Source organism: Streptosporangium sp. NPDC049078, from assembly GCF_040648855.1.
In the GTDB taxonomy this organism is placed as follows: domain Bacteria; phylum Actinomycetota; class Actinomycetes; order Streptosporangiales; family Streptosporangiaceae; genus Streptosporangium.
Genome location: NZ_JBEZEL010000009.1, coordinates 99595 through 214937, shown reverse-complemented (window position 1 = coordinate 214937; position 115343 = coordinate 99595). Strand labels below are relative to the sequence as shown.

Annotated in this window: 96 protein-coding genes, 1 tRNA gene, 2 pseudogenes and 2 riboswitches (1 of these 101 running past the window's edge); of the genes and pseudogenes, 40 read left to right on the top strand and 59 right to left on the bottom strand. The window is 69.1% G+C overall.

Annotation, left to right across the window (positions count from 1 at the left end):
* From AB0B90_RS17245 to AB0B90_RS17225, 5 genes are all read right to left on the bottom strand, one after another.
* A protein-coding gene (locus tag AB0B90_RS17245) for a glycosyltransferase (RefSeq protein WP_350941510.1) crosses the window boundary here: on the bottom strand, positions 1–910 show its 5' portion. It extends 167 nt beyond the left edge of the window; the window shows 910 of its 1077 coding nt (coding positions 1–910); the start codon lies at positions 908–910; the stop codon falls past the left edge of the window.
* On the bottom strand, positions 907–1701 hold the full coding sequence (locus AB0B90_RS17240; protein WP_350943515.1) for a hypothetical protein: 795 nt from the start codon (positions 1699–1701) through the stop codon (positions 907–909). The genes AB0B90_RS17245 and AB0B90_RS17240 overlap by 4 nt, the downstream gene beginning before the upstream one ends.
* Positions 1702–1869: 168 nt before the next feature.
* Positions 1870–4020, bottom strand: coding sequence for a heterodisulfide reductase-related iron-sulfur binding cluster (locus tag AB0B90_RS17235; RefSeq protein ID WP_350941512.1), 2151 nt, complete (start codon positions 4018–4020; stop codon positions 1870–1872).
* Positions 4021–4371: 351 nt separating this feature from the next.
* Positions 4372–5124 (bottom strand): TetR family transcriptional regulator, encoded by a 753-nt coding sequence (locus AB0B90_RS17230; protein WP_362923315.1) that lies wholly within the window; start codon positions 5122–5124, stop codon positions 4372–4374.
* Between the two features lie 11 nt (positions 5125–5135).
* The gene (locus tag AB0B90_RS17225) at positions 5136–5945 is read right to left on the bottom strand and encodes a sugar phosphate isomerase/epimerase (protein WP_350941514.1); all 810 of its coding nucleotides are present in this window, start codon (positions 5943–5945) and stop codon (positions 5136–5138) included.
* Positions 5946–6107: 162 nt separating this feature from the next.
* Here AB0B90_RS17225 and AB0B90_RS17220 point away from each other — a divergent pair, with 162 nt between their 5' ends.
* The 5 genes from AB0B90_RS17220 (at position 6108) to disA (ending at position 10491) form a co-directional block, all read left to right on the top strand.
* Positions 6108–6806 (top strand): class I SAM-dependent methyltransferase, encoded by a 699-nt coding sequence (locus tag AB0B90_RS17220; protein ID WP_362923313.1) that lies wholly within the window; start codon positions 6108–6110, stop codon positions 6804–6806.
* A 100-nt stretch (positions 6807–6906) separates the two neighbouring features.
* Positions 6907–7287, top strand: a complete 381-nt coding sequence (locus AB0B90_RS17215) for a MerR family transcriptional regulator (RefSeq protein WP_350941516.1) — start codon at positions 6907–6909, stop codon at positions 7285–7287.
* The gene (trxA, locus tag AB0B90_RS17210) at positions 7284–7598 is read left to right on the top strand and encodes a thioredoxin (protein WP_350941517.1); all 315 of its coding nucleotides are present in this window, start codon (positions 7284–7286) and stop codon (positions 7596–7598) included. The genes AB0B90_RS17215 and trxA overlap by 4 nt, the downstream gene beginning before the upstream one ends.
* Before the next feature lie 93 nt (positions 7599–7691).
* A complete protein-coding gene (gene radA / locus AB0B90_RS17205; protein WP_350941518.1) occupies positions 7692–9095 on the top strand; it encodes a DNA repair protein RadA in 1404 nt (467 codons plus the stop codon).
* A 310-nt stretch (positions 9096–9405) separates the two neighbouring features.
* A complete protein-coding gene (gene disA, locus AB0B90_RS17200; protein WP_350941519.1) occupies positions 9406–10491 on the top strand; it encodes a DNA integrity scanning diadenylate cyclase DisA in 1086 nt (361 codons plus the stop codon).
* Positions 10492–10513: 22 nt separating this feature from the next.
* On the opposite strand, the gene AB0B90_RS17195 is transcribed toward disA, so the two are convergent.
* The gene (locus AB0B90_RS17195; protein WP_350941520.1) at positions 10514–11179 is read right to left on the bottom strand and encodes a hypothetical protein; all 666 of its coding nucleotides are present in this window, start codon (positions 11177–11179) and stop codon (positions 10514–10516) included.
* 296 nt (positions 11180–11475) lie between these two features.
* Between AB0B90_RS17195 and AB0B90_RS17190 the strand changes: the two genes are divergently transcribed.
* Both AB0B90_RS17190 and AB0B90_RS17185 read left to right on the top strand, forming a co-directional pair.
* Complete coding sequence (locus AB0B90_RS17190; protein WP_350941521.1) at positions 11476–12351, top strand: A/G-specific adenine glycosylase; 876 nt, start codon at positions 11476–11478, stop codon at positions 12349–12351.
* Positions 12352–12431: 80 nt separating this feature from the next.
* The gene (locus AB0B90_RS17185) at positions 12432–13520 is read left to right on the top strand and encodes an alanine racemase (protein ID WP_362923310.1); all 1089 of its coding nucleotides are present in this window, start codon (positions 12432–12434) and stop codon (positions 13518–13520) included.
* A 235-nt stretch (positions 13521–13755) separates the two neighbouring features.
* Here the strand turns inward: AB0B90_RS17185 and AB0B90_RS17180 are convergent, their stop codons facing one another.
* The 5 genes from AB0B90_RS17180 to AB0B90_RS17160 form a co-directional block, all read right to left on the bottom strand.
* Complete coding sequence (locus AB0B90_RS17180; RefSeq protein ID WP_350941523.1) at positions 13756–14706, bottom strand: TIM barrel protein; 951 nt, start codon at positions 14704–14706, stop codon at positions 13756–13758.
* A 394-nt stretch (positions 14707–15100) separates the two neighbouring features.
* Positions 15101–17593, bottom strand: a complete 2493-nt coding sequence (locus AB0B90_RS17175; RefSeq protein WP_350941525.1) for an ATP-dependent Clp protease ATP-binding subunit — start codon at positions 17591–17593, stop codon at positions 15101–15103.
* A 279-nt stretch (positions 17594–17872) separates the two neighbouring features.
* Complete coding sequence (locus tag AB0B90_RS17170; protein ID WP_350941526.1) at positions 17873–18205, bottom strand: Lsr2 family protein; 333 nt, start codon at positions 18203–18205, stop codon at positions 17873–17875.
* A gap of 1286 nt (positions 18206–19491) precedes the next feature.
* Entirely contained in the window at positions 19492–20589 is a 1098-nt protein-coding gene (locus AB0B90_RS17165) for an RDD family protein (RefSeq protein ID WP_362923308.1), read from the bottom strand.
* A gap of 228 nt (positions 20590–20817) precedes the next feature.
* Positions 20818–21405, bottom strand: a complete 588-nt coding sequence (locus AB0B90_RS17160; protein ID WP_350943516.1) for an amino-acid N-acetyltransferase — start codon at positions 21403–21405, stop codon at positions 20818–20820.
* A 434-nt stretch (positions 21406–21839) separates the two neighbouring features.
* A riboswitch (cyclic di-AMP (ydaO/yuaA leader) is annotated at positions 21840–21987 on the top strand.
* 5 nt (positions 21988–21992) lie between these two features.
* On the opposite strand from AB0B90_RS17160, the gene AB0B90_RS17155 reads away from it, so the two are divergent.
* Positions 21993–23042 carry an NlpC/P60 family protein gene (locus tag AB0B90_RS17155; RefSeq protein ID WP_350941528.1) on the top strand — a complete coding sequence of 350 codons (1050 nt, stop codon included), beginning with the start codon at positions 21993–21995 and terminating at the stop codon, positions 23040–23042.
* A gap of 79 nt (positions 23043–23121) precedes the next feature.
* Here the strand turns inward: AB0B90_RS17155 and AB0B90_RS17150 are convergent, their stop codons facing one another.
* From AB0B90_RS17150 to AB0B90_RS17125, 6 genes are all read right to left on the bottom strand, one after another.
* Positions 23122–23322 (bottom strand): LuxR C-terminal-related transcriptional regulator, encoded by a 201-nt coding sequence (locus tag AB0B90_RS17150; RefSeq protein WP_030905642.1) that lies wholly within the window; start codon positions 23320–23322, stop codon positions 23122–23124.
* Between the two features lie 775 nt (positions 23323–24097).
* A complete protein-coding gene (lysX, locus tag AB0B90_RS17145; RefSeq protein ID WP_350941529.1) occupies positions 24098–25600 on the bottom strand; it encodes a bifunctional lysylphosphatidylglycerol synthetase/lysine--tRNA ligase LysX in 1503 nt (500 codons plus the stop codon).
* An 84-nt stretch (positions 25601–25684) separates the two neighbouring features.
* Positions 25685–26467, bottom strand: a complete 783-nt coding sequence (locus AB0B90_RS17140) for a type III pantothenate kinase (RefSeq protein WP_350941530.1) — start codon at positions 26465–26467, stop codon at positions 25685–25687.
* Positions 26467–29115 (bottom strand): L-aspartate oxidase, encoded by a 2649-nt coding sequence (locus AB0B90_RS17135; RefSeq protein ID WP_362923306.1) that lies wholly within the window; start codon positions 29113–29115, stop codon positions 26467–26469. Before AB0B90_RS17135 ends, AB0B90_RS17140 begins: the two co-directional genes overlap by 1 nt.
* Positions 29116–29318: 203 nt before the next feature.
* Positions 29319–30227 carry a pantoate--beta-alanine ligase gene (gene panC / locus AB0B90_RS17130; protein ID WP_362923304.1) on the bottom strand — a complete coding sequence of 303 codons (909 nt, stop codon included), beginning with the start codon at positions 30225–30227 and terminating at the stop codon, positions 29319–29321.
* 17 nt (positions 30228–30244) lie between these two features.
* Positions 30245–31135 (bottom strand): DUF2520 domain-containing protein, encoded by an 891-nt coding sequence (locus tag AB0B90_RS17125; protein WP_350941534.1) that lies wholly within the window; start codon positions 31133–31135, stop codon positions 30245–30247.
* Between the two features lie 253 nt (positions 31136–31388).
* Between AB0B90_RS17125 and AB0B90_RS17120 the strand changes: the two genes are divergently transcribed.
* Positions 31389–32423, top strand: coding sequence for an SAM-dependent methyltransferase (locus tag AB0B90_RS17120; protein ID WP_350941536.1), 1035 nt, complete (start codon positions 31389–31391; stop codon positions 32421–32423).
* Positions 32424–32595: 172 nt separating this feature from the next.
* Here the strand turns inward: AB0B90_RS17120 and AB0B90_RS17115 are convergent, their stop codons facing one another.
* Both AB0B90_RS17115 and AB0B90_RS17110 read right to left on the bottom strand, forming a co-directional pair.
* The gene (locus AB0B90_RS17115) at positions 32596–33795 is read right to left on the bottom strand and encodes a cytochrome P450 (protein ID WP_362923302.1); all 1200 of its coding nucleotides are present in this window, start codon (positions 33793–33795) and stop codon (positions 32596–32598) included.
* Positions 33796–33814: 19 nt separating this feature from the next.
* Positions 33815–34762 (bottom strand): TerC family protein, encoded by a 948-nt coding sequence (locus tag AB0B90_RS17110; protein WP_350941539.1) that lies wholly within the window; start codon positions 34760–34762, stop codon positions 33815–33817.
* 241 nt (positions 34763–35003) lie between these two features.
* Positions 35004–35119, top strand: a riboswitch (SAM riboswitch).
* 124 nt (positions 35120–35243) lie between these two features.
* Here AB0B90_RS17110 and AB0B90_RS17105 point away from each other — a divergent pair.
* The 3 genes from AB0B90_RS17105 to AB0B90_RS17095 all read left to right on the top strand — a co-directional run bounded on the left by AB0B90_RS17105 (position 35244) and on the right by AB0B90_RS17095 (position 39000).
* The gene (locus tag AB0B90_RS17105) at positions 35244–36461 is read left to right on the top strand and encodes an aminotransferase class V-fold PLP-dependent enzyme (RefSeq protein ID WP_350943517.1); all 1218 of its coding nucleotides are present in this window, start codon (positions 35244–35246) and stop codon (positions 36459–36461) included.
* Between the two features lie 17 nt (positions 36462–36478).
* Positions 36479–37663, top strand: coding sequence for an NADH-quinone oxidoreductase subunit D (locus AB0B90_RS17100; RefSeq protein WP_362923299.1), 1185 nt, complete (start codon positions 36479–36481; stop codon positions 37661–37663).
* A gap of 239 nt (positions 37664–37902) precedes the next feature.
* Positions 37903–39000: an acyltransferase gene (locus AB0B90_RS17095; RefSeq protein ID WP_362897993.1), complete on the top strand. Its 1098-nt coding sequence runs from the start codon at positions 37903–37905 to the stop codon at positions 38998–39000.
* Positions 39001–39022: 22 nt separating this feature from the next.
* Here the strand turns inward: AB0B90_RS17095 and AB0B90_RS17090 are convergent, their stop codons facing one another.
* The 11 genes from AB0B90_RS17090 to dacB form a co-directional block, all read right to left on the bottom strand.
* Positions 39023–39475 carry a DUF3180 domain-containing protein gene (locus AB0B90_RS17090; RefSeq protein ID WP_350941545.1) on the bottom strand — a complete coding sequence of 151 codons (453 nt, stop codon included), beginning with the start codon at positions 39473–39475 and terminating at the stop codon, positions 39023–39025.
* Positions 39472–39969, bottom strand: coding sequence for a 2-amino-4-hydroxy-6-hydroxymethyldihydropteridine diphosphokinase (folK, locus tag AB0B90_RS17085; protein WP_350941546.1), 498 nt, complete (start codon positions 39967–39969; stop codon positions 39472–39474). Before folK ends, AB0B90_RS17090 begins: the two co-directional genes overlap by 4 nt.
* Positions 39966–40340: a dihydroneopterin aldolase gene (folB, locus tag AB0B90_RS17080; protein ID WP_350943518.1), complete on the bottom strand. Its 375-nt coding sequence runs from the start codon at positions 40338–40340 to the stop codon at positions 39966–39968. The genes folK and folB overlap by 4 nt, the downstream gene beginning before the upstream one ends.
* A 170-nt stretch (positions 40341–40510) precedes the next feature.
* Positions 40511–40951, bottom strand: coding sequence for a nuclear transport factor 2 family protein (locus tag AB0B90_RS17075; protein ID WP_350941547.1), 441 nt, complete (start codon positions 40949–40951; stop codon positions 40511–40513).
* The gene (gene folP, locus AB0B90_RS17070) at positions 40948–41799 is read right to left on the bottom strand and encodes a dihydropteroate synthase (RefSeq protein WP_362923297.1); all 852 of its coding nucleotides are present in this window, start codon (positions 41797–41799) and stop codon (positions 40948–40950) included. The genes AB0B90_RS17075 and folP overlap by 4 nt, the downstream gene beginning before the upstream one ends.
* 312 nt (positions 41800–42111) lie before the next feature.
* Entirely contained in the window at positions 42112–42696 is a 585-nt protein-coding gene (folE, locus tag AB0B90_RS17065; RefSeq protein WP_362898000.1) for a GTP cyclohydrolase I FolE, read from the bottom strand.
* Positions 42697–42698: 2 nt separating this feature from the next.
* Positions 42699–44705 (bottom strand): ATP-dependent zinc metalloprotease FtsH, encoded by a 2007-nt coding sequence (gene ftsH, locus AB0B90_RS17060; protein ID WP_350941550.1) that lies wholly within the window; start codon positions 44703–44705, stop codon positions 42699–42701.
* Positions 44706–44985: 280 nt separating this feature from the next.
* Positions 44986–45543, bottom strand: coding sequence for a hypoxanthine phosphoribosyltransferase (hpt, locus tag AB0B90_RS17055; RefSeq protein WP_350941551.1), 558 nt, complete (start codon positions 45541–45543; stop codon positions 44986–44988).
* Positions 45544–45555: 12 nt separating this feature from the next.
* Positions 45556–46569 carry a tRNA lysidine(34) synthetase TilS gene (tilS, locus tag AB0B90_RS17050; RefSeq protein WP_362923295.1) on the bottom strand — a complete coding sequence of 338 codons (1014 nt, stop codon included), beginning with the start codon at positions 46567–46569 and terminating at the stop codon, positions 45556–45558.
* Between the two features lie 24 nt (positions 46570–46593).
* On the bottom strand, positions 46594–47685 hold the full coding sequence (locus AB0B90_RS17045; RefSeq protein WP_350941553.1) for a zinc-dependent metalloprotease: 1092 nt from the start codon (positions 47683–47685) through the stop codon (positions 46594–46596).
* 51 nt (positions 47686–47736) lie between these two features.
* Complete coding sequence (gene dacB / locus AB0B90_RS17040) at positions 47737–49122, bottom strand: D-alanyl-D-alanine carboxypeptidase/D-alanyl-D-alanine-endopeptidase (RefSeq protein WP_350941554.1); 1386 nt, start codon at positions 49120–49122, stop codon at positions 47737–47739.
* Positions 49123–49226: 104 nt separating this feature from the next.
* Here dacB and AB0B90_RS17035 point away from each other — a divergent pair, with 104 nt between their 5' ends.
* Positions 49227–49724, top strand: coding sequence for an inorganic diphosphatase (locus AB0B90_RS17035; RefSeq protein WP_350941556.1), 498 nt, complete (start codon positions 49227–49229; stop codon positions 49722–49724).
* A gap of 173 nt (positions 49725–49897) precedes the next feature.
* Here the strand turns inward: AB0B90_RS17035 and AB0B90_RS17030 are convergent, their stop codons facing one another.
* The 4 genes from AB0B90_RS17030 to AB0B90_RS17015 all read right to left on the bottom strand — a co-directional run bounded on the left by AB0B90_RS17030 (position 49898) and on the right by AB0B90_RS17015 (position 56067).
* A complete protein-coding gene (locus AB0B90_RS17030) occupies positions 49898–51187 on the bottom strand; it encodes a C40 family peptidase (protein WP_350941558.1) in 1290 nt (429 codons plus the stop codon).
* Between the two features lie 160 nt (positions 51188–51347).
* Positions 51348–53192, bottom strand: coding sequence for a hypothetical protein (locus AB0B90_RS17025; RefSeq protein ID WP_362923292.1), 1845 nt, complete (start codon positions 53190–53192; stop codon positions 51348–51350).
* A gap of 387 nt (positions 53193–53579) precedes the next feature.
* The gene (locus AB0B90_RS17020) at positions 53580–54392 is read right to left on the bottom strand and encodes a hypothetical protein (protein WP_362898012.1); all 813 of its coding nucleotides are present in this window, start codon (positions 54390–54392) and stop codon (positions 53580–53582) included.
* 64 nt (positions 54393–54456) lie between these two features.
* Complete coding sequence (locus tag AB0B90_RS17015) at positions 54457–56067, bottom strand: ATP-binding cassette domain-containing protein (RefSeq protein WP_350941564.1); 1611 nt, start codon at positions 56065–56067, stop codon at positions 54457–54459.
* Between the two features lie 199 nt (positions 56068–56266).
* Between AB0B90_RS17015 and AB0B90_RS17010 the strand changes: the two genes are divergently transcribed.
* Together AB0B90_RS17010 and AB0B90_RS17005 are read left to right on the top strand one after the other, a co-directional pair.
* Entirely contained in the window at positions 56267–56860 is a 594-nt protein-coding gene (locus tag AB0B90_RS17010; protein ID WP_362923290.1) for a hypothetical protein, read from the top strand.
* A 327-nt stretch (positions 56861–57187) separates the two neighbouring features.
* Positions 57188–58582, top strand: a complete 1395-nt coding sequence (locus AB0B90_RS17005; protein ID WP_362923288.1) for a hypothetical protein — start codon at positions 57188–57190, stop codon at positions 58580–58582.
* 179 nt (positions 58583–58761) lie between these two features.
* Here AB0B90_RS17005 and AB0B90_RS17000 read toward each other — a convergent pair whose 3' ends face one another.
* The 3 genes from AB0B90_RS17000 to AB0B90_RS16990 form a co-directional block, all read right to left on the bottom strand.
* Positions 58762–59934 carry a hypothetical protein gene (locus AB0B90_RS17000; protein ID WP_362923286.1) on the bottom strand — a complete coding sequence of 391 codons (1173 nt, stop codon included), beginning with the start codon at positions 59932–59934 and terminating at the stop codon, positions 58762–58764.
* Positions 59931–60482, bottom strand: coding sequence for a SigE family RNA polymerase sigma factor (locus AB0B90_RS16995; RefSeq protein WP_362923284.1), 552 nt, complete (start codon positions 60480–60482; stop codon positions 59931–59933). The genes AB0B90_RS17000 and AB0B90_RS16995 overlap by 4 nt, the downstream gene beginning before the upstream one ends.
* A gap of 261 nt (positions 60483–60743) precedes the next feature.
* Positions 60744–61193, bottom strand: a complete 450-nt coding sequence (locus AB0B90_RS16990; protein ID WP_350941572.1) for a MarR family transcriptional regulator — start codon at positions 61191–61193, stop codon at positions 60744–60746.
* Positions 61194–61277: 84 nt separating this feature from the next.
* On the opposite strand from AB0B90_RS16990, the gene AB0B90_RS16985 reads away from it, so the two are divergent.
* The 9 genes from AB0B90_RS16985 to AB0B90_RS16945 all read left to right on the top strand — a co-directional run bounded on the left by AB0B90_RS16985 (position 61278) and on the right by AB0B90_RS16945 (position 73652).
* Positions 61278–61748, top strand: a complete 471-nt coding sequence (locus tag AB0B90_RS16985) for a MarR family winged helix-turn-helix transcriptional regulator (protein WP_362923283.1) — start codon at positions 61278–61280, stop codon at positions 61746–61748.
* A gap of 156 nt (positions 61749–61904) precedes the next feature.
* On the top strand, positions 61905–63740 hold the full coding sequence (locus tag AB0B90_RS16980; protein WP_362923281.1) for an ABC transporter ATP-binding protein: 1836 nt from the start codon (positions 61905–61907) through the stop codon (positions 63738–63740).
* Positions 63740–65566 carry an ABC transporter ATP-binding protein gene (locus AB0B90_RS16975; RefSeq protein WP_362923279.1) on the top strand — a complete coding sequence of 609 codons (1827 nt, stop codon included), beginning with the start codon at positions 63740–63742 and terminating at the stop codon, positions 65564–65566. Before AB0B90_RS16980 ends, AB0B90_RS16975 begins: the two co-directional genes overlap by 1 nt.
* Positions 65567–65778: 212 nt before the next feature.
* Entirely contained in the window at positions 65779–66549 is a 771-nt protein-coding gene (locus AB0B90_RS16970; RefSeq protein ID WP_362923277.1) for a GNAT family N-acetyltransferase, read from the top strand.
* A gap of 59 nt (positions 66550–66608) precedes the next feature.
* On the top strand, positions 66609–67409 hold the full coding sequence (locus AB0B90_RS16965; protein WP_350941577.1) for an alpha/beta hydrolase: 801 nt from the start codon (positions 66609–66611) through the stop codon (positions 67407–67409).
* 13 nt (positions 67410–67422) lie between these two features.
* The gene (locus tag AB0B90_RS16960) at positions 67423–67860 is read left to right on the top strand and encodes a transcriptional regulator (RefSeq protein WP_350941579.1); all 438 of its coding nucleotides are present in this window, start codon (positions 67423–67425) and stop codon (positions 67858–67860) included.
* Positions 67861–68383: 523 nt separating this feature from the next.
* Positions 68384–71719 (top strand): tetratricopeptide repeat protein, encoded by a 3336-nt coding sequence (locus AB0B90_RS16955; RefSeq protein ID WP_362923274.1) that lies wholly within the window; start codon positions 68384–68386, stop codon positions 71717–71719.
* Between the two features lie 324 nt (positions 71720–72043).
* A complete protein-coding gene (locus AB0B90_RS16950; RefSeq protein WP_362898297.1) occupies positions 72044–72631 on the top strand; it encodes an XRE family transcriptional regulator in 588 nt (195 codons plus the stop codon).
* Between the two features lie 121 nt (positions 72632–72752).
* Positions 72753–73652 (top strand): class I SAM-dependent methyltransferase, encoded by a 900-nt coding sequence (locus AB0B90_RS16945; RefSeq protein WP_362923272.1) that lies wholly within the window; start codon positions 72753–72755, stop codon positions 73650–73652.
* Between the two features lie 89 nt (positions 73653–73741).
* On the opposite strand, the gene AB0B90_RS16940 is transcribed toward AB0B90_RS16945, so the two are convergent.
* On the bottom strand, positions 73742–74149 hold the full coding sequence (locus AB0B90_RS16940) for a RidA family protein (RefSeq protein WP_350941584.1): 408 nt from the start codon (positions 74147–74149) through the stop codon (positions 73742–73744).
* A 142-nt stretch (positions 74150–74291) separates the two neighbouring features.
* Here AB0B90_RS16940 and AB0B90_RS16935 point away from each other — a divergent pair, with 142 nt between their 5' ends.
* Positions 74292–74672 (top strand): helix-turn-helix domain-containing protein, encoded by a 381-nt coding sequence (locus tag AB0B90_RS16935; protein WP_350941585.1) that lies wholly within the window; start codon positions 74292–74294, stop codon positions 74670–74672.
* 115 nt (positions 74673–74787) lie between these two features.
* Here the strand turns inward: AB0B90_RS16935 and AB0B90_RS16930 are convergent, their stop codons facing one another.
* Positions 74788–75105 carry a hypothetical protein gene (locus AB0B90_RS16930; RefSeq protein ID WP_362923270.1) on the bottom strand — a complete coding sequence of 106 codons (318 nt, stop codon included), beginning with the start codon at positions 75103–75105 and terminating at the stop codon, positions 74788–74790.
* The gene (locus AB0B90_RS16925; RefSeq protein ID WP_362923267.1) at positions 75102–75377 is read right to left on the bottom strand and encodes a hypothetical protein; all 276 of its coding nucleotides are present in this window, start codon (positions 75375–75377) and stop codon (positions 75102–75104) included. Before AB0B90_RS16925 ends, AB0B90_RS16930 begins: the two co-directional genes overlap by 4 nt.
* Positions 75378–76175: 798 nt before the next feature.
* On the opposite strand from AB0B90_RS16925, the gene AB0B90_RS16920 reads away from it, so the two are divergent.
* The 3 genes from AB0B90_RS16920 (at position 76176) to AB0B90_RS16910 (ending at position 77678) form a co-directional block, all read left to right on the top strand.
* Positions 76176–76466 carry a winged helix-turn-helix domain-containing protein gene (locus AB0B90_RS16920; RefSeq protein WP_362510189.1) on the top strand — a complete coding sequence of 97 codons (291 nt, stop codon included), beginning with the start codon at positions 76176–76178 and terminating at the stop codon, positions 76464–76466.
* A gap of 161 nt (positions 76467–76627) precedes the next feature.
* Complete coding sequence (locus AB0B90_RS16915) at positions 76628–77488, top strand: helix-turn-helix transcriptional regulator (RefSeq protein WP_362923265.1); 861 nt, start codon at positions 76628–76630, stop codon at positions 77486–77488.
* On the top strand, positions 77475–77678 hold the full coding sequence (locus AB0B90_RS16910; protein ID WP_362923263.1) for a DUF397 domain-containing protein: 204 nt from the start codon (positions 77475–77477) through the stop codon (positions 77676–77678). The genes AB0B90_RS16915 and AB0B90_RS16910 overlap by 14 nt, the downstream gene beginning before the upstream one ends.
* 104 nt (positions 77679–77782) lie before the next feature.
* On the opposite strand, the gene AB0B90_RS16905 is transcribed toward AB0B90_RS16910, so the two are convergent.
* Positions 77783–78004 (bottom strand): hypothetical protein, encoded by a 222-nt coding sequence (locus AB0B90_RS16905; protein ID WP_362923261.1) that lies wholly within the window; start codon positions 78002–78004, stop codon positions 77783–77785.
* 3 nt (positions 78005–78007) lie between these two features.
* Here AB0B90_RS16905 and AB0B90_RS16900 point away from each other — a divergent pair, with 3 nt between their 5' ends.
* Both AB0B90_RS16900 and AB0B90_RS16895 read left to right on the top strand, forming a co-directional pair.
* Entirely contained in the window at positions 78008–78130 is a 123-nt protein-coding gene (locus tag AB0B90_RS16900) for a hypothetical protein (RefSeq protein WP_362923259.1), read from the top strand.
* A gap of 30 nt (positions 78131–78160) precedes the next feature.
* Positions 78161–78487 carry a HigA family addiction module antitoxin gene (locus AB0B90_RS16895; RefSeq protein ID WP_362923257.1) on the top strand — a complete coding sequence of 109 codons (327 nt, stop codon included), beginning with the start codon at positions 78161–78163 and terminating at the stop codon, positions 78485–78487.
* 399 nt (positions 78488–78886) lie between these two features.
* Here AB0B90_RS16895 and AB0B90_RS16890 read toward each other — a convergent pair whose 3' ends face one another.
* The 4 genes from AB0B90_RS16890 to AB0B90_RS16875 all read right to left on the bottom strand — a co-directional run bounded on the left by AB0B90_RS16890 (position 78887) and on the right by AB0B90_RS16875 (position 83106).
* Entirely contained in the window at positions 78887–80377 is a 1491-nt protein-coding gene (locus AB0B90_RS16890) for an NAD(P)/FAD-dependent oxidoreductase (RefSeq protein WP_362923255.1), read from the bottom strand.
* Between the two features lie 147 nt (positions 80378–80524).
* On the bottom strand, positions 80525–81307 hold the full coding sequence (locus AB0B90_RS16885; protein ID WP_350941593.1) for an amino acid ABC transporter ATP-binding protein: 783 nt from the start codon (positions 81305–81307) through the stop codon (positions 80525–80527).
* A 6-nt stretch (positions 81308–81313) separates the two neighbouring features.
* The gene (locus AB0B90_RS16880) at positions 81314–82243 is read right to left on the bottom strand and encodes an amino acid ABC transporter permease (RefSeq protein WP_362898064.1); all 930 of its coding nucleotides are present in this window, start codon (positions 82241–82243) and stop codon (positions 81314–81316) included.
* Entirely contained in the window at positions 82240–83106 is an 867-nt protein-coding gene (locus AB0B90_RS16875; RefSeq protein ID WP_362898066.1) for a transporter substrate-binding domain-containing protein, read from the bottom strand. Before AB0B90_RS16875 ends, AB0B90_RS16880 begins: the two co-directional genes overlap by 4 nt.
* Positions 83107–83273: 167 nt before the next feature.
* On the opposite strand from AB0B90_RS16875, the gene AB0B90_RS16870 reads away from it, so the two are divergent.
* Entirely contained in the window at positions 83274–84899 is a 1626-nt protein-coding gene (locus tag AB0B90_RS16870) for a helix-turn-helix domain-containing protein (RefSeq protein WP_362923253.1), read from the top strand.
* Positions 84900–85037: 138 nt separating this feature from the next.
* On the opposite strand, the gene AB0B90_RS16865 is transcribed toward AB0B90_RS16870, so the two are convergent.
* Positions 85038–87233 carry a transglycosylase domain-containing protein gene (locus tag AB0B90_RS16865; RefSeq protein ID WP_350941599.1) on the bottom strand — a complete coding sequence of 732 codons (2196 nt, stop codon included), beginning with the start codon at positions 87231–87233 and terminating at the stop codon, positions 85038–85040.
* A 284-nt stretch (positions 87234–87517) separates the two neighbouring features.
* Between AB0B90_RS16865 and AB0B90_RS16860 the strand changes: the two genes are divergently transcribed.
* On the top strand, positions 87518–90910 hold the full coding sequence (locus tag AB0B90_RS16860) for a BTAD domain-containing putative transcriptional regulator (RefSeq protein WP_362923251.1): 3393 nt from the start codon (positions 87518–87520) through the stop codon (positions 90908–90910).
* A 189-nt stretch (positions 90911–91099) separates the two neighbouring features.
* Here the strand turns inward: AB0B90_RS16860 and AB0B90_RS16855 are convergent, their stop codons facing one another.
* Positions 91100–91312 (bottom strand): hypothetical protein, encoded by a 213-nt coding sequence (locus AB0B90_RS16855; protein ID WP_350941601.1) that lies wholly within the window; start codon positions 91310–91312, stop codon positions 91100–91102.
* 1057 nt (positions 91313–92369) lie between these two features.
* Here AB0B90_RS16855 and AB0B90_RS16850 point away from each other — a divergent pair.
* The 3 genes and pseudogenes from AB0B90_RS16850 to fmdA form a co-directional block, all read left to right on the top strand.
* A pseudogene (locus AB0B90_RS16850) lies at positions 92370–92495 on the top strand (FmdB family zinc ribbon protein); the annotation flags it as partial.
* A gap of 27 nt (positions 92496–92522) precedes the next feature.
* The gene (locus tag AB0B90_RS16845) at positions 92523–92651 is read left to right on the top strand and encodes a hypothetical protein (RefSeq protein WP_362923486.1); all 129 of its coding nucleotides are present in this window, start codon (positions 92523–92525) and stop codon (positions 92649–92651) included.
* Between the two features lie 37 nt (positions 92652–92688).
* On the top strand, positions 92689–93945 hold the full coding sequence (gene fmdA, locus AB0B90_RS16840; RefSeq protein ID WP_350941602.1) for a formamidase: 1257 nt from the start codon (positions 92689–92691) through the stop codon (positions 93943–93945).
* 402 nt (positions 93946–94347) lie between these two features.
* Here the strand turns inward: fmdA and AB0B90_RS16835 are convergent.
* A pseudogene (locus AB0B90_RS16835) lies at positions 94348–94512 on the bottom strand (IS5/IS1182 family transposase); the annotation flags it as partial.
* Between the two features lie 703 nt (positions 94513–95215).
* On the opposite strand from AB0B90_RS16835, the gene AB0B90_RS16830 reads away from it, so the two are divergent.
* The 4 genes from AB0B90_RS16830 (at position 95216) to AB0B90_RS16815 (ending at position 99182) form a co-directional block, all read left to right on the top strand.
* The gene (locus AB0B90_RS16830; protein WP_350941603.1) at positions 95216–96442 is read left to right on the top strand and encodes a hypothetical protein; all 1227 of its coding nucleotides are present in this window, start codon (positions 95216–95218) and stop codon (positions 96440–96442) included.
* Positions 96443–96601: 159 nt separating this feature from the next.
* Positions 96602–97864: a hypothetical protein gene (locus AB0B90_RS16825; protein ID WP_362923249.1), complete on the top strand. Its 1263-nt coding sequence runs from the start codon at positions 96602–96604 to the stop codon at positions 97862–97864.
* 151 nt (positions 97865–98015) lie between these two features.
* Positions 98016–98411, top strand: coding sequence for a hypothetical protein (locus AB0B90_RS16820; RefSeq protein ID WP_362923247.1), 396 nt, complete (start codon positions 98016–98018; stop codon positions 98409–98411).
* 174 nt (positions 98412–98585) lie between these two features.
* Positions 98586–99182, top strand: coding sequence for a hypothetical protein (locus AB0B90_RS16815; RefSeq protein ID WP_350941606.1), 597 nt, complete (start codon positions 98586–98588; stop codon positions 99180–99182).
* A gap of 59 nt (positions 99183–99241) precedes the next feature.
* Here AB0B90_RS16815 and AB0B90_RS16810 read toward each other — a convergent pair whose 3' ends face one another.
* The 10 genes from AB0B90_RS16810 to topA all read right to left on the bottom strand — a co-directional run bounded on the left by AB0B90_RS16810 (position 99242) and on the right by topA (position 113713).
* A complete protein-coding gene (locus tag AB0B90_RS16810) occupies positions 99242–99883 on the bottom strand; it encodes a hypothetical protein (protein ID WP_350941607.1) in 642 nt (213 codons plus the stop codon).
* 144 nt (positions 99884–100027) lie between these two features.
* A tRNA-Thr gene (locus AB0B90_RS16805) sits at positions 100028–100101 on the bottom strand.
* Between the two features lie 63 nt (positions 100102–100164).
* The gene (locus tag AB0B90_RS16800) at positions 100165–101667 is read right to left on the bottom strand and encodes an alpha/beta hydrolase (RefSeq protein WP_362923244.1); all 1503 of its coding nucleotides are present in this window, start codon (positions 101665–101667) and stop codon (positions 100165–100167) included.
* A gap of 300 nt (positions 101668–101967) precedes the next feature.
* Positions 101968–102819 (bottom strand): regulatory iron-sulfur-containing complex subunit RicT, encoded by an 852-nt coding sequence (gene ricT / locus AB0B90_RS16795; RefSeq protein ID WP_350943519.1) that lies wholly within the window; start codon positions 102817–102819, stop codon positions 101968–101970.
* A gap of 385 nt (positions 102820–103204) precedes the next feature.
* Positions 103205–104359, bottom strand: a complete 1155-nt coding sequence (locus tag AB0B90_RS16790; protein WP_350941614.1) for a glycosyltransferase family 4 protein — start codon at positions 104357–104359, stop codon at positions 103205–103207.
* Complete coding sequence (locus AB0B90_RS16785) at positions 104356–105126, bottom strand: hypothetical protein (RefSeq protein WP_350941616.1); 771 nt, start codon at positions 105124–105126, stop codon at positions 104356–104358. The genes AB0B90_RS16790 and AB0B90_RS16785 overlap by 4 nt, the downstream gene beginning before the upstream one ends.
* A 595-nt stretch (positions 105127–105721) precedes the next feature.
* Positions 105722–106903, bottom strand: a complete 1182-nt coding sequence (locus tag AB0B90_RS16780) for a DNA polymerase III subunit delta' (protein WP_350941617.1) — start codon at positions 106901–106903, stop codon at positions 105722–105724.
* A 30-nt stretch (positions 106904–106933) separates the two neighbouring features.
* A complete protein-coding gene (gene tmk / locus AB0B90_RS16775) occupies positions 106934–108994 on the bottom strand; it encodes a dTMP kinase (RefSeq protein WP_350941618.1) in 2061 nt (686 codons plus the stop codon).
* 248 nt (positions 108995–109242) lie between these two features.
* A complete protein-coding gene (locus AB0B90_RS16770) occupies positions 109243–110730 on the bottom strand; it encodes a metallophosphoesterase (RefSeq protein ID WP_362923241.1) in 1488 nt (495 codons plus the stop codon).
* A gap of 328 nt (positions 110731–111058) precedes the next feature.
* A complete protein-coding gene (gene topA, locus AB0B90_RS16765) occupies positions 111059–113713 on the bottom strand; it encodes a type I DNA topoisomerase (protein ID WP_350941620.1) in 2655 nt (884 codons plus the stop codon).
* A gap of 157 nt (positions 113714–113870) precedes the next feature.
* Between topA and AB0B90_RS16760 the strand changes: the two genes are divergently transcribed.
* Positions 113871–114056 carry a DUF5703 family protein gene (locus tag AB0B90_RS16760; protein ID WP_084195129.1) on the top strand — a complete coding sequence of 62 codons (186 nt, stop codon included), beginning with the start codon at positions 113871–113873 and terminating at the stop codon, positions 114054–114056.
* A 218-nt stretch (positions 114057–114274) separates the two neighbouring features.
* Here AB0B90_RS16760 and AB0B90_RS16755 read toward each other — a convergent pair.
* Positions 114275–115343: chaplin family protein (locus tag AB0B90_RS16755; RefSeq protein ID WP_362923239.1), on the bottom strand; the 1069-nt coding region annotated here is incomplete at its 5' end.

Here is a 115343-nt window from a genome sequence, read left to right as displayed (position 1 = left end):
CCCCCTCGGCGACCAGCACTCCGTTCCTGCCGTCGGCCACGAGCTCGCCCGGTCCACGGGGGCCGCCGAACGCGATCACCGGTACCCCGCTCGCCATCGCCTCGATCACGGCCATGCCGAGCACCTCCGTCCTGGAGGTGCTCGCCACGATCGACGCCTTGGCGAACTCGCCGGTGAGGTCGGAGGTCGTTCCCATGAAGTAGACGTGGTTGTGCAGGTCGAGGTCACCGACGAGGGCGCGCAGGCGCTTCTCCTCCGGCCCCCCGCCGTACAGGCGCAGCCGCCAGTCGGGGCGTTTGCCCGCGACGACGGCGAACGCGCGGATCAGCCGGTCGTGCGCCTTCGCCGGCACCAGACGCCCTCCGGCGGCGACGATGCGGTTGTCCATCCGCGAGCGCGGCCACGGCCCCGCGGGCAGCGCGTCGGGGATCACGTTGACCGGCACGTTCCCGCCCAGGAGGTGGTCCCACTCCTGCCGGCTCGTCTCGGTGGCGGTGGCGACCGCGTCCAGGCGCGGGTAGAACTTCCTGATCGGCCCCGGTACGGGCGGCCGGCCCCACTCCCGGGCGATCCGCGTGATGTCGCGCGGCGCGTGCCTGGCCACCTGGACGCTCAGCACCGGCCGGGTGCTGACGAGCACGTCGGCCCTCAGCCCGCGCAGCCGCCGCCAGAGGGCGACCTCGGTGCGCATCTGGCCCCGGGGAAGCAGGGATCTGCCGCCCGGCTGGGCGTCGACCACCCAGGAGAGCTTCACACCGGACGCCACGGGGAAGAACGGTTTCTCCCGCTGGCGGCGGACGCTGATGATCTCGACCTCGTGACGTTCTGCCAGCTCTCCCGCGAGGTTGACGATCGAGCGTACGTCACCGCGCATGCCGTAGACGGATGGGGTGAGCAGGCAGATCCTCACCCGCCGACCTCGATCCTGAGCTCGTCGTCCGCCGTGTAGCAGGGACGGATCGGCACCCCGTCGATCTGCGCGGCGGGGTAGTGCAGGCGGCGGCGCTTGCCGTCGACGTCGTCCAGCCGGGAGCCCAGCCGCAGCGGCGTGGCCACGCCGCGTACCTCCAGGGAGGGCTCCCAGGTGCCGGTCTGGTCGGGGGCGGCGGCGAGCACGTCGCACAGCGAGAGCGCCGCGTGGAAGCGCACCCCCTGGACCGTTGCAATGGAGGTCAGCTCGGCGTCGGGCCGGCTGCGGCGCAGGGCGAGCTTCGCCTCGTGCCTCGCCTCGTCGTCGTCGAGGCCGGTGAAGGCGAGCAGCCCGGTGACCTCGAAGCGCCCCTCCCTGAACCAGACGGAACGGACCTCCGCCGTCGGCCGGGCATCGTCGATCTTCAGGGCGAGGAAGCCGTTGCGGGTCCGGTAGGCGCGGTAGGCCAGCGTGCGGCGGCTCAGCGCGTACGCCTCGAGATGGTCGAGGGAGAATCCGGGGTCGACGCTGCGCAGCCGCGTGCGCGCCTTGCCCTGTTGCAGGTAGGTGTCCCAGCGGCCGGGACCGAGGGCGAGCGGGGCGAGTGAGACCGCCAGCTCCGCCTTGCGCATCCGTGCGTCCGGAGTGCCCAGCGGCACCCGGCTCTCGACCGAGGTGGCCCGGTTACGCAGGACCAGTTCGGTGCCGTCGGCCAAGGGTTCGTCGACGGCCAGCCGAAGTGAGAGAACATCGGCCAGGGTAACCTCGGCATCGCTGACGACGGCTGGCATCGTCAAGCCCCCTCCCCGTTGAATGAGCTACGCGACGTTGAGGTTACCGTGATTTTCCCGTTATGTGGAGAAAGGTTTTCGGACCTTACGTCCTTTTCACGTTGACTTGACCCTATGTCAGAGGGAACATCGGGAAAATGTCCCCTCTGACGGATGACACACCCGCTGTCAGGGCGCCTCTACCGGTCGGCCTTTGATCGACTTGATCAGCAGCTGGGAGACGTCGACGACCTCCAGCGTCTCCTTGGCCTCGCCCGCGTTCTTCTTCTCGTTGATCGAGTCGCCGAGCATGACCAGACAGAACGGGCACGCCGTGGAGATGGTGTCCGGCTCGGTGGTGAGCGCCTCGTCCACCCGCTCGGTGTTGATGCGCTTGCCGAGCCGCTCCTCCATCCACATCCGCGCGCCGCCGGCGCCGCAGCAGAAGCCGCGGTCCTTGTGGCGGTGCATCTCCTGGGTCTTCACACCGGGCACCTTGGCCATGATGTCGCGGGGCTGGGAGTAGACCTTGTTGTGGCGGCCCAGGAAGCACGGGTCGTGGTAGGTGATCTTCTCCTCGATCGGCGTGATCGGGACCAGCCTGCCCTCGTCCACGAGCTTGGCGAGCAGCTGGGTGTGGTGCACCACCTCGTAGGTGCCGCCGAGCTGGGGATACTCGTTGGCGAGGGTGTTGAAGCAGTGCGGGCAGGTCGCGACGATCTTCTTGACCCCCGCCTCGTTCAGCGTCTCGATGTTCTGCTTGGCCAGCATGTCGAAGAGATACTCCATGCCCAGGCGGCGCGCCGGGTCGCCGGTGCACGCCTCCATCGGGCCGAGCACCGCGAACTTCACCCCGGCGACGTGCAGCAGCTCCGCGACCGCCTTGGTGGTCTTCTTCGCCCGGTCCTCCAGCGCTCCGGCGCACCCCACCCAGAACAGGTACTCGGTGTCCTCAGGCATCTTCTCGTCGACGAGCGTGATCTCGATGGGGTCGACCTCGCGGCTCGCCAGCTCCTCGACCCAGTCGGCCCGCTTCATCTCGGACATCCCCCACGGGTTGCCCTTGTTCTCCAGGTTCTTGACCATGACGCCGGCCTCGGAGGGGAAGTTGGACTCCACCATCGCCTGGTAGCGGCGCATGTCGAGGATGTGGTCGATGTGCTCGATGTCGACCGGGCACTGCTCGACGCAGGCGCCGCAGTTGGTGCAGGACCACAGCACGTCGGGGTGGATCACGCCTTCCTCGCCCACCAGCGGCTTGTCCAGCAGGGCCAGCACGTCCTCGTGCAGGCCCGCGCGCTGCTCCCCGGTGGCCGTCAGGTACGGGGCGACCTTGAAGGCGTGGTCGCGCTGCTCAAGGATGAGCATCTTCGGCGAGAGCGGCTTGTCGGTGTTCCAGGCGGGGCACTGGTCCTGGCAGCGTCCGCACTCGGTGCAGGTGTAGAAGTCGAGGAAGCCCTTCCAGGTGGTGTCCTCGATCTTGCCGCGGCCGAGCCGGTCGCCGTCGAGCTCCTCGTCCTCGAAGTCGACGAGCTTGCCGTCGATCCGCATCGGCTGGGCGGGGCCGTTGCCGTCGGGACGCCGGGAGAACGCCACGTTCAGCGGCGCGGTGAAGATGTGCAGGTGCTTGGAGTTCACCACGATCACGAGGAAGACCAGCATCACGCCGATGTGCAGGAGCAGCCCGACGTGTTCGAGCGTCTCGTTGGCCGAGGGGCCCAGCGGGCGCAGCAGGGCGGCGGTCGCCTCGGAGGCGAACGCTCCCGAGGCGTACGGCAGGTTGCCGGTGTTCGCCGCCGCGCCGCGGAAGAGGAGCATCGTCCAGATCACGTTGAAGATCATGAAGAGGACGAGCCAGGCACCGCCGAGGTGCGAGCCGAAGAACCGGGACCTGCGGCCCAGCTTCTTCGGCGAGTTCTTGATCCTGATGACCGCGAAGGCGATGAGTCCGAGCAGGGCCGCGACCGCGATGAAGTCCTGCAGGAAGCCCAGGATCGGCCACGTCCCGATGAGCGGGATGTGGAAGTCGGGGGTGCCGGTGACGGCCCCCTGGATCAGCGCGCCGTACGCCTCCAGATAGACGGTCGCCAGGATGAGGAACGCCCACATGACGAAGAAGTGCGCGACACCGGAGGCCGTCCACTTCAGCAGCTTCCGCTGCCCGAACACCTCGACCAGCTGGGCCTTGATCTCCTCACCCAGGTTGGCCCTGGCGTACTCGACGCGCTCGGGCGCGGGAGGCCCTACGGTGGCGAGGTTGTACAGGAACAACACGCGGCGCGCGGCGAGCGCGAGCGCGACGGCTGTCATGACCAGCCCGATGATCGCTACCCAGAGCACTGGTCCTCCCACAGACGGCGTTGGCTGCCAGCGTACGACCGCCGGTCATCCACGATGACAGAGGGTCCCCACAGATACTACCGGCGAGTAACTTCTCTTCGCCGGGAGACCCCCCGGTGACCGTCGTCACCCTACGGTCAACACCGTTCCCAGAACAATGCTCTGCATGCCTCCGAACGGCATCGAAGTGACCTTCGAGCTTCACGGGGCTCGGCGGGCGCGACCTGGACGTCGGCGGGACGGGGACTCGGCGAGGCGTGCCGGCACCTCGGCCCGAATGGCGGGAACGTGTGAGATACGGCGGTATATGGCGGGAAGACCTCTATGGGCGCCCCCGGAGGGCGGGGAAGCCTACCGCGGTGGGTCGAGATAACCCTGGATCGTGGGTGTGAGCAATTTCACCAGCTCTTCAAGATCCACCGAGGCGAGCGGCTCCAGTTGGAGGACGTAGCGCATCAGGACCACGCCGAACATCTGCGCGAAGGCCGCCTCCATCCGGATCAGCGGGATGTCCAGGCTCTCCGCGACCCGGTTGAGCAGCGCGCGGGTCACGAACTCGCGGATCATGACGACCATCCGCTCGTTCGTCATCGCGGTGCGGGCCAGCGCCAGCACCGGTTGGCGCGCCCCGGCCTCCGAGGTGATCGTCAGGATGAGCCTGACCAGCCGCTCGCCGACCTCCTCGCGGGGCCCCGCCGTGATCGCCGCGAGGACGTTCTCGGGGTTGATCGGCAACTCCATCGCCTCGACGAACATCTTCTCCTTGCCGGAGAAGTAGTGGTGGACCAGCGCCGGGTCCACCTCCGCCCGCCGGGCGATGCCCCGGATGGTCGCCTTGTCGAACCCCTTCTCCGCGAAGGTCTCGCGCGCCGCCGCGAGGATCTGCCCTCGCGTGTCGGCCGAGCCCGGCCTGCGCCCCGGACGCCTTCTCCCCTCCGCCGGCCCGGCCGCGGACCTCTCCGCAGGTCCGTCCGCGGACCCGTTCGCGGGTCCGTCCGCGGACCCGTTCGCGGGCGTGGCCGTTGACCTCCCGGAGGGACCGTTCGCGGGCGCGTCCACGGACCCGTCCGAGGAGCCGTTGGAGTGCCTGCCCGTGGTGCTCATGACAGGCCCACTCACGCGGGGGTGGAGGCCGCGAGGTGCAGCCGGGCGAACGCGAGCGCCTCCGCGAGGTCGTCGATCCGCTCGGAACGGCTGGCCGCCTTGCGCGTATTGATCTCCAGCACGACCAGCCCCGAATATCCGTTGCCCGCCATCCGCTCCAGGATCGGCGCGCACGGCTGGTTGCCCCGCCCGGGAACCAGGTGCTCGTCCTTGTTCGGCACCCCGACGCCGTCGGCCAGGTGCAGGTGGGCGAGCCGGTCGCCGAGCTTGGTGAACATCTCCAGGGCGTCGGACCCGGAGACCGCCGTGTGCGACAGATCCAACGTCACCTGCGGGAAGTCGTAGTCGACCGGGTTCCAGTCGGGAGAGTAGGGGACGACCTCGTTGCCCCTCGCCCTCAGCGGGAACATGTTCTCCACCGCGAAGACCACGTCGGTCTCCTCACGCATCCTGGCCAGGCCGATCTCGAAGTCGCGCGCGTAGTCGCGCTGCCAGCGGAACGGCGGATGCACCACGACCGTCCTGGCACCGACCCGCTCGGCGGCACGCTGCGCGCGCTGGAGCTTGGCCCACGGGTCCTTGCCCCACACACGCTGCGTGACCAGCAGGCACGGCGCGTGAATGGCCAGGATCGGCAGGTGGTAGTGGTCCGACAGCCGCTCCAGGACGTCGACGTCCTGGCTCACGGGGTCGGCGCCCACCATGATCTCCACACCGTCGTACCCCAGGCGCGCGGCCAGTTCGAAGGCGTCGGGCGTACGTTCGGGATACACCGACGCGGTGGACAGCGCGATCTTCGCGCTGGATACACGGACGCTCATACCGCTTCCTCGTCTCCGGCTCGGAGCGCACACTCGCGAACACCGCCGGGCCGACCGGCCCGATCGCTCACGTCGCTCACATTTGCCAGCCTAAGCGGGTCCGGAGAGCAGTGCTGTCCGCCACCACCGACACGGCCTGGATCACACCATTACGGTGAGGGCATGCCGAGGTTCTTGAGGGGCTCCATCCCCAGCCCCAACATCTGGAACACCCCCCAGACCTACGAGTTGGAAAACCGGGCGGTGGATCCCGAGGGACACGCCGAGGCGGCGATGTCGGCGATCCGGTCGTGGACCGGGGCGACGGTCCTCGACATCGGCTGCGGTACCGGCTACCACCTGCCCGCCCTCGCCTCGACCGCCACCCGGGTGATCGGCGTGGAGCCGCACGAGGACCTCGTCCTGCTGGCCAGGCGCCGCTGCCGCGCCCTGCGGAACGTCGAGATCCACGCCGCCACCGCCCAGGCGATCCCGCTGCCCAGCGCCTCCGTGGACGTGGCCGTCGCCCGCTGGGCGTACTTCTTCGGCCCCGGGTGCGAGCCGGGCCTGGCCGAACTCTCCCGGGTGATGCGGCGCGGCGGCGCGGCCTTCGTGATCGACATCGACACCACCCGCGGCGCCTTCGGCCGCTGGTTCGGCCAGTCCATCCCCGCCTACTCCGCCAGGTCCGTCGAGAACTTCTGGAGCCGCCAGGGCTGGCAGACGGACAAGCTCGATCTGCGCATGTCCTTCGAGCGCCGCGCCGACCTGGAGGCCGTGCTCCGCATCGAGTTCACCCCCGCGGTCGCCGACCTGGCCATCGCCGAGACCCCCGGCCTGGAGATCGCCTACCCCAACCTGCTGCGCTGGAAGCGGTTCTGAAACGGCGACGACCTCCGCGGGGCCGACCGGGAACAACGGGACGGGGCCTTGACCTTGACGTTGATGTCAAGGTCTATCGTCGTGCCGTGGGGAGGGCCGGATGCGGATCGGTGAGCTGGCGCGGCGGGCGGGTGTCAGCACCCGGGCACTGCGCTACTACGAGCAGCAGGGACTGATCACGGCCCGGCGCTCGGCCAACGGCTACCGGGAGTACGGGGAGGAGGATCTCAAGCTCGTCTCCGAGATCCGCTCGCTGCTCGCCGTCGGCTTCACCCTGGACGACGCCCGCCCGTTCGTCGCCTGCCTGCGGGCCGGTCACGAGTCAGGGGGGTCGTGCCCGGACTCCGTCGCCGTCTACCAGCGCAAACTGGCGGAGATCGACGACGAGATCCGCACGCTTCTCACCCGGAGGGCGGAGGTGGCGGCGCAGCTGACCACCGCCTGCCCAGGATGCGTACTGAGGAAAGTGGGAAAATCATGATCACATTGACCGCGGAGAACTTCGACGAGCAGGTGCTGCGGAGCGACAAGCCCGTCCTGGTCGACTTCTGGGCCGAGTGGTGCGGGCCGTGCAAGATGATCGCGCCGATTCTCACGGAGATCGAGGCCGAGCTCGGCGACCGCGTCACGATCGCGAAGCTCAACGCCGACGACTACCCCGAGATCACCGCGAGGTACGGCGTCCTCGGCCTGCCGACGCTCAACCTCTACAAGGGCGGCGAGGTCGTGCAGCAGATCAAGGGCGCCAAGCCCAAGCGCCTGCTCCTCGCCGAGCTCGAAGGCCACATCTGAGGAAAGCGCGCTCCGTACCTCCCCGCGACTTTCACCCGGTACGGCATGCCGTACCGGGTGAAAGTTGTCGGGCTCTGCCGGTAACGTGCGGCCATGGCGAAGAAGGCTGGTGGCTACCGCTGTGCCGAGTGCGGGTGGCAGACGGCCAAGTGGGTGGGGCGCTGCGGCGAGTGTCAGGCCTGGGGCACGGTCGAGGAGGAGACGGCTCCCGCGGGGGCACGCGTGGCCTCCGCCGGGGCGGTCTCGGCACCGGCGGTGCCGATCGGCCAGGTCAAGGCCGAGGTGGCGCACGCGCGCGGCACCGGTGTGCCCGAGCTCGACCGGGTCCTCGGCGGCGGTCTGGTTCCCGGAGCCGTCGTGCTGCTGGCCGGCGAGCCCGGCATCGGCAAGTCGACCCTCCTGCTGGAGGCGGCGGCCAAGATCGCCCGACAGCAGACGGTCCTCTACATCACGGGTGAGGAGTCGGCCGCCCAGGTGCGGATCAGGGCCGACCGGATCGGCGCGATCCAGGACCGCCTCTACCTCGCCGCCGAGACCGACCTGGGCGCGCTGGTGTCACATGTCGAGAAGGTCCAGCCCGACCTGCTCATCGTCGACTCGGTGCAGACGATCGGCTCCACCCAGGCGACGGGCGTGCCCGGCGGGGTGACCCAGGTCAGGGAGGTCGCGGGAAACCTGGTGCGGCTCGCCAAGGAGCGCGGCATGGCCACCGTGCTGGTCGGCCACGTCACCAAGGAGGGCTCGATCGCCGGCCCCCGCACCCTGGAGCACCTGGTCGACGTCGTGCTCCACTTCGAGGGCGACCGGCACTCCCGGCTCCGCCTCGTCCGTGCGATCAAGAACCGGTACGGCCCGGTCGACGAGGTCGGCTGCTTCGACCTCCACGAGAGCGGCATCGAGGGCATCACCGACGCCAGCGGCCTGTTCGTCTCCCACCGCACCGACCCGGTGCCCGGCACGTGCGTCACGGTCACCCTGGAGGGCACCCGGCCACTGCCCGCCGAGGTGCAGGCCCTGGTCGCGAGGACCGAGGCCCAGCAGCCGCGCCGATCCTCCTCCGGGCTCGACACCTACCGGGTCACGATGGTCCTCGCCGTGCTGGAGCGGCGGCTCAACGCCAAGCTGGGCGGATGCGACGTCTTCACCGCCACCGTCGGAGGGATCAAGCTCAGCGATCCCGCCGTGGACCTGTCGGTGATGCTCGCGGTCGCCAGCGCGGCGGGCGACAAGGCGCTCCCCTCCGGCCTGGTGGTGCTCGGTGAGGTGGGCCTGGCGGGAGAGTTGCGCCCGGTGCGCGACGTGCGGCGCCGCCTGTCGGAGGCCGCCCGGCTGGGCTTCACCCGCGCGCTCGTCCCCACCGGCTCCCTCGACACGGGCAAGAAGCGCAACGGCGACCACTCCCTGGTCCGCATGGCCGGACGCGGAGCGCCCTTCGCGCCCGGCTTCGACGTCGTCGAGGCGGAGAACGTCTGGGACGCCCTCACCCATGTCACCTGAGACGCGCCACGGGCTCCAGGCGCGGCACGGCCGGCGGCCCCGCGACGGTGCGACCGGTCACCGGCACCGCAAGGAACGCGGCCGGCGACCCCGCGACACCCGCCGCCACGAGATCCACGCGGGGCACTCGCGACGGCTCCCGGACGCTCGCCGTCACGAGGTCCACGCGGGGCGCGTTCGGCGGCTTCCCGGCGCCCACGCCGGTGCGGCGCGTCACGGGCTCCGCACGGCGCGTGGCATCCACCGATTCCGGACCGCGCGGATCCTCCGCCGGTAAGCTTGAGCGCTATACGCAGACCACGGGGGTCATGTGCCAGCAAACTACAAAGGACTCGACGAACGTCGCAGAGCCGTCCTGGCCGCGGTCGCACCCGGCACCGCGTTGCGCGACGGACTGGAGCGCATTCTCCGCGGGCACACGGGTGGCCTGATCGTGCTGGGATACGACGGCACGGTCGAGGAGATATGCAGCGGCGGCTTCGAGCTGGACGTCGAGTTCTCCGCGACGCGGCTGCGCGAGCTGGCCAAGATGGACGGCGCGATCGTCCTCAACTCCGGCGATCTCAGGATCGTACGCGCGGCCGTGCACCTGATGCCCGATCCGTCCATTCCCACCGACGAGTCCGGCACCCGGCACCGCACCGCCCAGCGCGTGGCCCTGCAGACGTCACTGCCGGTCATCTCGCTCAGCAAGTCCATGCGGATCATCGCTCTTTACCTCGACGGCATCCGCTACGTGGTGGAGGAGTCGGCGGTCATCCTGTCCAAGTCCAACCAGGCCCTCGCCACGCTGGAGCGCTACAAGCTCCGCCTGGACGAGGTCTCCGGCACGCTCTCCGCGCTGGAGATCGAGGACCTGGTGACGGTCCGCGACATCGCGGTGGTCGCCCAGCGGCTGGAGATGGTCAGGCGCATCTCCGAGGAGATCGCGGGATACGTGGTCGAGCTCGGCACCGACGGCCGGCTGCTCTCCCTGCAGCTGGACGAGCTCGTCGCCGGCACGGAGAGCGACCGTGAGCTGATCGTGCGCGACTACCTGCCCGCGGCCGGCCGCCGCCCGCGCAAGTTCGCCGAGGCGTTGCACGAGCTCGACCAGCTCTCCTCCGCCGAGCTTCTCGACCTCTCGGTCGTCGCCCAGATCCTCGGCCACTCGGGCAACGACGCCCTGGAGACCCCGGTGAGTCCGCGGGGCTACCGCCTGCTGGCCAAGGTCCCGCGTCTGCCGAACACGGTGGTCGATCGCCTCGTCGACCACTTCGCCAGCCTGCAGAAGCTCCTCGCGGCCAGCATCGGCGAGCTCCAGGAGGTGGGCGGGGTGGGCGAGGCGAGGGCCCGCCACATCCGGGAGGGCCTCTCCCGGCTCGCGGAGTCGTCCATCCTGGAACGCTACGTCTGAGACCCCGGTCCTCGCCAGGCGACTACCTGAGGTGGAAGACCGCCTTGCGGCTCTTCAGGCCGGGAGCGTGAACCACCGCGACGTAGGTGCCCGGCAGGGCGGCGGCGCGGTCGGCGGTGCAGTCGCCACCGGAGCGGCGGCGGTCCCACACCAGCTCCCTGACGTACGGGATGCCCCGGTCGAGTTCGCGGATCTTGACGGCGTCGCCGCCGACGCAGTCGGAGGACGACCACACGCGGTCGTTGCCGGAGGTGATGCGCATCTCCATCGCGCGCGGCCCGACGTCGGTGGTGCACATCACCTTGCCGACGTTGACGAGGGTGAGGACGAAGCGCGGCTGGACTCCCGCCGGGTAGATCGTCCCCTTGCCCTCCATGCTCAGCACGAGCTGCGGGGAGACGCAGGCCTCGCCCGGCCGTCTGGGCCGCGCGGCCGCCTTCGGCGTGGGCGTCGGGCTCGCGGACGTCGAGGGGATGACCGTCATGGTCGGCAGGACGGCCGTCAGCGGGTCAGGTGTCTGCTGTCCGGCGGCCGAGGTGCTCCTCTCCCTGACGTCATCCGGCCCGCCCGTCGACGAGCAGGCCCACGCCACGACGGCGACCACCACGAGCACACCGACAAGCGCGGCTATCCGGCGCCGCCAGTAGACGTCGGCTCCGACGTCACCACGGAACGTGTCGGGATCCATACGCTCAGTATGGTTAGTCCTGGCGGACCACAGGAGACGACCCGCCGCTTCCGGCCTGTTTCGGCCGCAGGTCAATGGTCGGGGCGGGCACGGACAGGCGCGGACAGGCACGGAACAGGCACGGAACAGGCACGGAGCGGGCACGGAGCGGGCACGGAGCGGGCACAGCCAGGCGCGGACAGAAACCGCCAAGTGCAGACAGGTGCAGACAGACGAAGCCGGGCCGAGGCGTCCGTGCCTGCCCGTGCCTGCCCGTGCCTGGCTGCGCCTGTCCGTGCCCGCACTATCGTCGAAAGGTGCCCGAGCCGAACCGCTTACTCGAACCCGTCCTCGACTGGTACGCCGGCAACGCCCGCGACCTTCCCTGGCGTACGCCTGGCGCCTCCCCCTGGTCGATCCTGGTCAGCGAGATCATGCTGCAGCAGACCCCGGTGGTCAGGGTGCTTCCCGTCTGGACCGAATGGATGGAGCGCTGGCCCACGCCCGCCTCCCTCGCCCGCGAGTCCCCCGGCGAGGCGGTACGCCACTGGGGCCGCCTCGGCTACCCCCGCCGGGCACTGAACCTGCACGCGTGCGCCCGCGCGATCACCGAACGGCACGGCGGAGAGGTCCCCACCGGCCACGACGCCCTGCTCGCGCTTCCCGGCGTCGGCGAGTACACCGCCGCCGCGGTCGCCAGTTTCGCCTTCAAGGGCCGCCACGCGGTTCTCGACACCAACGTGCGGCGGGTCCTGGCGCGGGCCGTCAGCGGGCAGGAGTATCCGCCCAAGGCCACCACGCCCCCGGAACGCAGGCTCGCCGCCTCCCTGCTCCCCGACGCCGACCGCGCACCCGTCTGGGCGGTCGCCGTGATGGAACTGGGCGCCCTGGTCTGCACCGCTCGCGCCGCCCGCTGCGCCGACTGCCCGATCAGCGACCTGTGCGCCTGGCGCCTCGCGGGCAAACCTGCCCACGACGGCCCGGCGCGCAAGGGCCAGACGTACGCGGGAACGGACCGCCAGTGCCGTGGCCGCCTCCTCGCGGTGCTGCGCCAGGCCCACGGCGCCGTACCCAAGGACGCCCTCGACGTGGTCTGGGACGACGCCCCGCAGCGCGAACGCGCCCTCGACGGTCTGATCGCGGACGGCCTGGCCGAGGTCCTCGACGACGGCACCTACCGCCTCCCCGGCTGAGTCACCAACCGGTGCGGTACGTCGAATCCACGTTTTCTCTCACCTGATCCTCGGCATCCCACATCTATCGGAGATTTTTTGTGGACGCTCTCACCGTAAGAGCCCGTGAGCTGGCGGCGGCCGGAAGGCTACCCGCCTATGTGTACGACCTGGCCGCCCTGGACGCGCACGCGGCGGCGGTGCGGGCGGCGCTTCCGGGAGTCGAGCTGTACTACGCGGCGAAGGCCAACCCGGACCCGGAGTTGCTGCGGGTGCTGGCCCGGCACGTGGACGGGGTCGAGGTCGCCTCCGGTGGCGAGCTGGAGCATGTGCGGGGTGTGCTCCCCTCGGCCAGGATCGCGTTCGGCGGCCCCGGCAAGACCGACGACGAGCTCCGGCTCGCCCTCGATCACGGCGTCGAACGGCTGCACGTGGAAAGCCCGAACGAGTTGCGCCGCCTGATCGCCACCGGGCGGGAGGCCGACGTGCTGCTCCGCGCCAACCTCGCCCTCTCGCTGGGGGACGTGGCCCTGGCGATGGGCGGCGGCGCGACCCCCTTCGGCATGGACCCGGCCGGCGTCGAGGAGTGCCTCGCGCTTCTGGAGCGCCAGGACGCGGTGCGCCTGCGCGGCGTCCACGCCCACCTGGCCAGCGGCCTGGACGCCCCGCGCATGCTGGAGGTCGCCGACGGCGTGCTCGGCTACGCCCGCGGTCTTGGCCTGACCGAGATCAACCTCGGTGGCGGCATGGCCGTCGACTACGCCGACCCCGGCGCCGTCTTCGACTGGGAGACCTACGGCAAGGGTTTGGCGGGGCTGCGCCGCCCCGGTGAGACGCTGCGCGTCGAGCCCGGCCGGTCCGTGTCGGTCTACTGCGGGCGGTACGTGACCCGTGTGCTGGACGTCAAGCGGGTCCACGGCGAGTTGTTCGCCATCGTGGCGGGTGGGACCCACCACATCCGCACGCCCGCGACCAAGGGCCACGACCAGCCGATGGTCATCGCCGAGGAGGGCGATCCGGTCACGATCGTCGGCCAGCTCTGCACTCCCAAGGACACCCTCGCGCGCCGGGTCCCGGCGGCTTTGGCGACCGGCGATCTGGTGCAGTTCCTGATGGCCGGCGCCTACGCCTGGAACATCTCCCACCACGATTTCCTGATGCACCCGCATCCGGAGTTCTCGTACGTCTGAGGTGTGCCGTCCCGACGCCGCGAAAGCCCTCGGCTCTTCCTGGAGCCGAGGGCTTCGACGATTTCCCGGTGATGGGCGCCGTGACACTTCCCGGTGATGGGCGCCGTGACACGGAGAGATCAGGACACCTCTCTCGGAGCCGTCCGGCGCCGAGGGCGGTGAGAGTCCGCCCTCGACATCGACACGACAGTGCGTCGAGCGAGGCTCGACACGACGGGGTGTCGGGCCGGGAAGGTCAGGCGGCGAGGCGCAGACCGAGGGCGGTGAGGCTGGTGCGGGCCCAGTCGAGCTCCTCGGCGATCACGTTGACCAGGGCGCCGGGGCCCTTGCCCCGCAGGGGCACGGCCAGATCGTGGGTCTCCACCTCGATGTGGGCGGTGCCGTTCACCGCGCCGGAGAGCATCGCGGTGAGGGTGTCCTCCAGGACCGGGCGGGTGCTGGGAAGCTCCTGGCACGCGGCGGCCATGTGGTTGTGTACGTGGCCGAGCTTCACCACGGGGGCTCCGGTGTCCGCCAGGCCGCGCAGGGCGGCTCCCGGCTCCTCAGAGCCGCCCGCGAGATAGCAGGCGTCCAGGCAGATGCCCAGGTGCTCGGAGTCGATGCCGCCGACCCGGTCGAGGGCCTGCTTGGTGGTCTCCAGCACGCATCCGGGCCACGGCTCGAAACCGACCCTGATCGTCTTGCCGGTGACGCTGTACAGACCGCGCAGCTCGCGGGCGAGGCGCTCCATCCGTCGCGAGGCGATCGAGTGCAGGTCGGCGGGCCAGTCGCGGCGCCAGCCGATGGGGATGGTGGAGATGCTCCCGAAGCGGACGTCCTGCGGGAGCAGGAAGGCGAGGATCCTGGCCAGCGCCATCGTGTAGCGGTAACGCTCGGGCTTGGCCCAGTCGGGGCCGGGGACCTCCTGGTTCCTGCCGCCGGTGCCGTTGAGGCTGACGACCTCCAGGCCGCGCTCCTCAAGGGATCGGCGCAGGCGCACCAGCTCGATCCTGTCGGAGGTGAGATGGTCGGCGACGCTCGGGGAGAGCCAGAGGCCGACCCCCATGCGCTCCACCCCGAGGCGCTTGCGCACCGGCACCGCGTACCGGGTGAGGTGCGCGATGAGGTTCTCCAGATCCTCGGCGGGGTGCACGCCCGCGTTGTAGGCCAGGTGAACGAGCGTCCCGTCCTCGTGCCGTAAACGCATGCGTGCCTCCAAAGCGTGCTTCCGTGTAAGCGTCCTCGATGACCCCCGCGCCGCTCGTCGACGGCGGCGCGAGCCGGAGCCCTCCCGGCCGGGAGTCCGGCCCGGTCGTCTGAAGCATCCCGCGCGGGCACCGATCTCCGCGTCACTCTCGGAGCTGATTCCTCGGTACGTCGCCGGGCTTACCTCGATACCGCTCTCACCGCAGCCTGTACTGCTTTCAGATCATCCGGGTGAGAGCCACCGAACTCACTCTACAGAGTGTAGTACTACCTGTCGTGGCGAAACACCGTCTTAGATAACAAATGAGCAGACCCCGCCGTGAGTCTCCTCACGGCGGGGTCTGCTCATTTGGCCTGAATCAGGCCATGTCCGGCCTGCCCCGGTCCTGGATCGGCTACACGATGGCCGCGGCCGAGTCGGGGACCTGGGGAGACGGCGCGTTCTCACCGATGAAGGTGAACTTCGCGTTCTCCCCCTCGCCCTCGATCCCGATCTTCACGATCTGGCCGGGACGGAGCTCCCCGTACAGGATCTTCTCGGACAGGATGTCCTCCAGCTCGCGCTGGATCGTACGGCGGAGCGGACGGGCGCCCATCACGGGGTCGTAGCCACGGTCGGCCAGCAGCTGCTTGGCCTCCTGCGTGAGCTCCATCCCCATGTCGCGGTCCTTCAGACGCAGGCTCACCTGGGCCAGCATCAGGTCGACGATGCGGATGATCTCCTTCGGCGTGAGCTGGTGGAAGACCACGATGTCGTCGACACGGTTGAGGAACTCCGGCCGGAAGTGCTGCTTGAGCTCCTCCTGGACCTTCGACTTCATCCGGTCGTAGTTGGACTCGGCGTCGTTGTTCTTCGCGAAGCCGACGCCCTGCCCCTTGGAGATGTCTCGGGTGCCGAGGTTCGTCGTCATGATGATGACGGTGTTCTTGAAGTCGACCACCCGGCCCTGGGCGTCGGTCAGGCGACCGTCCTCCAGGATCTGCAGCAGCGAGTTGAAGATGTCGGGGTGGGCCTTCTCGATCTCGTCGAACAGGACGACCGAGAACGGCTTGCGCCGCACCTTCTCCGTCAGCTGACCGCCCTCCTCGTATCCGACATAGCCGGGAGGCGAGCCGAAGAGACGGGAGACGGTGTGCTTCTCCATGAACTCCGACATGTCCAGCATGATCAGCGCGTCCTCGTCCCCGAACAGGAACTCGGCCAGCGCCTTGGACAGCTCGGTCTTACCGACACCGGACGGACCGGCGAAGATGAACGAGCCACCCGGACGGCGCGGGTCCTTCAGACCGGCGCGCGTACGGCGGATCGAGCGGGACAGACCCTTGATGGCGTCGTCCTGGCCGATGATCCGCTTGTGGAGCTCGTCCTCCATGCGGAGCAGTCGCTGGGACTCCTCCTCGGTGAGCTTGAAGACCGGGATGCCGGTGGCGGTCGCCAGGACCTCCGCGATGAGCTCCTCGGTGACCTCGGCGACGACGTCCATGTCGCCGGCCTTCCACTCCTTCTCACGGCGCTCGCGCTTGAGCTGGAGCTGCTTCTCCTGGTCACGCAGCGCGGCGGCCTTCTCGAAGTCCTGCGCGTCGATCGCGGACTCCTTGTCGCGCCGCACGTTGGCGATCTTCTCGTCGTACTCGCGGAGGTCCGGCGGCGCGGTCATGCGGCGGATGCGCATGCGCGAGCCGGCCTCGTCGATGAGGTCGATCGCCTTGTCCGGCAGGAACCGGTCGCTGATGTAGCGATCGGCCAGCTGCGCGGCGGCCACCAGGGCGCCGTCCGTGATGGAGACGCGGTGGTGTGCCTCGTAACGGTCGCGCAGGCCCTTGAGGATCTCGATCGTGTGGCTGAGGCTGGGCTCGGCCACCTGGATCGGCTGGAAGCGTCGCTCCAGCGCCGCGTCCTTCTCCAGGTGCTTGCGGTATTCGTCGAGGGTGGTGGCCCCGATGGTCTGCAGCTCGCCTCGGGCCAGCATCGGCTTCAGGATGCTGGCGGCGTCGATCGCGCCCTCGGCGGCACCCGCGCCGACGAGCGTGTGGAGCTCGTCGATGAACAGGATGATGTCGCCTCGGGTGCGGATCTCCTTGAGGACCTTCTTCAGCCGCTCCTCGAAGTCACCGCGGTAACGGGAACCGGCCACGAGGGCGCCCAGGTCGAGGGTGTAGAGCTGCTTGTCCTTGAGCGTCTCCGGCACCTCGCCCTTGACGATCTTCTGGGACAGGCCCTCCACGACGGCGGTCTTGCCGACGCCGGGCTCTCCCACCAGGACCGGGTTGTTCTTGGTCCTGCGGGACAGGACCTGCATGACCCGCTCGATCTCCTTCTCCCGGCCGATGACCGGGTCGAGCTTGCCCTCACGGGCGGCCTGCGTCAGGTTGCGGCCGAACTGGTCCAGCACAAGGGAGGTCGACGGTGCGGCCTCGGTCGGACCGCCCGCGGCGGCCGGCTCCTTGCCCTGGTAGCCGTGGAGCAGCTGGATGACCTGCTGCCGGACCCGGTTGAGATCGGCCCCCAGCTTCACCAGCACCTGGGCGGCGACGCCCTCGCCCTCACGGATGAGGCCGAGCAGGATGTGCTCGGTGCCGATGTAGTTGTGTCCCAGCTGCAGGGCTTCGCGGAGCGACAGCTCAAGGACCTTCTTGGCACGCGGGGTGAACGGAATGTGCCCCGACGGCGCAGACTGACCCTGGCCGATGATCTCCTCGACCTGCTGACGCACACCTTCAAGACTGATGCCGAGGCTCTCCAGAGCCTTGGCGGCAACGCCTTCACCTTCATGGATCAAGCCAAGAAGAATGTGCTCCGTACCGATGTAGTTGTGGTTGAGCATCCGGGCCTCTTCTTGGGCCAGGACGACAACCCGCCGTGCGCGGTCGGTGAACCTCTCGAACATCTCGTCGCTCCTCACAGAGCGGTCAGGCAGGTCCGGGATATCCGAGCCCTGTCATCCCGCATGGTAGCCCCGACCCGGCGACCGCTCTATGCAGAAGACGTTCCCCGAGCGCAGGGCGTTCACCCTCCATCCAACTACTTATGGGGGGTGCGATGTTCCCGCTACGCCGCAAGCGAACGACGTTTGTCTTCCAGTAAAACGCATCATGCGGTCATGGCCGCCACCGGACCCCACCGTGACCGCCATAACCGCATGATTCACTCGATCTACTGAGCCGATCTAGTGAGCCTGCTCGTACTGCTCGACGATCTTCGAGGCGATCCGACCGCGCTCGCTGACATTGAGTCCGTGAGACTTCGCCCACGCCCGGATGTCGGCGCTCTTCTCTCGCGTGAGTGCCCGCGCTCCGCCTGCGCGGCGGCGGCGGGGAGCCAGGGCGCCGGAACGGCGGGCGCTCTGCACGAAAGGCGACAGGGAGTCGCGGAGCTTCTTCGCGTTAACGTCACTCAGGTCAATCTCATAGCTGGTGCCGTCAATCGCGAAGGCGACAGTCTCATTGGCCTCGCCCCCATCGAGGTCGTCGATGAGAATCTCCTGGATCTGCTTGGCCATCTACACAATCCTTTCGCGGAGTATTGTTTCATTCGCAAGCTAAACATATACCCGCGATCGAAGAGCGGCAATTCCAGGAGCTCGGCGATTCTCACAGGCAACCGAGACTCACCGGTCGAGCCTCCGGTGGATCAGCTCTTCTGCGACTCGGGGTCGGGCCGTTTTGCCGGACGTCGGCCGGCGGCTTCACTCCGAAGTAGCTTGACGACTCCGAAGATGAAGGCCCCGCCGACGACCGCCGGGGGTATCAACGCGGACAATACGTCGTACATTCGCCCTCGCTCCGCACCGTGGGTGGCTTTCTGGGGACCATGAAAATGTGGCGGCGGCTCTCCGGGCCTCGCGAGCGCACCCGATCGCTGGAACCGCCCATAGATGACCATAGCGCCACCGACCGGCGACACGCGCGCAGGGGCGACCATGCCGTCTTCCTCCAGCCTAATGCTTCTCTCCAGCTCTCTTACCGGTTGTGGTCGTAAAGGCACGAGGAAAAACCAGGTGGACGATCAGGTGATCATCATCGTCGCCGTAATACCAATGCCGCACGGCTTCCGCGCCGCCGCGCCACCGACCTCCCGGCGACGAAGTCCCTGCTGAAGGGGGCTGTCCGCCGGGATGAACAACACCTTGCCATGGAGCCTGAGATCGCCGCCGACGACTTCATCGCGAGAATGCCCTCCGTCGACAGAACGCCCGGACGGGGAGCTGCTCGCTTCATCACCTCGGTGTGAACCGATGTGACACAAGTGTATGGAACAAGACGGATCTTCAACACTTTCTTGCCAAGAGTACGACCCACTCCGGCACGGAGTACATAGTCGTAGACCGTATAACCACCAAACGCGATGCACTCCTCAGACAACCTCGCCAACACCGGGCGCCCCGATCCGGATCCGTAAGAAGGTCTTCACCGGCCGCCCCGAACACACGGCGGAAGGCGAAGAAGAGAATCCGACGCGAGGTCACCGAGGATGCCGGAGGCGCGCGGCGCCGACCATTCGGCGAGTAGTGCACGAACCCCCGACGGGGACGGATCCGGCATTGACCCCTCATAGGGCGCCCAGGGCGGACGTGAGCCCGTTGTGGGCAACGTACGCGAATATTCCGGCGAGCGGGTCGAGACTCGGTCATAACTTCCCCCGCGTTGCTCAGGGCGCGGCAAATGGTTTTGAGGCTTCCACGCCCCGGCCCCCGAGACCCTTACGGGCCCCTAAGGGCCCCCGTTTTCTCACCCGCGCACGAAAACGGGGCCGGCGGTTGAACCGCCGGCCCCGTTATTCAGGGGACTACTTGATCTTGACGACGACCGTCCCCGCCACCTTGTCGTGCAGGGCCTGCTGCAGCGGCTTGTCCCACAGCAGCCACAGGACGTTCACGAGGCTGAAGATGTTGAAGAGGAAGCCGACAAAGGGGATCCAGCTCAGGAACTGCGGGCCGAAGAACACCCCGGCGCGCTTGACCGCCATGTCGGAGCCGAGCCCACCGGGCGGCAGGGCACTGCCGACCGGCACGACCTTGATGCCCATGACCATCTTGCCGACCGTCTGGCCGCCCCTGCTGAGCATGAGGAACTCGTAGGCCATGTAGATCGACGCGCTGACCAACGCGATGAGGAGCCCGGCGAGGAAGGTCCCGCTCCCCTCCGTGATCGACGTGCCGTCGAAGGTGGGGGCGGTCACCAGCATCGCGGTCAGCACCAGGCTGATGATGACCCCCGGGATCGCCAGGATGATCCCGTCGACCAGCCTCGCCAGCAGCCGCTGCCACCACTCCGCGAGCGGGGCGGGCGCCCCGGGAGGACCGCCGTACGGCTGACCGTAGCCCTGCTGCCCGTACCCGGGCTGCTGGCCGTAGCCCTGCTGCCCGTAGTCGGGCTGCTGACCGTAACCCTGCTGGCCGTACTGCTGCCCGTAGTCCGGCTGCTGCCCGTAGCCGGGCTGCGGGGCCCCCTGCTGGCCGTAGCCCGGCTGCTGGCCGTAAGCCTGCTGGCCGTAACCGGGCTGGGACTGCTGGCCGTAGCCCGACTGCTCGTGGGACGCCTGCTGGCCGTAACCGGGCTGCTGCTGCCCGTACGACCCCGTCCCGCCCTGCTGGCCGTACCCGCCGGTCCCGCCCTGCTGGCCGTAGCCGGGCTGCTGGCCGTAACCCTGCTGCTGGGACTGCTGCCCGTAGCCGGGCTGCTGCTGCCCGTACGACCCCGTCCCGCCCTGCTGGCCGTAGCCCTGCTGCTGGGACTGCTGCCCGTAGTCGGGCTGCTGGCCGTAACCCTGCTGGCCGTAACCGGGCTGCTGGCCATAGCCCTGCTGCCCGTAACCCTGGCCGTAGCCGGGCTGGCTCTGTCCTGGGCCGGTGTTCGGCTGTGAGGCCTCCGACCGATATCCCATGACCGTTACGTCGGGATCGAGTTCGCCAGCGGCTCGACCCGCGTTGTGCTGTCCGTAATCCGGGTGTCCCGACGGTGTGCGATCGCGGTCGGGATCATCCTGTGGATACGGCGGCTGTCCGGTGCTCACCGCGTCACCTCACTTAGACTGCGCATGTGGCAAATGTCAGACGCACATGCTTGCTGCTGCACAAGGTATCGACATAGGTATCGACAGTCACCTTTCCGATCAGTCAGCTCTAAAGTCATCACAGTCGGGCTCACGTGTCAGGTGGAGCAACATCCGGGTGTTTCCCAAGGTGTTGGGCTTGACGTGCTCCAGATCGAGAAACTCCGCCACGCCCTCGTCGTAGGAGGCGAGAAGCTCCGCGTAGACCGCGGGGGCGACGGGCGTGCCCTGGATCTCGCGGAAACCGTGCCTGGCGAAGAAGTCGACCTCGAAGGTGAGACAGAAGACCCGGCGCAGGCCCAGCTCCGCGGCCGTGCGAATGAGGGCGGAGACGATCCGGTGGCCGATTCCCATCCCGCGACGGGTCGGATCGACGGCCACGGTGCGGATCTCGGCCAGATCCTCCCAGAGGACGTGGAGAGCCCCGCAGCCGATGACCGCCCCCTCGGCGTCGGTGGCGACCCAGAACTCCTGAACGTCCTCGTACAGGGTGACGGTGGCCTTCTCCAGCAGGCGGGGGCCGACGCCGCCGTAGGTGTCGACGAGCCGCCTGATCGCGCGGACGTCCGGGGTCCGGGCACGACGGACCGAGACCTCGGCGACCTCGGCGGCCTTGGCGATCTCCGCGACCTCGGCCGCCTCGGGCAGGGGCGGGTCAGGCTCCGCCCCCTCGGGTCCCGCGCGTCGCTCCCCGCCGCCCGGGGTGCGCACGACCGGCACGGGAGAATGCTCAGCAAGCTGCTCCATGACCGTTCAGCGTACGTCCTCACCGGTCTTCAATTACGGCTCCTCCTTAACTCGCGGCACACCCCCCTCACATGACCGCCGGTAATCGCTTTACCACACTGGGCGCGCGGCATCTCACGTGTGCCACAACTCACCTTTGGTACGGTCCCGGACCTGGGAAGACCTTCCCCACACCCCCCGCCGGGGAGGTAAAGGCAGCGTAATGGCCATGTTGATCATATTGACATGTGATCTTTCCGTGACACTTCAGTTGCGGAACCTCCACTGAATTCGCAGTTCTGGTTGAGCAGGAACCACGGGTGCACTAATCTCCGTGCTCGATGTCAGAGACGTAAAAGCCTGACCCGCCGAATCCCTCACCACGGGGAACCGGGGACCCACCACGTCCTTGGGGGTGAATCCGAGTGCCAACGGCGCACTCGGTAGGGCTGCCTCCGGCCCGAACCCGTCAGCTAACCCGGTAGGCGGCCGAGGAGAGGAGCCCGTTGGTGAAGCGCGAGCGCGACCGCGGAGGAAAGAACGCGGGCGACGACGCCCGCCGTCGAGAACGCGCGCCGCGCGGGCTGCGCCGCCGCATGGCGGTGATCGGCCTGGCATTCGCCACCCTCACTCTCGGCACACCGACGGTCGCGGCCACCGCCGACCCCGAACCCAGCCTCCAGCAGCTGGCCAAGCAGGCCGAGAAACTGCACGAGGAGATCGGCGTCCTCGCCGAGCGGTACAACGGCGAGCGGGTCAAGCTCAGGCAGGCCCAGCGGGCCGCGGAGAGCGCCGAGAAGATCCTCGCGTCGAGCGAGTCGGAGCTGGCCTCCCGTCGTACCAAGGCCACCCTCCTGGCGCAGAGCACCTACATGTCGGGCGGCCTGAACTCCGGACTCGCCTTCACACAGGCGACGGACCCCGACACCTTCCTCGATCAGGCCACCACCAACTACGCGCTCCAGCAGCAGCAGAGCGAGGAGGTCGCCCAGGTCGCCCGGGCGATCGAGGCCGCCGAGCGGGCGAAGGCCGGCGCCAAGGCGAGGACGGCGGAGGTCAAGAAGCTCCTGGCGGAGATCGACGGCAACCGGACCAAGATCGAGCGTCTGGTCGCGCGGGTCGAGAGCGACCTGTTCAGCGAGGTGCGTGCCAGGGCCGTCGGCAACAGGGGCGCCCGGGTGAAGACCAACGTGCCCATCGTGGGCAGCGGCAAGGCCGCGGAGGCGACCCGCTGGGCGCTCACCCAGCAGCTCAAGCCGTACGTCTGGGGCGCCGAGGGTCCCAACTCCTTCGACTGCTCCGGGCTGGTCATGTGGGCCTACCAGAAGGTCGGCATCAGCCTGCCGCACTACACCGGCGACCAGTGGACCGCCGGCACCCACGTCTCCAGGAAAGAGCTACGCCCCGGAGACCTGGTCTTCTTCTACAGCGACCTGCACCATGTCGGGATCTACATCGGCGCGGGCCTGATGGTCCACGCGCCCCGGACGGGTGACGTCGTCCACATCACCACGATCGACAACCGGCCCTTCGTCGGAGGCGTCCGCATCGCCGCCTGAGCGTGCCCCGCCCTGTCCTGCCCTGCCCTGCCCGCACGCGTGCCCGGCCCGACCTGCCGGGCACGCGTGCGGTGCCGTGTCAGATCAGACGACGGCGTGCGGCCCAGGCGACGGCCTCGATCGCCGTGGCGACACCGATGCGGTCGCAGATGCCTCTCAGCCTGCGCCTGACGGTCCGCCCGCTGATGTCGAGGCGACGCCCCACCCGATCGACCGTGACACCCTTGGCGAGCTCAGCCAGCAGCACGAGATCGTCATCGCTGAGACCGATATCGCTCATGCCCAGGGGGCTGTCGCCATGGCGTGAATCCACTTCTGGATATGCCATCAAGAGTCACTCCCCCCACTCTGGAAACCGGGTGCGAGACGCCGGAAATGAATACCGTCCGCCAGGAACGGTAAACGCCTTGTTCAAAGGTCGTCAAGTTCCGCTCTTCATAGCGCGCGTCCAGTATTGACATAGTAGGCGCTACATGAAGTACTCATGATATGTCAGTGCCTTTGCGGCTATGTCATGACCCATCCCGAGCACGAGCCGGCAGGTACCCCTGGCTGCGGTGATCGAAGTCCTGGCAGAACAAGGTTTCGCGGGAGCCCTCGCCCCGCCGGGCACGCCGGAGCGGGCCCTCCGGAGATCCGGACTGCCCGCATTTCCCGGCAAAAACCGATCTCTTCCCGATAGTCTTCGGCGACCATCACCATCCGCCACCTTGACGACACACCGCGAAAAAGACGGAAATATAGGGGTTGAGGAAGCAACTTCGCGGCATTCGCGAAGTATCACGCGATGGCGGTAGGCCGCGAAAGCGATATTGGACGTGCTGGAAATGGATTTCTGATCCGCACGGAAAGGCGTCCGGCATTATGGGGGACCATGGGCGCGACGACCGTTTCCAGCCCTCCGCTCTCGTCCCGCCCGTCCCGTCCGTCTCGTCGACGGCCCCGCGGCACTCACGGCGGTCTCACCGCGCCACCACATGAAAACGGCGCCGGCCCCGGGCGGTGCCCGGGGCCGACGCCACCGCAAGATCCCTGCGTGCCGCCCTTCGCCGTGCTCAGGCGGTCGGCTTGACCAGCGGGAACAGGATGGTCTCGCGAATGTTCTTGCCGGTGAAGGCCATGATGAGACGGTCGATCCCAAGCCCCATGCCACCGGTGGGCGGCATCGCATATTCCAGGGCCGTGAGGAAATCCTCGTCAAGCTGCATGGCCTCCGCGTCGCCGCCCGCGGCGAGCAGGGACTGCTCGGTGAGGCGGCGGCGCTGCTCGACCGGGTCGTTCAGCTCCGAGTAACCGGTGCCCAGCTCGGTGCCGAAGCCGATCAGGTCCCACTTCTCGGTGAGGAGGGGGTTGTCCCGGTGGTTGCGCGCCAGCGGGGAGGTCTCCAGCGGATAGTCCATGACGAACGTGGGCTGGATGAGCGTGTGCTCGACGAGGGCCTCGAAGATCTCCTGGACCAGCTTGCCCTGACCCCACTTTGCGTCCCAGTGGATCTCCCGCGCGTCCGCGAGCTTGCGGACGTGCTCCAGGGGCGTCTCGGTGGTGACCTCCTCGCCCAGCGCCTCGGAGACCGATCCGTACAGGGTGATCCGCGGCCACTTCGCCAGCCCGAGATCGACCTCCTGGCCCTGGTGGACGACGACGGAGTGGCCGAGGGCCGCCATCACGGCCTTCTGGATCATCCGCTGGGTCAGGTCGGCGATGTCGTTGTAGTCGAGATACGTGCCGTACGCCTCCAGCATCGTGAACTCGGGGTTGTGGGTGGAGTCGGCGCCCTCGTTGCGGAAGTTGCGGTTGATCTCGAAGACCTTCTCCAGGCCGCCGACCACCAGCCGCTTGAGGTAGAGCTCGATCGCGATCCGGAGGTAGAGCTCCATGTCGTACGCGTTGATGTGGGTCCTGAAGGGCCTGGCCGTGGCTCCGCCGTGGATCGGCTGGAGCATCGGCGTCTCGACCTCCAGGTAGCCCTCCTCGTGCCAGAAGTCGCGGACGGCCCGGACCACGGCGCTGCGGGTGTGGGCCATCTTCCTGGCCTCGTCGTTGACGATGAGGTCGACGTAGCGCTGACGGACCCGCGCCTCGGGGTCGGTGAGCCCGGCGTGCTTCTCCGGCATCGGGCGCAGGCACTTCGACGTGATCGCCCAGCGGTCGGCGAGGATGGACAGCTCGCCCCTGCGGGAGGTGATGACCTCGCCCTCGATGCCCACGTGGTCACCGAGGTCGACGTCGCGCTTCCACGCGGCGAGGGACTCCTCGCCCACCCTGTCCAGGGAGACCATGATCTGGAGATCGCCCGAGCCGTCGCGGATGGTGGCGAAGCAGAGCTTGCCTCCGGTCCTGGACAGCATCACGCGGCCGGTGACACCCACTTTGTCGCCCGTCGCGGTGTCAGCGGAGAGATCGGCGTATTTCTGGCGGATCTCGGCGTTGGTCGCGGTGCGCGGGAAGTTCACCGGATAGGGGTCGACGTCCTCGGAACGGAGGCGGTCGAGCTTCTCCCGGCGTACGCGCATCTGCTCGGGCAGATCCTCGGCGGGGGTGGTCACGTCATCGGTCACAGTTCCAAAGGGTACCGATGCGGCGAACCCCGTGAGTTCCCCCCGTCCGGCACCGGGAGGGACTCTCCCGGTGCCCCGGCGTCCTCAGGGCGTGTTGCGGTGGTAGATCAGGCGCAGGCCGATCAGCGTGAGCCAGGGCTCGTGCATGTCGATCGAGCGGGCCTCGCTCACCACGAGCGGCGCCGCGCCGCCGGTGGCGACCACGGTGACGTCGTCGGGGTCGTCGGCGAGTTCCGCCGCCATCCGCTCGACGATCCCGTCGACCTGGCCGGCGAAGCCGTAGATGATGCCGGCCTGAAGCGCCTCGACGGTGTTCTTCGCGATCACGGAGCGAGGACGGATCAGCTCCACCTTGTGGAGTTGCGCCCCCGCCGTGGCGAGCGCGTCCACCGAGATCTCGATGCCGGGGGCGGTCACCGCGCCGACGTACTCCCCCTTGGCGGAGACGGCGTCGAAGGAGGTCGCGGTGCCGAAGTCGACGATGACGCACGGCCCGCCGTACAGCTGGATCGCCGCCAGCGCGTTGACGATGCGGTCGCTGCCGACCTCCTTCGGGTTGTCCATCCGCACCGGCACCCCGGTGCGGACGCCCGGCTCGACGATCACCGCGTTCACGTCGCCGTAGTAGCGGCGGCACATCTCACGCATCTCGTTGAGCACCGAGGGTACGGTGGAGCAGATCACGATGCCGTTGACGTCGGCGCCCTTGAGCAGCGGCGACTGCCCGAGCAGCCCCTGGAGCACGACGGCGATCTCGTCAGCCGTGCGCCGGGCGTCCGTGGCGATCCGCCAGTGCTCGATGACGTCCTCACCCTCGAAGAGTCCGAGAACGGTGTGAGTGTTGCCGACGTCGATGGCAAGCAGCATCAATTCCCCCGAAGGTCCAAGGCGATGTCCAGCGCCGGCGCCGAATGCGTGAGCGCGCCCACGGCAAGGTAGTCAACACCCGTTTCCGCCACGGCACGAGCGACCTGGAGGGTCAGTCCCCCGCTGGACTCCAGCCGCGCCCTGCCGTCCACCAGCCGTACGGCCCGCGCCAGCTCCTCGACGGTGAAATTGTCCAACAGGATCTCCTCCGCTCCCTCGGCCAGCACCGGCTCGATCTGGTCGATCCGATCGACCTCGACCTCGATCGGCAGGCCGGGAAAGGCGTCACGGACCGCCCGGAACGCCTCGGCGACCCCACCCGAGGCCACCACGTGATTGTCCTTGATCAGCGCGGCGTCCGAAAGTGACATGCGGTGATTGGTTCCGCCGCCGCACCGGACGGCGTACTTCTCCAGGGCCCGCAGTCCCGGCAGCGTCTTGCGGCTGTCCCTGATCCTGGCCCCGGTCCCCTCGACGGCCCGGACCCAGTGGCCGGTCAGGGTCGCGATGCCGGACAGGTGGGTGAGCAGGTTGAGCGCGGTGCGCTCGGCGGTCAGCAGGTCCCTGGTGGGACCGGTGACGGTCATCAGCACGTCGCCGACGGCGACGCGCTCGCCGTCCTTGACCCTGCGCTCGGTCACCAGGCGGCCCTGGCTGAGGTGGGAGAACGCGCCCTCGGCCACGGCCAGCCCCGCGACCACGCCGTCGGCGCGGGCCACCACGTCGGCGGTGGCGGTCTGGTCGGCGGGGATGGTGGCGACACTGGTGACGTCGCCCCCCTCCTGCAGGTCCTCGGCCGCGGCGGCCTCCAGGACCGCGGTCACCGCCCTCGGGTCCAGGCCCGCCTCGATGAGGTCGTTCTCCACCTGGGGCGGCAGCGCGCTCGCGCGCCGCCCGTGCGGTGCGTATGTCATGGCCAGCCCCTCCGCTGTCAGGGTGATGTCGAGGTGGCCCAGCCACCGGTCGTCGTTCCGCTCGGGAAAGTCCTCACGCCAGTGTGACCCCCGGGTCTCCTCGCGTTCGCGGGCGGCCGCCACGAGCGCGGAGGCGACCGTCAGCAGGTTGGTGGTCTCCCAGGACTCGGTGCACGGCTCGACCACCACCGGGGTCCACCTGAGGTTCAGCAGGGCCCTGGCGACCTCTCCCAGGGACTCCTGGCCGCGCAGCACGCTCGCTCCCCGGCTCATGTGCCCCTGGATCCTGCTCCGGGCCCTGGGGTCGATCAGTCCGGTGGGCCGGTCATCGGCGACCGGCCCACCCGTCGCCGGCTCGCCCACGACCGCCCCACTCGCGGCCGGCTCGTCTTCGACCGGCCGCGTCACACTCCCGGCGCTCCCGGCGCTCCCGGCGCTCCCGGCGCTCCCGGCGCTCCCGGCGAGGACGGTACGCGCCTCGTGGATGTCGGCGGCGATGCGCCCGGCGAAGACCAGACCTTCCAGCAGGGAGTTGGAGGCGAGCCGGTTGGCGCCGTGCACGCCGGTGCACGCGACCTCGCCGCACGCGTACAGGCCGGGCACGCTGGTACGGCCGCGCAGGTCGGCGCGGACACCGCCGCTGGCGTAGTGGGCGGCGGGCGCGACGGGGATCGGCTGGGTGACCGGGTCGATGCCGTGTTCCAGGCAGACCGCGTGGATCGTCGGGAAGCGGGTGCGCCACTTCTCCTCGCCGAAGTGGCGGGCGTCGAGATAGACGTGGTCGGCGCCGGTGGCGCGCATCCGCCGCATGATCGCCTTCGCCACGACGTCGCGGGGGGCGAGGTCCGCGAGCTCGTGGACGTCGCGCATGAACCGGGTGCCGTCCGCGTCGACCAGCACGGCCCCCTCGCCCCTCACCGCCTCGGAGATCAGCGGCTGCTGGCCGGTGGAGTGCTCGCCGAGCCAGAGGACGGTCGGGTGGAACTGGACGAACTCCAGGTCCCTGACGACGGCGCCCGCGCGCAGCGCGAGCGCCACTCCGTCGCCGGTGGAGACGAGGGGGTTGGTGGTGGCCGAGTAGACCTGTCCCATGCCTCCCGTGGCCAGCACCACGGCCCCAGCCGTGACCGCGCCCACCCCGTCGCGCTCACCCTCGCCCATGACGTGCAGGGTCACCCCCGCGGTGCGGCCCTCGGCGTCCTTGAGGAGGTCGAGGACGAGCGCGTGCTCGATCACCTCGATCCCCGACTCCCTCACGGCCTGGACGAGCGCCCTCTGCACCTCGGCCCCGGTGGCGTCGCCTCCCGCGTGCACGATGCGGTCGCGCCGGTGGCCGCCCTCCCTGGTGAGCTGGAGTGCCCCCGAGGCGTCGGTGTCGAACCGGGCGCCCATCGCGATCAGGCCGCGCAGCGCGTCGGGCCCCTCGGTCACCAGGGTCCGGACGGCCTCCTCGTCGCAGAGGCCCACTCCGGCGACGAGCGTGTCGGAGAGATGTTCCTCGGGGGTGTCCCGCGGGTCGAGCACGGCGGCGATGCCGCCCTGTGCCCAGCGGGTCGATCCCGAGGACAGGACGTCCTTGGTGACGACGAGGACCTTCGCCCCGGGGTCGAGGGCGGCGGACCGCAGTGCCAGGGTGAGGCCGGCGATGCCGGAGCCCACCACGACCACGTCCGCCCGTACCGTCCAGCCCGGAGCGGGAGCGGTCAACCTCTGGGGAATGGCCGGGATGCTCATAGCCGCCTCCTCGCGGGGCTCGTTAGAGGCCGTTCATTTCGTCAGTGTGACGATAACGCTCCCCGCGAATCGGCTGTTCCCCGGGGTGGGACATTTCGCCCGAATGCCGAAATCATGGCAGCTCGGGACCGTACACCCCGACGGAGGTCGAAACGGGAGCCCTCCTCCGCGACTCACGGGCCCCGCCGCCGAACGGCCGCGGATCAGCGAATGTCGAGCGTGACGTTGTCGATCAACCTGGTGGACCCCACCCTCGCGGCCACCGCGAGGATCGCCTCACCCGTGTGGTCGTCGCCGACCTCCGCGAAGGTCGCCGGGTCGACCAGGACGAGGTAGTCGACCGCGAGCGACGGCTCGGCCTCCAGGACGGCGAGGGCGGCCCGGCGGATCTCCGCGGGCGCGCGCCGCCCGGCTCCCACCCCAAGGGTGCGGGTCGCGCCGTCACCGCGGTCGAGAGCCTGCCCGGCCCCGGCCTCAAGGGCGCGGGACAGGGCGAGGGCCGCCACCCGGTCGTCCCGCGACAGGTAACGGTTGCGGCTGGACAGCGCCAGACCGTCCGGCTCGCGGACCGTGGGCCCCCCGAGGATCGAGACCGGCAGGTTCAGGTCGGCGACCATCCTGCGGATCATCGCGAGCTGCTGGGCGTCCTTCTGCCCGAACACCGCCACGTCCGGCTGGACCAGGTTGAACAGCTTCAGCACCACGGTCAGCACGCCGTCGAGGTGGCCCGGCCTGAACTCCCCCTCGACGACCGAGCCCATCTCGCCCGCGGACACGCCGACCTGCCTGTCCGGCAGGTACATGTCCTCGGCCGAAGGGGCGAACACCACGCCCACCCCCTCGGCCGCGCAGGCTTCGAGGTCGGCGTCGAACGTACGGGGATAGCGGGAGTAGTCCTCGGTGGGCCCGAACTGGAGCGGGTTCACGAAGATGCTCACCGCCACGTGCGCGGCTCTCTCGCGGGCCAGCCGGATGAGCGAGCGGTGTCCCTCGTGCAGCGCGCCCATCGTCGGTACGAGTGCCAGCGCGCTTCCCCCGGAAAGGGCGCCCGCGCCGATCCCCAGGGTCTCGCGGGCCTTGAGCAGCCCCGCACGGTCGTCCGCCACGATCATTGGAACCTCCCGGGGGTTCAGGTCCATTTGTTGCCGCCGAGGGCGTCCAGAAGGCGCTCGGCGGCCTCGGGCTTGAGCAACCCGGCCGCCAGCGCCCGGTCGGCGGTGAGTCTGGCCAGCGCCACGTAGGCGTCCGCCGCCTCGGGGGCGGCGAGGATGAGCGCGTCCACGTGTCTGCGGACGGTCCCCGCGTCGCCGCGCACCACCGGGCCGGTCAGCCCCGCGATGCCGAGCCGCAGCACGTTCTCCAGGGCCGCGCCGAGCAGCGGGCCGAGCATCCTGCCCGGCTGCTCCACGCCGATCCTCTCCAGCAGTTCCGAGGACTCCGCGACGAGCGTCACCATGTGGTTGGCCGCCCCCGCCAGGGCCGCGTGGTAGAGCGGCCGGTCCTCGTCGGCGATCCAGACCGGCTCGCCCTCCATCTCGATGACAAGGGCCTCGGCCACCGGGCGAAGCGCGTCGGGAGCGGTCACCCCGTACGAGATCCCGGTGAGGCGGCGCAGGTCGTCGTCGCGGCCGGTGAAGGTCATCACGGGGTGCAGCGCGAGCGGCAGCGCCCCGGCCTTGATCGCCGGGTTCAGCACGGCGAGGCCGTACGCGCCGCTGGTGTGCGCCACCAGCTTGCCGCGCAGGTCGGCGCCGGTCTCCACCAGGCCGGAGACCAGGTCCGGCAGTACGTCGTCGGGGACGGTGAGCAGGACGAGATCCGCGCCCGCCACCACGTCCTCGGGTCTCGCGGGGACGAGCCCGAGCCGCTCGACCGCCCGCTCCCTGGAGGCGTCGGAGACGCCGCTCGTCGCGACCACCCGGTGCCCCGCCCTGACGAGCGCGGCGCCGAGCGCCGAACCGACCTTGCCCGCTCCAACCACTCCGACGGCCAGCCGTGCCGGGCGATCGACTGCGTCCATGACGTCCCGTCCTTCGACCATGTGGGTTCCGTGCCCGATTGACCAGAGTAACGGGCCGTGCTGTCGCGACCGCGTCAAGACGCGTGTTCGGCAACGGAGGCGAGGTCTCCTCCCGGTATGCCCGGATCGGGCACACCGGGAGCGTACGTGACCCACGAAAGAGCCCGGAAACCCGGCCCATACGGTGATTCGGACGGCGACGCGCCGACGTGGCGTCGACAACGATCGTGCAAACCGATGACAGAATGCGGTCATGCACTCACTCGAAGCGTCGGCGCGCGTCGATCTCGTTCCCTCGCCCCGGCGGGTAGCGTCTGAGAGCGTGTGGCTCACCTGGCGTGCCGCGATGGAGCACGCCCTCTACGGCGAGAGCGGCTTCTATCTCCGGGAGCGTCCCTCCAGCCATTTCCGGACCTCGGTCGGCGCCTCCCCCGTCTTCGCCGAGGCCGTGCTGCGCGAGCTGGCCGCGATCGACGAGGCTCTGGGCGGCCCCGAGGTGCTCGACCTGGTCGACATCGGCGCCGGTGAGGGCAGGCTGGCGGCCGGTGTGCTCGCCGCGGCGCCGCCCGCGCTCCGGTCGAGACTGCGGGTCACCGCGGTCGACCTGGCGCCCCGGCCTTCGGCGCTGCCCGAGGAGATCGTCTGGGCGAAGGCCGCGCCGGACGGGATCCACGGGCTGGTGATCGCCAACGAGTGGCTCGACAACGTCCCCGTCGACATCGTGGAGCAGACGGCCGACGGCCCCCGGCTGGTCCTGGTCAACATCACGAACGGTGAGGAGCGGCTCGGTGACAGCCCCTCCGAGGCGGATCTCGCGTGGCTGGCCCGCTGGTGGCGGATGCGGGCCCCCGGCGAGCGTGCCGAGATCGGCAGGCCCCGCGACAGGGCGTGGGCCTCGGTGATCGTACGGCTGGCGCGCGGCCGGGCGATCGCGATCGACTACTCCCACGCGCTGGACGACCGGCCGCCGTACGGCACGCTCGCCGGATACCGGGACGGAGCGACGGTCGCGCCCGTGCCCGACGGGTCGTGCGACATCACCGCCCACGTGGCGCTCGACGCCTGCGCGGCCTCCGGCGAGAGCGCCGGAGCCGTCACGACGGCGCTGACCACGCAGCGCGAGGCGTTGCGCGCCCTGGGCGTCACCGGGAGCCGTCCGCCGGTCGAGCAGGCGGGAAACGACCCGCGCGGCTACCTGCGGGCCCTCACAAGGGCCTCCGAGGAGGCCGAGCTCATCGCCCCCGGCGGCCTCGGCGGCTTCGGCTGGCTCTCTCAGAGCCGCCACTGAGAGTGGCGAGCCCCCGGCGGAACGACCGATCGCTTCGCCGACACCGACGGGATGCGCCCCGGACCGGGCCGTCGGGCCGCGGGATGTCGCGGGATACGGTGCGGTCCGGGTTGTCGCGGTCCGGGTTGTCGCGGTCCGGGTCGTCGCCGGCCACCGTGTGCTCCGGACCGGTTCAGACCCGCACATCGAGGGCGGTGAGGCCCCGGATGACGTAGCCGGGACCCCAGGTGGGTTCGGTGACGAGTTCCATCTTCGGCGCCTTGCGCAGGAGGGCGCCGAAGGATTCGATCAGCTCCACCCTGGCCAGCGGCGCCCCGAGGCAGAAGTGGATGCCGGCGCCGAAGGAGATGTGCGGGTTGTCGGCCCGGCTCACGTCCAGGCGGGCGGGGTCGGCGAAGACCTCGGGATCGCGGTTGGCCGAGCCGAACAGCAGCGCCACCTCGGAGCCGCGCGGGATGTCGATCCCGCCCACCGAGACGTCCTCGAGCACCCAGCGTTCGAACATCTGCAGCGGGGTGTCCCAGCGCATCAGCTCCTCGATCGCCGTGGGCAGCAGGGTGTGGTCGGCGCGGAGCCGGTCGAGTTCCGCCTGGTTGCGGAAGAGCGACCACCAGCCGTTGCCGGTGACGTTCACGGTGGCCTCGTGTCCGGCGTTGAGCAGCAGCACGCAGGTGCCGACCAGTTCCTCCTCGGTGAGCCGGTCGCCCTCGTCGGCCACCAGGGCGAGCGCGCTGATCAGGTCGTCGCCGGGGTCGGCCCTTCGGGCGCGGGCCAGCTCGACGAGATAGGCGGAGAACTCCTCGGCCGCCCGTACGGCGGTGTGCTGGGCCTCGACCGACGGCTGGAGCTCGTACATGCCGCAGATGTCGGCCGACCAGAGGCGCAGCAGGTGCCGGTCGGACTCGGGGATGCCGAGCATCTCGGCGATCACGGTGACCGGAAGCGGCTCGGCGACCTCGGCGATCAGGTCGCCTCCGCCGCGCTCGACGAAGACGTCCACGAGCTCCTCGGCCATGCGGGCGATCTTGGGGCGGAGGGCCTGGACCATGCGGGGGGTGAACGCCTTCGAGACCAGCCGCCGGAGCCTGGTGTGCACCGGCGGCTCGACGTCGAGCATCCCTGCCCTGATCACCCGCCAGAACGGGTCCTGGAACTCGGGGTCGTCCGGCCTGCCGAACTCCTGGTGCGAGGCCATGTGCAGGTAGGACCGGCCGAGCCTGCGGTCTCGCAGCAGCGCGTTGACGTCGGCGTGCCTCGCCACCAGCCATTGGCCGGTCGGCTCGAAGAAGCCGACCGGCCGCTCCCGCCTCAGCTCGTCGTAGACGTCGTAGGGATGGGCGACGAATTCCGGATTCCAGGGATCAAAGCGCACGTAATCATCGTAATCCTGGTCAGGAGTCGGGCCGCTTGTCCGAATTTCCCTTTTCGGATGATTCATCCACTCCGTCCGCGGGACCGGTCCGGCTCGCCGGAACCCCCTGGGCCACCGCGGTCACCGGAGCCTCAGGATCGGCCCGGTGCGCAAGGTCCACCGAGTCCTTCGGGGCCGTGCCGTCCGTGCCGTCCACCGAGTCCGTACGACCCGACTGGTCCTCGGCACCGTAGCGAGAACGCAGCTCGACCGGCTTGCGCCTGCCCGCCTTGCCGCGCATCCGGATGTTCAGCAGCTCCACCAGCAGCGAGAACGCCATCGCGAAGTAGATGTAGCCCTTGGGGATGTGCTGCTCGAACCCCTCGGCGATGAGCACGACGCCGATCAGCACCAGGAAGGACAGGGCGAGCATCTTGATGCTCGGGTGCCGGTCCACGAAGCGGCTGATCGGCCCGGAGGCGATCAGCATCACGATGACCGAGACGATGACGGCCGCGATCATGACGCCCAGCTCGTCGACCATGCCGACCGCGGTGATCACCGAGTCGAGCGAGAAGACGACGTCGAGGATCATGATCTGGATGATCACCGAGGTGAAGGACGCCGCCACCTTGCCCTCGGAGTGGTGGGAGTCCCCCTCCAGGCTGCTGTGCATCTCGTGGACGCTCTTGCCCAGCAGGAACAGGCCTCCGAGTATCAGGATCAGGTCGCGCCCCGATATCCCCTGCCCGAAGACCTCGAACATCGGCGTCGTGAGCCTCACCACCCACGACAGCGCGAACAACAGGAGGAGACGGCTGAGCAGGGCGACGGAAATACCGATCTTGCGTGCCCTGTCACGCTGCGCGGGCGGGAGCTTGCCCACCAGGATCGAGATGAAGATGATGTTGTCGATCCCAAGGACGATCTCCAGGGCGACAAGGGTGAAAAAACCTATCCATATCTCGGGGTTGGTCACCCAATCCATGGCCTTCTCCTTCTTCGGCCGATTTCTTCGGCCAACGCTCGAACGCGCGATCATCCAGCCGGCTTGACCTTCTTCGGCTGACTCCAGGACGACCGGGAAAGGCCCCGAGTTCCTTCCTTTCATCACAACTCGCCGTCAATTCGCCGGACGCTCCCAGGCGCCGGCTCCTGCCCCGGATACCAGGACGCTCACCTTTCGGACTTGCGGGCCACTGCGGGACGTCGGTTATAGTGCCTCCGTAGGTCATGAGTGCCAGTGACAAGCCCCGGCTCGCTGGCCGGCAACCCTCGCGTCCGCGGCGGGGTGCCCCGGGTGAGGACCTGGTCCGGCACGAGGTGTGCCGGACAAGCGCGGGCTCCAGGCACCTGTGCCATGGGTTGGGGTCCGATGACCTCGAAGGAGCCATGGCGTGTCCACCCTCACGATCAGCACCCCCGCCACCCCCGCCGTCCCCGAGACCCGCGCGTCCGGTGACCGGCCGATCCCGGCCGTGCTCGGCTCGGACCTGGAGGTCCCGGTCAGGGGCGGCAGGCTCGTCCGCTACGCCAACCTCGACTACGCCGCGAGCGCCCCCTGTCTGGAGCCGGTGAGCGCCGCCGTCGCCGCCGCGCTCCCGGCCTACTCCAGCGTCCACCGCGGCGCCGGGTACGCGTCCCAGCTGACCACGGCCCGCTATGAGCAGGCCAGGCACACGGTGCGGGCCTTCGTCGGCGCCCGCCCCGACGACTCGGTGATCTTCACCCGCAACACCACGGACGCGACCAACCTGCTGGCCCGCAGCCTGCCCGAGGGCACCACCACCGTGGTCTTCGACACCGAGCACCACGCCTCGCTGCTGCCCTGGGAGCGGGTCGTGCGGCTCGCGGCCCCCGCCTTCCCCGGCGAGGCCGTCCGCGCCGTCGACGACGCCCTCGCCTCGATCGACGGCCCCAAGCTGCTCGTCGTGACCGCCGCCTCCAACGTCACCGGGGAGCTGTGGCCGATCGCGGCGCTCGCCCACATCGCCCACCGCCACGGTGCCCGCGTCCTCGTCGACGCCGCGCAGCTCGTCCCGCACCGCCGCCTCAACCTGACGGCCCTCGACCTGGACTACGTGGTCTTCTCCGGCCACAAGCTCTACGCGCCGTTCGGCACGGGCGCGCTGATCGGCCGTTCCGACTGGCTCGCCGACGCCGAGCCGTACCTGCGGGGCGGCGGGGCGGTGAAGGCCGTGAACGACGACGACACCGAGTGGCACGACGACCCCGAGGCGCGGCACGAGGCCGGAACCCCGAACGTGCTGGGCGCCATCGCGCTCGCCGCGGCCTGCGACGCGCTGTCCGCCACCGGCTGGACCCCGCTGGTCCGCGAGGAGGAGCACCTCCTCCGGCGCCTGAGGGCGGGCCTCGCAGGTGTCCCCGGCGTCCACGAGCTGTCCCTGTGGGGCCCGGACCACCCGCGCGTCGGCATCGTCTCCTTCGTGGTGGACGGCTTCACCGCCCGCGAGGTCGCCGAGGCCCTGTCCGGCGACTACGGCATCGGGGTCCGCGACGGCAAGTTCTGCGCCCACCCCTTCGTACGGCACCTGCTGGGCGCCAAGGACGGCGGCTGCGACGACGTCACCGCCTCCGCCGTCCGCGCCTCCATCGGCATCGGGACCACCTCCGAGCACGTCGACCGACTGATCGGCGCCCTGCGGGATCTTGCCTCGCGCGGCTGACGTGACAGCATGGCCCTATGACTGAAGGCGCGCGCCGTGAGCTGAGCGTGGGGATGGGGGCTGGAGCCGAGGCCGTACGGGGGGCGGACGGCAAGGACCTCGCGACCGAGGACATGGTCCTCAACATCGGGCCGCAGCACCCGTCCACGCACGGTGTGCTGCGGCTGCGGCTCACGCTGGACGGGGAGCGGATCGGCTCCGCCGAGCCGATCGTGGGCTACATGCACCGGGGCGCCGAGAAGCTCTTCGAGGTGCGCGACTACCGGCAGATCATCGTGCTGGCGAACCGGCACGACTGGCTGTCCGCGTTCGCCAACGAGCTGGGCGTCGTGCTCGCGGTGGAGCGGATGCTCGGCATGGAGGTGCCGGCGAGGGCGGTCTGGACGCGCACGCTGATGGCCGAGCTCAACCGGGTGCTCAGCCACCTGATGTTCCTCGGCTCCTACCCGCTGGAGCTCGGCGCGATCACCCCGGTCTTCTACGCGTTCCGGGAGCGCGAGACCCTCCAGGCCGTGATGGAGGAGATCTCCGGCGGGCGCATGCACTACATGTTCAACCGGGTCGGCGGCCTCAAGGAGGAGATCCCCGCGGGGTGGACCGGCCGGGTCGCCCAGGCCGTGGCCGACGTGCGGCGGCGACTGCCCGACATCGAGAACCTCATCGCCGGCAACGAGATCTTCCTCGCCCGCACGCGCGGGGTGGGCGTCCTCGACCGCGAGACGATCATGCAGTACGGCGTGAGCGGCCCGATCGCCCGCGCCTCCGGCGTCGACCTCGACCTGCGCAGGGACGAGCCGTACCTCGCCTACGGCGAGTTGCCGGTGAAGGTCGTCACCCGGTCGGCGGGAGACTGCCACGCCCGGTTCGAGGTGCTGCTCGAACAGGTGAAGGTCTCCCTCGACCTGGCCGACGTCTGCGTGCAGCGGCTCGTCGACCTGCCCCCGGGGCCGGTCAACCAGCGCCTGCCCAAGGTGCTGAAGGTGCCCGAGGGCCACACCTACGCCTGGACGGAGAGCCCGCTGGGCCTCAACGGCTACTACCTGGTCTCGCGCGGGGAGAAGACGCCGTGGCGGATGAAGCTCCGCTCGGCCTCCTTCAACAACGTCCAGGTGCTGCGCGAGATGCTCCCCGGCCACCTGGTCTCGGACATGGTCGCCATTCTGGGCTCGATGTTCTTCGTCGTCGGCGACATCGACAAGTAAGGCACGGTTGTAACCGCATGATCGAATCCGGCGGAGACCAGGAGAGGGCGACCCCCGTACCCTCCACACCTCCTCCCGCTCCTCCCGCGCCCTCCGCCTCGAAATCCCGGGAAACCCCCGGAACGCCGAAAACCTCCGGGCCATCCGGAACGCCAGGGACACCAGGAACCTCTGGGACTTCGGAAACCACCGAGAGCCGCTCCGGAAGCACCGCGACCTCGGATTCCGTACCGGCCGAGGTGCCTCCCGCCACGGACGGGCCGCGGCGGGACCGGTACGTCGACTGGCTGCGCGCGCTCAGCCTGATCGTCGTGGTCGTCTGGCACTGGGCGTTCACGATCCTGCAGTGGGGGCCCGACGGCCCCTCGCCGACGAGCCCGCTGGGCTTCACCTCGGGGCTGTGGATCCTCACGTGGCTGCTGCAGGTGCTGCCGCTCTTCTTCTACGTGGGCGGATACGTGCACCTCCTGTCGTGGAACCGGGCCTGCGAGCGCGGGGTCGGCATCGGCACCTTCGTGTGGCGGCGCATCCGGAGTCTCGCGATCCCCGCGCTCGCGCTCGCCGGGACCTGGATCGTGTTCGGTGTGATCGTGACGTGGGCGTTCGGGATCGAGTGGATGGGCCGCGTGGTCCTGCTCGTCATCAGCCCGCTCTGGTTCATCGGCGTCTACCTCGTGCTGATCGCCCTGCTGCCGATCTCGCTCTGGCTGCACCGGCACTACGACGTGCTCGCCCTGATCTGGCTGGCGGGGGCGGCGCTCGTCGTCGACGTGCTGCGGCTGCGCTACGGGTACGAGGCCGTGGGCTGGCTCAACATGATCATCGTCTGGGGGCTCGCCCACCAGGCCGGATTCTTCTACGACCGGGTGGTGGCGCTTCCCCGCCGCTTCGACGTCGCCATCCTGTGGACCGGGCTGTTCGCCCTCTTCGGCCTGGTCTACTCGGGCATCTACCCCGGGTCGATGGTGGGCGTTCCCGGCGACAAGCTGTCCAACATGGCGCCGCCCACCTTCGTCATCGTGGCCCTGCTGATCTTCCAGATCGGCCTGGTGGAGGTGTTGAGGCCGTCCATGGAACGCCTGCTCGTACGGCCCAGGTGGCAGCGCGTGAACGAGACGGTGAACCGGTTCGCGCTCCCGCTGTTCCTGTTCCACACGACCGGCATGGCGATCTGGGTGGCGCTCACCTGGTGGCTGGTGGGCAGCGGCCCCGGCGAGAGGGTACGGCTGGACCTGTTCTGGTGGCTGGAGCGTCCCCTCGCCATCGCCGGAGCGCTGATCTGCACGCTTCCGGTCATCATGCTCTTCGGACGCCAGTGGACGGCGAGGCGCCGCTAGCGCGGTGTCTCAGCGCGGGGTCTCAGCGCTCGTCGCCCGCGGAGTCCTTGGGAACCCGGCAGCAGTGCTCCAGGTACAGGGCCGCGCAGACCAGCAGCACGCACGCCAGCAGCGACCCGCCGGTGATGAAGAAGTCCCTGCGGGGGACCTCCTGCTCCAGCATCTCCACCGTGTGGACGGTGAACCCGGCGAAGATCCCGCCGAAGACCGCGCCACCGAACGCGGAGGCCTTGGCGAGGGCGGCCAGACGGGCCACGGCGAGGGGCTCGACCGGCTCGGTGTCGGGCTTGCGCTCGATCCTGGCCTTCGTCATCCACCCGGTGTAGAACTCGCCGATCGCGAGCAGCAGCACCGTCGGGATCGCCGTCCACGGCACGGTCGGCAGGGACGAGTAGAGCGGCCTGAGCAGCGCCCAGGTGAGGATCGCGAACACGATGAGAAGCCCGACGAGAACGCCGGGGCGGGTCGGCCTCACGCGGGCCCCCGCAGGATCAGGTCGGGACGCGGCCGTACGTAACCCTGGTCGAGACCGGCGAGCAGGTCGGCCACCCGGCGCCCGGACAGGACCGCCCCGGGATCGGCCCGCACCCAGGGGACCAGCACGAACGCGCGCTCGTGCGCTCTGGGGTGCGGCAGCGTGAGGTCGGGATCGTCCATCACGACGTCCCCCACGGTGATCAGGTCGATGTCCAGCGTGCGCGCTCCCCAGCGCTCCACCCGGACCCTGCCGAAGGTGTTCTCCACACTGTGAGCACGATCGAGGAGCGCCCGAGGTTCCAGCGCGCTCTCGGCGATCACCACCGCGTTGAGATAGGCGCCCTGCTCGGGACCGCCGACCGGGTCGGTCTCGTAAACCGGCGACACCGCGACGAACGTGAGATCCGGCTTCTCGAAGAGGGCGTCGAGCGCGCCCCTCAGGGTCTCGAACCGGTCGCCCAGGTTGCCGCCGAGCGCCAGGACCACCCTCATGCCCGGCCCCGGGTGATCGTCACGATCACGTCGTCGAACGGCAGCGGGATCGGCGCGGCGGGTTTGTGCACGCTCACCTCCGCCACCTGGACGAGCTCGCGGGCGAGACAGACGTCGGCGAGGCGCTGGGCGAGCGTCTCGATCAGGTCGACCGGCTCGCCCCGCACGACCTCCGCGAGGTCCTCGGCGAGCTCGCCGTAGTGGACGGTCCTGGTCAGATCGTCCCCGGCCGCCGCCGGCGCCGTGTCGAGGAAGAGGGTGACGTCGACGACGAACTCCTGGCCGAGCTCCCGCTCCGCGGCCAGCACGCCGTGCCGGCCGCGCACCCGCAGCCCCTTCAGGCTGATCCGGTCGGCCGCGCCCGGCGGCAGGCCGTGCGCCGCGTCCCCGTACGCGCCGGGGGCCGGACCTTCCAGCGGGTCTCGAAGCGAACCCTCGGCCGGGCCGCCGACCGGCTCGTCGGCCGGATCCCCGATCAGGTCGCTGACGGCGTCGTCGATCCGCAGGGGCGTCTCGGGGGACGAGGGGGTCTCGGCGGCGATCACGCGGCCTCCTCGTCCTCGTCCTCGTCGTCCCCCTGCAGCACGGGCGAGCCGTGGTGCAGCCAGAGCCGCCACCCCGCCGACGTCCGCACGAAGGTGTTGCTCGCGACCACCTTGCCCGCCGCGAAGCTGGCGTCACCTTCGTCGCCGGCGGTGAGGATGTTCTCCTCGCAGGTGAGGATGGCGACGTCGCCCAGGACCATGACCCGCACGTCGGTCAGCACGAACTGGATGTAGGGCGTGTTGGCCATGATGAGCGCCCACGAGCGCAGCACCTCCTGCCGGCCGTTCACGATCGGCCAGCCGGGGTGGACGCAGCTCACCTGCTCACCCTCGATGTCCTCGGCCCAGATCTCGGTCATCCTGTCGAGGTCGGCGTCCTCGATGGCGGTGTAGAACGCCTGGTTGACCGTTTCGACGGCGGTGGTGTCGACGCTCATGATCTCGCTCCCTGAACTGCGGCAGCCACACGGACGGCGTCCGCGTTCGGGCGGACGTCGTGCACGCGTACACACCAGGCCCCCGCCTGCGCGGCGAGCGCGGTCACGGCGAGCGTGGCGTCGTCACTACGACTGAAAGGGCGCGGCGCGCCGTCCCGGTCGGCCAGGAGGCGACCCAGGAAGCGTTTCCGCGAGGCTCCGATGATCAGCGGGTATCCCAGCTCTCCGAGCCTGTCGATGCCCGCGATCAGAGCCCAGTTGTGTTCGGGGTTCTTGGAGAAGCCCAGCCCCGGATCGAGCACGATCTGCTCCTCGGCCACGCCTTCGGCCAGCACGGAGGCGACCCGCTTGGCGAGCTCCTCGCGCACCTCGGTCACCACGTCGCCGTACACGGCCCTGCGGTCCATGGCGTGACTGTGCCCCCGCCAGTGCATCACCACGTACGGCACGCCCGAGGCGGCCACGACCCTCGGCATCGCCGGGTCGGCGAGCCCTCCGCTCACGTCGTTGACCAGTTTCGCCCCTGCCTCCACGGCCATCTGGGCGACCTCGGCCCGCATGGTGTCGACGCTCACGGTGACGCCCTCGCGGCTCAGCTCCCTGATCACCGGCTCGACCCTGGCCAGCTCCTCCTCCAGGGGCACCCGCGCGGCGCCGGGCCTGGTGGACTCGCCGCCCACGTCGACGATGTCGGCGCCCTGCTCGACCAGCTCCAGGCCGTGACGCACGGCCACCACCGGGTCGAACCACCTGCCGCCGTCGGAGAAGGAGTCGGGAGTGACGTTGACCACGCCCATAACGAGGCACCGGCCCGCGTCCGGCAGCCCGGGCACACTCCACGTCGTCATGGCGACCAGCCTAGGCGTTGCGCACCATACGCCCGTCTCGTGGGTCCGGCTTGTGCCATAACGAATCCGCACACCCGTCACCGGGCGGACGGCCCTCGGGGACGTCTGGCCGGCATGCGTTCTCCTCCAGCTCCTGCGGACGCGGGCGGCGTACGCCCGGCGGCGTCCGACGCGAGCAACGTACCAGGCACCGGTCGGCCGTGACGGAGAATCAGGGCTTCCGGCCACAACCCTCCACAACGCGGAAACCCCGCCGGGGCCGCCGATCGGCGGTCCTGACGGGGTGTGTCTCGAATGCACGCGTGAAGGCGATCAGCGGATGATGAGGGCCATCGCCTCGGCGCGGGTCTTGTCACTGTCGCGGAAGCTTCCGCGCACGGCCGAGGTGATCGTCTTGGCACCGGGCTTGCGCACACCCCGCATGGTCATGCAGAGGTGCTCACACTCGATCACCACGATCACCCCCCGCGGCTCCAGCACGTTCATGAGCGCGTCGGCGATCTGGGAGGTCATCCTCTCCTGCACCTGGGGACGCCTGGCGTACACGTCGACGAGGCGGGCGAGCTTGGACAGGCCGGTGACCTGGCCCTTCTCGTTGGGGATGTAGCCGACGTGGGCGACGCCGTGGAACGGCACGAGGTGGTGCTCGCAGGTCGAGTAGACCTCGATGTCGCGGACGAGCACCATCTCGTCGTGGTCGACGTCGAAGACCGTGGTCAGGACGTCTTCCGGGGTCTGCCCCAGCCCGGCGAACTGCTCGGCGTAGGCGCGGGCGACCCTGGCGGGGGTCGCCTGGAGCCCGTCACGGTCGGGATCCTCACCGATGGCGATGAGGATCTCACGAACAGCGTTTTCCAGCCGGACCGTGTCGACCTGGAGCGGCCTGGCACCCGCCACGCTCAGTTCACGTCCTTGGGCGCGGTGTCGGGGTGACCCGTCCCCGCCGGAAGGGCGCCGTTGCCGTCGGCCTGCTCGCCCGGGGGGAGCGTGCCGTTGCCCGACTGCTCCTTGCGGGAGAGGATCGGCGGGCGGTTGGAGGGCAGCCGCTTGCCGTAACCGGAGTAGGAGGGCCTCTTCTCCCTGACGACGACCGGGGCGAAGATCTGCAGGACCTGGTCGCGGGAGAGGGTCTCCTTCTCCATCAGCTCAAGCACCAGGTTGTCGAGCACGTCGCGGTATTCGACGAGGATCTCCCAGGCCTGGTCGTGGCCGGACTCGATGAGGCGGCGGACCTCCTCGTCGATCGTGGAGGCGATCTTCTCGGAGTAGTCGCGCTCGTGACCCATCTCGCGGCCGAGGAAGACCTCGCCGTTGCCGCTGCCGAACTTACGGGCGCCGAGCTGCTCGCTCATGCCGTACTCGGTGACCATGCGGCGGGCGATGGAGGTGGCCTTCTCGATGTCGTTGGAGGCGCCGGTGGTGGGCTCGTGGAAGACGAGCTCTTCGGCCGTACGGCCACCGAGGAGCATCGCGAGCTGGTCCAGCATCTCCGAGCGGGTCGCGAGGAACTTGTCCTCCATCGGCAGCGTCATCGTGTAGCCGAGGGCGCGTCCGCGGGACAGAATCGTGATCTTGTGGACCGGGTCGGAGTTGGGCAGCGCGTGCGCGACCAGGGCGTGTCCGCCCTCGTGGTACGCGATGATCTTCTTTTCCTGGTCCGACATGAGGCGCGACTTGCGCTCGGGACCGGCCATCACCCGGTCGATGGACTCCTCGAGCAGCTCCATCGTGATCAGCTTCTGGTCGGCCCGGGCGGTGAGCAGCGCGGCCTCGTTGATCACGTTGGCCAGGTCGGCACCGGTGAAACCGGGCGTCCTGCGGGCGATGATGTCGAGGTCGACGCCCTCGGCGAAGGGCTTGCCGCGGCCGTGCACCTTGAGGATGCCCTTGCGGCCCTCCAGGTCGGGGCGGTCGACGGTGACCTGGCGGTCGAAACGACCGGGGCGCAGCAGCGCCGGGTCGAGGATGTCGGGGCGGTTCGTCGCGGCGATCAGGATCACGCCGCCCTTGACGTCGAAGCCGTCCATCTCGACGAGGAGCTGGTTCAGCGTCTGCTCGCGCTCGTCGTGGCCGCCGCCGAGACCGGCACCGCGGTGGCGGCCCACCGCGTCGATCTCGTCGATGAAGATGATCGCCGGAGCGTTCGCCTTCGCCTGCTCGAACAGGTCGCGGACCCGGGAGGCGCCGACGCCGACGAACATCTCGACGAAGTCGGAACCGGAGATGGAGTAGAACGGCACCCCGGCCTCACCGGCGACGGCCCTGGCGAGCAGGGTCTTACCGGTGCCGGGCGGGCCGTAGAGCAGGACGCCCTTGGGGATCTTGGCGCCGATCGCCTGGAACTTCGTCGGGGCCTGCAGGAACTCCTTGATCTCCTGGAGCTCCTCGATCGCCTCGTCGGCACCCGCGACGTCGGCGAAGGTGGTCTTGGGGGTGTCCTTGGTGATGAGTTTCGCCTTCGACTTGCCGAAGTTCATCACCCGCGAGCCGCCGCCCTGCATCTGGTTCATGATGAACAGGAAGATCAGCACGATGATGACGATCGGCAGGAAGCTCACCAGGAGCCCGAGAAGGAAGTTCTCCCTGGGCACCTCGACGTTGTATCCACCGGGCAGCTTGTTGGCCGACTCCGCCGCCTGCAGCTTGTCGGCGAGCTGTATGCCCTGGCCGGTCACCCACATGGAGTAGTAGCGCTTCTTGTCGGTCAGAGTGACCTCGATGCGCTGGTCCTTGTCGATGATCTTGGCGTTGGAGACCTTGCCCTCGTCGATCCAGCTGACGATCTGTGAGGTGTCTCGCCTCTCGAAGTCGCCCTCACCGCCCCACATCGTGGTGACGAGAAGGAGCAGAACGACGATGCCCAGGATCCACAGCAGTGGCCCACGTGTAAATCGCTTGAGATCCATCCGATGCGGAACCCCGGCGGGCCCGTCCCTTCCTGACCAGAGCCTGGCAACCCCGGGCGAACCCGGGGCTCGCGGTATCCCTAACCGCTCCAACTGACTACCCAGAGACGGCGGGAGGCCACCTCTTCGGTTGTCCGAAGGTACACCGGCATGGCGCGCGGGGTCACCGCGCGGACAGACCGGCTTTGCCCTACCAACGTACGTCAGGTAGGTCCGTGTTCCCCGCCGCTATGGGCAATGTCGCGTTTGTGAATGACACACTTCGCGCAGGGCGTACTTTTCAGCCCGCTCCGTATACGTGAGGGGCGAGAGTTCCGATGAAGGGAAGGTTGCGATAGCGCTCGGCGTAGTCGAGGCCGTAACCGATCACGAACTCGTTGGGAATGTCGAAACCGATGTACTTCACGTCGATCGGCACCTTGATCGCGTCGGGCTTGCGCAGCGCGGCGCAGATCTCCACCGAGGCGGGGTTGCGCGACTTCAGGTTGTGGACCAGCCACGACAGGGTGAGACCGGAGTCGATGATGTCCTCGACGACCAGCACGTGGCGTCCCGCGATGTCGGTGTCGAGGTCCTTGAGCACCCGCACGACACCCGACGACCTGGTGCCCGCCCCGTAGGACGAGACGGCCATCCAGTCCATCTGCACGGGCAGGCGCAGGGCCCTGGCCAGGTCCGCCATCACCATGACCGCGCCCTTGAGCACGCCCACGATCAGCAGGTCCTGCCCCGCGTAGTCCTCGTCTATCCGGCTCGCGAGCTCCTTGATCTTGGCCTGGAGCTCATCCTCGGGAATGAGGACCTTCGAGAGGTCCCGGCCCATGTCAGCTGCGTCCACCTGGAATTTTCCTTACGAAACGGGGCTGGCTGGCTGTCTGGCGAGTATCAGGGTGTCATACCGGCGAACCACCCTCACCCCCCCGGGCACCTCCACGCACCGCTGCCCCCGCCACGCGGTGATCAGACGGTCGACCTGGAGGACGTGCGAGGCGGCGAGCGTGCCCGGTGGCGCTCCCGCGTCGATCGCCGCCCTGCGCAACACCCTCCGCCGCACCGCGACGGGAAGATCCTCCAGGTCCCGTACGGCCACCGTCACCGTCGCGATATCGCTAAGAGCGCAATCTTTCACGGCGACGCGGGCGTAGGACTCCCCGGCCCAGGCGTCGAGCGCGTCGGCGTCGTCGCGGCACAGGGACGCGGTCCTGGCGAGCGCCTCGGCGACACCGGGGCCGAGCTCGTCCTCCAGGGCGGGCAGCAACCGCTCCCGGACCCGGACCCGGGTGTAGCGCGGGTCGAGGTTGTGCGGGTCTCCCCATGGGGACAGGCCGAGCGCCGCGCAGGCCGCGACGGTGGTCGCGCGGCCGAGTTCCAGCAGCGGACGCCGATAGATCCCGGTCCGCGCGGGCATCCCGGCCAGCGACCGGGTGCCGCTCCCCCTGGCCAGCCCGAGCAGTACGGTCTCCGCCTGGTCGTCCCTGGTGTGCCCGAGCAGCACGGCCGCCGCCCCGAGGCGTTCCGCGGCCTCGGACAGGACCGCGTACCTCGCCTGCCTCGCCGCCGCCTCGGGTCCGCCCGAGGTGCCGACGGAGACGGGCAGCGCCTCGGCGAGATCGAGTCCCAGCCCTGGCGCGAGCCGCACGACGTCGCCCGCACGCTCGCCCGAGCCCTCCTGCAGGCCGTGGTCGACGCTGAGCAGACCGGCACGGAGCCCCGCGCGGGGCGCGACGAAGCCCAGCGCGGCGGCCAGGGCGAGGGAGTCGGCGCCGCCGCTGCACGCGGCCAGTACGAGAGCACCGGGCTCCAGGTCGTCCAGTGCGAGCCGTACGGCGCGTCGGACGTCGGCGACGGCGGGATGCGGACCCATGCCCGCCATTGTCCGCCCTGCCGGTCAGCCGACCGCACCCCCGGCGGGAATGGCCGGAGTGCCGTTCACCCTGGCGATCCAGCGCGCGGGATTGGAGATCTCGTCCTGGGTGGGGAGCGTCTCCGGCGAGGTCCAGACCTTGTTGAAGCCGTCGATGCCCACCTGTCCCGCGACCGTGCGGACGAAGGCGGAGCCCTCGGCGTACTGCTTCATCTTGAGGTCGAGGCCGAGCAGCCTTCGGACCGTGCGGTCGAGACGGGACCCGCCCTCGCGACGGTGGTGGAACTTGGCGCGGATGTCGGCGACCGAGGGCACCACCGAGGGGCCGACCGCGTCCATCACGTAGTCGCCGTGCCCCTCGACCAGGGTCATCACCGCGGTGAGCCGGTCGAGGATCACCTTCTGCTCGGGCGTCTGGATCGCGTCGATCAGGTTGCCCTCACCGCCCCTGACGACGTCCGTGAACGTGCCGGCGGCCGAACGCAACCGCTCGAGCAGCGCGGGCAGGTCGATGTCGGAGGCGAGCAGGAAGTCGGTCGTCTGCGACCTGACGTACTCACGCAGCCAGGGGACGCCGGTGAACTGCACCCGGTGGGTCTCCTCGTGCAGGCAGACCCAGAGGCGGAAGTCACGCGGGTTGACGTTGAGTTCCTGCTCGGCGTGGACGATGTTGGGCGCGACCAGCGTGAGGCGCCCCGTGGGCGCCTGGCCCGTCGGGTCGGGCGGCAGGAACAGCTCGTACTGCCCCAGGACGCGGGAGGCGAGGAAGGCCAGCACCGCGCCCACCTCGACCCCGGTGATGCGTGAACCCACGGCGCCCACGATCGCCGGCGCCTGGCTCCCCCTCGCCGCCATCCGCTCGGTGAGCGGCTCCAGCACCACCCGGAACCCGTCGATGTTGGCCTTGATCCAACCCGGCCTGTCGACGACGGTCGCGGTCTGCGGCGCGGTCTCGGTGTCGATTCGGGTGAACTCGCGGACATGCCCCTCGGCCTCGCGCGAGAGCCGCCGTAAGTCGGCGACGGCCTGCCGGGCCTCCTCTCGGCTCACTTGCGGCCCGGGGCGCACCAGGCGCGTTCCGGTCGCTACGGCAAGATCCCAGTCGATCACCTGCATACCGTCCACCGTACGTGCTCTCCCCCCGAGTCGCGCACCCGGAACCCGTGATCAACCGGCGGCGACCGCGGCGGCGAGCCTGTCGAGGGCCGCCTCCGCCTTGCCCCAGCCGGGCGGGACCTTGTCCGCCATGAAGGCGAAGGTCACCATGCGTCCGCTCCGCGTGGTGGTCATGCCCGCCAGCGTGTTGACCCCGTCGAGGGTGCCCGTCTTGGCGCGGATCAGCCCGTAGGCGGAGTGGAGCTTGTCGAACCGGTGCCCGAGGGTGCCGCTGAAGCCGGCGACCGGCATGCCGCTGATGATCGGGTGCAGGCCGGGATTGGCCGGGGAGGCCGCCGCCGCCACCAGCCGGGCGAGCGCCTCCGGGGCGATGCGGTTCTTCGGCGACAGCCCGCTGCCGTCGAACACCAGCACCCCCTTCGCCGCGCCGAGCCTGGTCAGCACCTTGCCGACGGCCGCGGCGCCGCCGTCGAACGAGGCCGGCTCCCCCTCCTTGATCGCCACATGCCTGGCCAGCGCCTCCGACAGGTCGTTGTCGCTGAGCGTGAGTGCCCGCTCGACCAGGGCGTAGACCGGCGCGGAGTCGACCCTCGCGATCTCCTGCGCGCCCGCCGGGGCCTTGGACCGCCTGGCGGACTTGGAGACCGTGATCCCGTACTTCGACAGCAGCGACACGAACGCGCCGTGCGCCGTACGGGAGGGGTCGGAGACCCGCCGGTCACTTCCCCGCGCGGCCCTGCCCTCGTCGACCATGAGCGCCGTGACGGGGGCGACGCTCCCCTCGGGCACGTAGCCGGGCTTCCACGTGGCGGCGGTGCGCGGCCCCGTGTAGAGGAAGTCGTCGTAGGCGACCGTCACCTTGGACACCCCGGCCTCCTTGAGCGCCCTGGCGGTGCGTGCGGCGAGGACGGTGAGCGAGGCGGGCCGGGGATAGACCGGGCTCGCCGCCGTTCTGGGACTGGCCAGGGTGGGGTCGCCGCCCCCGACGAGGATGATCGAGCCCGGCGAGGCCCCCCGCACCACGCGGGTGCTCAGCCTGGCGTCCGGTCCCAGTGAGGCCATCGACGCGACCGCGGTGACGACCTTGGTGGTGGAGGCGGGGGTGATGCCCGTGGCGGCCCCGCTGTCGAAGAGCAGGGCGCCCGTCTCCGCGTCGAGAACCGCGGCGCCGACACTTCGTCCCAGTGCGGGGTCACCCAGCGCCTCGGTCAGCCGCCCCGCCAAAGTACCCTTGGCGGGGAGAGGGCCGCTCCCCCCCGCAGCCAGCACCGGACCCGCGGTGATGATCGGGACGGGAGGCGGCTCGGCCGACACGACGACCGTCTCAGGCTCACCCGCGACCAGCACACCGCTGGCGAGCAGGTGCGCCCCGGCCGCGACGACGAAAACCTGCAGCAGGACGAGAGTGACCAACGCCACCCACCGCTCACGCCGCATTACCGTCGCCGTCCTCTCATCATCCGTATCCAAAAGGCATAAAACGCCTACGAGACATTAACGCCCAACCGGGGGTGCCCGGGGGGTTGAGTGGAGGAAACGCGGTGGAGTTCGACGTTCTCGTTGAGATTCCCAAGGGGCAACGGAACAAGTACGAGGTGGACCACGAGTCAGGCCGCATCAGGCTCGACCGCATGCTCTTCACCTCCACGCAGTATCCCGCCGACTACGGCTTCATCGAAGACACCCTCGGCGAGGACGGTGATCCTCTCGACGCCCTGGTGCTGCTCCAGGAGCCGACCTTTCCCGGCTGCCTGATCAAGTGCCGGGCGGTCGGCATGTTCCGGATGACCGACGAGAAGGGCGGCGACGACAAGGTCCTGTGCGTCCCCGCCACCGACCCCCGGATGGAACACATTCGCGACATCCACCACGTTCCCGAGTTCGACCGCCTGGAGATCCAGCACTTCTTCGAGGTCTACAAGGACCTGGAGCCCGGCAAGTCGGTCGAGGGCGCCAACTGGGTCGGCAGGGTGGAGGCGGAAGAGGAGATCGTCCGCTCCATCAAGCGCGCCAAGGACGACACCCACGGAAAACACTGATCCTTGACCGGATAATTACCCGGTCCTCAGCCCGCTCCCCAACCGTTCGCCCCCTGACCGATCATCCTCCGACCGACTCACACTCCCCGACGGTTCGCCCCCCCGAACAGTCACTCCCCGACCGGTCGCCTTCCGACCGGTCACCGCTCAGCCGGTCGTCCTCTGGCCGGTCGTCACGTGGGACGGGTCGCGCCAACAAGATCGCTACGCCACATCGGCGCGACCCTCACCACGTCCCCCGTCTGCGGGGCGTGCACCATCAACCCTCGGCCGACGTAGATCCCCACATGGTGGATGTCTCCGGGATCGCCGGTGATCTGCCCGTAGAAGAGCAGATCACCCCGCTGGAGCTCACTGAGCCGCACGTGCGGGCCCGCGGTCCACTGGGTGCCGGTCCAGTGGTCCAGGGCGACCCCCACCCGCTCCCAGGCCCGCATGGTCAGCCCCGAGCAGTCGTAGGCGGACGGCCCGGCCGCCGCCCACACGTACGGCTTGTCGAGCTGGGTGAGCGCCCAGTCGGCGGCGATGTCGCCCCTGGCGGAACCGGCCGTCACATTGAGCGCCCAGCGCGAAGCGGTCTCTCCGGAGGCCACCGCCATCCGCGCCGCCTCCCGGCGCACCGCGGCGGCCTGTTGTCGAGCGCGCTCGGCGCTCTCCCTCGCGATCCTGGCCTGCTCCAGGGCCGCCTCGCGCCTCCTGGCGAGCAGGTCGGCGGCGTCGCGCGCCTCGTCGGCCAGCTTCTCCAGCCGAGCCTGCTCCTCCTTGATCCGCCGGGTCTCCTCGACCTGCTCGGCGACGGCCTCCTCGGCGGCGAGCTTCGCCTCCTCCGCCCTCGCCTGCGCCTCCTGTCGCTCGGTGTAGGCGTCGTCCGCCTGCGCCTTCAGGATCGCGAAGACCTCCTGGGCGTCCCGCAGCTGCTTGAGCGTCTCCGCCTGCCCTCCGCCCATGTGGACCAGGATGCTGGCCCGGCGCAGATAGCCGTCGTCCATGGGGCCGCCGCTGTCGGTCATCATCGCCATCATGGGCTGGGTGATGTCCAGGCCGCCGTAGCTCTGAGCGGTGATCGCGGCCACCGCCTCACGGGCCTCCCCGACCTCCAGGCCCGCCGTCCTCGCCCGCTCCGCCGCCTGCTCCGCGAGCTCCTTGGCGCGAGCCGTCTTGACCAGCTCCCCGTTGTACGACTCGACGAGGCGCTCCGCCTCGGCGACCAGCTCCTCCAGCCTGGCCTGCGCCTCGGCGACCTGGACCGTGGTCGCGCCGAGCCTCTCACCGCGCTCGCGGGCGACGGCCCGCGCTTCGGCGACCTCACCCGCCGACGGAGCCGGTACGCCGCCCCGTACGGCGTCGTCGGCCGGTCCCGGCCGACCGGGAACAGCGCCGGCGGGGAGCCCCGGCCCGGCGATCAGGCAACAGGCGAGGCCCGCCACCGCGGCGGCATGACGGCGCCGTCTGACTGAATGCATGCGTCTCCCCCCGGAGTCCCCCTTGTCACCGCCTCTTCGCGGTCCGGCCACGTGTCGCGGTCTTGTCCGCGCGACGCGGCGCGACGCGACACGACGCGTCACCGCGTACCAGGCGGCCTACCTCAGCATTCCCGTTCGTCACTCTGAACACACATGTCACTTACTCACCGTAGCCATCGCCCGCCACACTATCCTCGCCGACAGGGGTCTGCCCGCGATCCGCGCTGGTCGAGATCCGTTCCGGACCCGCCCCCTCCCCGGTCCGTCCAGGACCGGTGGACGCGGGCCGGAAATCGTCAGGGGCCTCCCCTCGGCCGGACGTCAGGTGGTCGGGGTTGGCACGCGAACGTCGCGGGTGGGTGAACGTGGCTCGCGAAGGTCCGGGCTCGGCTCGCGGAGGTCTCGCGTCGGCTCGCGGGGGCCTCAAGTCGGTCCGCCGAGGTGTCGGGGCCATGCGCGGAGGCCGGTGCTCTCCCCTCGGGCCTGTCACGTCGCCCGGTGGCCTTGGATTCGCCCGAGGAGAGCCTGGTGCCGTCCACGGGGGCGCCGGGGTCGCCGGCCGATGAGGAGTCCGGCAGCGGCGGGAGGAGTGTCCGTGGTGATCACGGGATGGGTGGTGCCTGTCCGGCGCGCCGATCCCGGGGGCACCCGGTGGCACCGGCGACGGGGGCGGAGAGGGCATGGCCGGGTTCTCCGCGGGAGCGGCCGGACGGTCGGCCGCTCCATCACCCGGCGCCCCGTCATCGGATGCCCCTTCGTCGGCAGGCCCTTCGCCGGACGACCCGTCACCGACCGGACCGGGTGGCCCTTCGCCCGGAGGTTCGTCACCCGGCTGCCGAGACCGGCTCTCCCCCCGGTGGCCGACCGGGCCCGGCACTCCCGGCCGCCGGTCGCTCCGCAGGTCGGGTCCGGTGGCACTGACCGGCTCCGTCACCCCGAGCGAACCGATCCGCTCGACGGCCGCCCCCTCCCCGACGGGTTCCGACGTCACGGGCGCGCCCTCTCGCCCGGATTCTCCTGCTCTCCAGGAGTCCGAAGGCTCCACCACCGCCGGGAACGCGTCCGAGGCGGCATCGGAACCCGTGCCCTGCGACCCGATCCCCGCCTGGACCAAAACCAGGGCCAGCGCCGTCACCGCGGCGACCGCGGCCGCCGCGCCGGCGAGCGCGTAGGGCCTGCGACGGCTCCCGCGAACCCTGCCGACGGGGAACCCGGCACCGTCGAGAGGACCGGCTCGATCGGCGACGTCGCGCCGGTAGGGGACCCGCTCGGGGGCGGTGAAGTGACTCATCACCCACGCGCGCAGCGTGGGCGGCAACGCGACGAGGGGGAGCAGGTCGTAGACCTTCGCCGCGGAGACCTGCCTGACCCGGTGCGGGGCGCAGGTGTCGCAGCGGTTCACGTGGCGGATGACCCGCTCACGCGCCTCCGGTGTGAGCTCGCCGCCGAGGCCGGTCAGCATGCGGGCCCGGCTCGCGCAGTCGTAGGGCCCCTTTCGGACGAGGACCTCCGTGGTGACGACGTCGCGCAGGCGCTCCCTCGCCGACTCGTACAGCGCGCCCGCGACCTTGGGGGTGACGCCCAGCACCGCGGCGAGGTCGATGGGGCCGAAGCCGTGGCGGCAGCTCAGGTCGAGGATCTCCCGGTCGTCGGGTGACAGGCTCCGCGTGGCGTTCCAGGCCATCACCCGCAGGTCCGCGTCGCCTCCGGCGGCGACCGCCGGAGCGGGGTCCTGCGGGCCGTTCCCCTCGCCGGGATCACGCCGTACGCACTCCCCCCGAGCGAGTGCGTACAGCCACGCCTCCAGCCGACGGGCGTCGGTGAGCGCGTGAACATGGGCCTCGGCGGCGATGAGGGTGTCGAGGAGCGCCGACTCGGCGGCGCCGGAGGTGGCGAGCATAGAACGGCAGTATCGGTAGATGCTTTCCGCGTATGAGTCGTAGAGATCGGCGAGGGCTCCGGGACTCCTCGCGCACAGCGCTGCGACCAGGGCACCGTCAGTCATGTAATCGAAGGTAAGCGCTGAGTAACCGCGAGTGCAGCACTTCGCGGACGGCAACTTCGATTGTCTTTGAAATGTCATCGAATCAAGTAAGAATCTGACGTGAATGACAATTATAAATACCAGAGAATGGCCATATAGCCCGAATTGAGCGTGCATATCGGAGCACTGTGGAAGGTCTCCCGACCGCGGGCGTCCGGCCCCGCGGCCAAGGACGGACGACCACGGGCGGACGGCCGGAACGTCCGGCGACCACGGGCGGACGATGACGAATCTCCCGCGACCACGGGCGGACGGTGCCGGACCTCCCGCGACCACGGGCGGACGGTGCCGAACACCCGGCCGATCACGGACGAGCGACCACGGGCCGTCAGGGCGTTCGGCGATCACTCACGGGTGGCCGGCACCCGCGAGGGGCGCCTGCCTGCCCCGGTCCTTGGCGAACGGGGGCATCTTCGGCTTGACCGTGTTCAGCGGCAGGGAACCGCCGAGGGCGAGCTGCTCGAAGGGACGGCTGCTCGACCCCCAGGTGCGTGCGCTCACCTCGGCGGAGGCGATGTCGCGGGTGTTCTGGACACTCTTGATCTGCATGATGAACCGGCGCTTCTGCCCCGCCTGGACGTTGTCCACGAACGTGCTCCCGCCGCCGAGCAACTTGCCCCGCTTGTCGCGCAGGAGCGCGGTGACGGCCAGGCTGCGGGCCGGTATCACGTACGGGGTGCCGACGTAGCCGGTGACGAGGTAGTCGCCGTCGGCGGTGCGGTCGGTCAGCACCTCGCGGATCGGGAAGGGCTGGAACGCCGAGACGATCCGGCCCGCCTGGTGCCAGTGCGCCGGACGGTACGTGATGCTCACGGTGGCCGGTTTGTCCTGGGTCACCGCCTGGCCGGTGAAGGGGAGCGTCCCCGCGGGGGGCACGGCGTCCAGCGGCTGTTCGAGCCGGACGACCTCCTTGCCCTGGGAGTTCTTGGCCACCACGGTGGCCACGACGTGCTCGCCGAAGTGCCACGGGTTGGTGTTGGCCAGCACTCCTGCCCAATTCACCACATACCCATCGTCACCCTTGACGATGGAGGAGGCCTGCTCCCTGACCGCGAGCGGTTGGAGCGCGGCGGCCTGCTTCGTCTGCTCGTCTTCGGTGCATCCGGCGCATCCGATGAGGAGGAGGGCGAGGGCGCCGACGATTCGGGTGCTGTGCGTCACCTAGCCGTGATAACCGGCCCGCGGTCCCCGGCCCACCTGGACACGCCGGAAACGGCCGGAGTCTTTACCTCTGCCGGACCACTCTGGCCTCGTCCCATACCGGTTCGGATGATTCGTAGACCTTTCCGTCGGCGCCGAAGACCAGGTACCGGTCGAAGTCATCGGCGAACCAGCGGTCGTGGGTGACGGCGACCACGGTCCCGTCGAAGGCGTCCAGCCCTTCCTGAAGAGCCTCGGCACTGGCCAGATCGAGGTTGTCGGTCGGCTCGTCCAGCAGCAGCAGGGTGGTGCCCGACAGTTCGAGCAGCAGGATCTGCAGCCTCGCCTGCTGGCCGCCGGAGAGCGTCTCGAAGCGCTGCTCGGCGATGGTCCCGGCCAGCTCGTAACGGGACAGCACCTTCATCGCCTCGTTCTTGAGCCGGGCGTGCTCGGTCATGACGATCTCGCAGGGCGTCCGGCCGATGAGCTCGGGGCGTGCGTGCGTCTGGGCGAAATGGCCGGGGACGACCCGTGCGCCGAGCCTGGCCACACCGGTGTGCCTGACCTCCTCCCCGGCGATCAGACGCAGGAAGTGTGACTTGCCCGAGCCGTTGGAACCCAGCACCGCGACCCGCTCGCCGTACCAGATCTCCAGGTCGAACGGCTTCATCAGGCCGGTGAGCTCCAGCTTCTCGCAGATCACCGCCCGCTTCGCGGTCCGGCCGCCCTTGAGCCGCATGCTGATGAACTGCTCCTTGGGCGCCGCCTCCGGCGGCCCGGCCTCCTCGAACCTGCGCAGCCTGGTCTGGGCCGAGTGGTACGCGGCGGCCATGGTGTCCATGTACTTGGCCTTCTGCTTCAACATGAGGACCAGGCGCTTGATCTTGGCGTGCTCCTCGTCCCAGCGCTTCTTCAGCTCGTCGAGGCGCTCGTTGCGCTCCCTGCGCGCCTGGGCGTACGTGCGAAACCCTCCGCCGTGCACCCAGATGTTGCCGGACTCGACGGTGATGATCCGGTCGGCCGCGTTGGCCAGGAGCTCCCTGTCGTGGCTGACCAGCAACACCGTCTTGGCCGTCTCACGCAGCGCCCGCTCCAACCAGAGCTTGCCCGGCACGTCCAGGTAGTTGTCCGGCTCGTCGAGCAGCAGCGTCTGGTCGGGTCCTCGCAGCAGCGCCTCCAGCACCAGCCGCTTCTGCTCACCGCCCGACAGCGTGTTGACCTCGCGATACTTGCAGTCGTCGTACGGCATGCCGAGGGCGGCCATCGTGCAGGTGTCCCAGAGCACCTCGATGTCGTAGCCGCCCGCGTCGGTGTAGTCGGTGATGGCCTGCGCGTAGCGCATCTGCGCCTTCTCGTCCTCGCGCTCCATCATCACGAGCTCGGCGGCCTCAAGCTGCTCGGCCGCCTGCCGCACCCGCTGCGGGGCGACGCTGACCAGCAGGTCGTGCACGGACCTGCCGTCGCGGATGCTGCCGATGAACTGCCGCATGATGCCCAGGCCACCGGAGCTGGCGACGCTCCCGTCGACCGGCTGCAGGTCGCCCGCGATCAGCCGCATCAGCGTCGTCTTGCCCGCCCCGTTGGGTCCGACGAGCGCCGCCTTGACCCCCTCGCCGACCCGGAAGGACACGTCGTCCAGCAACGGCCGCCCATCCGGCAGAACGTACGTCAGATGCCCGACCTCAACGTGCCCCACGACGATTTCCTTTCAAAAGGCCCTCGCGCAGGGTACCCGCCGGTTTCGCCTATGGGCATCTGGATTCCGCTGGTACGACACGGCATCGCGATCGGTGCCACTACGGGGCAGTCCTCCACTTCCAAAAACAGGAGTGATTTGAAATCAAACGGCTACCCAGAGTAGCAAGTATGCTATAGATGCATAGTACTATTCATCTATGAGGGACATTCCGCCGTTGCTGCTTCCCGTGTTCCGGTCCAACGCCGTGGGCGAACTGCTCGCCTGGCTGTACCTCCACCCGGAGAAGGAGTACTCGACGACCGATCTCGCCAAACGGACAGGCGTATCCCAGCCGACCGTAAGCCGCGAGATGGACCGCTTCGCCGCCGCCGGGCTGACCCGGGAGAGACGGTACGGCAACCTCCGCCTCATCCGCGCCGACACCGACACGATCGTCGCCAGGCCGCTCACCGACCTGCTGGCGGTGACCTTCGGCCCGGCAGCCGTCCTGCCGCGCCTCCTCCGGCCGATCCAGAACATCGACGAGGCGTACATCTACGGCTCCTGGGCCGCCCGGCACGCGAACCAGGCCGGGCCGCCCCCGCGTGACATCGACGTCCTCGTGGTGGGCTCCCCGGACGAGGACGAACTGTACGACGCGGCACGAGCGGCGGAACACCTCCTCGGCCGCGAGGTGAACATCAGCCGGATCTCCCCGGCGTCGTGGAACGCCGACCAGGGCGACCCGTTCGTGACGTCCCTGCGGGGCAAGCCCCTCCACCCCCTGATTCAGAACCGGAGAACATCGTGAGATGGATGCAAGGACGCGACCGGGTCGACGCGATGTCGGCCGGTTGCCGGTCCGTCGACTCCGTCATATGGTACAAAATTCACAAATCATTACTTTTCTTGACATGAGTAATTAAATCCATTTAAGGTGCTTTTTCGGGATTTTTGTCAGAAAAAGATGATCAACCGAAACCGTTATCGGTATTGCACTTTTGGTTACGGACAATCCCATACCAGGGCAAGACTGTACGTTTATTCATAAGTCTGAAAATGTTTGCAATGAGGTATTTGTTTCGCCAGTGGCGCTGATTACTCTCCCGATCATGGGTTCTCAACGGGAGGAGCACCTTTGTCGCTGAAACTGCGTCGCATCATGTCGGCGATCGCCGCGGGGGGACTCGTCGTTCTGACAATGGCGAGTCCGGTGGCCGCATTCGCGCCGCCGTACATCAACGAACCCACCGGTCCGTACACACTGCCGGTGGACGCCAACGTGCCCAAGCGTGGCTGCACCACAACGCTGTCCGACCCCAAGGACGCGAGCGGAAGCACCCCGGCCATCCAGGTGATCTACGCCTGGCACGACGGCGGAGGGAACAACTACGAGACCCACGTCGAGCAGATCGCCAAGCTGGTCGACCGGATGGACCTGGAGCTGGACGAGTCCACCGACTACGACCAGCACCTGAAGCTGAGCTGCCGCACCGGCTACGACACCAGCACCTACTCCGGTTACGCCCGCGCGCTGGTGATACCGGAGAAGATCGAGGCCGGCGTGATCGGCGGCGAGACCTCGGTGGACAAGATCACCGATGATCTCGGCGCGGCGGGATACGACAACGCCAACCGCAAGTACGTGGTGTTCGAGGACTTCAACGGGACCGCGAACGGCTGGTGCACGACGACGTGCGCGGCGACCACCGACGACTGGTCCAGCGCCACCATGCTGCACGAACTGATCCACATCGGCGCGGACAGTTTCTACGTGGACCATCCCAAGGTCACCGAGACCATCGACTACCTCAGCTATCCCGACATCATGTCCAACCAGACCTACGACTGGCAGCTGGACCATGACTTCAACAACTACTACGACCCGAGCGAGACCACGGCGACCTTCTACACCGGCAACGAGGCCGGTGACACCCGCAAGGTGAACGTCGCGGCCTGGCCCTACTTCACCACCCCCACCTGCTGCGACATCGGCTACAGCAACGACCTGCTGACCGCGCAGGAACGCACCGTCGAGGCCGACGCGCCGTACGCCACCCCGACCGGGTTCAGCGTCTCGGGCGGCGGCTGGATCCAGGTGACCCCGCCCGGCCCGACGTCACAGATCTCGGCCAAGCACTACGACGGCCGCCGGTCGCTCACCATGAACGTGCAGTCGTACGCCGACGGCGTCGTATCGGTCACCCGCAAACCCGCGGTGACCGCCGGCCAGACCTACAAGTTCTTCGCCAAGATGACCACCGCCACCTCCGGCAACGTGAAACTGCGCCTGTCGTGGTACAACTCGTCCAACACCCTGATCTCCAGCAGTGACGGTCCGAGCACCGCGCTGACCACCACCTGGACGGAATACCGGCACAGGGCGACCGCCCCGACCGGAGCGGCCAGCGTCCAGATCTCGGTGGTCAGCCCCGCCGGCCAGACCTTCGCCTACCAACTCGACGCCCTCCAGCTCAACCACTGCAACAACGGCAAGACCACCGACGGCTGCCGCCTGGACAGCTGGCAGTGACCTCCGGCTGACGAATCGACCCAGCGCCTCCCGGCGGTGACCCGGTACACCGGAGCCCGCCGGGAGGCGCTGGGGCGCCCCTTGCCGCGACCAACGAAATTTCTCCGTCACCCGGTTCTCAGCCGCCCTCTCCAGGTGGGTCCGCGCGGTTCGCGATCATGGGTTGGGACGGACCGTCGCTACCAGGCCGCCGACATCTCCTGCGGGGCCCCGAGGGAGTCCAGGGGCTCCTGACGAACGAGGACGGTCACCTGTCCGTTCTCGTCCAGCCTGCTCAGCGGGTAGAAGTTTCCCGTGAAGAGCAGGTGGCGTCCGGTGGCGTCGTACTGGAACATCTTCCACCGGGGAATGCTCCTGCCGGCGTGTTCCGCGCCGAACAGCGTGCGGATCTTCCGGCCGTCCACGACGGAGTACTCCTCGATCGTGTAGCGGTGCGGTCCCCGACCGTCGGACAGGTGCCTGCGGCCGACCAGCATCCTGTGACCGTCCGGGCTGATCGTCGCGGCATCCGGGGCGTCCACCCCCTGAACCACCGTCCGGCCGGCTTTGAGCGTGTCACCGGCGGCGGCCGTGTCAAGGACCCGGGCCTGCGACATGGTCACGAAGCCCAGCGTGCGGCGGTCGGCCGCCCACGACAGGCTCCAAAGGTCGCCGGTGGCGTTCGTCGTCCAGGTACGCGTCTTCCCGGTGGGCAGGTCGACGACCGTGAGCCGTGCTCCGGGGCAGAAGCGCAGCGTCGCGTCCTTGCCGCACACCTCACCGTCGACGCTGTAGGCCAGTCGGGTGCCGTCGTCGGTGACAGCGAGAGAGGACGCGGCCGTACCGGTCACCGGGGAGATCACGTCGCGTGCCAACTCCGTGACCTTTCCCCGCTCGTCGATCCGTATCCGGTGGAACCACGTGGTGCCCACCGCCGTCTGACGGGACAGCACACTCTGGGCGACGTAGAACGTTCTGCCCTCTCCGGTTCCGGCGAGCAGATATCCGCCGCGCACACCCCGGGTGCTCCCTTCCGGGGATCGAGGCATCACAACCCGGTCGGTGACCTTACCGCTGTGGGCGTCGCGGACCGTCAACCCGTCGTTCCCCGCGACCAGGAGGAAGCCGGGGCCGGGCTGACCTTCCGTCACGGGTTGTACCGCCCCCGAACCGCGCAACCCGGCCCCGACGGCGACGCTCACCACCACGACCGCCAGTGCGGCCAGCAGCGGAGCCATACGGAGGGAGCCACGAAGGCGACGAGCGGCCCTCGGTCGTACCACCTGGTCGGCGGGTCGCAGAGTCTCGGTGCTCACCAGTTCGGCACCGGCGGCGAAGGCGTCACGGAGCCGGTCTTCGGTCTGCGGGGTCATCGGTCCTCCTCCAGTTTCGCGGCGAGCGTCCTGAGGGCTCGGGACGTGGACGACTTCACCGTTCCGCGGCTGACCCCCATCACCTCGGCGATCTCCCCCTTCGACAGGTCGAGGTAGTAGCGCAGCACCACCGCCTCACGCTGACGGCGCGGCAGTGCTCGAACGGCGAGGAAGACCTCTCGCCGGGTCTCCCCGAGCAACACCTCGGCCTCCGCGGACCAGAACGGCACTTTCCGGTCGCCACCAAAACGCCGAGTGATCACTCGGCGCCGGTGGACCATGCGGCAACCGTTGAGCACCGCCGTCCGCAGATAGGGGAGCATCTGGTCGTGGTCGGTCAACCGGCTCCACCGGCGGTGAATCGCCGCGAAGGCGTCCTGCACGACATCCTCGGCCGTCTCCCGGTCCCCCACCAGCAGAAAGGCGAAGCGGACGAGGCCGAGACGGTGGGTCATGAACAAATCGGTGACGACGGCGTCGCCCGGAGCGGTCGCCGCGTGAGCCTCCGGCGGCGGTTTCTCCACGACACTCCTGATCTCAGACTGCATGCCTGCTCCATGCGTATCCCGTCGATCAGGTTGCCTCGGGACGGCGGATCGGTCCCCTTCTCAGTGAAGTGAGGTGGATGTGCGCCTCTCCCCGCAGCATGGCGTGGGGGCCCAACCGACATGTGACGAGAACAAAAACCGACAGTTCGCGAGTCGATCACCGACATTCGACGGGAAGAAAAACCGGCACACCGCGGATCCGCAACCGACATTCGAGAAGACACTCGGCCCCTTCCCGCGCGGTCAGCGCGGTCAGCGCGGTCAGCCTTCCCTGTGGCGTCGGCCCAGTTCCGCGACGAAGGCCGTGAGCAGGCGGGCGAACTCCTTCCTTTCCCGCTCGGACCAGTCACGCATCGCCGCGTCGAAGATCTCGCGGCGGAAGCGATGGACCCGCTCGGCGTGCCCGACACCCAGTTCGGTGAGTTCCAACGTGCTGCGGCGGCCGTCGGCCGGGTCGGCCACCCTGCGAACCAGCCCCGCCTCGACGGCCCTGGCCACCAGGCGGCTGGCACGGGGCTGGTCGACGCCCATCCGGCCCGCGACGGAGGTCACCGTCGCGGCCTCCGTTTCCTCCTCCACGGCGTCGATCACCCCGAAGAGCGCGGGGTCGAGCTCGACGTCACCCGCGAGGCGCTGGAGGGCTCGGCGGGTCTGGCTGCGCCGGATCGCCACCATCGCCCGTTCGACGGCGGCCACCTGAGGGTCTTCCATCCCTCGATGGTACATGTATTAATACATGTTATTGCCAAAGAACATGTATCGACGAAAGATCGAGAAGCAGGGAGAGGCGGCACCGTGAACACCTCCGGGATCACCGGCCAGAGGCGTCCCATCGGCTACTGGATCAAGCACCTCCACGGCCTCGTCGAGAGCTCTCTCGACGACCTCCTCGCCGACCAGGGGCTGACCCGCCGCCACTGGCAGGTGCTGAACGTCGTCGCCGTCGACTCCCCCACCCTCGCCGGTCTCGACACCGCCCTCGCCCCCTTCCTCGACGACCGGCTCCCCTCCCTGCGCCCGTTCGTGGACGATCTGCGCGAGCGGGGCTGGCTGGAAGGAGCGGAACGGCTCTCCCTCACCACCGCCGGAATCCGGGCGCACGAGGAGTCGCGACGGCGGGTGGACATCGACCGCGCCCGCCTCACCGAGGGAATCAGCGCCGAGGAGTATCTGGCCACGATCGACGTCCTGACGCGGATGTCGGCCAACCTGACCAAGCCCGGCGAAACCGGCGAGACCCGCGACCCACCTTCAGGCCCCGCCTGACCTGGCCCCAGAGGACCCGGCCGGGACCCGGCCGGGACCCGGTCGGCGGGCCGCCACCCGCGACATGCGGGGGCGAGAAAATGCGTGGGAAAGTGTCGGCGCCCGGTGATAGAAAGCAAGTTCGACTTTCATCCTCAACGTGCTCGGGGGCGAGCTGTGACCACCAGTAGTTCGGAGTTCTCCGTCTCCGGCCGCCCGCATGACAGGCGGGGGCCGGTGCGCTGGCTCTGGTCCCATGTTCGCCGCCACCCGCTCCAACTCGTCGGATTCCTCGGCGCGTCACTGATCATGGTCGTGCTCAACGCCATGGTCCCCGGATTCACCGGCGAGGCCTTCGACGCCGTCCTGAGCGAGGACGGCGGCGGGGCGCGGGCGCTGGGCATGATCTCGCTGGGGCTGCTGGCGATCGTGCTCGCCCGCGGCCTCTTCGACGTCGTCGCGCGCCTGGCCAGCGAGGTCCTCGCCAAGCGACTGGAGCGGGACGCGAGGGACGAGCTCTACGTCAGCCTGCTCGGCAAGAGCCAGACCTTCCACAACAGGCAGCGGGTCGGCGACCTGATGGCGCGGGCGGCCAACGACATCCGGCAGCTCTCCACCATGATCAGTCCTGGCGTCGACCTGATCGTCGACTCCGGTCTCAGCGGCCTCGTGCCCCTGGCCTTCATCGCCGCGATCGATCCTCGCCTGCTGCTGGTGCCCGGCGTCTTCGCGGTCGCCTTCGTCTTCGCGCTCCGGCACTACATGAGACGGCTCAACCCCGTGGCCACCCGCATGCGAGAGCAGTTCGGCGATCTCAACGCCGGGCTGAACGAGGCGGTCAGAGGCATCGAGGTCATCAAGGTGACCGCGCAGGAGGGCCAGGAGCGGCGGCGGTTCCAGACACGCGCGCGGCGTTACCGCGACTCCTTCGTCCACAACGGCCTGGTCCAGGCCCGCTACCTGCCGACCCTGCTCTTCGCCTTCGCGATGGCCGGCTCACTCTGGCACGGTCTCCTCCTGCACACGGCGGGTGCCATCACGATCGGCGACCTGGTCGCCTTCATGGGCCTGGTGGCCATGCTGGGCTTCCCGACCAACATGTCGATCTTCACCTTCTCGCTGGTCCAGATCGGCATCGTGTCCTCCCGCCGGATCCTGAGCATCATGAACACCGAGACCGAGCTCCGGCAGCCCGACGACGGCCACACCGCGCCGATCAGCGGATCGATCGTCTTCGAGAACGTGACGTTCGGCTACGGGGACGACGATCCCGTGCTGCGCGACGTGACGTTCACCGTGAAGCCGGGCGAGACCGTGGCGATCGTCGGCGAGACCGGCTCCGGCAAGAGCACCCTGACCAAGCTGGTCCCCCGGATCTACGACGTCACCGCGGGCCGGATCCTGGTCGACGGCGTGGACGTACGCGAGTGGGACCTCGATTCGCTGCGCTCCCAGATCTCCACCATCGAGCAGGACATCGTGCTCTTCTCCCGGTCGGTCGCCGAGAACATCGCCTTCGGGCTGGGCCAGCGAGTGGAGCGGGACGCCGTCGTCCGGGCGGCCGAGGAGGCTCAGGCCGCCGAGTTCATCGGCGAGCTCGACGACGGCTACGACACCGTCATCGGTGAGCGCGGCATCACCCTCTCCGGCGGCCAGCGCCAGCGCCTCGCCATCGCGCGGGCGCTGCTGACGGATCCGGCGATCCTCGTGCTCGACGACTCGACCAGTGCGATCGACTCCGCCACGGAAGACCGGATCCAGCGGGCCATCGGCCGCCTTCTCGACGGGCGCACCACCCTGCTGATCACCCACAGGCTCTCCCAGATCCGGTGGGCGGACAAGGTCCTGCTGCTCCGCCGAGGCGAGCTGGTCGACTACGGCACGCACGACGAGCTGCTCTCCAGGAGCCGCCTCTACCGGCGGATCTTCTCCCACTACGACGAGGCCGACGTGACCGGCGACACCATCGATCCGGCCGTGGTCCTCGCGGGCGAGCAGGGAGGGCAGGGCTGATGGGCTTCCTCATGGACGGCCTCGACGCCGAGGACTACGACCGCAGCTACAGCGATCGTGAGCTCCTTCGCCGGATCCTGTCCTACTTCCGGCCGAAGCTCGGATCGATGATCCTGGTCGCGGTCATGATCGTGCTGTTCTCGCTGAGCCAGGCGGCGATGCCGTTGCTGGTCAGCTGGGGCGTGGACGGGATCGAGGACGGCACGATCGCCGACGTGGGCCCACAGCTCACCGCAGGCCTGCTGATCGCCGGCGTGCTCGGCTGGCTGTTCAACTTCGTCCGCCAGTGGCACAGCGCGAAGGTCACCGGCGACGTCGTCCTGCGTCTGCGCGAGGACGCGTTCGACGCCGTGCTCAAGCGTGACCTGTCGTTCTACGACGAGACCCCGTCAGGCAAGATCGTCAGTCGGGTCACCTCCGACACCGACGACTTCGCCACCGTCTCCACTCTGACGATGGACCTGATCAGCCAGGTGCTGATGGTCGGCTTCGTCACGGTCATGCTCTTCCTGCGCAGCGTCGAGCTCGCCCTGCTGACCCTTCTCGTGGCGCCGATCGTGATGGGCATCGCCCTGCTGTTCCGGCGGGTCGCCCGCAGCAGCACCCGCCAGGCGCAACGCTCGCTGAGCCGGGTGAACGCCACCCTGCAGGAGACCATGGGCGGGATCACCGTCGCCAAGAACTTCCGCCAGGAGCAGCGGGTCTACGACGAGTTCCGCCCCATCAACCGGCAGAGCTACCAGGTCACCCTCAAACAGGGTTTCGTCTTCTCCGGCATCTTCCCCGTCCTCTTCTTCGTCGCCGGGCTCGCCACGGTCGCGCTCGTCCAGCTGGGCGGCACCGCCGTGCTCGGCGGCGCTCTGTCCGGCGGCGACTGGTTCCTCTTCCTCCAGGGCGTCGCGCTCTTCTGGTTCCCGCTCACCTCCATCGCCGCGTTCTGGTCGCAGTTCCAGCAGGGCCTGTCCGCCTCGGAGCGGGTGTTCGCCCTGATCGACGCGCCACCCCGGGTGGTGCAGATCGACCCCCAGCCGGTCGGCAGGCTCGCGGGCCGCATCGAGTTCCGGGACGTCAGGTTCGGCTACGAAGCGGAGAGCACCGTCCTTCGGGACTTCAACCTCACGATCGAGGCGGGCGAGAGCGTCGCGCTGGTCGGCCACACCGGGGCGGGCAAATCGACGCTCAGCAAGCTCATCACCCGGTTCTACGAGTTCCAGGGCGGCCTGTTGACGATCGACGATCGCGACGTCCGCACGCTCGACCTGGCCGAGTACCGGCGGCAGATCGGCGCGGTGCCGCAGGTTCCGTTCCTGTTCAGCGGCACCGTCGCCGACAACATCCGCTATCCGAGGCCGGAAGCGAGCGACGAGGAGGTGCTCGCCGCCGCCACGGCGGTCGGCGGGGGCGACTGGATCGACGCCCTGCCGGACGGCCTGCGGACCGATGTGGGCGAGCACGGCCGCGCCCTGTCCATGGGCCAGCGCCAGCTCGTCGCGCTGGCCCGCCTGCTCATCCAGGATCCGGCGATCGTGGTCCTGGACGAGGCCACCGCCAGCGTCGACCCACTGACCGAGGCCCAGATCCAGGAGGGCCTGGACCGGGTGCTGGCCGAGCGCACCTCCATCGTCATCGCCCACCGGCTCTCCACGATCGAGCACGTCGACCGCATCATCGTGCTGGATCACGGCCGGATCGTCGAGGAGGGCGACCACACCACGCTGCTGGCCCGCGGCGGTCACTACTGCCAGGTCTACAACACCTACTTCAGACACCAGTCCCCCGACTACCGGCCCGGTTCCGGCTTCGTCTCCGTCACCGGTTCCGCGTGATCGGCGCCGCTCGAATCGGGCCCCGATTCGAGCGGTCTCGATCACGTCTCGCTGGAGCGGCTCACGCTGGGCGCGCAGCCGGTCCGCCGAGAGGCGCGGGAAGGCGACCGGAGACCTCTGACCTCGCGGCGGACGGAAGCCTGGTGAGGTCGGGAGGGTGCCAGTATGTTCTGCTCATGACGGTGCGGTCGTTGGGGTTTCGGAGCGATCTGATGTTGCTCAGGCTGCAGGGCAGCATTGTCGACCGGCGCGAGGGTTACCTGGTCGTCCGGACGCCCGCCAATCCGACCTATCACTGGGGAAACTTCATCCTGCTGGACGCCCCGCCGGCCCCCGGAACGGTGTTCTCGTGGGTGGAGACCTTCCGCCGCGAGTTTCCCGACACCGGCCACGTCGCCATCGGCGTCGACGGCGTCACCGGCGACGCGGGCGAGCCGGAGGAACTCGCCGCGGCGAACCTCGACGCCGAGCGAAGCACCGTGATGACGGCCAGTGCGGTGCACCCGCCGCCGCGACCGAACCGTGAGGCTCACTTCCGCGTCCTGGACGGCGACGAGGACTGGGCCGCCGCGCTGGCGCTGCAGGAGGCCACCAACCCGGGCACCGACGTCGAGGGATACCGGGTGTTCGCCCGGCGCAACCTGGCGGCGATGCGCCGGCTGCAGGAACGCGGATGCGGCGCGTGGTTCGGAGCCTTCGTGGACGACCGTATGGTCTCCGGGCTCGGCCTGTTCACCGACGGTTCGGGCCTCGCGCGTTACCAGGCCGTCGACACCCACCCCGCCCATCGGAACCGCGGCCTTTCCGGCACCCTCGTGTACACGGCGGGCCGACACGCCCTGGAACACCTGAACGCGCACACGCTCGTCATGGTGGCCGATCCGGCCTACGTCGCGATCCGCGTGTACCGCTCGGTGGGCTTCACCGACTCCGAGACCCAGGTCCAGTTGGAGCCGTCGGCGAGTGCTCCGGCATCACCGTGACCTTCGCGAGTGCGAGGGGCCGGTGCGCGCCCGCCAGGAATGTTCACTATATTTAGCAAATGGTGAATCTAACCTCGGTGCTCTCACTGCACGGTTGCGCTCTCCGCTATGCCGACAGCGGTGGTGACGGTGTGCCGCTGGTGTTCTCGCACGGCGCGGGGGCCGATCATGCGATGTTCGACGCCCAGCGCGAATACCTGCGTGCCCGGGGATACCGGGTGATCACCTGGGACATGCGCGGCCACGGCCGCTCTCGCCCGGCCGGGGCTCCGTTCACCGCCGAGCGGGCGATCGCGGACCTGTGCGCGCTCGTCGAGCACCTCGCGCTCGACCGCCCCGTGCTCGTGGGACAGTCCCTCGGCGGCAACCTCGGCCAGGCCGTCGTCCGGCGGCGTCCGGGCCTCGCCCGAGCGCTGGTCGTCATCGGTTCGACGTGGAACACCGCGCCGCTGTCTTGGAATGAGCGTCTGCTGCTGAAGGCGGCCGCGCCGAGTCTCTCGATGATCTCCGCCAAACGCCTTCCCGGCATGATGGCCGACGCCTCGGCGGTGACGGAGGAGGCGCGGGCGGACGCGCGGCGGGCGTTCTCCCAGCTGTCGAAGCAGGAGTTCGTCCAGGTGTGGCGGGCGACCGTCGAACTCCTCGACCCGGATCCCGGCTATCGCACGCCCGTACCTCTGTGCCTGATCCGCGGCGAACGGGACCGCACCGGCAACATCGCCTCGGCGATGCCCAGGTGGGCCAGGGCCGAGGGCGTCGAGGAGGTCGTCATCCCCGGCGCGGGCCATATCGCCAACCAGGACGACCCTCGTGCGGTGAACGTGGCGATCGAGGCGTTCTTGCGTAGGATCTCGGCATGAGGCGGGCACGGCGGTGAGCGCGACCAGGCGTCGCGCGTTCATCACCTCGGTGGGTGACCTGCTGGCCTCGTGGAACCTCCCGCACGCGACCGGCCGCGTCTACGGACTGCTGCTGGTGACCGAGGAGGCGATCTCCCTCGACGCGATCGCCGCCGAGCTCGAACTGAGCAAGGGAGCGGTGAGCACCGCGGTACGGCAGCTGGACTCCTGGGGGCTCGCGAAGGTGATCCCGCAGCCCGGCAGCCGCAGGCTCCTGGTCGAGGCCACGGGAGGGATCGAGTCGCTGCTGGAGGCGAGCCATTCGCGGGCCAGGACCCTGATCGCCGCACTGCGCGACGGCGAGGCCCTGGTGAGCCCCGGTCCCGCGCAGGATCGGCTCAGGGACGTGATCGGGCTGTTCTCCGGCTATGTCGACGTCGGAAGCGAACTGCTGGACAGATACCGCCGGTAGCACCGCTGGATCGGGTGCTCGGCTCACCGCGGAACGTTCGCCCTGGCCTGAACCGGGGGTCACCGAAGAACATCTGGATTCGGACTCGCCGACGGACGTCCCCCTCGTCGAGGATCAACCCGGCGACGAACGTCCCTTTCGCCGGAGACCGATCCGGCGGCGGACGCCCGCCCTCATCGGGGACGGATCCGGTCACGGACGTCTGCCCTCACCGGGGGAGGAATCCGGTGACGGACGTCCGCGCTCACCGGGGGAAAGACCGGGAGCGGCACACCAAAACCGTAAATATCCCCTGATCTTGCATTAATAACGACCAAATACTCTTTATCGGCTCGGGCAGCAGAAAGGAGCCTTTCCCGATCGACGGCCCCGCCGATGCGCGCTCACGCTGCGGATTCATACATCACGAAATCGAGCTACTTCTTACGACAGAAGTATATTTGTCACCTTATTAGTGATGACTGCCGCCTTTCTCAACCTGTATGACGAGCGATGAAGTTGCGATGAGTGGCGGTGAAAGATGATGAACGGCGATGGAAACAACGGCCGGGTACGACGACGACGACCGCTCCCGATCACCCGCTCACAGGTCCCTCCCGGACCGCTGCGTGATCTCAGAGACCTGCTGTACGAGCTGTACATGGAAGCGGGGGCACCCGCACTCGACGACATCGCCGGGGAGATCTCCCACGAACTCCCCGGACCGGGTGCTCCCGAACGCGACACCGTCCGCCGGATACTGGCCTCGGCGGAGATCCCCTCCGACCAGGCCGGCCTGACGGCCGTCATCACCGTGCTGGCCCGTCTGGCCGGGCGGGACCCCGCCGTCGCCGCCGATCGGGGCCGCGAGCTGTGGAGGAGCGCCCGCCTGACCTCGGCGGCCGGGTCGCCGGGTCACCGAAGATCGTCGGCCGACCCGTTCTCGCTGGGGGTGCACCGGGCGATCGACGCGGGCGCGGAGGCCGTGGGAATGGGCGTCCTGCCCGTCTACGTGCCGCGCCCCCACGACGACCACCTCGCCGCCGTCGTACGACGGGCGGTGGCCGGGCGCAGTGCGGTGGCGATGCTGGTCGGCGACTCGTCGACCGGCAAGACCCGGGCCTGCCTGGAGGCGGTGCGGCTCCTGCCCGGTGGGTGGCGGCTGTGGCACCCGGCCGATCCCGTCCATCCGGAGGCGATCGCCGTGGCCCTGGCCTCCCTCCCGCCGCGGACCGTCGTGTGGCTCGACGAGTCGCAGTCCTACCTGCTCACCCCGGAGGGTGACCTGGGCGAGCGCGTCGCCGCCGGGCTGCGTGCCCTGGTGGACGACCCGGAGCGCGGCCCGGTGCTGGTCCTGGGCACCCTGTGGCCCGAATACTGGGCCGCCCTCACCGAGGTCCCCACCACGGCTGGCGCCGACCCCCGTGCCCAGGCACGGGCGCTGGTGACCGGCGCCGCCATCCACGTCCCCGACCGTTTCACCGGCTCCCACCTGGAGGCGGTGCACGGCGCGGCGCACGGCGATCCGCGTCTGGAGCGCGCGTACGTCGGGGCCCGCGACGGCCGGATCACCCAGTACCTGACGGGCGTGCCCGGCATGGTCGAGCGCTACCGCAACGCGCCCGCCCCGGCCAGAGCCGTGATCGAGACCGCGATGGACGCCAGGCGGGTGGGAGCGGGCCCCGCCCTCTCCCACGCCCTCCTGAAGACCGCCGCGTTCGACTGCCTGACCGGCTACGAGTACGGCGCCCTGCCCCGGGACTGGTTCGAACGGGCCCTCGCCTACGCCTGCGGTGTCCACAGCCCCCTCACCCGCGTCGGCCCCCACCACGACGAGCCGTCCGCCTCCCGCCGCTACCGGCTCGCGAACCACCTGGAACAACTCGGTCGCGCCGAGCGCCGTACGCGTCCCGTCCCCGCAGCCCTGTGGGACGCGCTCGCCTTTCACGCCGCCCCCGAGGACCTGCCCCGCCTCGCGGCCCAGGCTCGGACTCGCGGCCTCTACCGTCACGCCCTCCTGCTGTACGGTGCCGCCGCCGCGGCCGGGGACCTCGACGCCCCACGACAGGCGATCGCCCTGCTCGGAGAGACGGGACGCACCGAGGAGGCGCTCACCTGGCTGAGGTTCCACGGCGAGCAGGACGACGCGTGGGCACTCGGCCGGAGCGCCGCCGTCCTCGACGGGGCCGGTCACCGTGAGAGGGCGATCACCGCCTACCTGCGCGCCGCGGAAGCGGGAGACCCCGATGCCCCGAGGAAGGCGATCACCCTGCTCGTGGACGAGGGAAGGACCGGGGAGGCGATCGCCTGGCCGCGAGCCCACGGCTGGTTCGGCGACGTCGGCCTCCCCGTCTGGACGGCGGCCCTTCTCGACAGGGCGGGATATTACGAGGAGGCTCTCATCGCCTACCGGTACGCCGCGAAGCTGGGGAACGCCGACGCCCCGGAGTGGCTGGCGTCCCTGCTGTACAGGACGGGCCACGGACAGCAGGCGCTCGTCGCCTGCCGCCGCGCCGTGCGAACCGGTGACGGCCACGCCCTCAGGCAGGCCGTCGCCCTGCTGCGGGAGATGGGACGGACCGAGGAGGCGATCACCTGGTTGCGGACCCGCGCCGAGCACGGCGACACCGACGCCCTCTGGGAGGCGGTCGAACTGCTCCGGGAGTCGGGACGGATCGAGGAGGCGATCACCTGGCTGTACGCCCGCGCGGAGTCGGGCGACCGTCGCGCGATCTCCAGGACGGTCGATCTGCTCCAGGAGAACGGCCGGACCGAGGAGGCCCTCACCTGGCTGAACGCCCGCGCCGAGAACGGCGACACCTACTCCTACCGGCGATCGATCGGCCTCCTGCGGCGGACGGGACGGATCGAGGAGGCGATCGCCTGGCTGCGGACCCATGCCGAGCACGGCGACCGCCTCGCCCTCGAAGAGGCCGTCGACCTGCTGCGGGAGTCCGACCAGGCCGGGGAGGCGATCGCCTGGCTGAACGCCCGCGCGCAGGCCGGTGACCGCTTCGCGCTCGACCCGCTCTCCCGCCTGCTGGAGAAGGTGGGCAGGACCGAGGAGGCGATCGCCGCCTATCGGCGCGCCGTCGAGGCGGGAAACGACGGTTCACACTGGCCGATGGCCGTCCTGCTGCACCGGGAGGGCCGCCTGGAGGAGGCGCTGACCGCGTACCGGCGCGCCACCGAGACCGGGCACCCCGGCGACGGCTGGGGAATGGTCGAACTCCTTGAGGAGACGGGCCGTACCGAGGAGGCACTGGCCGCGTACCGGAACGCCGCCGAGGCGGGGAACCCCGACGCCGTCTGGCGGCTGGTCGAGTTGCTCCAGGAGAGTGGCCGTACCGAAGAGGCGATCACCTGGCTGCGGACCCGCGCCGAGCACGGCGACACCGACGCCCTGTGGAAGGCGGTCGAACTGCTCCAGGAGGCGGGCCGAGTCGAGGAGGCGATCACCTGGCTGCGATTCCGCGCCGAGCACGGCGACACCGACGCCCTCGGCCGGTTCACCGCCCTGCTGTACCAGATGAACCGTTCCGAGGAGGCGATCGCCTGGCTCAGGACCCGCGCCGAGGACGGCGACCCTCGCGCTCTGGACCACGCGGTCGACCTGATGTACGAGTCGGGCCGGGCCGAGGAGGCGCTCACCTGGCTGAACGCCCGCGTCGAGACGGGTGACGCCGGTGCGCTGACCTGGATCGCCGTCCTGCTGCGCGAGACCGGCCGGCCGGAGAGAGCGGTCCTCGCCCACCTGCACGCCGCCGAGCTGGGCCTGCCCGGCGCCCTGCGCGCGGCGATCGACCTGCTGAGACGGCTGGGCCGCGTCGGCGAGGCCGAACGGCTCCGGAGGTACGGGATCACCCCCGGCAGGACGTGACCCCCTGCGGGAGAACACCGCCATTGAGCGCCAACTGAGAAACGTGCTCCGGACACCACTTCTCAGTTGGTCTCAGTGACGGCCCCGGCTTCTCAGTTGGTCTCAGTGACGGGCCGGCGAGACCGCCGTGGCGGCGTTGACCGGTTCAGCCGTGACGTGGCGGTTCCGAGGTCAGGAAGTCGCGGATCCGGTCGGCGACGGCGGGGTAGTCGTTGTCGAAACAGATGAAGTGGCTGCCTGCCCGGCTCTCGACGAACTCGGCGCCGGTCTTCCGCGCACGACGTTAACCCTGCCTTGCATCATGGGCATACTATTTTGCCCGTGATGCAAGAAATCGGAGATCTGGACAGCCTTGTCCGCAAACGCATCCGCGCCCTGCGCGTCGCACAGGGCTGGTCCCTGGAAGAACTGGCCGGCCGCGCCAACCTCAGCCAGTCCTCACTGAGCCGCATCGAGAACGGGCAGCGACGCCTCGCCCTGGACCAGCTCGTCACCCTCGCCCGCGCCCTGGACACCACCCTCGACCAGCTCGTCGAGAACGCGACCGACGACGTCGTGATCAGCCCGATCGTCGACGGCGCCCACGGCCGGCTGCGCTGGCCGGTGAAGAGTGACCCCGACATGAGCGTCATACGTCAGCGCATGACCGAGCCACCGCCCGACAACCCCTCACGCATGCGCGCCCACCCCGGCCGGGAGTGGCTCGTCGTCCTCTCCGGCACCGCGATCCTCATGCTGGGCCACCGGCGCTTCCGCCTTGAGACCAACCAGGCCGCCGAGTTCCCGACCATGTTGCCGCACGCCATCGGCGCCGAAGGCGGGCCGTGCGAGCTTCTGGGCATCTTCGACCGCGACGCCCGCCGAGGACACCAGCGCGACAACGACGGCGACTCCCCCGAACTCCGCCGATGACGGCGACGCGCACCCTCCGTGTACGGATACGCCTTGCGCATGGGGCACCGTCTCGCATCGATAACTTGCGCGTTCCGGGAGCCATCATGCTTTTGCAGCAAATCCGCCTTACGGTGACGGCATGACCCAAGCACACTCGCACGCCTCCCACGGTGCGCGGCACGACCACCACCGACACGACCACCACACGCAAGACGACCGTCACCGGCAGGACGACGCCGACCAGGCGGAGATCCTCGACCTGGACGCGGAAGTCCTCGCCGAGCACATCGCGTCCATCACCGCGTGGTTGCCGCTGAAGACCGGCCCGCGCCACATCGTGGACCTGGGCTGCGGCACGGGAACGGGCACCTTCGCCCTCCTCGACCGTTTCCCCGAAGCGCACGTCATCGCCGTCGACGCCTCACCCGAACACCTGCAGCGCCTGCGCAAGAAGGCCTGCGCCCGGGACATGGACGACCGCGTACGCACCGTGCAGGCCGACCTCGACGCCGCCGACTGGCCCGACCTCGGTACGCCGGACCTGGTCTGGGCCTCGGCCTCGATGCATCACATGGCCGACCCCGGCCATGCCCTGCGCAACGTCCACGACATGCTCCCGTCCGGCGGTCTGTTCGCCGTCGTCGAGTTGGCCGGCTTTCCCCGGTTCCTTCCGGAAGACGCCCCCGAAGAGCGGCCCGGTCTGGAGGACCGCTGCCACGCCGCGACCGACCGCTTCCACGCCGAACACATGCCTCATCGGGGCGCCGACTGGGGACCGATGCTCACCGCCGCCGGGTTCACCCTCGACGGCGAGCGCACCGTCATCGTGAACATCGACGGCCCCCACAACGAAGCCATCGGCCGTTACGCGCTGAGCACCCTTCGGCGCGTCCGCGGCGCCGTCGCGGACACGCTCTCCGCCGAAGACCTCGCCGCACTCGACCGGCTGCTCGACACGAGCGGTCCCGACAGCATCCTGCGCCGCGACGACCTCTCGGTACGTACCGAACGCACCGTATGGGCCGCACGCCGTACCTGACCCTCACCCCACCCGAATCGCCCGCCGAGCGGGGAGGGGATGTGGTCCGCGGGCGATGACACGGCGATCCGGACCCTGTCGCGCCGGACTCAGTCGATGATCGCGGTGGCCTCGACCTCGACGAGAAGGTCGGGTACGGCCAGCGCCGCGACACCCAGCAGCGTGGCCGGAGCGACCGGGGTGACCCCCAGCTTCGCGGCCGCCCGAGCGACCCCCTCCAGGAACAGCGGCATCTTGTCGGGGGTCCAGTCGACGACATAGGCGGTCAGTTTCGCCACGTCCTCGAAGGAGGCGCCGACCTCGGCCAGGGCCGTGCCGATGTTGAGGTAACACCGCTCGACCTGAGCCGCGAGGTCGTCTTCGCCGACCGTGACCCCACCGGCGTCCCAGGCGACCTGTCCGGCGACAAAGACCAGCTTCGTCCCGGTCGCGATCGACACCTGCCGGTAGACATCGATCTCCGGCAGTCCGGCGGGGTTCACCAGGGTGATGGCCATGCTGTCCGCTCCCTCCTCAGGAGAGTCCTCGGGCCCGCTTCCGGCGACCCCGAACACTCTCGGTCTCTTGTGGTTACTTGGGAACCATAGGAGAGTGTCCACTGACATGGAAGAACGCACTTTTCAGTGACTGAGGAACCTTATGGTGACCAAGCAGTTCAGCGGCTCGGCCCAGGACGCGGACCTGACCCGCGCGGACTCCCTGGCGCGGGAGATCTTCTCGGACATCGCCAACAAGTGGGCACTCCTGATCATCGAGACCCTGGGGGACCGCACCCTGCGCTTCGGCGAGTTGCGGAACGAGATCGACGGCATCAGCCACAAGATGCTCACCCAGAACCTGCGCATGCTGGAGCGCAACGGCCTGGTCGAGCGGGAGGTGCACCCCACCGTGCCGCCACGGGTCGAGTACACGCTCATGGAGTCGGGCCAGGCGTTGCGCAAGACGGTTGACGGCATGTGCGACTGGACCAGCCGATATCTCGGCCACATCGAGGACTCCCGCCGCCGCTTCGACGCGTAGCCCGAACCGGACACGACCCCACCCCGCCACGCACCGCGCTTCACCGCACGCGGTACGTCTTCCCCGGCACGGCGACCCCGCACCGGGGAAGGGACGGGGCCGCCGTGCCCGTTCGTCAGAAGTGGCCGATGGTGACCGAGGTGGAGGTCAGTGCCCAGCGATGCAGCACGGTCGTCTCGGCCTCGCGCATCTGCGCCTTCAGTCCTTCGACCGTACGGTCACAGATGATCAGCGGTTCGGGGGTGGGCCAGGTGGCGATGGCGTGGAAGAGGCGGCTGCCCGTGCCGTACAGGACGGACCAGCCGGGCCGGGTGATCTCCAGCATCGCGGCCTCGGCACGCGCCTCGTGGTCCCAGGTGTGGTGGGGTACGGGCAGGGCGGCCTGGCCGTCGCGGTGGCGTCCGCGAGAGCGGACGGGCCGTCGCCGGATCATGAGATCACCTGCCCGACAGTGCTCTCCGCGACCGGGGTCTCCGTGCCGGGGTCGGCCTCCTGGGCGATGATCTCCTGCCGGTCGGTCTCGGCCCGCAGGGCCTCCAGGCTGTCGGCGTCGACGGTGCGCTCGGCTCCGGCGTGGAACGCGGCCGGGGAGAAGGGCTCCTCGCGGCTCGCCCACAACCGTCCGGCGTCACTGAGGATGAGCCGCCAACCGGGAATGGTCGATTCCCGCCTCGGCTCGGGAGTGGTGGATTTACCATCATTCATTGATTGGACCTCGATCCGGTCAAGGGCCCGTCCGGTCGTTGGTAGCGGTGGACGGGCCCGCTCTGTGGAGCAGGGAAGGATCTGGAGGGGTACGCCGTACCGGCCGGGCGGCCGATACGAAGACAGGGTGAGCAGGGCTCGGCGCGGTACGCAGGTGGTCGTTCGCCTCGGGCGAGGCGCGAGGCGATGCCTGCGGTCGAGCCGGGACAATCTGGTGAGAGCGGGTCCTGACGAGCGTGCCGATCGCAGACGGCAGTGCGCCCGCCCTGGCAACGATGCCGGTACGACCGGCGGGGCCTGCCGGGAACGGCGTTGAACGGGTATCGGGGCCGGGACCCGTTCCGCAGAGCGCTGAGCGGGCACCGACGGGGTCGTCCTGGCCGGGGCCACGGGAACGGGCCGCTCGAAGCAGGGCAGGGAACGATCCCCGGTACGACGAGCCCGCAACCGGAGGTCCAGCAGGTCACCGGAAGGCTGGGCGTACTCGTGGTCGGCGGCCTGACCTGGACAACCGTGCGCGTAGGGAGCGTGCCCGCAGGTGGCACACCCCATCGGCATCGGCGGCACATCGGCGAAACAGCCGCAGTCGTGCACCGTGGTCCGGTCGAGAGCCGGGGCACTAGGGTTACTCATGGATCAGGAGTGCCTTCCTGGTCAAGGGATCCGTGCGGCGTTGCGAGCGCCTGCGGATCCCGTTTTTGTACTGGGCCAGAGGTTACGCGATCGAGTGTAGCCATGTATAGCAATGCATGGCTACCCATGGATTTCAGCAGGTCACCATAGCCATACGGTGAATTCATGAGCAGCGTCTCGCCGTTCGATCCAGAAGAGGACAGCCCGGAATACGTGTATGTCCGGTTGGCCAATCACATTCAGGCGTTGATCGATGCCGGTGACCTACGGCCAGGTCAGCGGCTTCCGGCAGAGCGCGATCTCGCCTCCGAATACGGGGTGGCATACCTGACGGTCCGGCGCGCGATGCGGGAACTGCGCGGGCGCGGCCTGATCAGGACCGTGGTCGGAAGAGGAACGTACATCGACCCGCAGGCAGAGCCCTCGCGTCCCGACGACGTTTCGCCCGCCGATTGATCAGCGCAGTGGCGATCAACGACGGTTACGATGTCGGCCGGACACCTCGACCCTTCCGTCACTCTTGGTATTCAATCAACTCCTTACAGTGTGGCGTGCAACTTGCATGATCACAAGCGCCTCATATGAATTTGCTCGGCGCACGACGACAGTGATCAGGCATGCTGGTCGGCATGGCTTCCGCGAGTCCTACCGTCCGGCACCGCCGCCTCGGCCGTGAGCTGCGAAGACTTCGCGAGAGAGCAAATCACACACTGGAAGAGGTGGCCACTCCGCTCCGCTGGTCCACGGCCAAGCTGAGCCGCATCGAGAACGCCCGAACCATGCCCAGCAGCAAGGACATCGCCGACCTCTGTGACCTGTACGCCGTGGACTCATCGGCGAAGGCGGGGCTGATCCAACTCGGCAGCGATGCCGGTCGACGTGGCTGGTGGACCGCCTACAGCGATGTGTTCGCCGGCGCCTACGTCGGCCTGGAATCCGAGGCCACGACCATCCGCACCTGGGAACCTCTGCTGGTGCCGGGCCTCCTGCAGAACGAGGACTACGCGCGTGAACTTATCCGCACGTCACGTCCGGGACTGGCCGTCGCAGAATTGAAGCGGTATGTGGCAGCTCGGATGGCACGCAAAATCAGCCTTCTCAGCTCAAAGGCGCCCTCGCTGCACGTACTCATGGACGAATGCGCGCTGCGTCGCCCTGTCGGCTCACCCGCCATCATGGCCCGCCAACTCGGAGACATTCTTCAGGTCACGGACCGGCCCAATATCACCGTTCAGGTTCTTCCGCTTCGGATCGGTGCGCACTGTGGCCTGGAGGGCGCTTTCTCTCTGCTGGGGTTCGATGCCGAAGATCCAGAGGTGGGCTACACCGGCTGCCCAGGCGGAGACATCTATGTAGAGGCGACAGATCAGGTGGAGAATCTTAAAATTACGTTCAAGCGTCTTGCTGGTGTGTGCTTGTCCCCCGAGGAGTCTGCGGAGTTCATTGCCGCGATAAGGAGTGACCATGCCCCCCTCTGACCTGATCGGCGCCGCATGGCGTAAAAGCAGCTACAGCGGCGGAAGCAGCGACAACTGCGTGGAGGTAGCCATGAACCTGCCGGGCCTCGTCGCCGTCCGCGACAGCAAGGACCCGTCCGGTCCGATGCTCACCTTCTCCCCGACAGCCTGGAACGACTTCCTGGCGGGCATCCGCAGCGGAGAGATCTGACCCGTCCACGAACGCAGCACAGCCGAAACCAGCCAAAAGCCACCCGGCCGTGCGGCAGTCCGCACTCTCATGGACCTGGTTGAACATGCTTGGGACAATTTCCCCTACACGTCGCGAACCTGGAGGACCGCGCCGCCGTAGTGGCCGACTACCTTGACGGCGACCTCCTCGCGGGTCGAGGCCCGGAACGGTTGCCAGCGGGCGCCGAAGGAGCTTGGAAGCTCAGGCAGCGTCTGCAGACCCTCCGCGTCGCGGACACCCTGGACGATCTCTTTCGCTTGCCGGGACGCTGTCACCCGCTGCGCGGCGACTACCCGGGGTGCCACGCGATGGATCTCCATCAGGGCTGGCGCCTCGTGTTCCGGCTCATGATCTCCGAAGAGAAGACAGGCCAGGAGTTGGAGGAAAAGGAGGCCGAACTGGCCATAGAGATCGTCGACTGTCACGGATGATTATGAAGAACGAAAGGAGCGTAGAAGCCGATGTCGACACCTGAATTCCATCCTTCCGGCACCCCCGACCACGCCGTGCCACCCGGGGAAACCATCCGTGAGTATCTCGACGAGCTCGGGATGACCCAGCGTGAACTCGCCACCAGACTGGGCCTCAGCGCGAAGCATGTTAATAGGTTGGTTCAAGGGCTTGTGCCGTTAAGTCATGAGATCGCGCAACGCCTGGAACTGGTCACCGGCATGCCCGCGAAGCTCTGGAACCGTCTGGAGACCGACTACCAGTCCGCCCAACAACGCCTGCACATGGAGCACGAGATAAGAAAGAGGAGGCCGATCAGTTTTCCTGTGACCTACTGATTCCAAAGAAGCATCTTACAAAGCTTCGCTCTTTGAAGTCTCTGGGTTCGGTTCGCGCATTTGCCGGTGACATAGGCGTGTCTCCGGGAATTGTTGTCGGCCGTCTACAACATGACGGCATCTGGCCTGCCAGGCAGGGAAACGGCCTCAAGCGGAAAGTCGAGTTGGCGAGCGATTTTTAAGTCACACTCCTGAACGCTTTCCGTCCAGCGGAGCGGAACGCGTTCAGACGTAGCCGGACGGGGAACCGGTCAGCGGGTTCGGACGGTGTCCCCGACAAGCGTGCGGGGAACGTCGTCCGGGCCGCATGTGCGTATCGTGACGGCCCGATGGGCCGCGGGGGCCGTTCGGTTCTTCTCACGGCCGGGACGTCGCCCTCCCAGGATCCGGGACAGGCCCTCACGGCACGGAGAGGTGCCGGTTGTCCGGTGAGGCCGACGCGCCGGGGGCGCGGAAGAACCGTGCGGAGCGGGCGTGCAGGGTCCGGGTGAGCAACCAGTAGACCGAGGCGCCGTCCGGCCACTGGGTGACCACCCGGCCGCTCGCCGAGCGGAAGTAGTTCGGTGCCTGGGCGAACGAGCTGGCGTCCAGGCGACGCTTCAGCCAGCGGTTCAGCCGTCTGACCGCCTCCGGCCTGACCTCGACCGCGCCGGCACCGCGGCGGCGCATCTCCCGCAGGGAGCGCACCACGAACTTCGCCTGCTGCTCGAAGTTGAACACCGGGGCGTAGTAGTTGGTGTTGGGGCCGTACATCATGAAGAGGTTCGGCATCTCGTCCACCGTGATGCCGAGGAACGCCATGGGGTCGTCGCCCCACTTCTCCTTCAGGTCGCGGCCCGCGCGCCCGTGGACCTCCAGGCCGCAGAGGAACTCGGCCGCGCGGAATCCCGTCGCGGTGATCACGACGTCGAGTTCGTGCTCCCGGCCGGTGGCGTCGACCACGCCGGTCTCGGTCACTCGTTCCACGGCGTGCGGAACGAGGGTGACGTCGTCACGCAGCAGGGTCGGATAGAAGGTGGAGCTGTGGATCGCCCGTTTGCCCAGGTAGGCCGAGGTCGGTGTCAGAGCCGCCCTGAGGTCGGGGTGGTCGGCGAAGACCTCTGCGAGATAGTCCTGGCAGATCTTGACCGCCCGGGTGTCGACGGTCCCGCCGGGCCGGATGATCCTGCCGCCGAGCCACTTGCGTTCCAGCTGCAGGAACAACCGCCACCGGATGAGTCGCCGCGTCACCGGGTGACGCCGTCGAGCGCGTTCCTTCTCGGTGAACGGGAGCGAGACCTTCGGGTCCACCCATGCGGGCTGACGCTGGAACACCGTCAGATGCTTGGCTCGGCCGCCGAGCTCCGCGACGATCTGGGCGGACGTCGAACCGGTGCCGACGACTCCCACCCGGCGTCCGTCGAGCGTCACGTCGGAGCGCCACCGCGCCGTGTGGAAGATGTCGCCGGCGAACAGCTCGCGGCCCGGCCAGGCGGGCTCGTTCGGGACGTTCAGGAGCCCGACGGCGGTCACCACGGCCGTGAAACGCAGCACCTCACCGGTGTCGAGGTGCACGGCCCACCGCTGGCCGTCCTCCTCCCAGACCAGCCGCCGGACGGTGGTGCCGAACCGGAAGTGGGCCCTGAGCCCGAACCGGTCGGCCACGTGCTCAAGGTAGGACTGCAGTTCCGCCTGGCCGGGGTAGGAGCGTGACCAGTCGTACGGGGCGAACGAGAACGAGTACATCGGGGCCGGAGTGTCGACCTCGGCACCGGGGAAACGATTGACGCGCCAGGTGCCGCCCGGCCCGTCCTCGGTCTCGAACACGGTGAACGAGTACCCGTGCCGCTTCAGTTGGTGGGCCGCCGCGAGTCCGGCGAACCCGCCACCGATCACGGCCACAGAGGGCATGGCTCCGCCCGTCGATGGCATGACTGCCTCTCTCTGTCGAGCTCGTGCCTGGGCACGATGATGTCTGTCGGGCTCGTGCCTGGGCACGACGATGCTGTCGAGTTCGTGCCTGCGCACGACGATGTGCGGCGCCCACGGGCGCCGGGGCTAGAGGACCTTGCTGAGGAAGTCGCGGGTGCTCGGATGCTCGGCCTCGCCGGACAGCCGGCTGGACGGGCCTTCCTCGACGATGCGGCCGTCCTCCATGAACACGAACCGGTCGCAGACCTCGCGGGCGAACCCGATCTCGTGGGTGACGATGATGGTGGTCATCCCGTCGAGCACGAGTTCGCGGATGACCTGCAGCACCTCGTTGACCATCTCCGGATCGAGCGCCGAGGTCGGCTCGTCGAAGAGCAGCACCTGTGGCTTCATCGCGAGGGCACGGGCGATCGCGACGCGTTGCTGCTGGCCGCCGGAGAGCTGGGCCGGGTAGGCGTCGGCCTTCTCGGCGAGGCCGACCCTGGCGAGCAGTTCGCGCGCCTGGCGGCGCGCGTCCGCACCCGGGCGTCGTAGCACCCGGGTGGGCGCTTCGATGACGTTCTCCAACACGGTCTTGTGCGAGAACAGGTTGAACTGCTGGAACACCATGCCGAGGCGTCGGCGCTGCCTCGCCTCCCGTCGCGCCGACAGCCGGTGGATCTTGCCGCCGCGTTCCTCGTAGCCGAGCAGCTCACCGTCGAGCATGATCACCCCCGAGTCGGTGCGTTCGAGCAGGTTGAGGCAGCGCAGAAAGGTGCTCTTGCCGCTGCCGGAGCGTCCGAGCAGGCAGACCGTCTCCCCCTGGTGGACGTCCAGCGACACGTCGTGCAGGACCGTGTGCCGGCCGAAGGACTTGCGGACGTTCAGTGCGCTGATCAGCGGTGTCGTCATGACCTGGCTCTCACTCATCCCGGTTCACCCGGTGCGGCGCGTCGTGGCGGTGCTGCGGCCGAGCGTGCGCTCCAGGTGGTACTGGGCGACCGACAGCAGGCTGACGAGGATCATGTACCAGATGGTCGCCACCATGAGCAGCGGGACGACCTCGAACGTACGGTTGTAGATCTGCTGGACGCTGTAGAGCAGGTCCGAGACCGAGATGAAGGCGACGAGGGAGGTGGCCTTCAGCAGGTTGATGAGGTCGTTGCTCACCGGCGGCACCGCGATCTTCATCGCCTGGGGGAAGACGATGCGACGGAACGTGTCCAGCGGCGTCATGCCCAGGGCGAGCGCCGCCTCGCGCTGCCCCTGGGGAACCGCGAGCAGCGACGATCGGATGATCTCCGAGGTGTAGGCGGCCTGCTGAAGGCCGAAGGCCAGCACGGCCGACCAGTAGGCGGTCATGAGGTTGCGCGTGTCCAGCGCGAACAGGTCGCCGCCGAAGGGGTTGGGGAGGCTGAAGGTCGGATAGATCAACGAGACGTTGAACCACAGGATGAGCAGGACCAGCAGCGGGATGGACCGGAAGAACCAGACGTACGTCCCGCTGACGGCGCGCAGGACGGGGTTCGCCGAGAGCCGCATGTTCGCGATGACCACCGACACCACGAGGGCGAGCCCCATCGACAGGGCGGTCAGCGTGATGGTGTTGACCAGGCCGTTCATGACCTGCTCGGAGAAGAAGTAGTCGGCCACCGTGCCCCACTCGAAGGCGGGGTTGCGGGCGACGCTGATCGCGAGGCCGGCGACGGCGGCCACCATCAGTACCGCGAAGGTCAGCCGGCCGAGGTGGAGCGGACGTCCGTGGGGAAGCCGTGAGATCGATTCCATCCGCCGGCGCCAGTCCTCCGGCGTCCCGTCCTTTCCCGCCTGTTCCGAGGGGGACCCGGCCGTGCTGACCTCACTCATGCGTGCGGCTCTGGGTTGATCACGGAAGCCTTGATCGACATGTTCTCGGTACCGTACTTGGCGAGGATCTTGGCGTAGGTACCGTTCTTGATCAGCGCTTCGGTGGCCTGTTGCAGCTTGGCCGCCATGCCGTCGCCCTTCATCGAGGCGAACCCGATGTCGATCGCCTGGTAGATCGGTCCGGTGATCTTCCATACGCCGGGCTCGGTGCGGGTCTGGTAGCCCAGGCCGCTGGAGGTGGCCGTGGAGGCGTCGGTCCTGCCGCTCTTGACGGCGAGGTCGGCGGTCGCCTGGTCGGCGAAGGTCTGCACGTCGACGGGCTTCTTCCCGGCGGCCTCGCACTTCTTGGACTGGTCTTCGAGTGTCGACACCGGGCTCGAACCCGCGGTCACCGCGACGGAGACGCCGCACAGGTCGTCGAGTGAGTCGCCGATGGTGATGCCGTCGGCCTTGACACGGAAGCCGTAGCTCTCGACGAGGGTGGTGGCGAAGTCGAACTTCTTCAGCCGCTCGGCCGTGACGTCGGCGCCGGGCACCCAGGCGTAGGCGCCGCGCTGCAGGCCCAGGAGCGAGTTCTCGAACGACGCCTGCTCGTTCTTGACGGTCACCCCCATCTCCTCGCCGAGCGCGGTGGACAGGTCGGGCAGGAGTCCGGCGAGTTTGCCGCCGTCGTCGAGGAAGCTGTACGGCGGGACACCGACCTGCTGGGGGATGACGTAGACCTGCGACTCTGCGGCACCGGAGGCAGGGGCGGAGGCGGACACGGATTCCGTCGAGGAACCGCCGCACGCCGAGAGGACGGTGGTGCCGAGCACGCCTACGGCGACAACGCCGAGGGCGCGTCGGATGCGAACCAACGCCATGTTGGTCCTCCTGGTTTCTGGGGGTTTCGGTCGGTCGACCGTTGGGGGTGCTGTCACCCTAAAACGACGGACTGTTCACAAGCTTTGTGGAGATGTATATATTTTCGTCCTGTTTGATAGATAGTTGGCCAAGTAGATAACGTCCATGTCACAGAGTGCGGGGTCGTGTGAAATCTGGGTATCCGCGCTGGTCATCCACCCTGGCCGAACTCATCGACGTCGTACGCGACCCCTTCGTGTCGGTGGTCCACGCCCCCGGCGGCCTGGACGTCCCCGTCGGCGGCTGCGTCACCCTCGACGTGTCCGACGGCACGACCCCGCCCGATGACCACGAAATGGACGGTGCCGTCGTCCTGCTCCTCGGCGTCCGCGGCCGTGACGCGGTCGAGGCCGCCGTCGATCTCGCCCGCCACCGGCCCGCCGCGCTCGTCGTGAAGCTCAAGGACGCCGACCCGCGGTCGCTGCGCGAACTCCCGGTCCCGATCATCGGGATCACCGACCGGACGCCGTGGTGGCGCCTGGTCACCGTGGTCGAACGCTTCGTCCGGGAATCCGATGGATACGAGCGACTGGCGCGGAGGACCGGCCCCGCGCTCGGCGAGCACAACGACCTCTTCGGACTGGCCAAGGCGCTCGGCATGATGACCGGCACGCTGATCTCCATCGAGGACGTGCAGGGACGGGTGCTCGCCTTCTCCCCCTACAGCGACCAGGCCGACGACATCCGGCGTCTCACCATCCTCGGGCGCGAACCCCCGGCGGAACACATGGCGGAACTGCAGGCCATGCGGGTCTACGACCGGTTACGGCGTCCTCGTGCCACGGTGGCGCTGGACGAGAAGGACGGGTTCCGGCGCAGGCTCGGGGTCGGCATGCACGATCCGCGGTCCGGCGAGTACCTCGGCACCATCTGGATGCAGGAGACGAATCGGCCCTTCTCCCAACAGACCGAGGAGCACCTGGTCGCGGCCTCGATCTTCGCCGCGCGACTCGTCGGCCAGAGCCGTCTCATCCACACCATGGGCACCGAGTTCGTCCAGCGCATGCTCGCCCCCGGCTCCCAACGCGACGAGACCGGATTCGTGCGGCAGTTGAGCCTCGACGCTCCCCGGGAGTTCGCCGTGGTCGCCTTCGAGGCGGTCGGTGACGCCGACGCGCGCCAGTGGCTGTCCTCCACCGAGGCGGTGACGATGCTGACGGTGCACGCCCACTCCGTCCGTGACGAGTCGATGGTCGCCCCGGTCGGCCTCCGCCTGTACGCCGTCCTCCCCGGCCAGGTCGAGGTGGACCGCTACCTGAAGTGGGCCCGCCGCACCCTGGTGGCGTTCGAGCGGCACAGGGGAGCCACCTTCCGTGCGGCGATCGCCTCGTCCCTGTCGGTGCCGACCGTGGCCGCGGCCCGCGCGGAGGCCGACCGCGTGTGCGAGACCGTCGCCCACACACCCGACCGGCCGGTGATCAGTCTCGACGGCCAGCGCACGGCGGTGTTGCTGTCGGAGGCGCTCACGACACTGGGGGAGACGGATCTGCTGGCCGACGACCGGTTCCTTCGCCTGGTCAAATACGACCGGAGCCACGGCAGCAGTCTCATCGACACCGTCGCCGCCTACCTCGGCGCGCTCGGCGACGTGGGCGCCACGGCGCGTTCACTGCTCGTGCACCCCAACACCGTTCGCTATCGCGTGGCACGGCTGGAGCAGGTGGGCGGCTACCGCCTCGACGACCCCGACGACAGGGTGGTGCTCGACCTGCAACTGCGTCTGTGGCGCCGTGAAGGGCCCGGCACCGCCTGATCGACGCGCTCCCGGGCGGGGCTGGGACGAAGGGCCCGGCACTACGCTCCGAGCGGGGCCGGGACGAGGAGCCTGACACCGCCTGATCGACGCGCTCCCGGGCGGGGTCGGGACGGCCGCCCCGACCCCGCTCGGCCGTTACTCGCCCTGGCCGATGGGAACCTGCGCCTCATCGCCGCCGCCACCGTCGGGACCGTCGGCGTTGTTGTCGGGGCCGTCGTTGTTCGACGGGGGCGGCGCGGGCTGGCAGCTCTGGCCACATCCGCCGAACCGCTCCGTGTTGAGCGGGGTGAAGGACGTCGGCTCGACGTTCTTCAGCGCCGCCAGCATCGTCTCCTTCCAGATCGGGCCCGAGATGCTGGCGCCGACGACCGAGCCGTAGTAGCGGCCACCGATCGTGACGCCGTTCAGCTTGTACTTCTGCGAGCCGCGCGGGTCACCGATGCTGACCGCGCCGGCCAGGTCGGGGGTGAACCCGGCGAACCACGCGGTGGCGTAACTGTCGGTGGTGCCGGTCTTGCCCGCCGCGTCGCGGCCGATGCCGCCGACGCCCCGCATCGTGCCCTTGGTGAACACGCCGGACAGCACGTGGGCCGCCGCGTCGGCGACCTCGGGGTCGAGGGCCTGGCGGCACTTGGGCTTGTAGTCGGTGACCTTGCCGTTCCTGTCGGTGATCCGGGTGATCGCCATCGGCGCGCAGTACTTGCCGCGCGCGCCGATCGCGGCGTACGCGTTGGCCACGGTCACCGGGTCCATCTCGTTGGTGCCGAGCGTGAACGTCGAGAACTCAAGGAGATTGAGACCGTCGGAGCGGTGGATACCCAGCGACTTCGCGGTCTTGATCGTCTCGCAGAGCCCGACGCGCCGCTCCAACTCCATGAAGAACGTGTTCACCGACGCCCAGGTGCCGGTCTGCAGGGTCTTCCATCCGGGGGCGCCCTCGTCGTTGGTGACGGTGTGGCTCGGGTCGCCGATGTTCTCGCCCTTGCAGTTCTTGAACGCCGAGTAGCCAGAGGCGCGGAAACCTGCACCCGCGCTGAAGCCGTCGTTCACCTTCATGCCCTGCTTCAGCGCGGTGAGCAGCGTGAACGTCTTGAAGGTCGAGCCCGCCTGGAAGCCGACGCCGCCACCGTGCGCGGCGTCCGCGACGAGGTTGTAGGACATCTCGTTCTTGGCCTTGCTCCGGCCGTACTTCCTGCTGGCCGCCATGGCCTTGATCGCCCCGGTGCCCGGCTGGACCAGCGCCTCGGCCGCCACCGGGTTGTCGGAGGGGAAGACCAACTTCCTGATCGCCTTGTCCGCCGCCGCCTGCATGGACGGGTCGAGCGTGGTCCTGATCGTCAGGCCGCCGCGGTTGAGGAACTGCCCCCTGGCCTTGGCCGTCTTGCCGAAGTCGGGATTGTTCAGGACCTCGTTGCGCGCGTAGATGCAGAAGTACGGGTAGTCGCTGGACTCGCAGCCGCCGGGAAGCTTCGTCCCCTTGTAGCCGAGCTTCGCCTTCTTCGCCTTCTGCGCCTCTTCCGGGGTGATCTTGCCCAGCTCGGCCATCCGGTCGAGCACGACGTTGCGCCGGTGCAGCAACCGCTCGCGATACTGCTTGCCCCGCCGGTTGGGGTCGGTGGCGTTGGGGTCCTGCACGGCGCCGGCCAGCGTCGCCGCCTGCGGCAGGGTGAGATCCTTGGCCTTGACGCCGAAGAACCGCTTCGCCGCCGCCTCCACGCCGTAGGCGCTCGCGCCGAAGTAGGCGATGTTCAGATACTTCTCCAGGATCTCGTCCTTGGAGTACTTCTCCTCCACCGCCATCGCGTAGCGCAGCTCGTTGAGCTTGCGCGCGTAGCTGGCCTCCAGCGCCTTGTTCTTCTCCTCGTCGGTGGCCGCGGAGTTGAGCAGGACCTGCTTGACGTACTGCTGGGTGATGCTGGAGCCGCCCTGGCTCACCCCTCCCGCGTGCAGGTTCTTGGCGAACGCGCGGATCGTGCCCTCAAGGTCGATCGCCCCGTGCTGGTAGAAGCGGTAGTCCTCGATCGAGATGATCGCGGTCTTCATGATCTCGGCGACCTGGTCGAGCTTGACGACCTCGCGATACTCCTCGTAGAACCGCGCGATCTCGTTGCCCTTGGCGTCCTGCACGATCGAGACCTCCGCCGGCGGAGGTTCCTTGAGATCCTCGGGCCTGAGGTTCAGCTCGTTGGTCGCCGAGACGATGCCGAGGCCCGCGCCTCCCACCGCCGGTAGTGCGATCCCCGCGACCAGCAGACCCGCCGCCGCCGCGATGGCGGCGAGACGCCCGACACTGGACGCGACCCCTGACTGTCCTTCACCCCGTTCAGACATAAGCCATAGATTATGGGATTTTCCAGGTGCTCCTCGCCGTAATCCGCGATACCCGGTCCCCCTCACGGCGGTGATTCCCGGTCACCACGGCACGGTTTTCCGCCGGGTTCGCACCACGACCGCAGTGCCGAGGTGCTGTTTCGCACATCAGGATGAGCTGTACACGGATGGTGGTAAATGCCATGATCACGCCTCATGGACACCGACGCCCTCCGAAAGACGATCAGGGCCGTCGAACCTGAAGACCGGCCACCAGGTGAAGCCAGGAAGCGGGGTGGCCGTTGATGGAGTTCCAGGTGCTGGGACCGCTTCGGGTGATCCGCGACGGTCAGGAGGTCTTCGTCGGTGCCGCGTACAAGCCCCGGCTCGTGCTCGCCGTCCTCCTCGCCCGCGGAGCCGGGCGGACGGTCTCGGTCGACCAGCTCGTCACCACCGTCTGGAACGACAGCCCCCCGGCCTCCGCGCGGCGCAACATCCAGCTGTACGTGCACCGGCTGCGGAGCGTGCTCGGCAACGACCGCATCGTCCGGCAGCCGGGCGGATACACGATCGTCACCGGCGACGGACTGGACTCCACCCGCTTCCGTGAACTCGCCGCGGAGGGGAGCCGGACGTTCGACGGCGACCCCGCGCGGGCCGGCCGCATCCTGCGCGACGCCATCGACCTGTGGCGAGGTCCGGCGTTCGCCGAGTTCGGCGACTGCGAGCCGATCGCCGAGGAGGCGGCGCAGCTGGAACAACTCCGGCTCGTCACCCACGAACGGTGGGCGGAGGCGGAGCTCGCCCTGGGCAGGCACGGCGAACTGATCGGCGAACTGACCAGGCTCGCGCTCGCGCACCCGTACCACGAAGGGTTGCGCGCCCACCTCATGGTCGCGCTGAACCGCAGCGGTCGCCAGGCCGAGGCACTGGAGGTCTTCCAGCAGACACGCGCCCTGCTCCACGAGCAGCTCGGGGTGGAACCGGGCCCCGCGCTCCAGCGGCTGCACCAGGACATCCTCCGCGGCGACGACCGGCCCCCCGCACCCGAGCGCGCCGCGCCCGCGACGACGGTCACGGCGTCGGACGCCGCCCGTACGACACCGCCGGTGCCCAGAGAACTGCCCACGAACATTCCCGGCTTCATCGGGCGTGAGGACGCGTTCGAGGCCCTGGACAGGATGCTGCCCGGCGGAGCCACCGACCCGATCACCATCTCCGCCATCACCGGGATGGGAGGCGTCGGCAAGACCGCACTCGCGGTGCGGTGGGCACACCGGGTGGCCGACAGGTTCCCCGACGGGCAGCTCTACCTCAACCTGAGGGGGTATTCGCCCGGAGCGCCGGTGCACCCCGCGGACGCGCTCGCCGGTTTCCTCCGGGCGCTGGGCGTCTCGCCGGGACAGGTGCCCGTCGAGGCGACGGAGGCCGCCGCGCGCTACCGCTCGCTCATGGCGGGACGGCGGATCCTCATCCTGCTGGACAACGCGAGCTCGGCGGAACAGGTCCGGCCCCTGGTGCCGGGCAACGCCGGCTGCGCGGTGCTCGTCACCAGCCGCGACCGGCTCACCGGACTGGTCGTCCGCGAGGGCGCCCAGCGCATCACCCTCGACACACTCGTGCCCGCCGAGACCGAAGCCCTGTTCGGCCACCTTCTCGGCGCGGACCGCGTACGGGCCGAGCCCGAGGCCGTCGCCAGGCTGGGAGAGGTGTGCGCCCACCTGCCCCTCGCGCTGCGCATAGCGGCGGCGCGCCTGCTGGACCGCCCGAACTTCCCGATCGGGGACTACGTCACCGAGCTGAGCACCGGCAGCCCGGTGAACGCGCTCACGATCGAGGGCGACGAGGAGACCGCCGTCCGCGCCACCTTCGACCTGTCGTACCGGCTCCTGCCCGAGCACGTACGGCGGATCTTCCGGCGGCTCGGGCCGGTCGCGGTCCCCGACTTCACCCCGGCCGCGGCGGCGGCCCTCGCGGACGTCTCCGAGCAGGAGGCGGCGGCGGCACTGGAGCGGCTCACCGGCGTCCACCTGGTCGACCAGCACGGCCCCGACCGCTTCACCGTGCACGACCTGCTCCGCCGGTACGCCGACGACCTCTCGTCCGCCGAGGACGGCGCGGAGGAACGGGCGAAGGCGACGGACAGGCTGTTCGAGTGGTACCTGTCAATGGCCGGCGACGCCGCGAAGGTGCTCTACCCGGACATGCTCCAGCTGCCCGCGCCCGACGAGATCGTGGCACGGACCGCGACCGCCGGCACCCCCGCCACCACGCGAACCGTGACCGTCGACGACCCGGCCGCGGCACAGGCGGCCATCGACGACCCGGTCGCGGCACGGACGCCGACCGTCGACACCACCGCCGCCGCGCGAACGCCGGTCATCGACAACACCGCCGCCGCCATGGCGTGGTTGAGCGCCGAACACCACAACGTGGTCGCGGCGATCGGTCACGCGGTCCGGTACGGTCCCAGACCCATGGCCTGGCTCCTGGCCGACCGGCTCCGCGGCTATCACAACTTCTCCAGACGCATGGTCGACTGGCTCGCCACCGGTCGCGCCGCACTCGCCGCGGCCCACGCGGAACGGGACCGGCGGGCGATGGCGTCCGCGTTCCTGAACCTCGCCCACGCCTACCACTGCCTCGCCCGCTACAACCGTTCGATCACCTACCTGAACAGGGCGATCGCCCTCAGCCACGAGACGGGATGGACGCAGGGCGAGGCGAGCGCCCTGAGTAATCTGAGCACCACGTTCATGTTCGTCGGGCTCCCCGACGAGGCCACCCGCCCCCTGTCCAGGGCGCTCGAACTCCACGGCCGTCTCGGCTCCGAGCAGATACGCGCCAAGATCCTGAACAACCTCGCGAACGCCTGCAGAGAGTCCGGCCGGCTCCGCGAAGGGCTCGACCACGCCGTCCAGGCGTTGACGCTGATCCGCGAGACCTCGGCACCGAGAGCCGAAGCGGTCGCGATGACCACCATCGGCGAACTCCACCACCAGCTCGGCCACCTCGCCGCCTCCGCCGACCACCTCACCGCCGCCCTGGTCCGTCACCGGGAACTCGGTGACCGATATCTGGAGGCCGACACGCTGGCGTGGCTCGCCCTGGTACGCCGCGACTCCGGCCGGCTGGAGCAGGCCCACGACACCGCCGAGGCCGCGCTGGGGATAGCGGTGGACATCGGCGACCGATTCACCGAGGTCCAGGCGATGAACACGCTCGCCTCCATCCGTGACCACTCCGGGAACCCCGAGGAGGCCCTGCGTCTCCACCGGACCGCGCTGGGCATCGCCAGGGAGATCAACGCCCGCCACCTCGTGGGCGAGGCGCTCCTCGCGCTGGGCATCACCCACCACCGCGCGGGCGACCACACCGCCGCCGCCGACCTCGCCGAACAGGCGCTGGAACTCGTCGGCGAACCCCATTTCCGCGTCGTCGAAGGACGGGCGCTCACCGTGCTCGCCTACGCCTGTCACCGGCGGGGGCTCCTGACGGAAGCCGAGAAGTACGGCCGTCGCGCCCTCGACAACCACCGGGCGACCGGGCACCGGATGGGCGAGGCCCAGACCTGGGTCGTACTCTCCGCGATCTCGCGTGACAACGGCGACACGCCCACCGCGGAAACCCAGGAACGCCTCGCCACGGAGTTGTACGCGGAGATCGGGGCCCCCTTCTCGCGGGAGCTGACCGGCTGATCCCGGCGTTCCCGCGCCTCGGGCTTTTCCCGTACTCCGGACCGTCTCCATACCCTGGGCCTTTCCCGTGCCCTGGGCCGTTTCCGCACCCTGGAGCGGAGAGTGCGCGTCCTCGACGTCGGCGAACGCGGCGAAACCGCGCAGCCGACGCCCTTCCCCGGAGGACGGCAGGCTCTCCACTGGTTCGGATCAGGGACAGATGCCGTAGAGGTAGCAGTCGTCGAAGACCGGACCGGACCGGTTCTCGGCGATGACGGGCCTGAACCAGTCGTACGGGTCGGGATACTCGAGGGGAGGAATCTCGGCGACCGCGCTGTGAGCGGACAAACCGACAACCGCGGTGGACAGCGACGTGGTCAGTACGGTCAGCATCGCGAGCGTCGCCCAGCGCTTACGCAACATGATGAGTGTCTCCTTGCTCGACGCGCCGCCAGGCCCCGCCAGCGAAACGCTGCGCCAGAGTACGGAGCATGTGTATATCGGCGGTATATCACCTGCTCAGCGAGGGTTTTCTGGGTAGCGGAACCTTGGCGCGACCTCCCCACACCCGTTTTTCCCGACAAACCCGGCTTTCCCGACAGCGCCCCGGTACCGTTTTCCGGCCGGGACCTCGAAGCCGGAACCCGGAGCCGGAAACAGTCCGGCGGACACGGCTCCGACCTGCGGGTCCACGACGGGGACGCGCGATGCACGGCTGTTATACCGCCGCTATACCGGGTCACCGCAGAATCCTTCACAGCACCACGGCGTCGGCTCGGATCTCCCGCAGGACTCGGACCGGCGTCCTGGTGCCGGTCCGGTTCCGCCGCGGGACCCGGACCGGCCACCGTCGTGCCGGCTCGGATCTCCCGCAGGACCCGGGCCGGCATCGGAGAGACAGTCTGGTTTGCAACGGGGCCGCGAACCGGCTGCGATCCACCGCGTACCTTCGGGTTCGAACGGGAAAGCGGTGGATCGGCTGAGCGGACAAAGAAATAGACGGCTCGGACTCTTGAAGAAGTCCCTGGTCCCGTCGTTCCGGCGGGACCAGGGACTTCTCTCCGTGTGGCGAGAGCCGATCCGGCGGTTCGGCGCGCGACTTGGAGCACATCGGGCCGACTGTCGCTTGACTCAAGGTCGGCACGACGGATGTCGGGCGGCCGGGGTCAGCGCCGGTGCCGGACTACCCGGGGAACCTCGCAGGTAGTCGGCGAGGCACCCGCTCCAGGAGGGGCGGCCGGCAAACAGAAATATATTTATGCGTTTATCGCAAGGGAACATATCCTCGCACTTTTGCCCGGAAACCAAGGTATCTACCTTACTGTGCGGGCAAGTTGACGGAAGCGAGACGGATTGCTTTCCATTCACGCGTTAAGTTGCGGATACATTCGACTCTGAGACTGTTTTCCCAGGTGACGGCGACAGAGCGGGATGCACGACCGAAGAGGACGGGTTCGAAGTCGCTCGAAGGGCGCACGCTATGACGGTATATGCCTATCGGTGCCCTCACTGCTCCGAAATCGAGGTCGCTTTTCCGATCGGAACGGCATCCGCCGCGGTGCGGTGCCCAGACTGCGGCGCGGTCTCGGCTCGGATGTTCTCGGCGCCGATGCTGGCGCGCTCCCCGGACGCCGTGTCCACCCTGTTGCAGCACGCGGAGCGCAGCGCCCACGAGCCCGAAGTCGTCACGTCCCTGCCGCGGCGCCGCACCGGACGCGCGGTGACCACCCATCCCGCCACCAGCCGCCTGCCGCGGCCGTGACCGTCTCCGTCTCACAGCGCCGAAAGGAATCCGAACCGTGCCGGAGCTGATTTTCCCACTCGACTCATCCAGAAGGTTCACCGACCAGGCCAAGATCGGTCACAACCGCTGGCACCCCGAGATCCCGCCTGTGGCATGGGTAAAGCCCGGCGACAGCTTCCGGGTCCACTGTCGGGAGTGGTTCGACGGTGCGATCCACAACGACGACTCCGCCGAGGACATCCGCGATGCCCCGTTGACGACGGTGCATGCGCTCAGCGGCCCGTTCGCGGTCGAGGGGGCCGAGCCGGGTGACCTGCTGGTCGTGGACATCCTCGACCTGGGGCCCATCTCCCAGGAGGACAGCGGCCCGCTGGCCGGTCAAGGCTGGGGTTACACCGGGATCTTCCCCACCAGGAACGGCGGCGGGTTCCTCACCGAGCAGTTCCCCGACGCCTACAAGGCGATCTGGGACTTCTCCGGTCAGGTCGCCACATCACGCCATGTCCCGGCGGTGTCGTTCACCGGCATCACCCACCCCGGACTCATGGGCACCGCGCCGTCAGCGGCGCTGCTGTCGAAGTGGAACGCGCGAGAGTCGGCGCTGAGAGCCACAGACCCGGAGCGAGTGCCGCCGTTGGCCCTGCCTCCCGAGCCTCGGGACGCCGTCCTCGGCTCCGTCTCCTCCTCCGAATTCGACCGAATCGCAGCCGAGGCGGCCCGCACCGCGCCACCGCGAGAAAACGGCGGCAACCAGGACATCAAAAACCTCACCCGGGGATCCCGCGTGTTCTATCCGGTGTACGTATCCGGTGCGAACCTGTCGGTCGGCGACCTGCACTTCTCGCAGGGCGACGGCGAGATCACCTTTTGCGGTGCCATCGAGATGGGCGGCTTCATCGATCTGCGGGTCGACGTCATCAAGGAGGGCATGCGGACGTACCGTGTCGACGAGAACGCCATCTTCATGCCGGGCCGCACCGCCCCCCAGTACAGCGAGTGGCTCGCCTTCTCCGGGGTGTCCGTCACCCTGGACGGCGAGCAGCGCTATCTCGACTCGCAGCTGGCCTACCAGCGGGCCTGCCTGCACGCGATCGACTACCTGACGGCGTTCGGCTACAGCCCCGAACAGGCATACCTGTTGCTCGGCGCCGCGCCGATCGAGGGCCGGCTGTCGGGGGTGGTGGACATTCCCAACTCCTGCGCCACCGTCTACCTGCCAACCGCGATCTTCGACTTCGACATCCGCCCCGGCGCGTCCGGCCCATTCCGCGTACCCCAGGGCACCAGCGCACCACACGCCGCCTTCGACTGACCTCTCTGACAGCATTTGGCTGATAAGCAGGGTGTTTTGTGCTGCTCCTGCGAACAGCGGAAAGCACAGGGAGTGAAACATCCGGGGAAGCCGGTACCCATAGTGACATCTGGTGTGGGTGCGACAGTGATTTACGGCTTTTCTCCCATCTGGCTCAAAGATGGTCTGTTGTGGGTTTTTGTGGCTGGCGGTGGTGCCGTAGTTCGCTGTCGTGACCTGCAAGTTTCCGGGCTCGACGATCTGGTCGGCGATAGACCACCGCCATGGCTGGACCTCCCCCTTATTCCAGCCCTCTCTGTCAGATTTCTGCGATACGCGGACATATAACTCCTTTTAATGTTAAGCAGGGCGAGACGGGACGATCGAGACAGCGACGATGACCTTCGCCGACCAGGCCGCCATGACGCCGAATCCGACCGCGGCCTCGGCGAACGTCTCCCCTTTGCGCGGGTGGACCAGGACCGGCATGGCCCGCTGTCCGGTGTTGAGCCGGCGCCAGGGCGACCCGGTCGCTTTGCGCCGCCGGCGTATCAGCCCAGCCACGTAGTTCGGCGTTGAACGCGACAACCCACGGCGGCGCGCCGGAAAAGCACTCGAAGCTCCTGGTTCCGACGGCCTGGTTGTGGTGATCAACCCGTCCACCAGGAGCTTTCCACATTCGTCAGGCGAACACCGAGTCCGCGGCCACTCCGCGATCAGCAGACCGTCACAGGGGGATGAAAATCGTTCAATGCGCGGCTGAAGAGCCGGCGGATACTACGGAAGTCACACTGCCGCCCCAAAGGGCAGGCCGGCCGATCAAGTAATTCACGTCCCGCAGATCCATGAAGCGGGCTGAAAAGCGCTCGGCACGCGACCCAAAACCCCCTACGAAACATCGAGGCCAGTGCGCCGGGTCTACCTGCCGGTAACGACTTTCTTATGCGCCGGGCTGCCCAGGGGCGCCCTCAACCGATGATCGCCATTTTTCCGCCATGTCCAAAAGCGGACAACTAATGACATGTGCTATTGGCTGGAATTATGACGGACTGTAAATACATATCCGCAGGTCAAGTCACGGTTAGCGCTATCACTTCCCCGTGGACACAAAGCCGGAAAACCAGCATGCGGACGATGCTTTACCAGTCCAAATAACAAGAGTCAAGTCATTGATTAACTACTTAATTCATGGAATACCGGATGCATCCGATCAAGCCTCCCATAGAGGAGTATTCCGGTGGAAATCCCCCCAACTGCTGCAAGACCCCCACGATCCTTCCGTCGTCTGGCAGTGGCGCTTGGCACCACCCTCGTCCTTGTCGGGATGAGCGCCGGGCAGGCCATCGCCGCCCCCGCCCCCGCGCCCGCCAAGGACACCACCACCCGGCCCATCGAGCCGGCCGGCGCGGTCCCGGGCGGTTTCACCTCCTGGAAGGACCTGCTGGCCACCCAGGAGAAACTGGTCAAGGCCGCCGACCGCGTCACCGCCGCGGTCAAGGCTCAGGGTGGCGCCGGGTTCGCCGGCATCGTGGCCGCGCCGGAGAACCATGAGCTGCGCGTTTACTGGAAGGGGAACACTCCCAGGTCCGTCCGCGACCTGCTGGGCCAGGTGCGCCAAGAGGTGCCCGTCAGCGTCCTGCCCGCCGCCTACTCGGCCCGCGAGCTGGAGCGGGAAATGAACCGCCTGATCCGCACGTCCGGCGACGTGATCACGGCGATCGCGCCGAACGTCGACGGCTCGGGCCTCACGGTATCGGGCGCCGACTTCGGCCTCACCCGCTCGAAGGTCGCCGACTCGGCGGTTCCGGTCACCGTGGAAGCCGGTGTCAAGCCGACGCTGGCCACCCGCTGGGACGACTCCCCGCCCTGGTGGGGCGGCGCGGCCTGGCGTAACGCCAGTACCGGCGGTGGCTGCTCGACGGGCTTCGCCGTCACCTACGGCGGGACGAGCAGGATGCTGTCCGCGGGCCACTGCGGCGATGCCGGTCAGACGGCCACCGACCCGACCGGCCAGGTGATCGGCTCGATCTCACCGGACAACAACGGCCTTGACGTGCTGCTGATCAACGGCACCTCCGCGGGCCGGGTCTTCAACAACAATGTCGGCTCCACCTCGCCGGAATTCAGCACCTCGGTCATCGGCACCACCAGTTCCTACGTGGGCCTGTGGGTGTGCACCTCCGGCGCGTACTCGGGCACCAACTGCACCATTCAGGTGCAGCAGGTCGGTGTCACGATCAATGTGGGCTACCTGATCACGGGCACGGTGCGGGCCGAGCAGTCGGCGCGCCTCAACGCGGTCGGCCAGGGCGACAGCGGCGGCCCGGTGGAGGTCGTCAATTCGGCCAACACCAGCCAGGTGTACGCGGCGGGCGTCAACACCGCGATCGACGGCGGCACCGCGGTGCCCTGCACCGGCTACGTGACCACCGGCCGCATCTGCGCCTGGCGGATGTACTACTCCCCGTGGAGCAACGCGACCGCCGCGTTCCCCGGCATCGCCATCACCCTCGGATGATCGACGAGATCTGATTCGAGCGATCAGGGACCGGCGCGCGGGCGCCGGTCCCTGATCGTCGTCCGCACGCGGCCGGCCAGGCCCCGGCCGACGTGGACGAAGTACTGGTCGGCCGTCGCTTGCCGGAAGTGCCGAGGTCGTCGCCTAGGAGGATCCAAAGTGCGCACCCCCCTGAGAACCCGCAGGTCAACTCGATTCCGTTACCTCGCCACGGCGGTCGGCGTCATGATCGCCGCCGCCGGGATGGGCACCGCCCAGGCCGCCGGCGCACCGGACCCGGTCAAGCCCCGGACCACGGGATCCGTGGAGCACACCGGGCCGGTGCCGGGTGGCTACGCCTCGTGGAAGGACCTGCTGCTCGATCAGCAGAAGATGGTCAAGGCCGCCGACCGGATCACCGCCGCGCTGGCGGACGACGGCGACGGCTACGCGGGCGTCATCGCGGCGCCGGAGGACCGCGAACTGCGCGTGTACTGGAAAGGCAAGCCTGCCAAGGCGATCAACGACCTCGTGGACCGGTTGCGGCGCGACGTGGCGATCAGCGTCCTACCGGCGCGGTACTCCGCTCGTGAGCTGGAGGGCGAGGCGAATCGCCTCATCCGGGCAAACCGCGATCTGATCACCTCCATCGAGCCCCTTCAGGACGGCTCGGGCCTGAAGGCCACCACTGCCTCGGCCGGCGCGACCCGCACGGCGATCTCCGGCGCGGCGGTGCCGGTCACCCTTGAATACGGTGTGCAACCCAAGGTCGCCAGCCGCTGGAACGACAGCCCGCCGTGGTGGGGCGGTTCGGTGTGGGGCACTCCGTCACCCGCCTGCACGACCGGTTTCGCGGTGACCTACCAGGGCGTCCCCAAGATGCTGACCTCGGCGCACTGCGCGTCGGTCGGCCAGACCGCGGTGGACCCCACCGGCCAGGTCATCGGCACCGTCACGCACAGCAACTCCTCCCGTGACGTGCTCCTTGTCGACACCAATGCCGGGGGCCGAGTCTTCAACAACCCCGTCGGCAGCGTCGCCACGGAGTTCAGCAGCAGCGTGGTCGGCACCACCAGTTCGATCGTCGGCCAGTTCGTCTGCACCTCCGGCGGCTTCTCCGGTACCAACTGCACCATCAAGATCATTGCGGTCAACGTCACGATCAACGTGGGCTGGCTGATCCAGGGCACCGTCCGCGCCGAGCAGCAGGCGTTCACCAACGCGGCCGGCGGCGGTGACAGCGGCGGCCCGGTCGAGGTCACCAACCCGGCCAACACCGACCAGGTTTACGCCGCCGGCACCATCGCCGCCACCGACTACGGCACCCAGGTCCCCTGCACCGGCTACCGGCCCACCGGCCGCGTCTGCACCTGGCGCATCTACTACTCCCCGTGGAGCAACGCGACCACGGCGTTCCCCGGCATCGCCATCATCCCTGGATGACCGACCTGACACCTTTCTGAGTCGAGTGATAGGGACCGGGGCCAAGGCTCCGGTCCCCTTTGCCGTTCCCCCCGAACGCTTTCGTTTCATCGACTCCCGCAGGGAGGACCTCAATCCGGCCGGCAACATATTCACGGAATACAGCAACCCGATGACCGGCACTCAGAATTTCCACGTCGGTCTTCTCGTCTGCCCCTCCAGCGCCTACTCCGCGACCAACTGCAACATCCGGGTCATCACGGTGGGTGTGACCCTCAATATTCCGAGCGTCCCTGGAGGTTTTCACTTCGGCATGGTCCGGGCCGAGCAGCGGGCGTTCATCAACGCGATCAGCGAGGGCGACAGCGACGGTCCGGTCGAGGTCGTGAACCCCAGCGGCAACACCCAGGTGTACGCCGCCGGTATGGCCTCCGCCCACGACAACGGCACCTCCGTACCGTGCACCGGTCATGTGAACGCCGGCCGTACCCGCGCCTGGCGCATATACCACTCCCCGTGGAGCAACGTGATCGCGGCCTTCCCTGGAATGACCATCGTCACCGGATGATCGGCGAGCTTGGGTGTGACATGCGATGACCGAAAGGGGTGCCGACCCCTTTTTCGCGCCATGAGCCGATCGTTCCCCGGAAACGGCGGGTCATCTTTTCAGTCCCGGTTCGAACGCATCCCGTCCGCTTTTCGTTCTAACTGTTTGTCGGACAATATGATCGGAGGCGTCCTCATGAATGCGAGGAATCACATCCGCACCACGGCCACCGTCCTGGGCGCGGCCCTCTGCCTGGCCACCACCACGGCGGCGTGCGCGACTCCCGGCGGCGACACGGCCGCGCCCCCCGAAGGCCCCACGCCCTCCGTTCCCCACCTCACCGCCGCGAGTTCCACACCCACGGGCCAGGCCGAGGCGCCCTTCCTGGCCGACCGCGTCAGCGAGTACCTACGCCAGACCTACCCCGACCAGTATGCCGGGATAGCCGTCGACGGCTCCAAGCTGATCGTCTACCGCGTCCCGTCCTCCACCCTGGACAGCGCTCTGCGTAGCAGGTTCCCCGCCGCCCCCGTAGAACTTCGTGACGCTGCCCACTCCGCTCGCCGGCTGGAGGCCCTGGCTCAGCGCATCACCGACGACATCGACTACTGGACCCGCAAGGGGGTCCCCATCACCACGGTGGCCGCCCGCTTCGACGGCGCCGCCGTAGAGATAGGCACCACCGACCTCCAAAAGGCAACCGCCGAACTCCCCGAACGCTACGGCCCCGTCCCCCTGCGATTCACCGAAGCCTCCCCCACCCTCCTTCTCCCCACGACGACCCCAACCTAGCCTCGGGCTTTCACCTGGAAGGTTTGCGTAAGTCGATTCAACGTTGACTTCGAGACCGTTTACTGGGCGTCCCGCAGTTTTGGTACCGCCACCCTCGCGGCCCGCTTGCTGAGGCCGGGATCGAACGTCGCAAAAAAACCGTCGCTCACCAGCAGCGTGACGGTGTTCTTGACTCTGATGAGCACAACATCCATCGCGTGGATTGGACTGATTTTCGCCTCCGGGACCGTCTCGCTGTACCTGATCCCATACACCCAGTCCCCGAGTTTGCCGACGGAGAGCTTGGTGATCCTCTCCCTGACACCGTCGGCACTCGTGTTGCCCCTGGTGCAGTCACGAACCATGACCTTGCCCACCGTCTGCCAACGAGCCATCTGGGCGGGAGTGCCGCTTATGGCGAACTGCTTGACGCCCGACGGCTTGCCCTCCTCGTCGATGAAGACCGCCGCCTTACTTCCGAGGAGGGGTTTCAGCGCCTTGATAACCTTCACGCACTTTTTTGTGCGGGCCGTTTTGGAGTCCAGCGCCTCGCGGTTGCGCTTCGAGTTGGGGGTGTAATCATCGCCCAGGTCCTCAGGAGTGATGAGGGCGGCGCGCAGCTGGGCCGAAGTCAGAGGCTTGACGGGGGCTGCGACCATGGCGGGAGCGGTGGAAGCCAGCAGAACAGCGGCGGCGAGGCCGCCTAAGATCGCGGGGGGCATGGAACGGCATCCTAGAGTTTCTCGACCCAAACGATCAATGAGCGCCATGAGGCGGCGCAGATTGCCGATATTTCCCATGCGCACGATGGGGACGCGACACGACAGAGGCCCTTCCGGACGAACCGGGAGGGCCTCTGACTTGGGAGCCGCCTTGGGGAATCGAACCCCAGACCCCTTCATTACGAGTGAAGTGCTCTGGCCGACTGAGCTAAGGCGGCGTGCCGTGTTCACCACGGCCTACGGCAGTCTACAGGCTCCCAGAGCCTTCTCGCGCCTTGGAATCACCCGATCTTGGGGCAGCGGGTCCCGTTCTTGGGGACGGCCAGATCGATCAGGTAGTCGTCCACCAGGCGGTCCACGCACGTCGAACCGGTCAGGTACGCGGTGTGCCCGTCACCGTCGAAACCGACGAGGACGCCGGAGGAGAGCTGGGAGGCGAGGGCCTCGGACCACTGGTAGGGGGTGGCCGGATCGCGTACGGTGCCGACGACCATGATGGGCGGGGCTCCGGGGGCGTCGATCTTCTCCCGTGGGCCTCCCTTGACCGGCCAGTACGCGCAGGGCAGCGAGCTCCACATCACGTACGCGCCGAAGAGAGGGGCTTCCTTGGCCGCCTCGCGGGCCGCCGCGGCGTAGGCGGCCGAGTCGGCGGGATAGGGGGCGTCGACGCAGTTGACGGCGAGGTTGGACTCGGTCTGGTTGGTGTACTCGCCGCTCGCCTCGCGGTCGATCAACAGGTCGGCCATGCGGAGCAGGGTGGTGCCGTCACCCTTCAGCGCCCGATCGAGCGCCTGCCTGAGCACCGGCCAGGCCTGCCGGTCGTAGAGCGGGGTGATCAGGCCGAGGGTGGTCCAGGCCTCGGTCACCGTACGGCCGTCGCCCGTCCCGTTGCTCAGGGGGGTCGTGTCCGCGCGGCGGAGCAGGGCGGCGATCTCCTCGCGGGCGGAGGCGACGGAGCCGCGGAAGGGGCAGTCGGTGGCCGCGAGGCAGTCTTCGAGGAACGCGTCGAGGGCGACCTCGAAACCGCGTGCCTGCGCGGTGTTCATCTCCAGCGGGCCGAGCGAGGGGTCCACGGCGCCGTCCAGGACGAGGGCGCGGACGCGGTCGGGAAAGAGGTCCGCGTAGGCGGCGCCCAGCTGGGTGCCGTACGACTTGCCGAGGTAGGTGAGGCGGTCGTCGCCGACGGCGGCGCGGAGCAGGTCCATGTCCCTGGCGGCGTTGGCCGTGCCGACGTACGGCAGGAGTTTGCCCGAGCGGGCCTGGCAGCCGGAGGCGAACCGCCGCGAGCCCTCCTCCAGCACGGTGACCTCTCCCGGCGAGTCGGGCGAGCTGTCGAGGCCGACGTAGGTGTCCAGCTCGCTCGACGACAGGCACCGGACGGGCGAGGAGTCGCCGACCCCGCGCGGGTCGAAGCCCACGACGTCGAAGCGGTCTCGTACGGCCTTGCTCACCGCCGTGCGGGCACTTCGGGCGTACTGGACCCCGGAGGCGCCGGGGCCGCCGGGGTTGATGAGGATCGAGCCGATCCGGTCACCGGAGGCGGGGAGCCGGATCACGCTGATCTCGATCTTCTCGCCGTCCGGCTTGCCGTGGTCGAGGGGAACGGGGAGTTTCGCGCACTCGAATCCGTCCCCGCAGTCTTTCCAGGCGAGCGACGCCCCCCCTACCTCGCCACCGCCCGTACCGCTGCCCCCGCCGCCGCTGCCGGCGTTGGCGCCGGTTCCGGTGCACGCGCTCGCCAGCAGGGCCACCGCCGCCAGTACGGCGGCCACCTGGGATCTCACGCCTTGTCCGCTCCGTAGTCCGTGGGTCGGGATCGCACGCGGGTCCGGCGGGGGGAGCCGACGCGCGCGGAGAGGCTGACCGCTCGCATCCTACGCCCGCGCGGGCTCAGTCGGCCGTCGAACCCGAGCGCCACACGGGCTCAGCGGTCATCGAAACGCGAACCCTCACGCGGGCTCAAGCGATCGGCGACCACACAGGCTCCGCGGCCGTCGGGCCCGAGCCCTCATGCGGGCTCAAGCGATCGGCGACCGCACGGGCTCGGGCGGCCGCTGAAACCCGGGCGCCCGCGCGGCCTCCGGTCATCCCTCAGGGCCGCCGTCGGCGACCTTCACCGCGTCCCCGTACGCCGCGTCGTGCTGCTTGCGCGGGGAGCACACCGACGCGGACGGGCACGCGCAGCGGCGGCCGCCCTCCTCAAGGCGGACCACGACGGAGTCGGAGGGCACGTTGCGGCCCACGACGGTTCCCGCCCCCTCGGGGGTGTCGACCTTCAGCCCGACGCGGGGCATCCTGCTGTGCGCGTCGAGGTAGAGGGGGTGCTCGTACTTCAGGCAGCACATCAGCCGTCCGCACGCCCCCGCGATGCGCAGCGGGTTCACCGGCAGGTCCTGGTCCTTGGCCATCCGGACGGAGACCGGCTCGAAGTCCTTGAGGAAGGTGGCGCAGCACAGGTCGCGGCCGCAGGGGCCGATGCCGCCCTGGAGGCGGGCCTCGTCGCGGGGGCCGATCTGGCGCAGCTCCACCCGGGCGCGCAGGTTGCGTGCCAGGTCGCGGACGAGGGCTCGGAAGTCGACCCGCTGGGGGGCGGAGAAATAGACCGTGTAGACGTTCTCTGCGTCGGTGTAGTCGACGCCGACGACCTTCATGGGCAGCGCGTGCCGCTTGATCAGACGCTTGGAGACGCTGCGGGCCTCGGCGCGGCGCCGCTTGTTGCCCTCGTCGCGGGTGAGGTGCTCCTCGGTCGCGATGCCCTCGCACACCGGCAGCCCGCCGACCTCCTCGCTCGTCCACTGGGGCGCCCAGACGCATTCGGCCACCTCGGGGCCCGCGTCGGTGGGAACCAGCACCTTGTCTCCGACCTTGGGGGTGTGCTCACCGGGATCGAGGTAGTACAACCTGCCGTAGCGGGTGAAACTCACCGCCATGATCATGCCCATATGGCTCCAAACCTGGGGGTACGGCTCGTGCTCACCTTATGCGTCATGCCCTCGGATGTGGGGTGCCATCCGAGAGCGATCATGGACAAGCCACCCGGCTCCGGCGTCGTCGAGCCGGGCACGCGACACCGCCCGGCCGTGCTCGCGAACCGTCCGAGCCGCCGTCACCCGCTCGGTCCGCTCCCCTTCAGGAACCCCGGGGCCTGAATGCCGGGAATGGGAGAGCAGTTCGACTTCCACATCACAGAGACGCCGTGCCGGGCCTTCTGCTGCTTCGCCCGGCCCACGGGTTCCGCCCCGTCCGCGCTCTCCCCGCCTGCGGCCTCCTTCCGGCCCACGTGTCCCGTCCGATGCGCTCCGCCCGGCGCGCGGGCTCGGCTCAGCGGCCGAGTTCGGCGAAGGACTTCTCCCAGCGGTCGGCGATCATGGAGATGTCGTAGCTCCTGGCCGTCTGGAGGGCGTTCTCGGCCATCCGGCGGCGCCCCTCCTCGTCGTCGATCATCTGGATCAGTCCGGCGGCCAGGGCGTCCACGTCGTCCGCGGGGACGAGCAGCCCGTCGATCCCGGGCGTGATGATCTCGCGAGGTCCACGGGGGCAGTCGAAACTGACCACCGGCACCCCGGAGGCGAACGCCTCGATGATGGTCATGCCGAAGCCCTCGAAACGGGAGCTGACCACGTGGATCGAGGCCTTGGCGAGCTCGCCCTCGATGTCTCCCGTGGGCCCCATGAACGTGACGTTGTTGTGCAGGCGCAGCTTGACGGACTGCTTGATCAGCTTGTCGCCGACCCGGCCCTCGCCGTAGATGCGCAGCTTCCAGTCCGGGCGCTCCCTGGCCACCCGGGCGAACGCCTTCAGCAGGCGGTCGTACCCCTTGACCGGCACCAGCCTGCCCGCGGCCAGCACGATCCGGTTCTCCTGCCGGGAGCGCGGACGCGGGCCGCCGGGCAGCCCGTTGCCGATGGTGAACACCTGGGTGGGCGCTCCGTCGAGCATCTTCCGGTAGTCGTGCTCGTCGGCCTCGGTGAGGGTCACCACGGCGTCGAGCTTCGGATACCACGTCCGGATCTCCTCGAAGATCCCGGGCTGGTGTGCCTCGAAGTGCAGGTGCTCCTGGGCGATCGTGATGACCCGTTTGCGCGCGTACCTCGCGGCCATGATGTTGAGCCCCGCGCGGGTGGTGATCAGCACGTCGCTGCGGAGCCTGCGCAGCTCGCGAACGAGAACCTCGTCGCTCCAGGCGCTGAAGGAGGCGTACGCGCGCTCCTCGGGGTGGATCAGCGCGCTCTCCCGCGCGCTCAGCCGCTCGGCCTTCTTCGTGTACGGCCAGCGGACCCTGGCCCCCTCCCGCAGGTCCACCAGTGACCGCAGGCGAACCTGGGAGCCCAACGGCAGGAAGGGGACGTCGGCGTGCTGGAAGACGCTGACGATCTCGACCTCGTGCCGCTCGGACATCGCCGTGGCCAGGTCGAAGGTGGCGCGGATGGTTCCGCCCATGCCGTAGGCGTTGAGGATGAGGAAGGAGATCTTCACGCGCTCTCCTCCTCGACGCTGAGCGCGACGGCGAGGCTGTCGGTCTCGGTGTAGTACGGCCGGACCCTCACCTGTCCCACGCGCTGGGCCGGGAACCGAATTTTGGTCTTCTTATCCGTTATGTCGTCAAGGCGAGTCGCGAGCGGCAGGCGGGTTCCGGAGAACTCCGCGTAGAGATCCCAGAAGACCCGGCGCCGTACCTGCGCCTCGGCCATGGGCGCGATCTCGATCCCGCCGTCGAACCATCGCCCCTGGAAGTTCGCGGGCCCGCTCACGGGCTCGGGTCCCCGGCGGGCCACCGCCACGAGCTTCGCCGCCCCCCGGATCGGCTCGCCGTACGCGACGGCGCCCTCGACCTCGATCACCCCGTCCTCCGCGGTCACGCGGATCACCTCGACGTACGGCTCGACCTCGCGGACCCGCAGGCCCAGCGTCCCGACAGAGGTGCGAAACGCCCTGATCTCTCGGTTTCTGGGGGTCTCCGCGTAGGCCCACAGGCCGTCGAGCGAGAACCCCGGGTCGTCGGTGGCGATGGGCTCACCGCCTCGCGACGCCGTCCAGATGCCGGCGGAGAGTGCCTTCAGATTCGTGGCCTCGCACTCCTCGCCGGTCTCCACGTGCCGCAGAACGATCCCGGGATCGTTCCCGTCGGCCCCGTGGACCGGCTGCGGCCACTCGATTCTCAGCGTGTCGTCTTCGCCCACACGGCTCGTGACGGCCCGCTCCTTCGCGGGCGGAATCCCGCCGTAACGTGCCCCAATGCTCACCAAGAGTCCCCCGGTCCTCGCTGCTCATCCCCATAGAGCAGGACACTGTCCACCGATTTATAACGAAATAATCCTATTTTGCCGTTTAATCTTAACGACCCGTACTCGTACTTTGAGGTGACTTAGCGATGAATGGTTCCACCTAATCGGAAACAGACAGATAGCGACTACTTGATGAGAGTTACCAACTACCCTCCCACCAGCAGATATTCAGCCACCGACCAGGAAAACCGGAAAATGTCCGATGTCGGCCAGAGCCTTCCCCGAACGGCCCCGGCCCGGATGTCGCGACGAACGAGCGGGCAGCGCGCCGTCGATCCGCGCCCCGGGGACGGCGGGCGGTAATCGGGCCCTCGCGGCGTGGAACCGGCCCCCTGGACGGCACTCCCTGAAAGCGGCACCCCAAGCCCCGCGTGATCTCACAGCCGGGTCCGGTGGCCCCGTACGACCGGATAAGACCGGTCCGGAATCGGCCTGGTAAGGCGGTTAGGGCCGGTTCACAGCTGGTTCAGGCTGGTTTAATCGGGTTCAGGACGTTTTAAGCCCATTCAAGGTCGGCGAACCCCGCCCAGTCCGGTCCGGGGACGGCCGCGGCTCAAAGCACAGGCCGGTGCAGCGAGATGGTCATCGACTCGACCGCCATCTGCGGACTGACGTTGGACGCCAGTCGCCTCCGGCAGCGCATGATCGCGTCGATCCTGCGCAGGGTGTCTTCCGGTGTGGAGGCACGGGCCAGTGCGTCCAGGTCGGCGCGGCGGTCCTCACTCGCCAGCTCCACGTACGCGCCGAACTGCACCGCCAGCACATCGCGGTAGAACGCCACCAGGTCGAGCAAAGCGGCGTCGATGACGTCGCGCTTGGTACGGGTCGCCCGGGACTTCTGACGGTCCTCGAGATCCTTGAGCGCCCCGGCGCCGCCGCGGATCAGGCCCCTGTTGAGCCCCTTGCCCGTGGAGCCCTCGCCGTAGGCCTGCCGCAGCTCGGTGATCTCCGACTCGTTCAGCACCGCGGTGACCGCGGCGGCCTCGTCCTCGGCGGTCTTCACCAGCCGCTCGGCGGCCATCACGCACTCCCCCACACCGGTCAGCGACCGGGGGATGGACAGCACCGCCTCGCGGCGCGCCCGCGCGTCCCCGTCCAGGGCGAGCCTGCGGGCACGGTCGATATGCCCCTGGGCGGCCCTCGCCGCGAACTCCGCCATCGCCGGCGGCACGTTCTCACGGGTGGCCAGCACGTGGGCGACCGCCGCGGTGGGCGGGGTGACGAGCGTGACGATCCGGCATCGGGACCTGATGGTGATCATCATGTCGTCCGGGGAGGGCGCGCAGAGCAACCACACCGTCCTCGGCGGCGGCTCCTCGATGGCCTTGAGCAGCGCGTTGGACGCCCCCTCGGTCGCCCGGTCGGCGTCCTCGAACAGCACGACCCGCCAGCGGCCCAGCGTCGGCGCCCCGGCCGCGCGCAGGATGAGCCGCCGGGTGTCCTTGATGCCGTACGAGAGCCCCTGCGGGCGGACGATCTCCAGGTCGGGGTGGGAGCCGACCGCCACCTGGTGGCACATGTCGCAGTGGCCACACCCCTGGTCCGGGCAGAACAGCGCGGCGGTGAACGCCCGCGCGGCCTCCTCACGACCGGATCCGGGCGGCCCGGTGAACAACCACGCGTGGGTCATCCCGGCGCCGCGCCCTCCGGCCAGCAGATCGGCCCCGGCCGCCGCCGCCCGGCGGAGCGTCGCGGCGGCCCGCTCCTGCCCCACAAGATCGTCAAAGACTCCCACGCCCCCAACCTACCGCTGAGGGAGGCGGGCTCAGTCTCGGATCGCGGGCATCGTCCCGGTGACGTCCTCCGACTCCTGCGGCACCGGGTCGGGCAGGATCTCGCGGATCCGGTCGTGGACGATCGAGGAGATCTGGTTCTGGGGCAGGGTCCCGTCGACGACCAGGTAGCGGTCGGGCTCGGCGGCGGCCAGTGCCCGGAACTCACGACGGACGCGCTCGTGAAACTCCAGGGGCTCCGACTCGATGCGGTCGGCGGCCCCGCCCAGCCGGGCCAGCCCCACCGAAGGCGGGGTGTCGATGAGCACGGTGAGATCGGGAACGAGCCCCCCGGTGGCCCAATTGTTGATCATCGTGACGTCCTCGGTGTCCAGGGCACGGCCCGCGCCCTGGTAGGCGAGCGACGAGTCGACGTAGCGATCGGAGATCACCATCGAACCCCGGTACAGCGCCGGGCGGATGACCTTCTCCACGTGCTCGGCCCGGTCGGCCGCGTACAGCAGCGCCTCGGACCTCGCCGACAGTCCCTGGTGCACGGCGTCGAGCAGGATCGCCCGCAGCCGCATCCCCACCTTGGTCGAGCCGGGCTCGCGGGTCTGCACCACGTCGAAGCCCTGGTCACGCAGCCAGATCGCGAGCAACCTGGACTGGGTGGTCTTCCCCGACCCCTCACCGCCCTCGAACGCGATGAACATCCCGCGCCCCTGCTCGGCGCTCTCGGGGGCGAAGCGCTCCCCGCGCACCGCGGCGAACAGGTCGGCGACGATCGAGACACCCCTGCGGTCGTCCATCTGCCGCAGCGCGACGATCCCGACGATCACCGCGAGCAGCCCGCCGACCAGCAGGACCAGATTCGAGCCGTCGAACCGGTAGACCGGCTCCAGGCCGACCCTGATCAGGCGCTCGCCGAACAGGCCCGCCAGGGTCGGCGCGACCGCGACGACCAGCAGCAGGGTCACCCGGGCGAGCGACTGCAGGAAGGAGAACGTACGGCCCCGCAGGCTGTCGTCCACCTCCAGCCCGATCATGGTGTAACCGATGATCCAGGCGATTCCCGCGCACGCGCCGAGCAGCACGGTCAGCAGGACGACGATCACCAGGTTGTGGACGAGGGCGACCGCGACGAGGACGAACCCCGCCACCACGATCGACAGACCGAACAGCCTCCGCCGCGACAGCTCCCTCAGCAGCCTGGGCCCGAAGAACATGCCGGAGGCCATACCGACGAAGACCGCGCCGAAGACCACGCCGTACGCCGCGTCACCGCCGCCCAGCGCCTCCACGTAGATCTTGGCCACCCCGACCACCGCGCCACCAGCGGCGAACGCGCCCAGCATGCCGATGATCAGACCGCGGATCAGCCGGTTGCCGCCGACGAACCGCCAGCCCTCGAAGATCTGCCGCAGCACCGACGGCGTGGAGGTGGCCCGCGCTCCGCTCTTCGGGATGTCCTTGAGCGAGAAGATGATGACGGCGGAGACCAGGTAGGCGAGCGCGTTGATGAACAGCGCCAGGTAGGTCTCGCGCTGGGCGAGGAACGGCACCAGCCTGCCCAGGACGTCGTCGGCGACGGAAAGCAGCGCGAACAGCAGCGCGGCGACGGGCGCCGTGCCGTACGTGACCAGGAGGTTGAGCTGGTTGGCCTCCTCCAGCCGCTCCTTGGGCACCAGGTTGGGCACCGTGGCGTCCTTGGCCGGAACCCAGAAGAGGTTGACGCACTCGACCAGGAACGTGGCGATGATCACCCACTGGTAGCTGCCGACCAGCGGGATCGACAGCACCAGCGCGAAGCGCAGGAGATCGCAGAAGAACATCGTCAGCCGCCGGTCGAACCGGTCGGCGAACGCCCCCGCGAGCGGCCCCAGCAGGATGGCGGGAAGCATCTTCGCCACGAAGACGCCGCCGATGGCCAGGCTCTGAACCTGGTAGCCCGACGCCGCGGTGAGATTGCCCGCCAGGGCGGTCAGCGCGAGGAGGTTGAGCCAGTCTCCCAGGCTGCATACCGACATCGCCGTCCACAGCTTGCGGAACGGGGCGTTGGCCAGCACGTGGGGGGTCTTGCGTCGCGCGGTGCTCCGGCCAGGGGTGGTCATAGTGTCAGCGTATCCAGATGCTCGCTGGGCTTGGGAAAACACGAGCCAGGCGGAGATACCCGGCTGCCCGTCGCACGAGGGTAATACGCCGGCACCGCCCCCCGCAGGTCACACCCGCGAAAAGAGGCGCTCGGTACGACTGTTTCCAGAGGTGCTGCCGTTGGGGCCCCAAAAGTGCCTCCGGTGGAATTTCCAGAGGTGCTCGCCACGGGCTCCGGGAAGGTGTGCCCAAGACCGGGTGTCCGGGGTCACTCGTTCCGGACTTCCAGAAGAGTGATCTCGGGCGGTGCGCCCACCCGGACCGGCGGCCCCCAGAAGCCCGCGCCCCGCGTCACGTAGACCTGGGTGCCGTCCACCTCGCCGAGGCCGGAGACGACCGGTTGCTGCATCGGGATGACCAGGTTGAACGGGACCATCTGGCCGCCGTGCGTGTGGCCGGACAGCTGGAGGTCCACACCGTACGTCGCCGCCTGGACGGCCTGGACCGGCTGGTGGGCGAGCAGGACGGTGGACCGGGAACGGTCACGACCGCCCAGCGCCCGCTCGAAGTCGGGACCGTCACCCGAGACGACACCGCCGAGATCGTTGACCCCGGCGAGGTCGAGAACGGCTCCCCGGTGGGCGATCTCGACGCGCTCGTTGCCGAGAGGGCGGATGCCGAGCCCGCGCAACTCCTCGATCCACTCCTGCGGACCGTTGGCGGTGTAGTACTCGTGGTTGCCGGTGACGAAGTAGGCGCCGTAGCGGGATTCGAGGTCCTTCAGCGGCACGGCCAGCGAGCCGAGTTCGGCCACCGTACCGTCGACCAGGTCACCGACGACGGCGACCACGTCGGCCTCCAGTGAGTTGATCATGCGGACGAGGCGACGGGCGTGTTCCGTACCGGTGAGCGGGCCCAGGTGGATGTCGCTCACCACCGCGAACCGCAGGCCGCTCAGGCGCGGATCCAGCCTGGGCAGGACGACCTTGACCGGTTCGATCACCGGGTCGCCGAGAGCCGTCCTCACCCCGAACCCGACCGTGCCCAGCGCCCCCGCCCCGGCGGCGACCGCCGCCGTACGGGCGATGAACAGCCTCCTGCTCATCCCTGCCGGGCCGTACGACCCTCCTGGGAACCCTCCGTCGCGCCGCGCGTCCCCGGCACCCGGAACGACGATCACGCCACCGATCTCGGTCCCCGGCTTCGAACTCGCCTCGGCCCTCCTCCCGGACCCCGCCTCGAACCCGGGCCGACCGTCGACATCGGACCGACCGTCGACATCGGACCGGTCGGCGACATCGGACCGGTCGGCGACATCGGACCGAACGGCGGGCACCGACCGGGCGGCGGGCACCGACCGGGCGGCGGGCACCGGCTGGGCGGCCATGAACGCGGTCCGCTTCCCCCGAGCGTCGGCCGCGTCAGGCGAAACCGGGCGGCCCTCCGCCCGCCGCTCCGTCCATCTCAGGACCAGCAGGGCAACGCCCCTGGGAATCTCCAGGATCACCAGGAACACGAAGAGGTAGAACATCACCGCGATCCAGAAGAACCCCGGCCAGGCCAGGAAATGGCCCCACTCACTGCGGGAGGCGACCAACGTCACCGGGGCGAGCACGGCCAGGGCGACGAGAGCCCACGTCAGCACCCGGCGGGTCCGGCCGGGCCTCGTGGTCGAACCGATCAGGCGACGCCACAGGTAGAAGTGGACCAGCGTGATCGCGCAGATGACCAGCGACACGAAACCCACAACCGTCACTCGCCCCTCCCGCGCCCACCGGCCGTTCCCGGTGCGCTCCGAAGAACGCCCGGGCCGACGAATGCGTTCCCGGAAGCCGGAAGTTCAGAAACCCGGAAGGGTTCCGGTGCCCGGAAGCTCAAAAGCCTGGAAGCCCCTGAAAGCCCGCGAGCCCCCGAAACCCGGGAGCCCGCAGGCTCCCAAAAGCCCGAGAATCCAGAAGTCTGGATTCTCCCGAGGCTCAGAAGCCCCGAAGCTCCCGAAAACCCGGAAGCTCAGGTGCCTGAGGGCTCCAACGACCCGAAGCCTCCAGGTGCCTGGAAGCTCCCGAAACCCTGGAAACGGGACGTCAGGCCTTCGCCTTGGCACGGGTGGTGCGGGGACGCTTGGGCGCCGGGCCGCGGGCGCGGCGGTCGGCGAGGAGCTCGGCGGCGCGCTCGGTCGTGATCTGCTCGACCTCGTCACCCTTGCGCAGGGAGGCGTTGGTCTCGCCGTCGGTGACGTACGGCCCGAACCGCCCCTCCTTCACCACGATCGGCTTCTTGGAGACCGGATCCTCGCCCAGCTCGCGCAGCGGGGGCGCCGCCGCGGCCTGCCTTCCCCTCGCCTTGGGCTGGGCGAACAACTCCTTGGCCCGCTCAAGAGTGATCGTGAACATCTCCTCCTCGGACGCCAGCGAGCGCGAGTCGGTGCCCTTCTTGACGTACGGCCCGAATCTGCCGTTCTGGGCGGTGACCTCCTGGTCGTCGATCACCCCGAGCACGCGGGGCAGCGAGAGGAGCTTCAGGGCGTCTTCCAGGGTGACGGTGTCCAGGGACATCGACTTGAGCAGCGAGCCGGTGCGCGGCTTGACGGCGTCGGCCTTCTTGGTCTTCTTCTTGGCACCGTCGGCCGGCGGCGGCTCCTCGGGAAGGATCTCGGTGACGTACGGACCGTAACGTCCGTCCTTGGCCACGATCACGTGCCCGGTCACCGGGTCCTTGCCCAGCTCCCTGTCACCCGTCGGACGGGAGAACAGCTCCTCGGCCATCTCGGCGGTGAGCTCGTCGGGCGCGAGGTCCTCCGGCACGTTCACCCGGGCGCCGTCGCGGTCAAGGTACGGGCCGTAGCGACCCACCCGGATCATGATGTCGGTGCCCCTGATGGGGAACGAGCTGATCTCCTTGGCGTCGATCTCACCGAGGTCGGTGACCAGCTCCTTCAGGCCCTCGTCGCCCTCCGCGCCGAAGTAGAACCGGCGCAGCTCGGGCACCCGCTCCGCCCGGTCGTTCGCGATGTCGTCGAGGACCTTCTCCATGTCGGCGGTGAAGTCGTAGTCGACGAGGTTTCCGAAGTGCCGCTCCAGCAGGTTCACCACCGCGAACGCCAGGAAGGACGGCACCAGGGCCGTGCCCTTCTTGAAGACGTAGCCGCGGTCCAGGATCGTCCCGATGATCGACGCGTACGTCGACGGGCGGCCGATCTCCCGGTCCTCCAGCTCCTTGATCAGCGACGCCTCGGTGTATCGCGCGGGCGGCTTGGTCGCGTGCGCCAGCACGTTGAGCGCGGACGCGGTGAGCGGGTCGTTCTCGGTGAGGTTCGGCAGGCGCTTCTCGGAGTCGTCCCGGTCGGTGGACGGGTCGTCGGCGCCCTCGACGTAGGCCTTCAGGAAGCCGTGGAAGGTGATCGTCCGGCCGGAGGCGGTGAACTCGACCAGCTCGCCCGAGCTCGACGTGCCGTTCACCTTGACGGTGACCGACTCGCCGACCGCGTCCTTCATCTGGGAGGCCACGGTCCGCTGCCAGATCAGCTCGTACAGGCGGAACATGTCACCGCTCAGCCCGGTCTCGCCCGGCGTGCGGAACTCCTCGCCCGAGGGACGGATCGCCTCGTGCGCCTCCTGCGCGTTCTTGACCTTGCTCGCGTACACGCGCGGCTTGTCGGGCACGTACGCCGCGCCGTACAGCTTGATCGCCTGGCTGCGGGCCGCCGCGACGGCGGTCTCCGACAGCGTGATGCTGTCGGTTCGCATGTAGGTGATGAAGCCGTTCTCGTACAGGCGCTGGGCGACCTGCATGGTCGACTTCGCGGAGAAGCCCAGCTTGCGGCTCGCCTCCTGCTGCAGCGTGGTCGTCCTGAACGGCGCGTACGGCTTGCGGGTGTACGGCTTGCGCTCGACGGACTTGACCTTGTACGAGACCCCGGCGAGGCGCCCGGCCAGGGCACGGGCCGCCTGCTCGTCCAGGTGGAGCACGTCGGCGTTCTTGAGGGTGCCGTTGCTCGCGAAGTCACGGCCCTGGGCGACGCGCTTGCCGTCCACGCCGGTCAGCATGGCGGTGAACTCGTGCGGGATCTCGTCGCGGCCGGTGTCGAGCAGCGCCTGCAGGTCCCAGTAACTCGCGCTGGTGAACGCGAGACGCTCGCGCTCGCGCTCCACGACGAGCCTGGTCGCCACGGACTGCACCCGCCCGGCGGACAGGCGGGGCTTGACCTTCTTCCACAGGACCGGGCTGACCTCGTAGCCGTAGAGGCGGTCGAGGATGCGCCGGGTCTCCTGGGCGTCGACCAGCCTCAGGTTCAGGGCGCGGGGGTTGGCCACCGCCTCCTGGATCGCCCGGGGAGTGATCTCGTGGAACACCATGCGGTGGACCGGCACCTTGGGATTGAGCACCTCACGAAGGTGCCAGGCGATCGCCTCGCCCTCGCGGTCCTCGTCGGTGGCGAGATAGAGCTCGTCGGCGTCCTTGAGCAGCTGCTTGAGCTTGCTCACCTGCGCCTTCTTGTCGTGGTTGACGACATAGAGCGGCTCGAACTCGTGATCCACGTTGACACCGAGGCGTGCCCAGGACTCCCCCTTGTACTTCTCGGGGATGTCGTCGGCCTTCTCGGGGAGATCGCGAATATGTCCGATGCTGGACTCCACGACGTAGCCGCGGCCGAGGTACCCGGCGATGGTCTTCGCCTTGGAAGGCGACTCGACGATCACCAGGCGGGTTCCACCGGCGTTGCCGTTCTTGGCTGGCACGCTGCTTCCTACCTCGCTGTTCGCATTCGTTCCCCGTTTTCTTCCCCTCGGGTTACCCGGTCTCGACCGGGAACACTCCCAAGGGAAGCCGCAAGGACGCAGAATAAAGCCCTATGAGTGTCGACGTCCCCCAGCTCACCCTCGGAGACTAATCGCTGTGCTCGACTACTCCTACTTGGTCCTCCACCTTCCGCGTGGCACATCCCGGGACGCAGCCCGGCGGATACTGACCGAACATGCAGAATACGGCGACTGGGAGCTCGACCGCCTGCGACTGTATCCCGACGGCCGCCGAGACGTTCGACTGCGCCGAAAGATAATACGTGTGACCAGGACGATGTGACTCCGGGTGACTCCGGACATGGCTTTGCCCGCTCCGGGCCGCGCCCCCGGAACGGGCAAAGCTTCGGTGCCTCGCAGGCCGAGCGGACGCCGCGCCACGAGGGCGCGGTCGTCCTGTCTCGCCGCCTTCGAGGCGTTTAGGTGCCTTCCTCAGCGGCTCTGGGAAAGCATGTCCAATGGGTTACTAATGTCTTACTTCTCGCCTTGCTTCCCGTTCCCCTACTTCTTGCCGAAACGGATCCGGCGGGTGGTGCCGAAGACCGTCGCGGCAGCCGCGGCCAGCGCACCGACCAGGAGGGTGACCAGAGAACCGACGTTCATCCCGGTCACGCCGACGGGCTGGGCCGCGCTCATCAGGCCCAGGTCACCGACCGGCAGGGCTCCGGCCGGGGTCGAGGAGGTCAGGTCGGCGACGGGAGCCGACAGCGAGCCCTTTCCGGCCTTCGTGGCCCGGTCGCCCACCTCGCTCGCGGGCGCCGCGGGAACGGCGGGGGCGGCGGGGAACTCGGGCAGCCTCTCGGCGGCAGGGAAGCGCGACCGGTCCGCGGTCGTCGACGACATGCCGGAGGCGGACGTCTGTCCCGCGGCGCCGCCGAGAGCCGGGACGGCCGGGAACGCGGGCAGCAGACCGCTCGTCCTGTGCTTGCCGGGCTTGGAGTCCCAGTCACCGTGGCCCTTGCCGTAACCGCCGTGCCCACCGTGCCCACCAGGGCCGCCGTGGCCACCGGGGCCGCCCCAGTGACCACCGCCGGGGCCACCCCACTGGCCGCCGCCCGGACGCCCGGACGGGCCACCGGCGCGGGAGCCTCCGAGGCAGCCGGCGGCGGCGTCGCCCAGGACCGCCACGGCGTTGCCGCAGATGTTGATCGGCGCGGTGATCGGCGCCACCACCTGGTTACCGCCCAGCACCGAACCCCGGCCGGACGTGACGTTGCCACCCGCGCCCGTACCCGCGCCCGCACCGCCCGAGACCGAGGCGCCGCCCCTGCACCCGGCCGCGGCCTGGCCGAGCACGCCGACGGCGTTGCCGCAGACGTTGATCGGCGCGGTGATCGGCGCCACCACCTGGTTACCGCCCAGCACCGAACCCCGGCCGGACGTGACGTTGCCACCCGCGCCGGCGCCACCGCCGCCGCCCACGACGGACGCGCCACCCTGGCAACCGGCGAACGCTCCGCCCAGGACCGCCACCGCGTTGCCGCAGACGTTGATCGGCGCGGTGATCGGCGCCACCACCTGGTTACCGCCCAGCACCGAACCCCGGCCGGACGTGACGTTGCCACCCGCC

Bases quoted from the DNA above. Each gene is read 5' to 3' on its own strand.
- AB0B90_RS16945 (WP_362923272.1), top strand. From the start codon at position 72,753: ATGACCCAAGCACACTCGCACGCCTCCCACGGTGCGCGGCACGACCAC.
- AB0B90_RS16975 (WP_362923279.1), top strand. From the start codon at position 63,740: ATGGGCTTCCTCATGGACGGCCTCGACGCCGAGGACTACGACCGCAGC.
- AB0B90_RS16955 (WP_362923274.1), top strand. From the start codon at position 68,384: ATGAACGGCGATGGAAACAACGGCCGGGTACGACGACGACGACCGCTC.
- AB0B90_RS16895 (WP_362923257.1), top strand. From the start codon at position 78,161: ATGTCGACACCTGAATTCCATCCTTCCGGCACCCCCGACCACGCCGTG.
- AB0B90_RS16875 (WP_362898066.1), bottom strand. From the start codon at position 83,106: ATGGCGTTGGTTCGCATCCGACGCGCCCTCGGCGTTGTCGCCGTAGGC.
- AB0B90_RS17000 (WP_362923286.1), bottom strand. From the start codon at position 59,934: ATGACCCCGCAGACCGAAGACCGGCTCCGTGACGCCTTCGCCGCCGGT.
- AB0B90_RS17240 (WP_350943515.1), bottom strand. From the start codon at position 1,701: ATGCCAGCCGTCGTCAGCGATGCCGAGGTTACCCTGGCCGATGTTCTC.
- AB0B90_RS16885 (WP_350941593.1), bottom strand. From the start codon at position 81,307: ATGAGTGAGAGCCAGGTCATGACGACACCGCTGATCAGCGCACTGAAC.
- AB0B90_RS17150 (WP_030905642.1), bottom strand. From the start codon at position 23,322: ATGAGCGATATCGGTCTCAGCGATGACGATCTCGTGCTGCTGGCTGAG.
- AB0B90_RS17120 (WP_350941536.1), top strand. From the start codon at position 31,389: ATGCACTCACTCGAAGCGTCGGCGCGCGTCGATCTCGTTCCCTCGCCC.
- AB0B90_RS16900 (WP_362923259.1), top strand. From the start codon at position 78,008: ATGGATCTCCATCAGGGCTGGCGCCTCGTGTTCCGGCTCATGATCTCC.
- AB0B90_RS16990 (WP_350941572.1), bottom strand. From the start codon at position 61,193: ATGGAAGACCCTCAGGTGGCCGCCGTCGAACGGGCGATGGTGGCGATC.
- ricT (WP_350943519.1), bottom strand. From the start codon at position 102,819: ATGATCATGGCGGTGAGTTTCACCCGCTACGGCAGGTTGTACTACCTC.
- AB0B90_RS16915 (WP_362923265.1), top strand. From the start codon at position 76,628: ATGCTGGTCGGCATGGCTTCCGCGAGTCCTACCGTCCGGCACCGCCGC.
- AB0B90_RS16965 (WP_350941577.1), top strand. From the start codon at position 66,609: ATGGTGAATCTAACCTCGGTGCTCTCACTGCACGGTTGCGCTCTCCGC.
- AB0B90_RS17220 (WP_362923313.1), top strand. From the start codon at position 6,108: ATGCCGAGGTTCTTGAGGGGCTCCATCCCCAGCCCCAACATCTGGAAC.
- AB0B90_RS17140 (WP_350941530.1), bottom strand. From the start codon at position 26,467: ATGCTGCTTGCCATCGACGTCGGCAACACTCACACCGTTCTCGGACTC.
- AB0B90_RS16810 (WP_350941607.1), bottom strand. From the start codon at position 99,883: ATGCCCCCCGCGATCTTAGGCGGCCTCGCCGCCGCTGTTCTGCTGGCT.
- AB0B90_RS17100 (WP_362923299.1), top strand. From the start codon at position 36,479: ATGACTGAAGGCGCGCGCCGTGAGCTGAGCGTGGGGATGGGGGCTGGA.
- folP (WP_362923297.1), bottom strand. From the start codon at position 41,799: ATGACGACGTGGAGTGTGCCCGGGCTGCCGGACGCGGGCCGGTGCCTC.
- AB0B90_RS17030 (WP_350941558.1), bottom strand. From the start codon at position 51,187: ATGCATTCAGTCAGACGGCGCCGTCATGCCGCCGCGGTGGCGGGCCTC.
- AB0B90_RS17225 (WP_350941514.1), bottom strand. From the start codon at position 5,945: ATGAGCGTCCGTGTATCCAGCGCGAAGATCGCGCTGTCCACCGCGTCG.
- folK (WP_350941546.1), bottom strand. From the start codon at position 39,969: ATGAGGGTGGTCCTGGCGCTCGGCGGCAACCTGGGCGACCGGTTCGAG.
- AB0B90_RS16815 (WP_350941606.1), top strand. From the start codon at position 98,586: ATGAATGCGAGGAATCACATCCGCACCACGGCCACCGTCCTGGGCGCG.
- AB0B90_RS16940 (WP_350941584.1), bottom strand. From the start codon at position 74,149: ATGGCCATCACCCTGGTGAACCCCGCCGGACTGCCGGAGATCGATGTC.
- AB0B90_RS17215 (WP_350941516.1), top strand. From the start codon at position 6,907: ATGCGGATCGGTGAGCTGGCGCGGCGGGCGGGTGTCAGCACCCGGGCA.
- AB0B90_RS16855 (WP_350941601.1), bottom strand. From the start codon at position 91,312: ATGTTGCGTAAGCGCTGGGCGACGCTCGCGATGCTGACCGTACTGACC.
- AB0B90_RS16925 (WP_362923267.1), bottom strand. From the start codon at position 75,377: ATGAATGATGGTAAATCCACCACTCCCGAGCCGAGGCGGGAATCGACC.
- AB0B90_RS16995 (WP_362923284.1), bottom strand. From the start codon at position 60,482: ATGCAGTCTGAGATCAGGAGTGTCGTGGAGAAACCGCCGCCGGAGGCT.
- radA (WP_350941518.1), top strand. From the start codon at position 7,692: ATGGCGAAGAAGGCTGGTGGCTACCGCTGTGCCGAGTGCGGGTGGCAG.
- AB0B90_RS17025 (WP_362923292.1), bottom strand. From the start codon at position 53,192: ATGACTGACGGTGCCCTGGTCGCAGCGCTGTGCGCGAGGAGTCCCGGA.
- trxA (WP_350941517.1), top strand. From the start codon at position 7,284: ATGATCACATTGACCGCGGAGAACTTCGACGAGCAGGTGCTGCGGAGC.
- dacB (WP_350941554.1), bottom strand. From the start codon at position 49,122: ATGCGGCGTGAGCGGTGGGTGGCGTTGGTCACTCTCGTCCTGCTGCAG.
- AB0B90_RS17180 (WP_350941523.1), bottom strand. From the start codon at position 14,706: ATGCGTTTACGGCACGAGGACGGGACGCTCGTTCACCTGGCCTACAAC.
- ftsH (WP_350941550.1), bottom strand. From the start codon at position 44,705: ATGGATCTCAAGCGATTTACACGTGGGCCACTGCTGTGGATCCTGGGC.
- AB0B90_RS17010 (WP_362923290.1), top strand. From the start codon at position 56,267: ATGAGGGACATTCCGCCGTTGCTGCTTCCCGTGTTCCGGTCCAACGCC.
- AB0B90_RS17195 (WP_350941520.1), bottom strand. From the start codon at position 11,179: ATGGATCCCGACACGTTCCGTGGTGACGTCGGAGCCGACGTCTACTGG.
- AB0B90_RS17125 (WP_350941534.1), bottom strand. From the start codon at position 31,135: ATGGACGCAGTCGATCGCCCGGCACGGCTGGCCGTCGGAGTGGTTGGA.
- AB0B90_RS16865 (WP_350941599.1), bottom strand. From the start codon at position 87,233: ATGTCTGAACGGGGTGAAGGACAGTCAGGGGTCGCGTCCAGTGTCGGG.
- AB0B90_RS17135 (WP_362923306.1), bottom strand. From the start codon at position 29,115: ATGAGCATCCCGGCCATTCCCCAGAGGTTGACCGCTCCCGCTCCGGGC.
- AB0B90_RS17165 (WP_362923308.1), bottom strand. From the start codon at position 20,589: ATGGGATATCGGTCGGAGGCCTCACAGCCGAACACCGGCCCAGGACAG.
- AB0B90_RS16950 (WP_362898297.1), top strand. From the start codon at position 72,044: ATGCAAGAAATCGGAGATCTGGACAGCCTTGTCCGCAAACGCATCCGC.
- AB0B90_RS17175 (WP_350941525.1), bottom strand. From the start codon at position 17,593: ATGTTCGAGAGGTTCACCGACCGCGCACGGCGGGTTGTCGTCCTGGCC.
- AB0B90_RS17110 (WP_350941539.1), bottom strand. From the start codon at position 34,762: ATGGATTGGGTGACCAACCCCGAGATATGGATAGGTTTTTTCACCCTT.
- tmk (WP_350941618.1), bottom strand. From the start codon at position 108,994: ATGACCACCCCTGGCCGGAGCACCGCGCGACGCAAGACCCCCCACGTG.
- AB0B90_RS17045 (WP_350941553.1), bottom strand. From the start codon at position 47,685: ATGCAGGTGATCGACTGGGATCTTGCCGTAGCGACCGGAACGCGCCTG.
- AB0B90_RS16930 (WP_362923270.1), bottom strand. From the start codon at position 75,105: ATGATCCGGCGACGGCCCGTCCGCTCTCGCGGACGCCACCGCGACGGC.
- AB0B90_RS16860 (WP_362923251.1), top strand. From the start codon at position 87,518: ATGGAGTTCCAGGTGCTGGGACCGCTTCGGGTGATCCGCGACGGTCAG.
- AB0B90_RS16880 (WP_362898064.1), bottom strand. From the start codon at position 82,243: ATGAGTGAGGTCAGCACGGCCGGGTCCCCCTCGGAACAGGCGGGAAAG.
- tilS (WP_362923295.1), bottom strand. From the start codon at position 46,569: ATGGGTCCGCATCCCGCCGTCGCCGACGTCCGACGCGCCGTACGGCTC.
- AB0B90_RS17170 (WP_350941526.1), bottom strand. From the start codon at position 18,205: ATGGCCAAGCAGATCCAGGAGATTCTCATCGACGACCTCGATGGGGGC.
- AB0B90_RS16970 (WP_362923277.1), top strand. From the start codon at position 65,779: ATGTTGCTCAGGCTGCAGGGCAGCATTGTCGACCGGCGCGAGGGTTAC.
- AB0B90_RS17075 (WP_350941547.1), bottom strand. From the start codon at position 40,951: ATGAGCGTCGACACCACCGCCGTCGAAACGGTCAACCAGGCGTTCTAC.
- AB0B90_RS16820 (WP_362923247.1), top strand. From the start codon at position 98,016: ATGACCGGCACTCAGAATTTCCACGTCGGTCTTCTCGTCTGCCCCTCC.
- panC (WP_362923304.1), bottom strand. From the start codon at position 30,227: ATGATCGTGGCGGACGACCGTGCGGGGCTGCTCAAGGCCCGCGAGACC.
- AB0B90_RS17230 (WP_362923315.1), bottom strand. From the start codon at position 5,124: ATGAGCACCACGGGCAGGCACTCCAACGGCTCCTCGGACGGGTCCGTG.
- AB0B90_RS16910 (WP_362923263.1), top strand. From the start codon at position 77,475: ATGCCCCCCTCTGACCTGATCGGCGCCGCATGGCGTAAAAGCAGCTAC.
- AB0B90_RS16920 (WP_362510189.1), top strand. From the start codon at position 76,176: ATGAGCAGCGTCTCGCCGTTCGATCCAGAAGAGGACAGCCCGGAATAC.
- AB0B90_RS16935 (WP_350941585.1), top strand. From the start codon at position 74,292: ATGGTGACCAAGCAGTTCAGCGGCTCGGCCCAGGACGCGGACCTGACC.
- AB0B90_RS16890 (WP_362923255.1), bottom strand. From the start codon at position 80,377: ATGCCCTCTGTGGCCGTGATCGGTGGCGGGTTCGCCGGACTCGCGGCG.